This window comes from Microbacterium sp. bgisy207 (genome assembly GCF_057706855.1).
The window spans coordinates 55957-170040 of record NZ_JBYIPB010000008.1 but is presented as its reverse complement, the minus strand read 5'-3'; the positions used below and the strand labels follow the sequence as shown (position 1 = coordinate 170040).

107 protein-coding genes (2 of these 107 cut by a window edge) are annotated in these 114084 nt (G+C 68.5%); 56 read left to right on the top strand and 51 right to left on the bottom strand.

The features are described 5' to 3' along the window. Both AC3ENO_RS09890 and AC3ENO_RS09885 read left to right on the top strand, forming a co-directional pair. Positions 1 to 946 carry the 3' portion of a restriction endonuclease subunit S gene (locus AC3ENO_RS09890; protein WP_434970458.1) on the top strand. The gene continues 404 nt to the left of window position 1, outside the view, so 946 of the gene's 1350 nt are visible here — the last part of the coding sequence; its start codon lies beyond the left edge, outside the window; the stop codon is at positions 944 to 946. A 3-nt stretch (positions 947 to 949) separates the two neighbouring features. Continuing rightward, the gene (locus tag AC3ENO_RS09885; RefSeq protein WP_434970457.1) at positions 950 to 3883 is read left to right on the top strand and encodes a type I restriction endonuclease subunit R; all 2934 of its coding nucleotides are present in this window, start codon (positions 950 to 952) and stop codon (positions 3881 to 3883) included. Between the two features lie 114 nt (positions 3884 to 3997). On the opposite strand, the gene AC3ENO_RS09880 is transcribed toward AC3ENO_RS09885, so the two are convergent. Both AC3ENO_RS09880 and AC3ENO_RS09875 read right to left on the bottom strand, forming a co-directional pair. Continuing rightward, entirely contained in the window at positions 3998 to 4549 is a 552-nt protein-coding gene (locus AC3ENO_RS09880) for a PIN domain-containing protein (RefSeq protein WP_434970456.1), read from the bottom strand. Continuing rightward, entirely contained in the window at positions 4549 to 5691 is a 1143-nt protein-coding gene (locus AC3ENO_RS09875; RefSeq protein WP_434970455.1) for a helix-turn-helix domain-containing protein, read from the bottom strand. The genes AC3ENO_RS09880 and AC3ENO_RS09875 overlap by 1 nt, the downstream gene beginning before the upstream one ends. A gap of 380 nt (positions 5692 to 6071) precedes the next feature. On the opposite strand from AC3ENO_RS09875, the gene AC3ENO_RS09870 reads away from it, so the two are divergent. Both AC3ENO_RS09870 and AC3ENO_RS09865 read left to right on the top strand, forming a co-directional pair. Further along, positions 6072 to 6611 carry a YaeQ family protein gene (locus tag AC3ENO_RS09870; protein WP_434970454.1) on the top strand — a complete coding sequence of 180 codons (540 nt, stop codon included), beginning with the start codon at positions 6072 to 6074 and terminating at the stop codon, positions 6609 to 6611. Positions 6612 to 6707: 96 nt separating this feature from the next. After that, on the top strand, positions 6708 to 7709 hold the full coding sequence (locus tag AC3ENO_RS09865) for an IS481 family transposase (protein ID WP_434970453.1): 1002 nt from the start codon (positions 6708 to 6710) through the stop codon (positions 7707 to 7709). Between the two features lie 16 nt (positions 7710 to 7725). On the opposite strand, the gene AC3ENO_RS09860 is transcribed toward AC3ENO_RS09865, so the two are convergent. Both AC3ENO_RS09860 and AC3ENO_RS09855 read right to left on the bottom strand, forming a co-directional pair. Continuing rightward, complete coding sequence (locus AC3ENO_RS09860; RefSeq protein WP_434970452.1) at positions 7726 to 7923, bottom strand: VapC50 family PIN domain-containing toxin; 198 nt, start codon at positions 7921 to 7923, stop codon at positions 7726 to 7728. Positions 7924 to 8017: 94 nt separating this feature from the next. Further along, positions 8018 to 8446, bottom strand: a complete 429-nt coding sequence (locus AC3ENO_RS09855; protein WP_434970451.1) for a helix-turn-helix domain-containing protein — start codon at positions 8444 to 8446, stop codon at positions 8018 to 8020. Between the two features lie 102 nt (positions 8447 to 8548). Here AC3ENO_RS09855 and nrdI point away from each other — a divergent pair, with 102 nt between their 5' ends. Both nrdI and AC3ENO_RS09845 read left to right on the top strand, forming a co-directional pair. Beyond that, a complete protein-coding gene (gene nrdI / locus AC3ENO_RS09850) occupies positions 8549 to 9001 on the top strand; it encodes a class Ib ribonucleoside-diphosphate reductase assembly flavoprotein NrdI (protein WP_434970450.1) in 453 nt (150 codons plus the stop codon). 102 nt (positions 9002 to 9103) lie between these two features. Then, entirely contained in the window at positions 9104 to 9964 is an 861-nt protein-coding gene (locus AC3ENO_RS09845) for an oxygenase MpaB family protein (RefSeq protein ID WP_434970498.1), read from the top strand. A 14-nt stretch (positions 9965 to 9978) separates the two neighbouring features. On the opposite strand, the gene AC3ENO_RS09840 is transcribed toward AC3ENO_RS09845, so the two are convergent. Then, positions 9979 to 11859, bottom strand: a complete 1881-nt coding sequence (locus AC3ENO_RS09840) for a thiamine pyrophosphate-requiring protein (protein WP_434970449.1) — start codon at positions 11857 to 11859, stop codon at positions 9979 to 9981. Between the two features lie 137 nt (positions 11860 to 11996). On the opposite strand from AC3ENO_RS09840, the gene AC3ENO_RS09835 reads away from it, so the two are divergent. Further along, positions 11997 to 12302: a hypothetical protein gene (locus AC3ENO_RS09835; protein WP_434970448.1), complete on the top strand. Its 306-nt coding sequence runs from the start codon at positions 11997 to 11999 to the stop codon at positions 12300 to 12302. Between the two features lie 24 nt (positions 12303 to 12326). Here AC3ENO_RS09835 and AC3ENO_RS09830 read toward each other — a convergent pair whose 3' ends face one another. Beyond that, the gene (locus AC3ENO_RS09830) at positions 12327 to 12845 is read right to left on the bottom strand and encodes a glycine cleavage system transcriptional repressor (RefSeq protein ID WP_434970447.1); all 519 of its coding nucleotides are present in this window, start codon (positions 12843 to 12845) and stop codon (positions 12327 to 12329) included. A 9-nt stretch (positions 12846 to 12854) separates the two neighbouring features. Next, on the bottom strand, positions 12855 to 13253 hold the full coding sequence (locus tag AC3ENO_RS09825) for a (deoxy)nucleoside triphosphate pyrophosphohydrolase (protein ID WP_434970446.1): 399 nt from the start codon (positions 13251 to 13253) through the stop codon (positions 12855 to 12857). 96 nt (positions 13254 to 13349) lie between these two features. Between AC3ENO_RS09825 and AC3ENO_RS09820 the strand changes: the two genes are divergently transcribed. Beyond that, positions 13350 to 14501: a polysaccharide deacetylase family protein gene (locus AC3ENO_RS09820; protein ID WP_434970445.1), complete on the top strand. Its 1152-nt coding sequence runs from the start codon at positions 13350 to 13352 to the stop codon at positions 14499 to 14501. A 30-nt stretch (positions 14502 to 14531) separates the two neighbouring features. Here AC3ENO_RS09820 and AC3ENO_RS09815 read toward each other — a convergent pair whose 3' ends face one another. Next, positions 14532 to 15683: a glycosyltransferase gene (locus tag AC3ENO_RS09815; protein ID WP_434970444.1), complete on the bottom strand. Its 1152-nt coding sequence runs from the start codon at positions 15681 to 15683 to the stop codon at positions 14532 to 14534. A gap of 118 nt (positions 15684 to 15801) precedes the next feature. Here AC3ENO_RS09815 and AC3ENO_RS09810 point away from each other — a divergent pair, with 118 nt between their 5' ends. The 6 genes from AC3ENO_RS09810 (at position 15802) to AC3ENO_RS09785 (ending at position 23003) form a co-directional block, all read left to right on the top strand. Continuing rightward, the gene (locus AC3ENO_RS09810) at positions 15802 to 16068 is read left to right on the top strand and encodes a glutaredoxin domain-containing protein (protein ID WP_434970443.1); all 267 of its coding nucleotides are present in this window, start codon (positions 15802 to 15804) and stop codon (positions 16066 to 16068) included. Positions 16069 to 16160: 92 nt separating this feature from the next. Next, positions 16161 to 17918 (top strand): aldehyde dehydrogenase family protein, encoded by a 1758-nt coding sequence (locus AC3ENO_RS09805; RefSeq protein WP_434970442.1) that lies wholly within the window; start codon positions 16161 to 16163, stop codon positions 17916 to 17918. A 14-nt stretch (positions 17919 to 17932) separates the two neighbouring features. Further along, on the top strand, positions 17933 to 19645 hold the full coding sequence (locus AC3ENO_RS09800; RefSeq protein WP_434970497.1) for a GMC family oxidoreductase: 1713 nt from the start codon (positions 17933 to 17935) through the stop codon (positions 19643 to 19645). A 48-nt stretch (positions 19646 to 19693) separates the two neighbouring features. Further along, positions 19694 to 20704 (top strand): malate dehydrogenase, encoded by a 1011-nt coding sequence (locus AC3ENO_RS09795; RefSeq protein WP_434970441.1) that lies wholly within the window; start codon positions 19694 to 19696, stop codon positions 20702 to 20704. After that, a complete protein-coding gene (locus AC3ENO_RS09790; RefSeq protein WP_434970440.1) occupies positions 20701 to 22455 on the top strand; it encodes a cation:proton antiporter in 1755 nt (584 codons plus the stop codon). The genes AC3ENO_RS09795 and AC3ENO_RS09790 overlap by 4 nt, the downstream gene beginning before the upstream one ends. Positions 22456 to 22508: 53 nt before the next feature. After that, complete coding sequence (locus tag AC3ENO_RS09785; RefSeq protein ID WP_434970439.1) at positions 22509 to 23003, top strand: recombinase family protein; 495 nt, start codon at positions 22509 to 22511, stop codon at positions 23001 to 23003. 78 nt (positions 23004 to 23081) lie between these two features. Here AC3ENO_RS09785 and AC3ENO_RS09780 read toward each other — a convergent pair whose 3' ends face one another. From AC3ENO_RS09780 to AC3ENO_RS09770, 3 genes are all read right to left on the bottom strand, one after another. Then, positions 23082 to 23657 carry a DNA-3-methyladenine glycosylase I gene (locus AC3ENO_RS09780; RefSeq protein WP_434970496.1) on the bottom strand — a complete coding sequence of 192 codons (576 nt, stop codon included), beginning with the start codon at positions 23655 to 23657 and terminating at the stop codon, positions 23082 to 23084. A 42-nt stretch (positions 23658 to 23699) separates the two neighbouring features. After that, positions 23700 to 24665, bottom strand: coding sequence for an NAD(P)-dependent alcohol dehydrogenase (locus tag AC3ENO_RS09775; protein WP_434970438.1), 966 nt, complete (start codon positions 24663 to 24665; stop codon positions 23700 to 23702). 94 nt (positions 24666 to 24759) lie between these two features. Then, the gene (locus tag AC3ENO_RS09770; RefSeq protein WP_434970437.1) at positions 24760 to 25686 is read right to left on the bottom strand and encodes an AraC family transcriptional regulator; all 927 of its coding nucleotides are present in this window, start codon (positions 25684 to 25686) and stop codon (positions 24760 to 24762) included. A gap of 93 nt (positions 25687 to 25779) precedes the next feature. On the opposite strand from AC3ENO_RS09770, the gene AC3ENO_RS09765 reads away from it, so the two are divergent. Further along, a complete protein-coding gene (locus AC3ENO_RS09765) occupies positions 25780 to 26478 on the top strand; it encodes an alpha/beta hydrolase (RefSeq protein ID WP_434970436.1) in 699 nt (232 codons plus the stop codon). A gap of 56 nt (positions 26479 to 26534) precedes the next feature. On the opposite strand, the gene AC3ENO_RS09760 is transcribed toward AC3ENO_RS09765, so the two are convergent. The 4 genes from AC3ENO_RS09760 to AC3ENO_RS09745 all read right to left on the bottom strand — a co-directional run bounded on the left by AC3ENO_RS09760 (position 26535) and on the right by AC3ENO_RS09745 (position 33982). Beyond that, positions 26535 to 28586 (bottom strand): acyl-CoA dehydrogenase family protein, encoded by a 2052-nt coding sequence (locus tag AC3ENO_RS09760; RefSeq protein WP_434970435.1) that lies wholly within the window; start codon positions 28584 to 28586, stop codon positions 26535 to 26537. A gap of 167 nt (positions 28587 to 28753) precedes the next feature. Further along, positions 28754 to 29305: a gluconokinase gene (locus AC3ENO_RS09755; protein ID WP_434970434.1), complete on the bottom strand. Its 552-nt coding sequence runs from the start codon at positions 29303 to 29305 to the stop codon at positions 28754 to 28756. A 43-nt stretch (positions 29306 to 29348) separates the two neighbouring features. Then, a complete protein-coding gene (recQ, locus tag AC3ENO_RS09750; RefSeq protein WP_434970433.1) occupies positions 29349 to 31304 on the bottom strand; it encodes a DNA helicase RecQ in 1956 nt (651 codons plus the stop codon). Between the two features lie 53 nt (positions 31305 to 31357). Continuing rightward, entirely contained in the window at positions 31358 to 33982 is a 2625-nt protein-coding gene (locus tag AC3ENO_RS09745) for a DEAD/DEAH box helicase (protein WP_434970432.1), read from the bottom strand. A 13-nt stretch (positions 33983 to 33995) separates the two neighbouring features. Between AC3ENO_RS09745 and AC3ENO_RS09740 the strand changes: the two genes are divergently transcribed. The 5 genes from AC3ENO_RS09740 to AC3ENO_RS09720 all read left to right on the top strand — a co-directional run bounded on the left by AC3ENO_RS09740 (position 33996) and on the right by AC3ENO_RS09720 (position 38841). Further along, positions 33996 to 34409, top strand: coding sequence for a GNAT family N-acetyltransferase (locus AC3ENO_RS09740; RefSeq protein ID WP_434970495.1), 414 nt, complete (start codon positions 33996 to 33998; stop codon positions 34407 to 34409). After that, on the top strand, positions 34409 to 35440 hold the full coding sequence (locus AC3ENO_RS09735; RefSeq protein ID WP_434970431.1) for a pirin family protein: 1032 nt from the start codon (positions 34409 to 34411) through the stop codon (positions 35438 to 35440). Before AC3ENO_RS09740 ends, AC3ENO_RS09735 begins: the two co-directional genes overlap by 1 nt. Before the next feature lie 39 nt (positions 35441 to 35479). Beyond that, a complete protein-coding gene (locus AC3ENO_RS09730; RefSeq protein ID WP_434970430.1) occupies positions 35480 to 36025 on the top strand; it encodes an ECF transporter S component in 546 nt (181 codons plus the stop codon). A gap of 159 nt (positions 36026 to 36184) precedes the next feature. Beyond that, positions 36185 to 37999 carry an ABC transporter ATP-binding protein gene (locus tag AC3ENO_RS09725; protein WP_434970494.1) on the top strand — a complete coding sequence of 605 codons (1815 nt, stop codon included), beginning with the start codon at positions 36185 to 36187 and terminating at the stop codon, positions 37997 to 37999. Next, entirely contained in the window at positions 37996 to 38841 is an 846-nt protein-coding gene (locus tag AC3ENO_RS09720; RefSeq protein ID WP_434970429.1) for an energy-coupling factor transporter transmembrane component T, read from the top strand. Before AC3ENO_RS09725 ends, AC3ENO_RS09720 begins: the two co-directional genes overlap by 4 nt. Before the next feature lie 93 nt (positions 38842 to 38934). Here the strand turns inward: AC3ENO_RS09720 and AC3ENO_RS09715 are convergent, their stop codons facing one another. Beyond that, on the bottom strand, positions 38935 to 40098 hold the full coding sequence (locus AC3ENO_RS09715; protein WP_434970428.1) for an acyl-CoA dehydrogenase family protein: 1164 nt from the start codon (positions 40096 to 40098) through the stop codon (positions 38935 to 38937). 238 nt (positions 40099 to 40336) lie between these two features. On the opposite strand from AC3ENO_RS09715, the gene AC3ENO_RS09710 reads away from it, so the two are divergent. Next, positions 40337 to 41410, top strand: coding sequence for an Rv2578c family radical SAM protein (locus tag AC3ENO_RS09710; RefSeq protein WP_434970427.1), 1074 nt, complete (start codon positions 40337 to 40339; stop codon positions 41408 to 41410). Between the two features lie 175 nt (positions 41411 to 41585). Beyond that, positions 41586 to 42986, top strand: coding sequence for an HNH endonuclease signature motif containing protein (locus AC3ENO_RS09705; protein WP_434970426.1), 1401 nt, complete (start codon positions 41586 to 41588; stop codon positions 42984 to 42986). Positions 42987 to 43101: 115 nt separating this feature from the next. Here AC3ENO_RS09705 and AC3ENO_RS09700 read toward each other — a convergent pair whose 3' ends face one another. Then, a complete protein-coding gene (locus AC3ENO_RS09700; protein ID WP_434970425.1) occupies positions 43102 to 45219 on the bottom strand; it encodes a DEAD/DEAH box helicase in 2118 nt (705 codons plus the stop codon). A 266-nt stretch (positions 45220 to 45485) separates the two neighbouring features. On the opposite strand from AC3ENO_RS09700, the gene AC3ENO_RS09695 reads away from it, so the two are divergent. Continuing rightward, complete coding sequence (locus AC3ENO_RS09695; protein ID WP_434970424.1) at positions 45486 to 46406, top strand: aldose 1-epimerase family protein; 921 nt, start codon at positions 45486 to 45488, stop codon at positions 46404 to 46406. Here the strand turns inward: AC3ENO_RS09695 and AC3ENO_RS09690 are convergent. The 3 genes from AC3ENO_RS09690 to AC3ENO_RS09680 form a co-directional block, all read right to left on the bottom strand. Beyond that, positions 46394 to 50080 (bottom strand): efflux RND transporter permease subunit, encoded by a 3687-nt coding sequence (locus AC3ENO_RS09690; protein WP_434970423.1) that lies wholly within the window; start codon positions 50078 to 50080, stop codon positions 46394 to 46396. The genes AC3ENO_RS09695 and AC3ENO_RS09690 overlap by 13 nt on opposite strands. A gap of 102 nt (positions 50081 to 50182) precedes the next feature. After that, on the bottom strand, positions 50183 to 50557 hold the full coding sequence (locus AC3ENO_RS09685) for a fluoride efflux transporter FluC (RefSeq protein WP_434970422.1): 375 nt from the start codon (positions 50555 to 50557) through the stop codon (positions 50183 to 50185). After that, entirely contained in the window at positions 50554 to 50955 is a 402-nt protein-coding gene (locus AC3ENO_RS09680) for a fluoride efflux transporter FluC (protein WP_434970421.1), read from the bottom strand. The genes AC3ENO_RS09685 and AC3ENO_RS09680 overlap by 4 nt, the downstream gene beginning before the upstream one ends. Positions 50956 to 51130: 175 nt before the next feature. On the opposite strand from AC3ENO_RS09680, the gene AC3ENO_RS09675 reads away from it, so the two are divergent. Further along, on the top strand, positions 51131 to 51292 hold the full coding sequence (locus AC3ENO_RS09675; protein WP_434970420.1) for a hypothetical protein: 162 nt from the start codon (positions 51131 to 51133) through the stop codon (positions 51290 to 51292). Between the two features lie 58 nt (positions 51293 to 51350). Here AC3ENO_RS09675 and AC3ENO_RS09670 read toward each other — a convergent pair whose 3' ends face one another. Beyond that, positions 51351 to 52124 (bottom strand): MerR family transcriptional regulator, encoded by a 774-nt coding sequence (locus AC3ENO_RS09670; protein ID WP_434970419.1) that lies wholly within the window; start codon positions 52122 to 52124, stop codon positions 51351 to 51353. 134 nt (positions 52125 to 52258) lie between these two features. Between AC3ENO_RS09670 and AC3ENO_RS09665 the strand changes: the two genes are divergently transcribed. Continuing rightward, positions 52259 to 53110 carry a DUF4097 family beta strand repeat-containing protein gene (locus AC3ENO_RS09665; protein ID WP_434970418.1) on the top strand — a complete coding sequence of 284 codons (852 nt, stop codon included), beginning with the start codon at positions 52259 to 52261 and terminating at the stop codon, positions 53108 to 53110. Continuing rightward, positions 53110 to 53724, top strand: coding sequence for a PadR family transcriptional regulator (locus AC3ENO_RS09660; protein ID WP_434970417.1), 615 nt, complete (start codon positions 53110 to 53112; stop codon positions 53722 to 53724). Before AC3ENO_RS09665 ends, AC3ENO_RS09660 begins: the two co-directional genes overlap by 1 nt. 51 nt (positions 53725 to 53775) lie before the next feature. Here the strand turns inward: AC3ENO_RS09660 and AC3ENO_RS09655 are convergent, their stop codons facing one another. Further along, positions 53776 to 54318, bottom strand: coding sequence for a universal stress protein (locus AC3ENO_RS09655; RefSeq protein WP_434970416.1), 543 nt, complete (start codon positions 54316 to 54318; stop codon positions 53776 to 53778). Between the two features lie 176 nt (positions 54319 to 54494). On the opposite strand from AC3ENO_RS09655, the gene AC3ENO_RS09650 reads away from it, so the two are divergent. Next, positions 54495 to 54680 carry a DUF3073 domain-containing protein gene (locus tag AC3ENO_RS09650; RefSeq protein ID WP_434970415.1) on the top strand — a complete coding sequence of 62 codons (186 nt, stop codon included), beginning with the start codon at positions 54495 to 54497 and terminating at the stop codon, positions 54678 to 54680. Between the two features lie 28 nt (positions 54681 to 54708). Here the strand turns inward: AC3ENO_RS09650 and purF are convergent, their stop codons facing one another. The 5 genes from purF to AC3ENO_RS09625 form a co-directional block, all read right to left on the bottom strand. Next, positions 54709 to 56169, bottom strand: coding sequence for an amidophosphoribosyltransferase (gene purF, locus AC3ENO_RS09645; protein WP_434970414.1), 1461 nt, complete (start codon positions 56167 to 56169; stop codon positions 54709 to 54711). Positions 56170 to 56175: 6 nt separating this feature from the next. After that, positions 56176 to 57288 (bottom strand): phosphoribosylformylglycinamidine cyclo-ligase, encoded by a 1113-nt coding sequence (purM, locus tag AC3ENO_RS09640; protein WP_434970413.1) that lies wholly within the window; start codon positions 57286 to 57288, stop codon positions 56176 to 56178. Between the two features lie 23 nt (positions 57289 to 57311). Beyond that, positions 57312 to 57716, bottom strand: coding sequence for a hypothetical protein (locus AC3ENO_RS09635; protein ID WP_434970412.1), 405 nt, complete (start codon positions 57714 to 57716; stop codon positions 57312 to 57314). Positions 57717 to 57741: 25 nt separating this feature from the next. Beyond that, positions 57742 to 58062: a potassium transporter Trk gene (locus AC3ENO_RS09630; protein WP_434970411.1), complete on the bottom strand. Its 321-nt coding sequence runs from the start codon at positions 58060 to 58062 to the stop codon at positions 57742 to 57744. 67 nt (positions 58063 to 58129) lie between these two features. Further along, positions 58130 to 61987: an HtaA domain-containing protein gene (locus AC3ENO_RS09625; RefSeq protein WP_434970410.1), complete on the bottom strand. Its 3858-nt coding sequence runs from the start codon at positions 61985 to 61987 to the stop codon at positions 58130 to 58132. A gap of 149 nt (positions 61988 to 62136) precedes the next feature. Between AC3ENO_RS09625 and AC3ENO_RS09620 the strand changes: the two genes are divergently transcribed. Genes AC3ENO_RS09620 through AC3ENO_RS09610 form a run of 3 tightly spaced genes read left to right on the top strand, consistent with a single transcriptional unit; the run spans position 62137 to position 65113 of the window. Next, complete coding sequence (locus AC3ENO_RS09620; protein ID WP_434970409.1) at positions 62137 to 63270, top strand: heme/hemin ABC transporter substrate-binding protein; 1134 nt, start codon at positions 62137 to 62139, stop codon at positions 63268 to 63270. After that, the gene (locus AC3ENO_RS09615; RefSeq protein ID WP_434970408.1) at positions 63267 to 64340 is read left to right on the top strand and encodes a FecCD family ABC transporter permease; all 1074 of its coding nucleotides are present in this window, start codon (positions 63267 to 63269) and stop codon (positions 64338 to 64340) included. Before AC3ENO_RS09620 ends, AC3ENO_RS09615 begins: the two co-directional genes overlap by 4 nt. Further along, positions 64337 to 65113, top strand: a complete 777-nt coding sequence (locus AC3ENO_RS09610; protein WP_434970407.1) for a heme ABC transporter ATP-binding protein — start codon at positions 64337 to 64339, stop codon at positions 65111 to 65113. Before AC3ENO_RS09615 ends, AC3ENO_RS09610 begins: the two co-directional genes overlap by 4 nt. Before the next feature lie 48 nt (positions 65114 to 65161). On the opposite strand, the gene AC3ENO_RS09605 is transcribed toward AC3ENO_RS09610, so the two are convergent. Further along, positions 65162 to 65515: a sterol carrier family protein gene (locus AC3ENO_RS09605; protein WP_434970406.1), complete on the bottom strand. Its 354-nt coding sequence runs from the start codon at positions 65513 to 65515 to the stop codon at positions 65162 to 65164. Between the two features lie 34 nt (positions 65516 to 65549). Between AC3ENO_RS09605 and purD the strand changes: the two genes are divergently transcribed. Further along, entirely contained in the window at positions 65550 to 66815 is a 1266-nt protein-coding gene (gene purD / locus AC3ENO_RS09600; protein ID WP_434970405.1) for a phosphoribosylamine--glycine ligase, read from the top strand. On the opposite strand, the gene AC3ENO_RS09595 is transcribed toward purD, so the two are convergent. Together AC3ENO_RS09595 and AC3ENO_RS09590 are read right to left on the bottom strand one after the other, a co-directional pair. Beyond that, complete coding sequence (locus AC3ENO_RS09595) at positions 66808 to 68307, bottom strand: DHA2 family efflux MFS transporter permease subunit (protein ID WP_434970404.1); 1500 nt, start codon at positions 68305 to 68307, stop codon at positions 66808 to 66810. The two genes, purD and AC3ENO_RS09595, sit on opposite strands and share 8 nt — an antisense overlap. After that, positions 68304 to 68927: a PadR family transcriptional regulator gene (locus AC3ENO_RS09590; protein ID WP_434970403.1), complete on the bottom strand. Its 624-nt coding sequence runs from the start codon at positions 68925 to 68927 to the stop codon at positions 68304 to 68306. Before AC3ENO_RS09590 ends, AC3ENO_RS09595 begins: the two co-directional genes overlap by 4 nt. Positions 68928 to 69114: 187 nt before the next feature. Between AC3ENO_RS09590 and AC3ENO_RS09585 the strand changes: the two genes are divergently transcribed. After that, positions 69115 to 70398: an ATP-binding protein gene (locus AC3ENO_RS09585; protein WP_434970402.1), complete on the top strand. Its 1284-nt coding sequence runs from the start codon at positions 69115 to 69117 to the stop codon at positions 70396 to 70398. A 49-nt stretch (positions 70399 to 70447) separates the two neighbouring features. Then, positions 70448 to 71344 carry a phosphoribosylaminoimidazolesuccinocarboxamide synthase gene (locus AC3ENO_RS09580; RefSeq protein WP_434970401.1) on the top strand — a complete coding sequence of 299 codons (897 nt, stop codon included), beginning with the start codon at positions 70448 to 70450 and terminating at the stop codon, positions 71342 to 71344. A 48-nt stretch (positions 71345 to 71392) separates the two neighbouring features. Here the strand turns inward: AC3ENO_RS09580 and AC3ENO_RS09575 are convergent, their stop codons facing one another. The 5 genes from AC3ENO_RS09575 to AC3ENO_RS09555 form a co-directional block, all read right to left on the bottom strand. Next, positions 71393 to 72466 (bottom strand): LacI family DNA-binding transcriptional regulator, encoded by a 1074-nt coding sequence (locus AC3ENO_RS09575; protein WP_434970400.1) that lies wholly within the window; start codon positions 72464 to 72466, stop codon positions 71393 to 71395. 46 nt (positions 72467 to 72512) lie between these two features. Continuing rightward, positions 72513 to 74018, bottom strand: a complete 1506-nt coding sequence (locus AC3ENO_RS09570) for a GH1 family beta-glucosidase (RefSeq protein ID WP_434970399.1) — start codon at positions 74016 to 74018, stop codon at positions 72513 to 72515. A 1-nt stretch (position 74019) separates the two neighbouring features. Continuing rightward, positions 74020 to 74928, bottom strand: coding sequence for a carbohydrate ABC transporter permease (locus AC3ENO_RS09565; protein WP_434970398.1), 909 nt, complete (start codon positions 74926 to 74928; stop codon positions 74020 to 74022). Beyond that, positions 74925 to 76007: a carbohydrate ABC transporter permease gene (locus AC3ENO_RS09560; RefSeq protein ID WP_434970397.1), complete on the bottom strand. Its 1083-nt coding sequence runs from the start codon at positions 76005 to 76007 to the stop codon at positions 74925 to 74927. The genes AC3ENO_RS09565 and AC3ENO_RS09560 overlap by 4 nt, the downstream gene beginning before the upstream one ends. A 69-nt stretch (positions 76008 to 76076) precedes the next feature. Next, the gene (locus tag AC3ENO_RS09555; protein ID WP_434970396.1) at positions 76077 to 77357 is read right to left on the bottom strand and encodes an ABC transporter substrate-binding protein; all 1281 of its coding nucleotides are present in this window, start codon (positions 77355 to 77357) and stop codon (positions 76077 to 76079) included. A gap of 251 nt (positions 77358 to 77608) precedes the next feature. Here AC3ENO_RS09555 and purS point away from each other — a divergent pair, with 251 nt between their 5' ends. The 3 genes from purS (at position 77609) to AC3ENO_RS09540 (ending at position 79634) form a co-directional block, all read left to right on the top strand. Next, entirely contained in the window at positions 77609 to 77857 is a 249-nt protein-coding gene (gene purS / locus AC3ENO_RS09550; RefSeq protein ID WP_434970395.1) for a phosphoribosylformylglycinamidine synthase subunit PurS, read from the top strand. Further along, the gene (purQ, locus tag AC3ENO_RS09545; protein WP_434970394.1) at positions 77854 to 78561 is read left to right on the top strand and encodes a phosphoribosylformylglycinamidine synthase subunit PurQ; all 708 of its coding nucleotides are present in this window, start codon (positions 77854 to 77856) and stop codon (positions 78559 to 78561) included. Before purS ends, purQ begins: the two co-directional genes overlap by 4 nt. Positions 78562 to 78689: 128 nt before the next feature. Then, positions 78690 to 79634, top strand: a complete 945-nt coding sequence (locus AC3ENO_RS09540; protein WP_434970393.1) for a 2-hydroxyacid dehydrogenase — start codon at positions 78690 to 78692, stop codon at positions 79632 to 79634. Positions 79635 to 79643: 9 nt separating this feature from the next. Here AC3ENO_RS09540 and AC3ENO_RS09535 read toward each other — a convergent pair whose 3' ends face one another. Next, positions 79644 to 80207: a nucleotidyltransferase family protein gene (locus AC3ENO_RS09535; RefSeq protein ID WP_434970392.1), complete on the bottom strand. Its 564-nt coding sequence runs from the start codon at positions 80205 to 80207 to the stop codon at positions 79644 to 79646. Between the two features lie 156 nt (positions 80208 to 80363). Between AC3ENO_RS09535 and AC3ENO_RS09530 the strand changes: the two genes are divergently transcribed. The 4 genes from AC3ENO_RS09530 (at position 80364) to AC3ENO_RS09515 (ending at position 85534) form a co-directional block, all read left to right on the top strand. Continuing rightward, complete coding sequence (locus AC3ENO_RS09530) at positions 80364 to 81131, top strand: nucleoside phosphorylase (protein WP_434970391.1); 768 nt, start codon at positions 80364 to 80366, stop codon at positions 81129 to 81131. Positions 81132 to 81312: 181 nt separating this feature from the next. Next, positions 81313 to 82146: an FAD binding domain-containing protein gene (locus tag AC3ENO_RS09525; protein ID WP_434970390.1), complete on the top strand. Its 834-nt coding sequence runs from the start codon at positions 81313 to 81315 to the stop codon at positions 82144 to 82146. Beyond that, positions 82143 to 84947: a molybdopterin-dependent oxidoreductase gene (locus tag AC3ENO_RS09520; protein WP_434970389.1), complete on the top strand. Its 2805-nt coding sequence runs from the start codon at positions 82143 to 82145 to the stop codon at positions 84945 to 84947. Before AC3ENO_RS09525 ends, AC3ENO_RS09520 begins: the two co-directional genes overlap by 4 nt. A 2-nt stretch (positions 84948 to 84949) precedes the next feature. Next, on the top strand, positions 84950 to 85534 hold the full coding sequence (locus AC3ENO_RS09515; RefSeq protein WP_434970388.1) for a nucleoside deaminase: 585 nt from the start codon (positions 84950 to 84952) through the stop codon (positions 85532 to 85534). Between the two features lie 28 nt (positions 85535 to 85562). Here the strand turns inward: AC3ENO_RS09515 and AC3ENO_RS09510 are convergent, their stop codons facing one another. Then, complete coding sequence (locus AC3ENO_RS09510; RefSeq protein ID WP_434970387.1) at positions 85563 to 86276, bottom strand: MBL fold metallo-hydrolase; 714 nt, start codon at positions 86274 to 86276, stop codon at positions 85563 to 85565. 70 nt (positions 86277 to 86346) lie between these two features. Between AC3ENO_RS09510 and AC3ENO_RS09505 the strand changes: the two genes are divergently transcribed. The 6 genes from AC3ENO_RS09505 (at position 86347) to AC3ENO_RS09480 (ending at position 90375) form a co-directional block, all read left to right on the top strand. Then, positions 86347 to 86871, top strand: coding sequence for a TetR/AcrR family transcriptional regulator (locus tag AC3ENO_RS09505; RefSeq protein ID WP_434970386.1), 525 nt, complete (start codon positions 86347 to 86349; stop codon positions 86869 to 86871). 40 nt (positions 86872 to 86911) lie between these two features. Beyond that, entirely contained in the window at positions 86912 to 87517 is a 606-nt protein-coding gene (locus tag AC3ENO_RS09500; protein WP_434970385.1) for a helix-turn-helix domain-containing protein, read from the top strand. A 114-nt stretch (positions 87518 to 87631) separates the two neighbouring features. Beyond that, positions 87632 to 88279 carry a type IV toxin-antitoxin system AbiEi family antitoxin gene (locus AC3ENO_RS09495; RefSeq protein WP_434970384.1) on the top strand — a complete coding sequence of 216 codons (648 nt, stop codon included), beginning with the start codon at positions 87632 to 87634 and terminating at the stop codon, positions 88277 to 88279. Continuing rightward, entirely contained in the window at positions 88272 to 89033 is a 762-nt protein-coding gene (locus tag AC3ENO_RS09490; protein WP_434970383.1) for a nucleotidyl transferase AbiEii/AbiGii toxin family protein, read from the top strand. Before AC3ENO_RS09495 ends, AC3ENO_RS09490 begins: the two co-directional genes overlap by 8 nt. 160 nt (positions 89034 to 89193) lie before the next feature. After that, positions 89194 to 89757, top strand: coding sequence for a hypothetical protein (locus AC3ENO_RS09485; RefSeq protein ID WP_434970382.1), 564 nt, complete (start codon positions 89194 to 89196; stop codon positions 89755 to 89757). A 246-nt stretch (positions 89758 to 90003) separates the two neighbouring features. Continuing rightward, complete coding sequence (locus AC3ENO_RS09480; protein WP_434970381.1) at positions 90004 to 90375, top strand: hypothetical protein; 372 nt, start codon at positions 90004 to 90006, stop codon at positions 90373 to 90375. 180 nt (positions 90376 to 90555) lie between these two features. Here the strand turns inward: AC3ENO_RS09480 and AC3ENO_RS09475 are convergent, their stop codons facing one another. Then, positions 90556 to 90993: a hypothetical protein gene (locus AC3ENO_RS09475; protein WP_434970380.1), complete on the bottom strand. Its 438-nt coding sequence runs from the start codon at positions 90991 to 90993 to the stop codon at positions 90556 to 90558. Positions 90994 to 91210: 217 nt separating this feature from the next. Between AC3ENO_RS09475 and AC3ENO_RS09470 the strand changes: the two genes are divergently transcribed. From AC3ENO_RS09470 to AC3ENO_RS09435, 8 genes are all read left to right on the top strand, one after another. Then, on the top strand, positions 91211 to 92419 hold the full coding sequence (locus AC3ENO_RS09470; protein WP_434970379.1) for a hypothetical protein: 1209 nt from the start codon (positions 91211 to 91213) through the stop codon (positions 92417 to 92419). A 405-nt stretch (positions 92420 to 92824) separates the two neighbouring features. After that, on the top strand, positions 92825 to 93373 hold the full coding sequence (locus tag AC3ENO_RS09465) for a hypothetical protein (protein ID WP_434970378.1): 549 nt from the start codon (positions 92825 to 92827) through the stop codon (positions 93371 to 93373). Positions 93374 to 93690: 317 nt separating this feature from the next. Next, positions 93691 to 94542, top strand: coding sequence for a hypothetical protein (locus AC3ENO_RS09460; protein WP_434970377.1), 852 nt, complete (start codon positions 93691 to 93693; stop codon positions 94540 to 94542). Between the two features lie 455 nt (positions 94543 to 94997). Continuing rightward, complete coding sequence (locus tag AC3ENO_RS09455; protein WP_434970376.1) at positions 94998 to 96500, top strand: aldehyde dehydrogenase family protein; 1503 nt, start codon at positions 94998 to 95000, stop codon at positions 96498 to 96500. Then, entirely contained in the window at positions 96497 to 97924 is a 1428-nt protein-coding gene (locus AC3ENO_RS09450) for an NtaA/DmoA family FMN-dependent monooxygenase (RefSeq protein ID WP_434970375.1), read from the top strand. The genes AC3ENO_RS09455 and AC3ENO_RS09450 overlap by 4 nt, the downstream gene beginning before the upstream one ends. Before the next feature lie 324 nt (positions 97925 to 98248). Then, a complete protein-coding gene (locus tag AC3ENO_RS09445; RefSeq protein WP_434970374.1) occupies positions 98249 to 98749 on the top strand; it encodes a thiamine pyrophosphate-binding protein in 501 nt (166 codons plus the stop codon). After that, on the top strand, positions 98746 to 99363 hold the full coding sequence (locus tag AC3ENO_RS09440; RefSeq protein ID WP_434970373.1) for a thiamine pyrophosphate-dependent enzyme: 618 nt from the start codon (positions 98746 to 98748) through the stop codon (positions 99361 to 99363). The genes AC3ENO_RS09445 and AC3ENO_RS09440 overlap by 4 nt, the downstream gene beginning before the upstream one ends. Then, entirely contained in the window at positions 99363 to 100925 is a 1563-nt protein-coding gene (locus tag AC3ENO_RS09435) for a GMC family oxidoreductase (protein WP_434970372.1), read from the top strand. Before AC3ENO_RS09440 ends, AC3ENO_RS09435 begins: the two co-directional genes overlap by 1 nt. Before the next feature lie 117 nt (positions 100926 to 101042). On the opposite strand, the gene AC3ENO_RS09430 is transcribed toward AC3ENO_RS09435, so the two are convergent. Both AC3ENO_RS09430 and AC3ENO_RS09425 read right to left on the bottom strand, forming a co-directional pair. Then, positions 101043 to 101510 carry a hypothetical protein gene (locus AC3ENO_RS09430; RefSeq protein WP_434970371.1) on the bottom strand — a complete coding sequence of 156 codons (468 nt, stop codon included), beginning with the start codon at positions 101508 to 101510 and terminating at the stop codon, positions 101043 to 101045. Then, positions 101507 to 102055, bottom strand: coding sequence for an RNA polymerase sigma factor (locus tag AC3ENO_RS09425; protein ID WP_434970370.1), 549 nt, complete (start codon positions 102053 to 102055; stop codon positions 101507 to 101509). Before AC3ENO_RS09425 ends, AC3ENO_RS09430 begins: the two co-directional genes overlap by 4 nt. A 116-nt stretch (positions 102056 to 102171) precedes the next feature. On the opposite strand from AC3ENO_RS09425, the gene AC3ENO_RS09420 reads away from it, so the two are divergent. Continuing rightward, the gene (locus tag AC3ENO_RS09420) at positions 102172 to 102306 is read left to right on the top strand and encodes a hypothetical protein (RefSeq protein WP_434970369.1); all 135 of its coding nucleotides are present in this window, start codon (positions 102172 to 102174) and stop codon (positions 102304 to 102306) included. Between the two features lie 16 nt (positions 102307 to 102322). On the opposite strand, the gene add is transcribed toward AC3ENO_RS09420, so the two are convergent. From add to AC3ENO_RS09380, 8 genes are all read right to left on the bottom strand, one after another. Continuing rightward, a complete protein-coding gene (add, locus tag AC3ENO_RS09415; protein ID WP_434970368.1) occupies positions 102323 to 103378 on the bottom strand; it encodes an adenosine deaminase in 1056 nt (351 codons plus the stop codon). Next, a complete protein-coding gene (locus AC3ENO_RS09410; protein WP_434970367.1) occupies positions 103375 to 103992 on the bottom strand; it encodes a helix-turn-helix domain-containing protein in 618 nt (205 codons plus the stop codon). The genes add and AC3ENO_RS09410 overlap by 4 nt, the downstream gene beginning before the upstream one ends. After that, positions 103989 to 105023: an adenosine deaminase gene (locus AC3ENO_RS09405; protein ID WP_434970366.1), complete on the bottom strand. Its 1035-nt coding sequence runs from the start codon at positions 105021 to 105023 to the stop codon at positions 103989 to 103991. The genes AC3ENO_RS09410 and AC3ENO_RS09405 overlap by 4 nt, the downstream gene beginning before the upstream one ends. Positions 105024 to 105030: 7 nt before the next feature. After that, entirely contained in the window at positions 105031 to 105924 is an 894-nt protein-coding gene (locus tag AC3ENO_RS09400; RefSeq protein ID WP_434970365.1) for an ABC transporter permease, read from the bottom strand. A 2-nt stretch (positions 105925 to 105926) separates the two neighbouring features. Next, entirely contained in the window at positions 105927 to 106757 is an 831-nt protein-coding gene (locus tag AC3ENO_RS09395; protein WP_434970364.1) for an ABC transporter permease, read from the bottom strand. Then, positions 106747 to 107529, bottom strand: a complete 783-nt coding sequence (locus tag AC3ENO_RS09390; protein WP_434970493.1) for an ABC transporter ATP-binding protein — start codon at positions 107527 to 107529, stop codon at positions 106747 to 106749. Before AC3ENO_RS09390 ends, AC3ENO_RS09395 begins: the two co-directional genes overlap by 11 nt. 97 nt (positions 107530 to 107626) lie before the next feature. Continuing rightward, positions 107627 to 108709: an ABC transporter substrate-binding protein gene (locus tag AC3ENO_RS09385; RefSeq protein ID WP_434970363.1), complete on the bottom strand. Its 1083-nt coding sequence runs from the start codon at positions 108707 to 108709 to the stop codon at positions 107627 to 107629. A 132-nt stretch (positions 108710 to 108841) separates the two neighbouring features. After that, the gene (locus AC3ENO_RS09380; protein WP_434970362.1) at positions 108842 to 110002 is read right to left on the bottom strand and encodes an XdhC family protein; all 1161 of its coding nucleotides are present in this window, start codon (positions 110000 to 110002) and stop codon (positions 108842 to 108844) included. A 112-nt stretch (positions 110003 to 110114) separates the two neighbouring features. Between AC3ENO_RS09380 and AC3ENO_RS09375 the strand changes: the two genes are divergently transcribed. Continuing rightward, a complete protein-coding gene (locus AC3ENO_RS09375) occupies positions 110115 to 110447 on the top strand; it encodes a TraR/DksA family transcriptional regulator (protein ID WP_434970361.1) in 333 nt (110 codons plus the stop codon). An 11-nt stretch (positions 110448 to 110458) separates the two neighbouring features. On the opposite strand, the gene AC3ENO_RS09370 is transcribed toward AC3ENO_RS09375, so the two are convergent. The 3 genes in view from AC3ENO_RS09370 to AC3ENO_RS09360 are tightly spaced (at most 12 nt apart) and all read right to left on the bottom strand, a layout consistent with a single transcriptional unit that may run on beyond the window. Then, entirely contained in the window at positions 110459 to 111838 is a 1380-nt protein-coding gene (locus tag AC3ENO_RS09370) for an amidohydrolase family protein (protein WP_434970360.1), read from the bottom strand. 12 nt (positions 111839 to 111850) lie between these two features. Next, positions 111851 to 113173 carry an allantoate amidohydrolase gene (locus AC3ENO_RS09365; RefSeq protein WP_434970359.1) on the bottom strand — a complete coding sequence of 441 codons (1323 nt, stop codon included), beginning with the start codon at positions 113171 to 113173 and terminating at the stop codon, positions 111851 to 111853. A gap of 1 nt (position 113174) precedes the next feature. Further along, a protein-coding gene (locus AC3ENO_RS09360) for a pyridoxal-phosphate-dependent aminotransferase family protein (RefSeq protein ID WP_434970358.1) crosses the window boundary here: on the bottom strand, positions 113175 to 114084 show its 3' portion. The gene runs 323 nt beyond the window's last position; 910 of the gene's 1233 nt are visible here — the last part of the coding sequence; its start codon lies beyond the right edge, outside the window; its stop codon occupies positions 113175 to 113177.

The following is a 114084-nucleotide window of genomic DNA, read 5'->3' as shown; positions in this document are numbered from 1 at the left end:
CTCGACGAAGCGCATCTACGGGATGGGCAGTGGACTGCGGCAGCAGCTCGGCTGGCCAGATCTGAAACGCATGCCGTGTCTGGTCCCGCCGGTCGACGAGCAGGCAGCCATCGTCAAATACCTCGCCCACGCCAGCGCCCGCATTGACAAGGCCATCGCCGCCAAGCGTCGGCTAATCGCACTTCTCGAGGAGGAGCGCTCTGCGATCACGGGTGCGCTCATGGATCTCCCGAGCGCTCCGCTCCTACGCACCAAGGACGTCTGCCTTCGGATCGTTGACTGCAAGAATCGAACGCCTGAATTCGTTGAAGACGGTGAATTCCACGTTGTGCGCACAACGTGTGTTCGAGGAGGTCAATTTACGATGGAGGGCAGCTACCCAACGGACCACGACAACTTCGTGACATGGACGGAGCGAGGCGCGCCAAAGCACGGTGACGTCTTCTTCACCCGCGAGGCGCCTGCTGGCGAGGCCGCTCTCGTTCCAGCCCGCCAGGACCTCTGTATGGGGCAGCGGATGATGTACTTCCGCCCGAATCTGAAAACGGTCCTCCCTGAATACCTACTGCTGGCGATCTACGCGGAGCCGGCGCGTAGGTTCATTGCTGTCGCGACAAACGGCAGCACCGTCGGCCACCTCCGAATCGGTGACGTCGGCGCGCTCCCTGTGCGTGTGCCGTCACTTGACGACCAGCGGCGAATTGTCTCGACCCAGCGTCGAGAGACGAGTGCGATCGTCGCGGCCAAGCGACGCATCGAGAGTGAAATCGAACTGCTCCGCGAGTTCCGCACCAGACTCGTCGCCGACGTGGTGATCGGTCAGTTGGATGTGCGCGACATCGCGAAGTCCCTGCCCGAACTCGAGGTCGACGCGTCTGGGGCGGACGAGTTCGATGAGATCGAGGGCTTTCCGGTCGATGACTTGATGGAGATGAGCGAGGTCTGAGTTATGTCGCTGATGAACGAGGAGAGCCTCGAGGCTCTGATCGTCAGCCAGATGGTGGAGGGCGGCTGGGAGCAAGGCGCTGCGACTGACTACGAGCCGGCGTACGCGATCGACCTGCCTCAACTCACTGCGTTTATCCAGGCAACACAGCCGGATATGGCCGAGGCGCTGTCACTCCGAGAGGCGACGGCGACTCGGCACGAGTTCCTCTCCCGGCTGCAGGGTGAGATCACGCGCAACGGTGTGGTCAACGTACTGCGTAAGGGCGTGGACCACCGGCAGCACCACATCGACTTCTTCTTCCCGACTCCCACGCTAGGGAACGCGAAGGCGGCCCAGCTGTTCGCAGCCAACCGCTTCACGGTCACCCGGCAAGTGCACTACAGCCTGACCGCCACCGGTCTCTCCCTGGACCTGGTCGCGTTCGTCAACGGGCTCCCGGTCCTCACGTTCGAGCTGAAGAACAACATCACCAAGCAGACCTACGATGATGCAGTCGAGCAGTACAAGCGCGATCGCGATCCGCGGGAGCTGCTGTTCCAGTTCGGGCGCTGCATCGCCCACTTCGCTCTCGATGACCAACAGGTCCGATTCTGCACCCATCTCAAAGGCAAGCAGTCGTGGTTCTTGCCGTTCGACAAGGGCTGGAACGACGGCGCCGGCAACCCGCCCAACCCGGACGGCCTCAAGACCGACTACCTCTGGCGGCAGATCCTTGCCCCGGCCAGCCTGGCCAACGTCGTCGAGAACTACGCCCAGATCGTCACCACAAAGAACCCGCGCACTGGCAAGAAGTCCTCCAACCAGATCTTTCCTCGCTACCACCAGCTCGACGTCGTACGGAAGCTCCTCGCTGATGTCCAAGGGCATGGTGCTGGCCGGCGCTACCTGATCCAACACTCAGCGGGTAGCGGCAAGTCGAACTCGATCGCCTGGCTGGCGCATCAGCTCACCGAGGCCAAGCACGATGGCAGCAACGCCTTCGGGTCCGTCGTCGTAGTGACGGACCGGGTCATCCTCGACAGCCAACTGAAGGAGACCATCAAGTCCTTCATGCAGGTCGGTTCGACCGTCGTACATGCTGACCGCTCTGGTGACCTGCGCAAGGCGATCGAGGCCGGGCGCAAGATCATCATCACGACGGTCCAGAAGTTCCCCTACATCCTTGACGACATCGGCAAGGATCACCGCGACCGGACCTTCGCGATCGTCATCGACGAGGCCCACTCCAGCCAGGGCGGCAAGGCCGCGGCGGCGGTCTCGATGGCACTCTCTGCCAGCGGCGCGGCAGAGGATGACGAGACGGTCGAGGACACGATCAACCGGATCATCGAGTCCAAGAAGATGCTGCCGAACGCGAGCTACTTCGCCTTCACGGCTACCCCGAAAAACAAGACGCTGCAGATGTTCGGCGAGCCATTCCCGCACGAGGGCGGCACCGGCTACCGGCCCTTCCATAGCTACACGATGAAGCAGGCCACTCAGGAGCGGTTCATCATCGATGTGCTTGAGAACTTCACCCCGGTCCCCAGCTACTACAAGCTGATGAAGACCATCGAGGACGACCCCGAGTTCGACACCAAGCGCGCTTCGAAGAAGCTCCGCGCCTTCGTCGAGGGCAATGAGCACGCCATCCGTCTCAAGGCCGAGATCATGGTCGACCACTTCCACAGCCAGGTCATCGCAAAGCACAAGATCGGCGGCCAGGCCCGAGCGATGGTCGTTACCAGCACGATCCCGCGCTGCATCGAGTACTTCCACGCCATCAGCGCCTACCTCGCCGAGCGCAAGAGCCCCTACAAAGCGATCGTCGCGTTCTCCGGCGAGCACGAGTACAAGGGCATCGAGGTCACCGAGGCCAGCCTCAACGGATTCCCTAGCAAGGACATCGCCGACCAGATCCGAGAGGACTCATACCGGATCCTCGTCTGCGCCGACAAGTTCCAGACCGGCTACGACGAGCCGCTGCTGCACACCATGTACGTCGACAAGACCCTGTCGAGCGTCAAAGCGGTGCAGACGCTCTCACGCCTTAACCGCGCGCACCCTGCGAAGCACGACGCGTTCGTGCTCGACTTCGCGAACACCGCTGAGAACATCGAGCGCGCGTTCGCGCCGTACTACCGGACCACGGTGCTCAGCCAGGAGACCGACCCGAACAAGCTCCACGACCTGGTTAACGAGCTGAACAGCTACGGTATCTACGTACCTGATACCGTCGATAAGTTCGCCGAGCTCTATCTCGCCGGTGTTGAACGCGACCAGCTCGACCCGCTGCTCGACGCCTGCGTCGCCGAGTACATCGAGATGCCCGACGAAGACGATCAGGTCGCCTTCAAGGGGCTGGCCAAGGCGTTCACCCGTACGTACAACTTCCTCTCCACGGTGCTGCCATTCGGCAACCCGGGGTGGGAGAAGCTATCGATCTTCCTCGACCACCTGATCCCGAAGCTGCCGGCGCCGCGTGAGGACGACCTGTCCGCAGGCATCCTCGAGACGATCGACATGGAGTCCTACCGAGTCGAGAAGCGAGAGTCGATGAAGATCGCGCTCGCCGACGACGAGGGCGAGCTCGCCCCGGTGCCAGCTGCTGGCGGCGGTCATGTAACGGACCCCGAGCTCGAGCGGCTCTCGAGCATCCTCCAGACCTTCAATGACCAGTTCGGCAACATCGAGTGGACCGACGCCGACCGTGTTCAGCGCCTCATCACCGAGGAGATCCCGCGCAAGGTCGCCGAGGACGAGGCCTACCAGAACGCCCAGAAGAACAACGACCCAGCCAACGCCCGCGTCGAGCACGACCGAGCCCTCGGCCGCGTGATGATGGCGGTTCTCAAGGACGACACGGAGCTGTTCAAACAGTTCAGCGACAACGACGGCTTCCGCCGTTGGCTGTCCGACGCAGTTTTCCAGAGCACGTACAAGAAGAGCGCCTGAACTTCGAGAGACAGAGTCCGGGCGCTTCGCAGACGCAGCTACGTAAATCCAAGATGCCCGAATGTCATCGACCCCCCAGGACGGCAGTCGGGAACGAAACATGCGTCGCTACGGCTACAAGTCCTCCCAGTCGAGCAGGCCATGCTCGAGCACGTGACTCCGGAAACCCCCCGGACCGAACGGTAGGAAGTAAGCTCCACTCAAAAGGTCATCTGCGAGGCTCTCTACCATCTGCGTCGTCAGCTTCTTGGCACGGATTGCAGCACAAAGCACCGGAACAGTGGCGGTGACTTTGAGCCCAAGCTCCTCGGCGATATTGCGCGGAGTGCCATCGTCAATGACCATCTCACAGCCGTAGACGGCCCCCATTGCAAGAACACCACACTCGCCCGAGTTCTTACCACCCGCTACTAGTCGGTCGAAGAATGTCCCAAAAGCTCTCACATAGTCAGGGTCGGTAGACCGGAACACCTTGATCCAGTCCGCATCGAGCACACTGTGCAGCACCGGCAGTTCGACCGCCATCTCAAGCAACTCTCGTTCGACTGAGTCCGGTATGTAAACCTCACGGCCGTCGGCCAGGAATCTGAGAACGCCAATCCATCCCTGGAGCGCAAAATGGCGAATCGGCCCCGTGTCGAACACCCACGCGTTCGGGCCAGGCATCACGCGACGAAGTTCCAGATCTCGTCAGCGCGACGCTCCCGTACAGCGGGGAGATCGGATTCCTCAAAGGTACCCCTCAGTAGGTCGAGTGCACGCTCACGACTAATCCGCTCATCGCGAACCAATCGAAGAACGGCTAGTGCGAAAGCGCGTGGCACCGATGTTGAGGCGAGTTCTTCGAGCGGCAGATGGAGGTCAAACTCCAGGATGTCTGCCTGCGTCGTGCGGGCAAGGCGAATGAGTGTCGAGACCTCGCTATCAACTTCACCCAGTTCCCGTAACCGACGGGAAAGAGTAGCCATGTCGACCCGATACGCGCTCGCAATCCGAACTGCCGCGGCACGCTCATCGACGTGCTGGAGGTACTTTCGCCACAGCGCGACAGTCGGCGCGGCGGGGAGCAGGAGTGCCCGCGCGAAGCGGTCAAGCCGAGACTCGAGCGGAACCGATTGAGCTGAATGGTTATCGATCCGCCAGTCCACCGTGTAATCGTCTGCTACCAAGTAGTGACCAAGTTCGTGGGCTAGCGCGAGCCTGCGTCGGCCAACTTTCGTGTGACTGTTCACAAGACAGACGCCACCGTGTCGCAAGATCACGGTTCCTGCGTCAGCGGTGTCAGAGCCGATATCCCGCGTGAATGCGAGGAGCCCTAGCCTCTCCACAGCCGCCGTAAGCACCTTGATCGGACCTTCATCATCCAGGCCCATGAGCTTTCTAGCTCTCGCAGCCAAGTCATCCGCTTCGGAATTGGTTTGGGGATGACCTATCGAGGCGCTCTCTATTTCTGCGACAGCGTCGAAAGCGAGCTCCGGGACGCCGAGCTGCTGAAGAAATTCGACATCGCCCGCAGCGGCAGCCAGGAGAGCATCAATCTTCGAGTCGACCGTGTCCAGGCCCTGACTGGATCGATGTGAAACCAAGGCTGGGGTTGGATCCTCGAAGAACGACGTCATTCGCACACCCAGAGCGACGGCTATTTCTGATAGTTCGAGCGCCGTGACTTTGCGAACACCACTCTCAATCTTGTTGACCACCGTCCGATCGAGACGGACGGCGGTCGCCAGGTCTTCTTGACTCAGCGACGCTCGCTTACGAAGGTCACGGATACGGTTCCCGAGGTCGACTTCGGCACTGGCCACCATGTGTGCGATTCTCGCACATCCCGGACAGCGGGCACTACCCGACCTACACAGGCACCCCGACCGCTGGGCCGGTCCCGGGCCGGGAACCCGGCTGAGCCCACCGACGACCAGCCATCACCAACGAGCACAGATCTTGCGGAATCATGCGGCAAACGAGCACTCGTGAGCACCCACAGACACCGCGAACACAACTGAAAATCGTGAGGTCACGGGATCGACGCCCGTCGGAGCCACAAGGGTGATCGTTACAATCACCCCAGAAACCCTCGCGTAGCTTCTACATCGCGGGGGTTTTGCTTTTCCCCCGGATGACCGAGGGCCGGTCGCGCCCCGTTGATCCGCCAGGACAGCATCGAGCGACAACGCCATAGGCTGGCGGAATGGCTGCCGGCGCGACGATCCACACGTTCACCGTCACGCTCGCGGATGTCGATCGCGGTGTGTACGAGGATCTGTCGCTGCGGGTGGCGCGGCATCCGTCCGAGACCGACGTGTACATGCTCACGCGCGTACTCGCCTACTGTCTCGAGTTCGGGGAGGGCATCGCCTTCACCGAGGGGATTTCGGCGACGGATGAGCCGGCGATCGTCATCCGGGATGCCACGGGCGCGCTGACCGGCTGGATCGAAGTGGGCGCTCCGGATGCCGCGCGTCTGCACGAGGGCAGCATGAAGGCCGGTCGTGTGGCGGTCTACACGCATCGCGACCCCGCGAAGCTCGTCGCGAACTGGGACGGGAAGCGGATTCACCGCGGCGATCAGATCCCCGTCATCAGCTTCGATCGCGGCTTCCTCGAGGCGGCGTCGACCGGAATAGAGCGTCGCAACGTGCTGAGCATCTCGGTCATGGAACGGCACGTGTATCTCGAGGTCAACGGGCAGACCTTCGCATCAGACATCCACTCCGTCCCCGCCGTCTAGCTGTACTTCCCCGGCAGGTTGTGAACGGCTGAGGTAGCGAAGACCTCCGTGCAGGATGTGGGTTACCACACTCGCATCCTGACCACGGAGGTCTTCGTGTCTCACGCTAACGCGCCTTTGACGCCGGAGGGGCGTCGTCGTCTTGCTGTTCTCGTCGTCGATCACGGCTGGTCGCTGCGGCGCGTAGCGGAACGGTTCCAGTGCTCGCCGGCGACGGCGAAACGGTGGGTCGACAGGTACCGGGCGGGGATCCCGCTGATCGATCGCAGCTCGAAGCCGCACTCGTCCCCGGGCCGGCTGCTGCGGAAGACGGAGCATCGGATCGTGTCGCTGCGGTTCACACGCCGGTGGGGTCCGCACCGGATCGCGTACCACCTCCGGTTGCACCGCTCCACGGTCGGACGGGTGCTCGCCCGCTACCGCATGCCGAAGCTGGCGAACATCGACCAGTCGACCGGGCTGCCGGTCCGCAAGCCGAAACCGAAGCGGTACGAGGCCGCCGCGCCCGGTCAGCTGATCCACGTCGACATCAAGAAGCAGGGCCGGATCCCTGATGGCGGCGGCTGGCGCGCCTTCGGCCGCGGATCGGCGCAGGACCGTGCCGCGGGATCCGTCCGTGACAAGGCCGCACGGGCAGGAGCGGCCGGCTCCCGCGGCTACCGGTATCTGCACCACGCCGTCGATGACTTCTCGAGGGTCGCGTACTCGGAGATCCTCGACGACGAACGCAAGGAGACCGCGGCCGGGTTCTGGGAACGCGCGAACGCGTTCTTCGCCGGCCTGGGCGTCACGGTCACCGCCGTGATGACGGACAACGGCGCGTGCTACCGGTCACACGCCTTCGCGGATGCGCTCGGCGACACCGTGAAGCACAAGCGCACCCGGCCCCACCGGCCGCAAACCAACGGCAAAGTCGAGCGGTTCAACCGGACCCTCGCCGCCGAGTGGGCCTACGCGACCACCTACGCCAGCGAAACGGAGCGAACCACGGCCTACGAGACCTGGCTGCATCACTACAATCACCACAGACCCCACACCGGCATCGGCGGCCAAACCCCCTCAGCCCGCGTACACAACCTCACGGGGAAGTACATCTAGCCAGGCCTCCCGGGTCTCAGTGGAGCTTGGCCCGGGCCGCATCGGAAAACTTCGGAACCCCGGCTCGAGTGAGCGCGAGCAGGAAGTCATCTACGTTCATCGACGGTGAGTCGTACCCCTCGACGAACTCGACCAGAGCACGGAGGGTCGGCGCATGGTAGAGGTCGAGCTGGTCCAAGAGGAAGTCGTCGGGATGAAGACGTTCTTCGACCACAACGGGCGGAACAATCCGCGATCTGCGAGTTCGAGGATGAAGTCGTTGAACAGTGCCCCATAAAGCACGTTGGTGTCGAAGAACGCGGGGAAGCTCACTTCGCGTCCGGCTCCGCAAGCCGCTCCACCTCAGCCGGATCTCCGACCTGCACCTTCGCTCCCAGGCTCGCGCGCTGCAGCTCACGGAGGGCCGCGCGGCGCTCTGCCCGAAAGCTCGCCTGATACTCGACCAGGTCCTCCAGCCGGACACGGCGATGACGGCCCGGCTTGTCGTAGGCGATGTCGCCGGCTTCCAAGAGGCGAACGAGCGTCGGCCGGCTGATACCGAGAACGTCCGCGGCCTGCTGCGTCGTCATAGCCATTCCCTGCGGCACGACGGTGATCCCCTCACCAGCGGCGAGCGCGTCCGTGACCTGGTCGAGGATGCGGAAGATCTCGTCAGGGATGGGGCGCGCGTTGCCCTGGGGATCAATGAGCGCGGCCTTGGAAGAGTTCTGCGCGATGAAGACCTCAAGTTCACGCATCAGTTGGGCGAAGTCGAGGATCTCGTCTCGCGCGTTGGCACCTACGGCTTATCTCCGGCGGCATCCGGCCCACCCTGCCGCCCCCGGCGAGACACTGGATGGGTGGAGAAGACTCCGGTCTACTACTACTCGTCGACCTCGAACCTGACGGGGCGGTTCGCCGAGCATCTCGCCGAGGCGACGGGCCGCGCCGTGCACAACCTCGCCGATGCCGAGGTACGCAAGAGCGAGGCATCCGGCCCCTGGGTTCTGCTGACCCCGTCCTACAAGGCGGGCAACGCCGACGAAGTGACCCTTCCCGCAGGCGTCCGCAGCTTCCTGCGCTCTCCCACGAACCGCCGCCGCATGGTGGGGATCATCGGGTCGGGCAACCGCAACTTCGGCGTCTACTACCAGGCCGCCGCCCGCGAGCTCGCGACGACGTCGGGCCGGCCCGTGCTGTTCGAGTTCGAGCTGGCCGGCACACCCGAGGACGTCACCCACTGCGCGCAGATCCTCGACGAGGTGGATGCCGCGATCGCCGCCGCGCACCCGAGCGACCCGGCTGCGCCCTGATCCGGAGCCACCCCTCTGCAGCGATGGCATCCTGAGAGAGTGACCCCCCGCCCCGGACTTCGCGCGCGCCTGCTGGTGCCGCTGTCGGGGGATCCGGACGGGATGCCGCCGTGGGTGCAACGGCTCGAGCGGGGCGATGACGCCGGCCTGTTCGCCGAGGACGGTACGGCCTGGACGGTGCACGCGGGCATGCCGACGCTCGTCGCCGGCATCCGGGCCCTGCTCATGCAGGCCCTGCACCCGGGCGCGATGGCGGGCGTGCACGACTGGTCGCGCTACCGCGAGGACCCTCTCGGTCGCCTCGCGGGTACCGTCCGCTGGGTGATCTGCGTCACGTTCGGCTCCAAGGAGCAGGTGGATGCCGAACTCGGCCGCGTCGCCCGCTTCCACGCCGACGTCTCGGGGGAGTACCGCGACGGCACCGGCGCGAGCCGGGCCTACTCCGCCGCGGACGCCGACCTGGTCGAATGGGTGCACCTCGCGTTCACGGATGCCTTCCTCACGTGCCACGAGACCTGGGGCGAGCCGATCCCCGGCGGCCCTGACGCCTACGTCCGCGACTGGGCGACGGCCGGCCGACTCATGGGGGTCACCGATCCGCCCGAGACGGCTGCCGGCCTGCGCGCTCGCATGCACGGATACCTCGACCGCGGCATCCTGCGCGGCGACGAGCGTGTCGAAGACGTCGTCCGCTTCCTTCGCTCGGTACCCCTCGACGGCTCCCTGCGATGGGCGTACCGACTCCTGTTCGCCGGCGCGGTCGCCACGATCCCGCGCGAGTACCGACGGATGCTGGGACTGCGGCGGTCATGGCTTCCGGTCGTCACGATGACGAGGTTCGCGCTGTTCGTCGCGGGGCGAAGCCTCGGCAGCGGACCCCGAGCGCACGATATGGCCCGGCGGCGACTGCGGCGGCTCGAGGCATCCGGAATCGACGCGGGCGACACGGCCGACGCGGCGTGAGCGCACGCTAGTCGTCACGACGACGCGCGGCTCCCCGATCCAGCCCCGTCGCCCGAACCAGCCCCGTCGTCCGACCCGCGGTCGCCGAGGTGCAGCGCGCCCTTGACCCGCTCCACGGTCTGCGTCGCGAGGGCGATGGCCGAGTCCTTCACGACCTCGGCGGTGAAGGGGTCGCCCTTGGCCAGGGCAAGACCGACGTTCTTGGCGTAGTCGGCGGAGATGTGCGGCGGAAGCGGCGGGACGTGACGGCTCACGATCGCGTCGATGACCGTGACGCCGTCGTGGGCGAACGCGGCATCCATCGCGGCGGCGACCTCGTCGTCGGAGTCGACCCGAACGCCGCGGAACCCAAGCAGCTGCGCGAAGCCCGCGTAGTCGATCGACTCGACATCCTGCGCGGCCCGCCACAGCGGGTTGGCATCCTCGGTGCGCATCTCCCACGACACCTGGGCGAGGTCATCGTTGTGCATCACGAGGATGACGAACTGCTTGTTCGCCCACTGCTTGCCGTACTTCTTGAGCGTGATGAGCTCGTTCATGCCGAGCATCTGGAACGCGCCGTCGCCGATCGTGCAGACGACCGGCCGGTCGGGGAAGGCGAACTTCGCGGCCATCGCGTAGGGCATCGCCGCCAGCATCGTCGCGAGCCGACCCGACAGGTCGCCGCGCATGCCGCGCCCCAGCCGAACGTGGTGGCCGTACCAGTCGGCGGTGGTCCCCGCATCCGCCGTGACGATCACGTCCTCGGGAAGGCGCGCATTGAGTTCGTGGAAGAAGCGGCGCGGGTTGGCTCCGTCGTCGTAGGACGCCATCGCCTGCGCCTGCATCTCGCGCTCCCAGCCGGCCATCTCGTCGGCGAGCCGGTCTTGCCACGACCGGTCGGTGGTCTGCTCGAGCATCGGCAGGAGGGCCGAGAGCGTCGCCCCGACATCTCCCCACAGGTTCACCTCGGTCGGGTAGCGCACCCCCAGTTGCTCGGGCCGCAGGTCGATCTGCACCGCGCGGGCGGCATCCGAGTCGGGGAGGAACTCGCCGTACGGGTAGTTGGTGCCCAGCATCACGAGCGTGTCGCAGTCCTCCATCTGGTGCAGGCTCGGCAGCGAGCCGAGCAGGCCCAGTTGCTGCGTGTGGAACGGCACCTCGGCGGGGATCACGTCCTTGCCGCGCAGGGTCGTGATGATGCCCGCTCCCGCCAGGTCCGCCGCCTGCAGCACGAGATCGGTCGCGCCGGTCGCCCCCGCGCCGACGAGGAACGTGACGCGTTTCCCGCTGTTGATGACCTCGGCGGCTTTGCGCAGCTGGTCGACGGGCGGGGTGAGGGCGATGGATGCCGCGACCGGGCTCGATCGGGCGACCCAGTGCTCCTTCGCCGGGGCCTCGGCATCCATCGACTGGACGTCGTGGGGCAGGACGATGACCGCCGGCTGCAGACGGGTCTGCGCCGTCCGGAACGCGGTGTCGACGACGGCGTTCAGCTGATCGGGGCTGACGATCGTCTGCACGTAACAGGCGACATCCGCAAAGACCCGCTCGAGGTGGCTCTCCTGCTGGCCGGAGCTTCCCAGGGCGGCAAGGCCTTGCTGTCCGACGATCGCGACGACGGGCTGATTGTCCATCTTGGCGTCGTAGAGTCCGTTGAGCAGGTGGAAGGCCCCCGGGCTGGATGTCGCGACGCACACGCCCACCTCGCCGGTGAACTTGGCGTGCGCGGTGGCCATGAGCGCGCAGATCTCTTCGTGGGTCGGGCGGACGTAGTGAAGCCCTTCGTCCTTCCCGTCGACGCGGCCGAGGGCGCCGTCGAACGCGCCGATGCCGTCGCCCGGGTACCCGAACACGCGGGTCACCCCCCACTGCCGAAGGCGGTCGATGAGGGCTTCGCTGACGGTTGCGGTCACGAGCGGGTCCTTTCGTCGGGGCGACGCGACCCACGATCCTCCCGCGGGCTGCCCGGGTCTGCCCCCTTACCCGACGGCGCATCCGCGCCTATGATGGGCGCCTGGGCCGATGCCGCGCGGTCCCGTAGGCTTCGGGCATGGAGCCGTGGGTGGACGACGCAGCCGAAATGCTCGAGAAGATCACGCGGGATCCGCTGGCGGATGCGGTACGCGGCGCGGTTCGCGTCGTGTCGGCATCCGAGCGGGTGGGTCGCGCCCGCTACCAGGCCTGTGAACTCGAGGTCGTCACGACGACCGACGGCATTCCCGAGACGCGAATCAACACCGAGGTCGTCACGACCGCCAAGTACTGGCCGCGAGTTGGATCAGTGCTGCCCGCGCTCATCTCGCGCAGCGACCCGACACGCATCGAGGTGAACTGGGACGCGCTCGCCCGCCAATGATCGACGCGCCGAGCCCCGGCGCAGTCAGCGATCGGCGACGGTGATCTCCACCTGGAGCTCGGCGGCCAGTCGCTCGAGATCATCCCGAACAGCGGCAAGATCGGTTGACGGGGCCGCGTGAGCGAGGGCGGATGCTTCGAACAGCCGCCCTCCGGCCATCGCGGCGTCGCGGACCTCGGTCGTGAACTCATCGATGCTCAGACCGTGTGCGGCAAGCGCTGCCGAGACGTCGCGGACAATGCCGGGGCGATCGTTGGCGACGAGCGAGATCACGAGCCGGCGCTCGGAGGTCCCCGCCGAGTCTTGCTCGGCGCCGGCGACGGCGGTCACCGTGAGGCGGTCATCGAGTGCCCGCAGCGCCGCCCAGAGCCCCGGCGCCGAATCCGCCGTGACAGAGATCTCGATGACGCCGGCGAACACCCCGGCCCGTTCCGCGAGCTGACTTCCCTCCCAGTTGCCGCCGTGGGCGCTGACGGCATCCGCGACCGCAGAGACAAGACCCGAGCGGTCCTCTCCGACGAGCGTGATCACATAGCGGGGCACGCTCGCATGCTACTCCGCGGTCAGCAGGCGCACAGCGGGAAGGTCGGGTTCGGCCCACCAGAAGCGGTCGAGCTCCCGGGCGGTCACCCACTGCACTTCGTCGTGATCGGTGCTCGCCTGAGGGCGATCCCCCTCCAGCTCAGCGAAATAGCAGGCGAGCCGGATGACACGATCCCCGACATGCGTGTCATCGGTCGAGAGGTGCTCCGTGACACGGATGCCGACACCGAGCTCTTCGCGCACCTCACGGACGAGGGCATCCACCGGGTCCTCGCCCATCTCGACCTTGCCACCGGGGAATTCCCAGCGACCGGGCTGGCCGATATGAGGTCCCCGACGGCAGACGAGGATCCGGTCACCGTCCCGGATGACGGCGGCGACAACCTCAAGGGTAGGGACGACATTCACGAATACAATCCTCCTATCGCGCGTGATGGTGCGCGTCGGACGCCGCGCCGTACGCGGTGCGCGGCACGGGCCGCGGGGGTCTGACTGGGGATGCGAATGAGCGGGCACGAGTCTGCGGAGCAGGGGCATCGCGCGCCCGCGCACGCACGTCCACACAGCCACCTCGTGGCGTGGTCGGCGCTGGTGGCGGTCGCCCTCGTCGCGCTGATCGTGGGCGCGGTCGCGACTGTCACCCTCGGCACGCCGCCGGGGTCCGCCGCACCAGCACCGACACCGACACAACCTGCAACGCCGCCGCCGCTGAGTGTCACGCAGCAGATGCTCATCGACAGCGGGGACCCGACGACCTGCGCGGTGTCCTTCGCCGGTGCGGATCTGGACGTGCCGCCGATGCTGCAGCACGAGGGTCAGCTCTACACCGCCCTGCCGATTCCGGTTCGCGAGGGAGCCGTGTTCGCGGGGTGGTACGCCACACCCGCCGGCGCCGAGACCCTGGCGATCTCCGACCGCGTGAACGGGTCGGAACTCGTCGCCTGCGAGGAGCGGGAACGCACGCTGTACGGCGCCTGGACGGCCCCCGAGGCCAACGCGGCGGAGGATGCGCAGATCCCGATCCTCATGTATCACCAGTTCACGACCAAGCCCGAGGGGGAGTCGGGATGGTTGCGCCTGAACTACGCCTACATCGGGGACTTCGAACAGCAGATGGCGTACATCGCCGACCAGGGGTTCTATCTGCCGACGTGGGATGAGCTCAGCGCGTTCATCGACGGCCGGCTCTTCCTTCCGAACCACTCCGTGATCGTGACGGATGACGACGCCGACGACACCTGGTATCAGCTCGCGGTCCCCGTCGTCGATGCCCACCAGGTGCTGACGACCTCGTTCATGATCACCCGGGACCGGCGGGATCTGCATCCGTCACCGTACGTGATCATCCGATCCCACACGGAAGACATGCATCGGGCCGGCGCGAACGGACAGGGGCGCATGGTCAATGAACCCGTCGAGGTGATCGCTGCCGATTTGGAGGCCTCTGCCGCATACATCGGCACCAAGGAAGTCATCGCCTACCCCTTCGGCCACTACAACGACACGGCCAAAGCCGGCGTAGCGGCGGCGGGATTCGAACTCGCCCGCACAATCGAGCACGGGTACGTGCACATCGGCAGCGACAAGCTGGCACTCCCGGTCATCCGCATGAACTACGGGATGACCGTCGAGAACCTCGCCGCCCAGATCGGTTGAGCGCAGCGGCGCTGACCGTGAGGGGACGCCTCAGAGCTCGCCGGGCGCCATGACCTGCTCGTCCAACTGCTCCAGAACTTCGCGCGTGCGCGTCTTGACGCCCTTGCGCCGGCTGCGCGAGGGCGCGTACACGACGAGCGCATGGAAGAGGAACCGCGCGACGAACGCGAGCGCGAGCGTGATCGCGGTCGCGATCACGACCGAGATGTGCCACGTCGAGACCATGAGCGCTGTCAACGGGATGCGCAAGACGGCCTCGGCGTTGTTGAAGCCGAACGACTTCGCAAAACGGGTCCAGACCCCGGATGCCTCGGCCTTCACATCCTGGAAGACGAACCGCTCCTGCAAGAGGAAGTTGGCGATGATGGTCGTCTCGGCGGCGATGATCATCGCCGGGACGTCGTCGACGCCCCACCGCGTGAGCACCCAGACGATCGCGATGTTGGCGACCGCCCCGAGCCCGCCGATGACCGCGAACATCGACATCTTGCCGAACCGCAGCATCGTCAGCTGCGTCAGGAAGTACAGCCCCTGCCGCAGCGAGGCCTTGGATTCGCCGGCGTTGCGGTCGGCGAAGTCGAACGGAACCTCGGCGACCCGAAGGTTCGTCCGTGCAAGGATCTCGAGGAGGATCTTGAATCCGCGCGGCTTCAGCGTGCGCAGGTCCAGGCGGCGGCGATCGATCAGGAAGAACCCGGTCATGGGGTCGGTGACGCCCTTGAGCCGGCCGGGGAACATAGCCTTGGTGAGCATCGTCGCCGCCTTGGACACGGCCACGCGCGACGCGCCGGCCAAGCCGCCGTTGGTTCCCTCACCGCTGTAGCGCGAGGCGACGACGACGTCGACATCTCCGACCTCGTACCGACGCCACAGCCGCGGGATGTCCTCCGGAGGATGCTGGAGGTCGCCGTCCATGACCACACAGATATCCGAGGTGGCGGCGTCGAATCCCACCATGACGGCGCCCCCGAGACCGCCGGTGGCGATGTCGCGGTGGATCAGCCGCACGGGAACGGTCGCGTCAGCGGCGACCCTGCGGATCTCATCGGGGGTGTCGTCGGTGCTGTCGTCGACGAACACGATCTCTGCGCGGATGCCCTCCATCGCGCCGGCGATCCGTGTCACCAGTTCAGCGATGTTCGGCGCCTCGTTGTATGTCGGGACGACAATGGAGAGATCCATGGATCAATGCTGGCATGCCGCACCGGAATCGACGCACGGCTGTCCACCGATCCATAGCGCATCCACAGCCTGCGCGTAACCCTGACGCGGAGCCCGACGGCGGCCATACGCTGGATCCATGACTTCGCAGACCACTGGCACCCTCACGATGTTCGGCGCCGACTGGTGCCGTGACTGCCGGCGCACGAAAGCACAGCTCGACGGCTTGGGCGTGGCGTACGAGTACGTCGATCTCGAGGCGGATCCCGCCGCAGCGGACATCGCCCGCGACATCTCCGGCAGAACCAACATCCCCGTCGTCGTGTATCCGGACGCGACACACCACGTCGAGCCGAGCAACGCCGACGTCGAAGCGAAGCTGCGGGAGCTCAACCTCATCTCCTAGTCGCGGCTCGATTCCGACGCTGAGACGGAGCACCACCAGAGGCGAGACGCCGTGCCGACATATGCTGGAGGCCCGTCCGAAGGAGCGCGTCCATGCCGTCATCCGCTCGCCCCACCTCCGCGCCTCGCGCGACAGTGACCACGTCGGGAGCGTCGGACACGATGGCGCTCGACGCCGCCCTCGACGAACTGCGTGAGGGGGCGCGCACGTGGAGTGCACTCACCCTCACCCAGCGGATCCGGCTGCTCGGCTCCATCCGGACCACGGCCGCGGCGGAAGCCGAGGAGTGGGCGATCACTGCGGCCCGCTCGAAGGGATTGGAACCAGACCATCCGCTTGTCGGCGAGGAGTGGCTGACCGGTCCGTACGCGACGGTCGTCGCGCTCGATGCGTACGTCGACACGCTCACGAGCCTGCGCATCGGGGCGAGTCCCCTCGACCAGGCGCGCGTAGATCGCGCGTGGGGTGACAGAGTGCGCATCCACGCGTTCCCGACGACCAGCGTCGATCGTATGCTCGTTTCGGGATACACCGGCGAAGTGTGGCTGCGCCCGGGTGTCACGATCGCCGACGCGCAACGCAGGGCCGGGCTCGGTCAGCTCTCGCCGGGGGCATCTGGCGGTGTCGGCCTCGTGCTGGGCGCCGGGAACATCACGTCGATCCCGGTGCTCGACGTGCTGTACGAGCTCATCGCGCACAACCGTGTCAGCGTCCTCAAGATCAACCCCACGCAGGACCCCCTCGCGCCGGTGCTCGGCCGGGCGCTCGCTCCCCTCGTGTCCCTCGGCCTGCTGCGCATCGTGCGAGGCGGTGGCGACGTCGGCGCGTACCTCACCGAGCACGCGGGCATCGATCACGTGCACATCACCGGGGCGGCGCACACCTTCGACACGATCGTGTTCGGCCGCACCACAACCGGCAAGCGGCGCGCGCGACCGCGCCTGAAGGTTCCCATCACCGCGGAGCTCGGCGGTGTCTCCCCCGTCATCGTCGTTCCCGGTCACTGGTCGGATGCGGATCTGCGGTTCCACGCCGAGCACGTCGCCACCATGAGGCTCCACAACAGCGGGCACAACTGCATCGCGGGGCAGGTCGTGATCCTCAGCGCCTCGTGGCCGCAGCGCGAGCGCTTCCTGGCAGAGCTCGAAAGCGCCATGGCTCGGGCGCCCCACCGGCCTGTCTGGTACCCCGGCGCACCGGCCCGCCTCGCGGAGGTGGCCGACGCGTACCCGCAGGCGCACTGGGTCGCCGGCGGGACCCGCGCCGTCATCGACCTGGGCACGGATGCCGAGCCGTCCCCGATCGAAACGACTGAGTACTTCGCTCCGGCACTGGGGATCGTGACGCTGACCGGCGGCGGCCAGGAGTTCCTCGACGCTGCTGTCTCGTACGCGAACGAGCGACTCACCGGCACGCTGGGCGCGAACCTCATCATCGATCCCGAGACGGAGTCAGCGCTCGGTGACGGACTCGAACGCGCGATCGCCGAGCTGCGCTACGGCACCGTTGCCGTGAACACCTGGACCGGTGTCGCCTTCGGCATCACCACCATGCCATGGGGTGCATATCCTGGCGGAACGCTCGACGACGTGCAGAGCGGCATCGGCATCGTGCACAACGCCCTGCTGCTCGACGACGTCGAGCGGGGGGTGATGCGCGGTCCTTTCCGCCCCTTCCCGCGCTCGACGAGTGCGCTGTGGGGCCCGGGGGCGTTCTCGGTCCTGCCCCGACCGCCGTGGTTCGTCACGAGCCCCGGAAGCGCGGACGGTGGGCGACTACTGACGCGGTTCCGCATCCGCCCCCGGGTGAGGACGCTGCTGGGCATCCTCGAGTCGGCGTTCCGGTCGTGAGCGGCAACGGGCGGATGCCGCCACCCGGCGCCCGCGAAGACGCCCGACGGTTCGCCAGCCGCCGTCGCGGGCTCGGGGCCCGAGGCGGGCTCGAAGCCGACTACATCATCGTCGGCTCCGGATCTGCGGGAGCGGCCCTCGCCGCCCGCCTGAGTGAGGACCCGAGGGTCTCGGTTCTGGTCCTGGAGGCGGGCGGCCCCGATCGTGCGCTCGAACTGCACGTGCCCGCGGCGTTCAAGAAGCTGTTCCGGGGGCCATACGACTGGGGGTACGACACTGTCCCCCAACCCGAACTCGAGGGGCGGCGGATCTTCTGGCCCCGCGGACGAACGCTCGGAGGATCCTCATCGCTGAACGCCATGATGTGGGTGCGGGGATTCGCCGCTGACTACGACGAATGGGCAGCGCGCACGGCGGACCGCTGGTCATGGGATGCCGTCCTGCCGGTGCTCCGCCGCATCGAGAGCGTGCAGGATGCCGTCGATCCGTCGCTGGGGCGCTCGGGACCACAGCCGGTGGAGCAGCAGCGCGATCCGAGGCCGCACACCGCGGCGTTCCTCGCGGCGGCGCGCGAGCTCGGCTATGACATCACGGAGGCGAACATCCCCCGCGGACAAGGCTTCTCCCAGACGATGGTGACGCAGCGGCGCGGTGCCCGCGCGTCGACGGCCGACACCTACCTGCGGCCCGCGGCAGCGCGTGCGAACCTTCGTGTGATCACGAACGCCCATGTGCGGCGAATCACCTTCACCACCGACTCCGACGCCCCACCGCGAGCGAACGGCGTCTACGTCGACATCGACGGGACGACCCGCCACGCCCGCGCGCGCCGGGAGATCGTGCTGTGCGCCGGTGCCATCAACACGCCCCAGACCCTGATGCTCTCGGGAATCGGCCCCGCCGATCACCTTCACGAGCTGGGCATCCGCACCCTCGTGGACTCACCGGACGTCGGCGCGAACCTGCAGGACCACCTCGTCGCGGGGCTCGCGCCCGGCGCCGCAGGGGGCACTCTGTACGGTGCGGAACGTCCGGGCGAGCTCATCCGCTACCTCGTGTCCCGTCGCGGGATGCTCACCTCCAACGTCGCCGAGGCCTACGGCTTCGTCCGCACCGACCTCGCCGCTCGCGCCGGCGTGCCCGACGGACTCCCCGACATCGAGATCATCTTCGCGCCGGCACCGTACGTCGGGGAGGGCCTCACCCCCCTTCCCGCGGAGGGCATCACGGTCGGCGCGATCCTGCTGCGGCCGCACAGCCGCGGCAGCATCCGTCTCGTCTCGAGTGATCCGTACGCCCATCCCGTGATCGACCCCGCGTACCTGAGCGACACGGCCGGTCTGGATGCCGCAACGATGCGCGCCGGACTCGAGGTGTGCGAGCAGCTCATCGCGACGTCGTCGCTGCGAGCGGTCACGACAGGCAGCTGGGTGCAGCCGCAGGGCGGCGAGCGCATGAGCGCCGGCGAACGGATCGAGCTCTCGCTCCGGCGCTTCTCGCACACCCTCTACCACCCGGTCGGCACCGCTCGCATGGGGACGGATGACGATTCTGTCGTCGACCCCGACCTGCGCGCGCGCGGCGTGGCGGGGCTGCGGGTCGCCGACGCGTCCGTCATGCCGACGATCATCCGGGGGCACACGCACGCGCCGGCGATCGTGATCGGCGAGGTCGCGGCCGACCTGCTTCGCGCCGACTCCGGGAGCGGCATCCAGGTCGCCGACTAGGGACGAACGGGCCGTCGGCCCGCGCGGCCGAAGACTACGCTCTGCATCATGGCTCCCGAAACGACGCCCACCACCGTCACGATCACCGGCGCAGGCGGCCAGATCGGCTACGCCCTCCTCTTCCGCATCGCCGCCGGCGACATGCTGGGTCCGGGCCGGCCGGTGCGGCTTCGGCTGCTGGAGATCCCGCAGGGGATGCGGGCCGCCGAGGGGGCCGCGCTCGAACTGATGGACGGCGCCTTTCCGCTGCTCACCGACGTCGAGGTGACCGACGACGCCCATACCGGCTTCGACGGCTGCAACATCGCCCTCCTGGTCGGTGCCCGCCCCCGTACCGCGGGGATGGAGCGCGCCGACCTTCTCGAGGCCAACGCCGGGATCTTCGGACCGCAGGGCGCCGCCATCGGTGCCGTCGCGGCAGATGATGTGCGTGTGCTCGTGGTGGGAAACCCGGCGAACACGAACGCGCTCATCGCATCGGCATCCGCCCCGGACGTGCCTGCCGAACGGTTCGCCGCGCTCACCCGACTCGACCACAACCGCGCCCTCGCACAGCTGGCTCAGGCCCTTGAGCGCCCGTCGGCGAGCATCGAGCGGATGACGATCTGGGGCAACCACTCCGCGACCCAGTTCCCCGACGTCGACCACGCGCTCATCGACGGCGCACCCGCGCGCGCCGCTCTTGCTGCCCGGTTCGGTGGTCACGAGGCAGCACGGGCGTGGCTGGACGATACGTTCATCCCTCGCGTGGCGAAGCGCGGGGCGGAGATCATCGAGGTGCGCGGATCGTCGTCAGTCGGGTCGGCCGCGGCCGCCGCGATCGACCACGTCCGGGACGAGGCGACCGGCGTCGGCTGGACCTCCGCCGCGGTGGTCTCCCACGGCGAGTACGGCATCCCGGAGGGTCTGATCTGCTCGTTCCCCGTCGCGTCCGACGGCACCGGATACCGTGTCATCGAGGGCCTCGAGCTGGACGCCCGGGCCCGGGCCCGCATTGACGCGTCAGTTGCCGAACTCGTCGCAGAACGGGATGCGGTGGCCGCCCGGGGACTGCTGTGACGACGACCGAGGCGTTCCTCTTCGTCATCATCGGGGTCCTCGTGGTCGCGATGACCGCGAGGGTGGCGCCGCGCATCAAGGTCGCGGGCCCGCTGCTGCTCGTGCTGATCGGCATCGTCGCCAGCTACCTCCCCTTCCTTCCCGACATCACGGTCAACCCGGAGTGGATCCTCGTCGGGGTGCTACCGCCGCTGCTCTACTCCGCGGCCGTGTCGCTGCCGGCCGTGGAGTTCCGCCGCGACCTGCTGCCGATCGCAGGGCTCGCGGTCGTGCTCGTGTTCGTGAGCTCGTTCGTGCTCGGCACGTTCTTCTTCTTCGCGATCCCCGATCTCGGATACCCGCTCGCGCTCGCCCTGGGCGCGATCCTGAGCCCGACGGATGCCGTCGCCACGGCGGTCGCCAAGCGGCTCGGTGTGTCACGCCGTGTCGTGACGATGCTCGAAGGCGAGAGCCTCCTCAACGACGCGAGCGCACTCGTGATCTTGAACTCGGCGGTCGCGGCGTTCGTCATGATCTCGGCCACCGGGCAGCCGCCGCCAGCCATCGACGCGGTCGGCGGGTTCTTCTGGGCGGTCTTCATCGCGATCGTCCTCGGCGCGATCGTCGGCTACGCGAACCTCAGGCTCCGTGCGTGGCTGCGCAGCTCGGCCGCGACGACAGCTGCCGGATTCATCGTGCCATTCGTGGCGTACATCCCCACAGAGGAGCTCGGCGGCTCCGGGCTCGTCGCCGCCGTTGTGGCGGGAATCGTCACGGGTCAGGGCGCGACACGGTGGTTCACTCCCGAGCAGCGCATGTCGGACCACGTGACGTGGCGCACCGTCGAGCTCATCCTCGAGGGCGGCGTGTTCCTGATCATGGGTCTCGAAATGAGCGAGATCGTCACCGGTACCGCCAACGGCACCCACGGCATCGGCCACGGCCTGTGGATCGCCGCGGCCGCCCTGGGCATCCTGCTCGCCGTGCGGGCAGGTTACGTCACGCTGCTGGTCTGGGGGCAGGGACGGCGACTGCACCCCCGACGCATCGAACGGCTCGATGCGATCTCCGACCGTGTGGACGCGATCGCCGCGGGCGGTCCCGAGCAGTTCGGCCATCGCGGCGGCCGGTTCACCGAAGAGGGATGGAACCGTCGCGTCGCCTCGTTCCGGCGCCGCATCTCGCGTGCGATGTCGGATCTGAACTACTACCGCTCCTCCCCTCTCGGGTGGAAGCACGGCACCATCATCGTGTGGTCGGGCATGCGCGGCGTCGTCACCCTCGCCGCGGCGCAGACGCTGCCGGCGGACGCACCCTCCCGGCACTTCCTCATCTTCGTCGCGTTCACCGTCGCGCTGACCAGCCTCATGCTGCAGGGCTTCACGCTCCCGTCCCTGGTGCGTCTGCTGCGGGTGTCCAACGAGGACGACGAGAACCTGGTGCGTTCCGAGCAGCAGCGCATCGCTCGCGAGATGCACCAGGCTGCCCTCTTGGCGGCGGAGGAGGGAGCCCTCACGCGCCGCGACGGCACCCCCTTCGAGGCTGAGTTCACTGCCCGTGTCGGTCCGCTGTTCCTGCGGGCCGGAGAGGCCGAGGATGACGAAGCCCGCGACATCCTCGAGCTGCGGCTCGCACTGATTCGCGCGCGCCGCGAACGCCTTCTCGAACTGAGCGCGGGAGGGCAGTACGGCAGCGCAGCCCTGCGCCGCGCGCTCGCTGAGCTCGACGCCTCGCAACTGAACGTCGAGCTCAGGCTGGAGAGCGCCGACTGATCGCGGGGGCGCGCGTTCCCGAACCGTCAGGCACAATAGCCGTGGAGGCCTCCATGACTGACGATCACGGCGGGCCCGTCGAGGCGTCCTCCGCTGCGCACCAGGCGGCGGAGTGCCCGACGTGCTTCGCGCCGCAACGCGCCGACAACGCCTGGTGGCGGGCGCGACCGTCAGACGCGCGTCTGGTCGGCGTCGTCGTCTCTCGCGAGGACATGCCGCCGGTAGTCAGTCAGCGCGAGGCGCTTGCCCGCTTCGGTGTGCCCATCGAAGGGTTTCGGCATCCGTCGCCTGAGACGCTCGAGTCCTGGGAAGACCGCCTCGCGCGGCTGTTCGGCCGCCTGCGCCGCGGCGATGTCGTCGTCGTCGCGACCGTCCGCGCCCTCGGACGCAACGTCGGCGAAGAGATCCGGACCGTCGCCGAGCTCGGTCGGCGCGGTGTGATCGTGAAGGTCGTCGACCACGAAGCTTCCCACCTGGTCGAGACGGGGATCGCGCTGGCCACACCCGAGCTCACGGACCCGGACGCCGCAGCGGGCCCCGCGCGGTAGGCCGCCCGGCATCGCTCGCCCGTCTCACCGGTCAGGGCAGGCGCGACGTTCTCCCCGGCGTCGGAGTTCTGCAAGGCGTCAGAGCGTGCGCCAGCAGCCCTCGATGTGGTCGTCGACCATTCCCGCGGACTGCATGAGGGCGTACACCGTCGTCGGCCCGACGAAGCGAAAGCCTCGCCGCCGCAACTCACGGCTCAGCGCCTCGGATTCCGGTGTCGTCGCGGGGAGCTCGCTCATCGTTCTGGGGCGCACTCGGGCGCGGTCCTGCGTAGCGAAGGACCAGAGCAGGGCGTCGAAGTCTCCGTCGGCGAGCTCGGCCACGAGCCGCGCGTTCGAGATCGTCGCTTCGATCTTGGCGCGGTTGCGGACGATGCCGGCATCCGCCATGAGTCGCTCGATGTCGGATGCATCGAACCGGGCTACGGCGGACGGATCGAAGCCCGCGAAGGCCTCGCGGAAACGGGGGCGCTTGCGCAGGATCGTGATCCACGACAGACCCGCCTGGAAGCCTTCGAGGCTCATCTTCTCGAAGAGTGCGCGATCGCCGTGAAGGGGCGCCCCCCACTCCTGGTCGTGGTAGCGCATGTACTCGGCATCGGCACCGACCCACCCGCAGCGGGCACGACCGTCGGCATCAATGGTCAGATCCTCGATCACTCCGCCACTCTATGGGCCGCCATCGACACTGACGGCAGCTCAGACCATCGTCAGCACGAGCTGCCCCGCCCGGCCACGCTCCAGATGAGCGTGAGCTGTCGATGCCGCATCGATCGGATACGTCGCCTCCACCACCGCACGGAGCTGACCGCGTCGCACGAGATCGGCCGTCGCCTCCAGATCCGCCTGCTTGCGAGAATCACCGCGCAGTCCGGTGAAGGCAAAGCGGGAGCGACGGCCGCGCGAGCCGAGCGTGACGATGTGCCACCAGAGCGCACCCGGTGTGAGGACGGTGATCAGGTACCTGCCGTGCGGTGTCAGAATCCGACGCGCACGCCGATAGCCGAGGTTTCCCTTGACATCGAAGACGACATCGAAGCGGTCTTCCTGACCGGCGACGTCGACGGCGCGGTAATCCCACACCCGCGAAGCACCCAAGCCCCGCACCACGGCGGCCCGCTCGGCACTGCACACCGCCGTCACCTCGGCTCCCCAGGCGAGGGCGAGCTGCACCGCGAGGGTTCCGACCGCACCTGATGCTCCGTTGACGAGCACCCGCTCACCAGGCTTGAGCCCCGCGGTGTCGCGGAGGAACGCCATGGCGGTGGCGTCGACGAGCGCGGCAGCATCCACGGCGGACAGACCCTCGGGCCGCTTCGCGATCACTCCCGACGCCCTCACCCGAATCAGATCCGCGTGGCATCCCATGGCTGCGCCAGTGGCACCCCACACCCGGTCACCGACGCGCACGTTCGTGACACCATCGCCCACGGACTCGACTGTTCCCGCGAAGTCAGATCCCTGCACCTGTGGCCGCGGGCGCCGAAGACCGGTGAAAAGGCGGGCAGCGAACGGTTCACCGGCGCGGAACGCCGCATCGGACGCGCCCACCGCACTGGCCTCGACTCGCACGACCACCGTCCCCGGTTCGGCGACCGGGATCGGTCGCTGCTCGACCACGACGACTTCCGGGCCCCCGTATGCCCGATTGACCACTGCGCGCATGACGCCTCCTCGTGTAAAGAATTGTTTACACGAGGCTACGCAGCCCTCACTGGTGTGTCAAGAATTTTTTACACCCCGGATGTCGAGGCCGCCGCTACGGCCCGTCCGCCGCGGGGCTGATGCCGAAGCGGGCACGATAGGCCCGGTGGAACGTCCCCGTGTCCGCGAAACCGCACTCCCGCGCGATGGCGGCAATCGTGCGCGTCCGCGGTGCCGCCGCCAGGAGCAGGTCCCGCGCGCGATCGAGGCGCGCCGTCCGCAGGTAGGCCCCCAGGGTCGTTCCCTCGCGTGCGAAGCGCTCATGAACAGTGCGTACCGAGCAACCGAACGCCCTCGCCACATCGGCTGCGTTCAGCGTTGGATCGGCGAGCCTGGAGTCGACGTACGCCTTCATCGTCGACACCCGATCGGGCGGGGAGACCCCGCGCGAGGCGGCGTCCAGGATCTCGATGACGGTGTCGACCATGGCGCGCGCGACCTGGGGCAACCCGCCCCGAACGGCGGAGGTGAGCAGGCCCACCTGGGTCCCCAGAACCGACCCCACCGCAGCCCGGGCGAGGACGTCATTCAGGACACCGGGTGTGGCCAGTCGAGGCTCCACCAACGCGCGCGGGATACGCAGGGAGGTCAACCGCAGCCGCCGATTCGGACTCACCGTCACCGTGAAGGGCCGAGCGTTGTCGAGGACGAGCGCAGCGCCCCGTGTCGCTGCCCACTCCAGGCCGCCCTGCCGCAGCCCCCACGGCGTCGCACCATGGTTGATGAACAACGCATCGTCGGGGACCTGCGTGATCGAGTGCTTCGTGCGATCGGCCCAGACGCCGGGGGTGTCGATCAGGCCGAGCGCCGCGCCACCGAACTCGTAGGTCGCGAAGTCCGCGTCGAACCCCGGACGTTGCGGACGCCGGGGCAGGACTCCGACGTACACCTCGGCGATCGCCTCGCAGAACCTATCGTGACCGCTCCACCCGGGCATGCCCCTGGTCGAGCCACGGAGGGTCGGACCCCAGACTGCACCCATCGCCACTCCTTTGCACGGGATGCCACTGACCGCGGGGCTCGCCCCTCACTATCGTCGGGAACCTCACACGGAAGTTCAAGAGAAAGGACACCGATGTCCCGCCCCACTCTGCTCCTCGTTCACGGCGCGTGGCACGGCTCGTGGGCCTACGAGCCGCTCGCCGAGATCCTTGCCGCACGAGGCTGGACCGTCGAGACGGTCGATCTGCCGACGGTCCACGCGCCCGACAAGGCTGAGCGCACCCTCGCCGATGACGCCGGCGCCGTCGCGGACGCGATCGACCGGATCGAGGGCCCCGTCGTCGTCGTCGCTCACTCCTACGGAGGCGTTCCGACAACGCAGGCCGCGACCGACCCGAAGGTGGCGCACATCGTGTACATCGCGGCGTTCGCCCTCGACGAGGGCGAAACGCTCCTCGGTGCAGTGGGAGGCGTGGCACCGGACTGGTGGCAGATCGAGGGTGCGTTGTCGACGGCGGGCAACGACGAACTGCCGCCGCGCACGCTCTTCTTCCACGACCTCAGCGAAGAGGAGTCCGAACGCGCCAGCGCACGACTCCTGTCGCAGGCGGTGCAGCCGTTCAGCGCCCCGCTCACGGCAGTCGCCTGGCGGGACCGCCCGACGACCTACCTGATCACCGAGGAGGACACCGTGTTCCCGGTCGTCGCCCAAGAGGCGCTCGCTGCCCGGGCGGGATCGCAGACGGCACGACTGCGATCGAGCCACTCGCCCTTCCTGTCGCAGCCGGATGCAGTCGCCGACGTGATCGAGCGCGCGGCGCGGAGCATCTGACAGCCGGACTCACGAGCCGGTGAGGCGGGGCATCGTCTGCGGTGACGGTCCCCGTCTCACCGGTTCGAGCGCGCGACCTTCTCGGGAACCGGCGCCGACCCCTCGGCCGCCTGCCGGGCGTAATACTCCGCGGCCTCGTCCTGCCGCTCCTGCTCGGCACCGGAGGCGATGGGGGCGCGCACATGCTCGGGCTCATAGCCGAACGCATCGACGAGCTCTTGCGCGTGTGGGCGGAGGCGCCGCAGCAGCCTGTCGATATAGCGGGTCACCGCCGCCCCGCGCTGGTTGGAGAGCCGCCCGTTGATGAGGTACCAGGACAGGTGCTTTTCGATGAGGGTGAGACCGAACAGGTCCCGAAGCCACGTCAGCACCTGCTTCGTATCGGCGTCGTCGACGCGGTTGACGGCATCCGTGAAGGCTTCCCACTGCAGCAGCTCGCCGTGCGCGCGCCCCGCCTCGATGAGCTCCGCCTGATTCTCGCTGAAGAGGGCCGCGGCGTCGGCCTTCGACATCTTGGATGCCGGACGCAGGCGCCCCGCGATGTCGGCGACCATCTGCTGCACGCGGTCGCCGAGCAGCTCATGCTGCTGGTCGGCGCGGAGACCGCGCTCGACGGCACGGGCCGTGGAGCCGAAGTCCGTGACGACTTGACCGAACTGGCGCAGTCCCGCGCCGTGGACGACGTTGCCGGCAGTCTGCCCCACCGCGAACCGAGCGAGCGATGCGGCATCCTTGCCCTTGAACTGCTTCGCGTAGTCCGAGAGCAGGCGCTTGCCGACCAGCTGGAGGAGGACATTGTTGTCTCCCTCGAACGTGACGTAGATGTCGAGATCGGCGCGCAGGGCAGTGAGTCGGTTCTCGGCGAGGAACCCCTGGCCACCGCAGGCCTCTCGCGCCTCCTGGATCGTGTCGAGCGCGTTCCACGTCGAGAGAGCCTTCAGCGCCGCGGCGAGGGTCTCGAGGTCCTCCCGCTCGTCGGGGGTGTCGGTGCGTCCGCTGAAGACGCCGTCGAACATCTGCAGGAGCTCGTCGTGAGCGAACGCCTGCGCGTAGACCTGCGCGAGTCGCGGCAGGAGCCGGCGCTGGTGCTTGCCGTAGTCGAGCAGGACGACCTCGGGCGTTCCCGCACCGTTGTCGAACTGCCGGCGCTGGTTGCCGTAGGTCACGGCGATCGTGAGCGCGAGCGCGGATGCCCAGGTCGCGGCACCGTCGAGCGAGACGCGACCCTGAACGAGAGCACCGAGCATCGTGAAGAAGCGGCGTCCGGGACTGTCGATCGGGCTGGAGTACGTGCCGTCGGGCGCGACATCGCCGTACCTGTTGAGGAGGTTCTCGCGCGGGATGCGCACGTTCGTGAAATGGAGGCGACCGTTGTCGATGCCGTTGAGTCCGCCCTTGACTCCGTCATCCTCACCACCGACGCCAGGCAGGAAACTGCCGTTGTCGTCGCGGATCGGCACGAAGAAGCAGTGCACGCCGTAGTTCACGCCGCCCGTGATCAGCTGCGCGAACACCGTCGCGGCCTTGCCGTGCAGCGCCGCGTTGCCGAGGTAGTCCTTCCACGCCCCGCGGAACGGAGTGTGGATGACGAACTCCTCGGTCTCGGGGTCGTATGTCGCGGTCGTGCCGATCGCCGAGACATCCGAACCGTGTCCGGTCTCGGTCATGGCGAATGCCCCCGGCAGGGCCAGCGAGATCACATCGGGAAGCCAGCGGTCGTGGTGCTTCTCGGTGCCCAGCTGATAGATCGCGGAACCGAACAGGCCCCACTGCACGCCGGACTTGATCTGCAGGCTCGGGTCGGCGAGGACGAGCTCCTCGAAGCCGGCGAGGTTGGCGCCGTTGTCTTCCAGGCCGCCGTACTTCTTGGGGAACGCGCGGCGGGATCCGCCGGCGTCGACGAGCAAATGCAGCTGGCTGAGGACCCGCTCGCGGTGCTCCTCCATGGGAAGCCCGTTCACCTGCCAGAAGGCGGGGTCCTTGATGAGCTCACGAGCTTCGCGCCGGGTATCTGCCCAGGTGCCCAACAGCATCCGTGACACCAGGTCCCGGTCGATGCAGGGTTCGACAGTGCGGGTTTCGGACGGACGGACGACAGCGTCAACCATGCGATCACCTCTCGATGAGGGGGAAGGGAACGTCACTGCCCACGGTAGGCATCCCACAAACACAGCCCAAATCACTTCACGATGCGCACAACGACGGCGGAGTGGCACCCCCGGCGTGATTGTGGCGTTGCGACAGGGCGCTCAGGATGCTGTCAGGGAGGCCCGCATTACGCCGCTCGATTCCGGGAAACCCACGCGACAGCACGGCTCGCGATCGTCGCCACGTCGTCGGCAACGTCGATCACGACGCCGTCCTCGTCGCTGCCGAGCGGCTCGAGAGTGGCAAGCTGCGACTGCAACAGCGCCGGCGGCATGAAGTGGCCGGTGCGCGCGAGAGCCCGGTCACTCAGGAGCTCGGGATCCCCGGCGAGGTGCACGAAGACCGTATGTGGGGCGTGAGTCCGGAGGCGATCGCGATACGACCGCTTCAATGCGGAGCACGCGACGACGACTCCGGATGCCTCCGCGGCAGCACCGTGGGGCACCTGTCCGCCGGCGGAGCGCAGCGCCAATCGCTCGCCGACCAGGTCGAGCCACGGCATCCTGTCGGCGTCCGTCAGCGGAATACCCTGCGACATCTTCGCGACGTTCTCAGGCGGATGCAGATCGTCCGCGTCGACGAAGGGGAGGTGCAGACGACGGGCGATCTCGATCCCGACCACCGACTTGCCACTCGCGCTCACTCCCATGACGACGATCGCGGTGCCGGGTCGGGTCATGCTGCCAGCCTAGGGCGGACGGCACCGCGATGTCGCAGCAGCGTCAGGCGTGGGCAGCGACGACAGCCAGGACGGCGTCGCCGTAGGCGTCCTTCTTCTTGGCGCCGATGCCGGTGATGCCCTCGAGGCCCGCCGCCGAGGTCGGGCGAGTAGCGGCGAGCGCGCGCAGGGTCGCGTCGCCGAAGACGACGTACGCGGGAACTCCCTGCTCGCGAGCGGTCTCGGCGCGCCAGGCGCGCAGCGCCTCGAAGAGGTCGCGGTCGGCGGGAGCGACATCCGCCGCCGCCGTCTTGCGAACCCGGGCGGCGCCCGCGCGCCCGGCGACGTCGCGGCGTAGCGGCACCGCCTGCTCGCCCTTGAGGACAGAGCCGGCAGCGTCACCGAGCGCGAGCGTGCCGTACTCACCGCGGGCGACGAGGATGCCGCGGGCAAGGAGCTGGCGCACGACGCTGCGCCAATCCTGGTCGGAGAGGTCGGATCCGATGCCATAGGTCGCGAGACTCTGATGGCCGAGCTGACGGATGCGGTCGGTGTCGGCCCCGCGCAGGATGTCGATGAGCTGGCCCGCGCCGTAGGCCTGCCCCCGCTCGCGCTGGAGGCGCACGATCGTCGAGAGGAGCTTCTGGGCCGGAATGAGACCGTCCCAGGTCTCGGGCGGCTCGAGGCACGTGTCGCAGTTGCCGCAGGGCTGTGCAGGCTGGCCGAAGTACCCGAGCAGGTTCACGCGGCGGCACTCGACGGTCTCGCAGAGGGCGAGCATGGCATCCAGGTGCTGGTGCTGCCGGCGTTTGCGCGCGAGATCGCCCTCGCCCCCGTCGATGAGGCGGCGCTGCTGCACGACATCCGCAAGCCCGTACGCCATCCACGCGATCGACGGGTCGCCGTCGCGGCCCGCACGACCGGTCTCCTGGTAGTACCCCTCGACCGATTTCGGGAGGTCGATGTGGGCGACGTAACGCACGTCGGGTTTGTCGATGCCCATGCCGAACGCGATCGTGGCGACCATGACGACGCCGTCTTCGCGCAGGAACCGCTGCTGGTTCGCGGCACGGATGCCGGCATCCAGCCCCGCGTGGTACGGCAGCGCGTCGACGCCCTGCGTGCGCAGGTAGGCGGCGGTCTGCTCGACGCTCTTGCGACTCAGGGCGTACACGATGCCCGAGACGCCGGGCGGTTGCGCCTTCACGAACGCGGCGAGCTGGCGACGGATGTCGACCTTCGGCTCGATCCGGTACTGGATGTTGGGGCGGTCGAAGCTGGCGACGAAATGACGCGCGGCGGGCAGACGCAGCCGGTCGGTGATCTCGCGGTGGGTCTCGCGTGTCGCGGTGGCCGTCAGCGCCATGCGCGGCACCCCGGGGAACCGCTCGCCGAGGTCGCCCAGCGCAAGGTAGTCGGGACGGAAGTCATGCCCCCACTGCGAGACGCAGTGGGCCTCGTCGATCGCGATGACGCTCAGCCGGCCGCGCTGCAGGAGTGCCGTCGTCGCGGCGCCCGAGAGGCGCTCGGGGGCGACGTAGAGCAGATCGAGCTCACCGGCGAGGTACGCGCGTTCGGTCTCGGCCCGCTCGGGCGCGGACTGCGTCGAGTTCAGCGCGGCGGCCCGCACACCGTTGGCCCGGAGGGCCTCGACCTGGTCGTGCATCAGGGCGATCAGCGGCGAGACGACCAGGCCCGTGCCCTCCCGCACGAGCGCCGGCACCTGATAGGTGACGCTCTTGCCGCCGCCGGTGGGCATGAGCACGACGGCGTCCCCACCCGCGATGACGTGGTCGACGATGTCGGCCTGATCGGCACGGAACGACTCGTAGCCGTAGACCTCGCGCAACACCGCCACAGGGTCGGCATCCGTGAACGACCGCGCCGGCGACGGGGCGGCGCGGCCCGGCGGGGCGATGAGCGGCTCCCAGTCCTCTGGCGGTTCCTCGTCCTCCGGCGGCGGGGCGAGGTCGTCGGGGTCCCACGCCACGTCGGCGTAGGGATCCTCGGGCGTGCTCACCATCCCACCGTAGCCCGCCCCCTCGACGCGGCGAGGGCCGCCTTGGGCCCTGCTCACAGCCGCACGACCTCGGTGACGCGCACCACCGCGGTGCCCTCCTCGACGGATGCCGCGAGATCCACCTCCGCACGGATGCGCCAGTCGTGGTCACCCGCAGGATCGTCGATGACTTGCTCGACACGCCAGGTGTCGTCATCCGTCGTGTCGATGACGCACAGCTGCGGCGAGCGCGCGGGGCCACCGGTGAGGATCTCGTCGTGCTCGTCGTAGTACCGATCCATCGCCGCGGACCAGTCGACGCCCGGATCGAGTTCTGCCAGCGCGTCGTCGTCCTGGAGTGCGGCCAGCTGCACCCGGCGGAACAGCTCGTTGCGGACGAGCACCGTGAACGCGCGGCGGTTGGTCAGCACAGACGGCGGCGCGGGCGGCACGACCGGCGCCTCGGGGTCGGGTGCCGGATTGACGAGCGCCGACCACTCATCGACCAGCGACGAGTCGACCTGACGGACCACTTCGCCCAGCCACTCGATCAGATCGAGCACCTCATCGGTGTGCGCCTCGGAGGGAACGGTCTGGCGCAGCGCGCGATAGGCATCCGAGAGGTAGCGCAGCACGAGCCCCTCGCTGCGGGCGAGTTGATAGAAGGAGACGTACTCGCCGAACGACATCGCCCGCTCGTACATGTCGCGCACGACGGACTTGGGCGAGAGCTCGAAGTCGAGCACCCACGGCTGGCTCGATGCGAAGACCGCGAACGACTGCGCCAGCAGTTCCGCGAGCGGCTTCGGATATGTGATCTCTTCGAGCAGCGCCATCCGCTCGTCGTACTCGAGGCCGTCGCGCTTCATGGCGGCCACCGCCTCGCCACGCGCGCGGAACTCCTGCTGCGACAGGATCGCCCTCGGGTCGTCGAGAGTGGCCTCGATGACGCTGACGACATCCAGCGCATAGTGTCCCGTGCCGGCCCCGCCCGCGCTGGCACGCGCATCCGAACTCCGCAGGATCGCGCCATCTTCGGAGGATTCCGGCTCAGAAGTGCGGAGTTCGCGCGATTCTGCGGAGTTGGCGGGGGCGGCAGGGGTGGGAGCAGGGGCGGGGGCAGGGGTGGGGTCGAGCAGCGAGATGGCGGCGAGCGCGAAGGGCGAGAGCGGCTGGTTGAGGGCGAAATTCGGCTGCAGGTCGACGGTGAGACGGATGCCGTCAGCGCCGGCATCCACGATGCCTGCCGTCACCAGCGTGCGGAAGATCGCAAGCGCGCGCCGGGCGAGCTCGTACTGCCTGCTGCGGGGCTCGTGGTTGTCGAAGACGAGCGAGCGCACGTTTCCGAAGACGTCGCCCCCGCGCCCGATGACGTTGATGAGCATCGCGGCCGTCAGCTGCAGGTGCGGCGTGAGCGGTTCCGGTTCGGCGGCGATCAACCGCTCGAAGGAACCCTCACCCCAGTTGACCTGGCCGGTGGGCGCCTTCTTGCGGACGATCTTCTTGCGCTTGGCGGCATCGTCCCCGGCTTTCGCGAGCGCGACGGCGTTCTCGATCTCCCACTCCGGCGCCATCACGACGACATTGCCGTAGGGGTCGAATCCGGCGCGGCCCGCGCGACCGGCGATCTGGTGGAACTCTCGGGCCGTGAGTTGACGCATCCGGGTGCCGTCGAACTTGGTCAGCGCCGTGATCAGAACCGTGCGGATGGGGACATTGATCCCCACCCCGAGCGTGTCGGTGCCGCAGATGACCTTCAGCAGCCCGCGCTGGGCCAGGGTCTCGACCAGCCGCCGGTAGCGGGGAAGCATGCCCGCGTGATGGATGCCGATGCCGGCGCGCACGAGGCGCGAAAGTGTCTTGCCGAATCCGGTCGTGAAGCGGAATCCCCCGATCTCGGCGGCGATCGCGTCGCGCTGCTCTCGCGAGGCGATCTTCGTATTGATCAGTGCCTGTGCCCGCTCGAGCGCGGCAGCCTGCGAGAAGTGGACGACGTAGACCGGCGCCTCCTTCTCCTCCAGAAGCCGTTCGAGTACCTCGTGGACGGGGCGGCGCTCGTACGAGAAGTGCAGCGGGACGGGCCGCTCGACGCCGGTGACCAGCGCAACCGCCCGATCGGTGCGCCGCTCGAGGTCGCTCACGATCGGTGTGACATCGCCGAGCGTCGCCGACATCAGCAGGAACTGCGCCCGCGGAAGCATCAGTAGCGGGATCTGCCACGCCCAACCCCGCTCCGGATCGCCGTAATAGTGGAACTCGTCCATGACCACCGCGTCGATGTCGGCATCCGCGCCCTGCCGCAGGGCGATGTTGGCGAGGATCTCGGCCGTGCAGCACACGATCGGCGCATCGGGATTGACCGCGGAATCGCCCGTGACCATCCCGACCCGCTCGGCACCGAAGATCTCGACCAGGGCGAAGAACTTCTCGGCAACGAGAGCCTTGATCGGCGCTGTGTAGTACGAGCGGCCACCCCGCGCGAGCGCAGCCGCGTGCGCCGCGATCGCAACCAGCGACTTGCCCGTTCCCGTCGGGGTGGACAGCACGACATGCGCACCCGACACGATCTCCATGACCGCCTCGTCCTGCGCGGGATAGAGACGGATGCCGCGCCCCTCGGCCCACGCGACGAACGCGTCATAGACGGCATCCGGGTCAGCGCCGCTCAGGGCATCCGGAAGCGATGGGCGAGTCGTCACCCCCCGAGTCTGCCTGACCGACGCGGACGGACGGCGCGTTCCGCGACGTCTCGCGGAACACGGGGGCCGCCGCCTACGTTGGGAGGAAGCGACGAAAGGACAGGCGATGGCCGACACCGATGTGACCCCCGAGGTCGTGCGCAACGACGACAAGGGACGATACGAGATCAGCCTCGACGGAGTCCTCGCGGGCTTCACCGAGTTCGCAGCCGACGATCAGGGCCGGCTGGTCTTCCCGCACACCGAGATCGATCCCGAGTTCTCGGGGCGCGGATTCGGTTCCGAGCTCATCGGGGAGGCGATGACGGATGCCGCATCGCGCGGCGAGACCGTGGTTCCGCAGTGCTCGTTCGTCGTCCGCTACCTGCAGAAGCACGAGGTGAACGGGCTCGATATCGCCTGGCCGAACGAGTCCGCGTCGGCCTGATGACCAGGCTGGATGCCGACGCCGCGGTCGCCGAGGAGGGCGCGGCCGATTGCGACGGGCCGCGGCTGCTGAGCCTCGAGGTGCGCGACGTTCCCCTCGGGGGACTGCGCGGCATGCAGGTCTCACGCGCACTGCCGCAGCGCGAGCTGCCGATGGTCGGAGCATGGTGCTTCCTCGATCGCTTCGGGCCCCAGCGGACGACGATGCGGGTCGAACCGCACCCGCACATCGGGCTGCAAACCGTGACCTGGCCGATCCTGGGCGAGGTGCGTCACCGGGACTCGGTCGGCAGCGACGTCACGGTACGTCGCGGCGTGCTCAACCTGATGACCGCGGGTGCGGGGATCGCGCACTCCGAATACTCGGTGGGCGAGACGGATGTCGACCTGGACGCACTGCAGCTGTGGGTCGCTCTGCCCGATGCGACCCGCTTCGGGCCGGCATCCTTCGAGCAGCACGACGGGCTGCCCGTCCTCGACCTGCCCACCGCCGCCGGGACAGCGAGCGCGACGGTCGTGCTCGGCAGCCTCGGTGACGCATCGTCGCCCGCGACCGTGCACACGCCCATCGTGGGCGCCGAGCTGGAGCTGGGACCCGGGACGGATGCCGAGGTGCCGCTGCGCCCGGAGTGGGAGCATGCGCTTCTGCTTCTGGGCGGCGACACGACGGTGGACGGCAGGCACGCCTCAGGAGCGCAGAGCAGAGCCGGGTCCGAGAACAGCGCTGGAACCGAGAACGTCGCCGCTCTGGATCCGACGCGACTGCTGTATCTGGGCACGCAGCGCGATGCGATCACCCTCCGCAGCGAGGCGGGAGCGCGACTGTTCCTGCTCGGCGGCGAGCCGTTCCCCGAAGAGATCGTGATGTGGTGGAACTTCGTCGGACGCTCCCACGACGAGATCGTCGCCGCTCGCGAGGACTGGGAGAACTCGGCCGCCCGTTTCGGGCACGTCAGGGACCACGGGCCCGAGCGGGTCCCAGCGCCTCCGCTTCCCGGGGTGCGCCTGACGCGTCGCCGGCGGCGGATCTGACACAGACTTTGGTCCCGAACGCGGGACTACGCTGATACCGTGGCCCGAACCTCCGTCCTGACGACGCGCGTGCTCCTCACGACCGCCGCGATCGGCGTGGCGACGGGTCTGCTCGGGGGCATCGCGGGCTGGGTCACTCCCGTCATCCTCGTGACCGTGCCGATCCTGTACGGCGTCGTGCTGGGCGCCCACGTCCTGCCCGGCATCATCGCGCAGGAAGTCATCCGGCTGCCGTGGGTCGCGCTGCTCACCCATGTCTTCGCGGCGCTGGTCGCCAGCGCCATGGCGCCGCAGTGGGCGCTGCGATTCCTCGGCACGGCGATCCTGTTCGGCGGCATCCAGGAGCTGGTCGCGGCGCTGACCCGCTACCGCGTGTGGGACGCGTGGCGCTTCTTCATCTCGGCGGTGGTCATCGGCGTGCTGGTTGCCGTTGTCGTCGCGTTCGCCGCCGACCTCGCTTCGCTGCCGCTGTGGGCACAGATCGTCTACCTCATCGTCGCGGTGCTGGGCCCCGTCGCGTGGACGGCCGCGGGACTCGGAATCGGCGTGGCGTTGCGGCGCGCCGGGGTCGCCCGCCGCCGATGACCTCGGTCACTGCACCCTCGGAACCTTCTCGTTTCCGGGGCATGTCGAGTAAGGGTCAACTAAGTTAGGGAATACTTCCCTTTCCGACGAGGACCCGTGACCACACCCTCCGCATCCGCAGCGCGCCCCGCAGCCGTCGCACCCGCTCGGGTGGACGCGATGCCCGGTGACGGGTCGCGCGGGGTCGAGCCTCCCGACCCGCGTGCACCGCTGCTGCGCCTGCGCGATGTCGCGATCACGCACGAGGGCGAGGATGCCGCCACTCCCGCATCCGTGTCGTTCGAGGTCGCGCGTGGCGACGTCGTGCTGCTACTCGGGCCGAGCGGCTCCGGCAAGTCGACGATCTCGCTCGCGATGAACGGCCTCATCCCGCATGCGGTGCCCGCCGCCATCGCGGGCAGCGTGGAGGTGGCCGGAATGGACACCGCGACCCACACTGTCGCGCAGCTGTCCACGCACGTGGGAATCGTGTTCCAAGATCCCGACGCGCAGCTGGTGACCGGAACACTCCTGGACGAAGTCTCGTTCGGCCCCGAGAACCTGCGGCTGCCGGTGCCCGAGGTGCTTTCGCGCGCCGAGTCGGGACTGCGTCGCATGGGGCTGTGGGACCGGCGATCCGAGAACCCGGACCGCCTCTCGGGCGGGGGCCGCCAACGCCTGGCGATCGCGTGCGCACTCGCGATGGGCGCACCGCTTCTCGTCCTCGACGAGCCGACCGCGAACCTCGACCCGCAGGGTATCGACGATGTCTACGCGGCGCTGGCCGAGCTCGCGGCATCCGGCGACCGGGGCATCGTGCTCATCGAGCACAACCTCGACGCCGCCGTCGCGTTCGTCAATCGCGTCGTCGTCATGGATGCCGAGGGCGTCGTCGTCGCGGACGGGTCGGTCGATGACATCCTGCGAGATCGAGCCGACGAGCTGCTCGAGCTCGGTGTGTGGCTTCCCACCTCGACGCTCGCAGCTCTGCGGCTGCGCTCGGCCGGCTACCGGTTCGACCCGCTGCCGGTCACTCCCGATGAGCTGCGCGCCGCCCTCGACAGCCAGCCCTCGCCCGCGGCCCGTTCCGCCGAGCAGAGGAGGCTCGGCTCAGCCGAGGACTCCGCCGCCCCGGGGCCCCTCGTGTCAGCCGATTCTCCTCACGCCGGCGTTGCGGGAGGCCGCACGGGCGCTCCCCGCATCGAGGTGCGCGGGCTCACCCTCCGGCGACGCAAGACCGCAGTGCTCAGCGACGTCTCGCTCGACGTGCGCGACGGCGAGTTCCTCGCGATCGTCGGCGCCAACGGTGCCGGCAAGACAACGCTGATCCAGGCGGTTGCCGGCGTCCTCACGCCGCCACGGGGGACGGTCCACGTGGATGGCCTCGATGTCGCCCGCCTCGACGAGCGCGCACTGTGGTCTCACGTGGGCTTCGTGTTCCAGAATCCGGAGCATCAGTTCATCGCGGCATCCGTGTTCGACGAGATCGCGCATGGCCTGCGCCGCCAGCAGCTCGACGAGGCCGAGATCGAAACCCGCACCCTGGCTCTGCTCGACCGGTTCGGGCTGCGGGAGCGGGCCCACGTGCACCCGTTCCTGCTGTCGGGAGGACAGAAGCGGCGACTGTCGGTCGGTACCGCACTGGTTGCGGGAGCCCCCGTTCTCGCGCTGGACGAGCCCACCTTCGGTCAGGATCGCGCGCGGGCCGAGGAGCTGCTCACACTCCTGCGCGACCTGAACCGGGACGGCACGACGATCATCGTCGTCACCCACGACATGCAGCTGGTGGCCGAGCACGCCGATCGCGTCGCGGTGATGGAGGCGGGCCGCGTCACCGCGACCGGGTCGCCGGCGGAGATCTTCGCGGATGCCGACCTCATCGCCCGGGCAGGGTTGCGGCTGCCTCCACTCGCCCGCGCTCTCGCGCCGCTCACAGCGCACCCATCCCTGACGGCGATCACGCGCGTCGCCGACCTTCCCGGGGGCGAGCCGTGACGACCGCATCGACCGTGATCCCGGCATCCGTGGCCGAGGACCCCTACGCCGCAGCGCCGCGTACTTCCGCACTGCGGTTCCTGTACGCGCTGAATCCGCTCGCGAAGATGGCCGCCATCCTGCCCGCGATCGTGCTGCTCGTGTTCGTCCGCGATCTCGCGACGCCTCTGGCCTTCCTCGCCCTGGCCTACGTCGTCCTGCTGGTCGGCATCGCCCTCAGCATCCGCGCCGCCGCCGTGCTCACCCTCGCGATCCCGGGCGCGATCCTCGTGCTGGGCGTCGGCTTCTCACTCTGGACGGATGCCGCGCTTGTCGCCGACACTCCACCCGTGCTGCAGATCGGTGCATGGACCCTCCACAGCGACGCGCTCCAGATCGGGTTCGCGACGGGGCTGCGTCTGGGAGCGATCCTCGCGCTGTCGCTCATTCCCGGGCTCAGCACCACCGGCCCCGACCTCGTGCGCGCGTGTGTGCAGCAGCTCCGCGTGCCCTACCGCATCGGCTACACCGCGCTTGCCGCCTTCCGCTTCGTGCCCCGCTTCGGACACGAGCTCGAGATCATCCGCCAAGCACACCGGGTGAGAGGCGCGCATCGCGGGCGCGGTCCGATCGCGAGCGTGCGCCGGTGGGCGAGCTACATCGTCCCGCTCCTGGCGGGCGCGATCCGTCACGCCGAGCGGGTTGCCCTCGCGATGGATTCTCGTGCCTTCGGCGCCTACCCCGAGCGCACCGAGCGCCACCTCGTACCCTTCCGGGCCCGGGATGTCGTCTTCATCGCCGCCTTCTGGGTTGCGTCAGCCGCGCTGTTCGTCGCGTTCTTCCCCTGGGCGCCGCCGATCTGACCCGAGGTGCCGTGGCCGGCACCGACACGACGGATGCCGTGACCCCGGCCCGGTGGGAAGCGGCGGTCACGGCATCCGTGTCGACGTCGTCGATCAGCGCTTTCCGGCGAGATCCCGTCCGACGATCTCACGCATGATCTCGTTCGTGCCGCCGTAGATGCGGTGGACGCGGGCGTCGAGGAACGCGCGGGCGATCGGGTACTCGGTGATGTAGCCGTATCCCCCGTGCAGCTGTACGCCGAGGTCCAGGACCTCCCACTCGCGCTCGGTCGCCCAGAACTTGTACTTCGCGGCCTCTTCGGCGCTGAGCTTGCTGTCCTTGTAGGCACGCATGACGCGGTCGGTGTATGCCCACAGCGCCTCGACGTTCGCCGACATGTCGGCCAGGCGGAAGCGCGTGTTCTGGAAGTCGGCGATCCGCTCGCCGAAGGCCTCGCGGTCCTTCGTGTAGGCGAGGGTCCAGTCGAGCGCCGCCTGTGCGGCCGCCGCGCCTGCGACCCCGATCGACATGCGCTCCAACGGCAGGTTCATCATGAGCTGCACGAAGCCCATGCCCTCACGGCCGCTGATGAGGTTGGCCTCCGGAACGAAGACGTCACTGAACGAGAGCTCCGCGGTGTCGTGCCCGTGGAAGCCCATCTTGTGCAGCTTCTTACCGTGGTCGAATCCCTCCATGCCGTTCTCGATGAGCAGCAGGCTGAAGGCATCCGGGCGGTTACCCTCGCCGGTCTTGACGAAAGTGACCACCAGGTCGGCGGTCTTGCCGCTGGAGATGAACGTCTTCGCACCGTTGACGATGTAGCCACCGTCGACCTTCTTCGCGGTCGTCTTGATGCCGCGCAGGTCGCTGCCGGCGCCGGGCTCTGTCATCGCGAGAGCGCCGATCACCTCGCCGGTCGCCATCCCGGGGAGCCACTTCTCTTTCTGCGCCTGCGTGCCCATGTGCACGAGGTACGGCACGGCGAGGTCGTCCTGGATGCCGAACGCGCCCGCGAGCGAGCCGGATCCCGCCGCGATGACCTCTTCCATGACGATCGCGCGGAAGCGGTAGTCCTGCAGCATTCCGGCGCCGCCGAACTCCTCCGGCACCGACAGGCCGATGAGCCCGGACTCGCCGGCGGCCTTCATCGTGTCGCGGTCGATCTCGCCCTCGGCATCCCACCGGGCGATCGCCTCATTCGTGACGTATCGCTTGACGAACTCCTTGACGACGTCGCGGAACGCCTCGTGGTCCTCGTCGTAGATGTCGCGCTCCATGTGAGCCCTTCCTTCTCCATCGATGGTGTGGGTCTGCCGCGGAATCGGCCGATCGGCGCCCTCGCCGTCGCGATTCTATGCCCCGCCACCACACGGGATTCGAACCGGCTGTGGGATTGCGGTTCACGGTCCGCGGTACTGAGTCCCGCATTTGTGGGATGCCTCCAGCTTCGGCATCCGGTTCGAATCAGAATATCGCCTGCTTGACTTGGCATCGTATTTTTGTTCGACTATGGCGATGCGGTGGAACGGACAGGCAATCGGCGCGATCGACGACGGTGCACTCCCCGGCATGGAGCACCTCGGCGGATTCGTGCGATCGGTGACGACTCCGGAGTTCGCGGGCATGACCTTTCACGAGGTCGTCGCCAAGAGCGCGCTGAACCATGTCCCGGGCGCGTCGGCGATGCCGTTCGACTGGACCGTGAACCCGTACCGAGGATGCAGTCATGCATGCTCCTACTGCTTCGCCCGGGGGACGCACGAGTACCTGGAGCTCGATTCCGGGCGCGACTTCGACTCGCAGATCGTCGTCAAGGTCAATGTCGCAGACGTGCTGCGTACCGAGCTGGCCCGACCGTCGTGGACGGGCGACGCGGTCATGCTGGGTACCAACACCGATCCGTATCAGCGTGCGGAGGGACGCTACCGGCTCATGCCCGGAATCATCCAGGCGCTCACCGACGCCGGCACCCCGTTTTCGATCCTTACCAAGGGCACTCTGCTGCGCCGCGATCTGCCGCTGCTGACGGAGGCCGCGCGCGAGGTCGATGTGTCGCTCGCGATGTCGATCGCCGTCTTCGACGACACGCTGCAGCGCGCACTCGAGCCGGGCACCCCGAGCGCGTCTGCCCGCCTCGAGACGGTGCGGGCGGCGACGGATGCGGGATTTCGGGTGACGGTCTTCCTCATGCCGATCCTCCCCCACCTCACCGACTCCGTCGCGGCGCTCGATGACGCGCTCTCGCGCATTCGAGCCGCGGGGGCGCATCGGGTCGTGTTCGGCGCCCTTCATCTTCGCCCGGGTGCGAAGCAGTGGTTCTGGCAGTGGCTCGAGCGGGAGCATCCGGAACTGGTCGGTGCGTACCGCGGGCTGTATCCGGGCGCCTCGGCATACGCACCGAAGCCCTACCGGCAGTGGCTCGCCAAGCGTGTACGACCGCTCCTGCGGGTGCACGGCCTCAACGGTCATGCCGAGGAGGAGGCGCCGCCCCGCGAGCCGGTTCCCGGGCTGGCCGCGCGGCGCGCTGCGGCATCCGTCGTCACCACCTCGCGCGGGCGGCGGGCGGATGCCGCGGCCATGCTGTTCTGAGGGCGGTCGGGCGCTCCCGCACGCCGCCCGACGGGACGGGCTGCGACAGGTGCGACAGGGAGGTGCGCGCCCCTGCTGTGCGTGGGACACCTCCCCTCCGGTGGCGGGCACGACAGCTCCCAGCGGCTCGCACGACGCTCCGGACAGTGTCGGAACCCCCTGTCAACATGGGAACATGCATTCGAACGCGGTCATCGACTTCAGCGACACCGACGTCGCTGAGCTGTCGGCGATCGTCACCGCGGTCGAGCGCGCGAACGCCGACCGCGCCGCGGCAGAGGTCGCGCAAGTGCGTGCGCTCGCGCGTGCGGGAGCGCTGGCCGCCCGGCAGGCTGCGGGGCAGGCGAGCCGGGTGCGCGCGCACGACATGGCGTTGCGGGGCATCGCGGCCGAACTCGCCGGTGTCTCGCGCACCAGCGACCGCTCGATGCAACGGCAGATCGACGAGGCCCGCGTGATCGTCGACGACTACCCGACCTCCCTGTGCGCGTGGGAGCGCGGCGAGATCACCCGCGGGCACGTCCGCGCGATCACGGATGCCGGAACTCCCCTCCCGCCCGAAGCCCGCGCCGAGTTCGACCGGCGCGCTGTCGCCCTGTGCCTGGACCAGACCCCGAACCAGGCCCGGGGGCCGCTCGAGATCCTCGCCGCACGCCTGCACCCCCGCACTCCGGTCGAACGGTACCGGGACGCGCACGAGAACCGCACCGTCCGGGTCGTGCCCCTTCCCGACGGGATGGCGGACCTGTGCGTGACCATGGCCGCCGTCAAGGCCCACGCCGTGTTCGACCGCATCACCCAGATGGCACGCACCATCACGGATGCCCGAACCCCCGACCCCGCCACCGGCCGCGTCCCCGACCCGATCATCGCCACCGACACTCGCACGATGGACCAGATCCGCGCCGACGTCGTCGCCGCGATGCTGCTGGCCGGCGACCCGCTCGCCGACACCACGATCGACGGCGACGGGCCGGGCGAACTCGGCGCCATCCGCGCGAAGGTCCAGATCGTCGTTCCCGCCCTCACCCTCCTGGGCACGGATGCCGAACCCGCCGAACTCGTCGGCCACTGCCCCATCGACGCCGAAACCGCCCGCGAACTCGCGTTCGGCGCATCCTGGTGGGAACGACTGGTCACCGACCCGGTCATCGGAACCGTCCTCGAATGCGACGGCTACGCCCGCCCCGCAGCGCTGGGCCGGTGGCTGCGCGCCCGCGACCGCCGGTGCCGGTTCCCCGGATGCACCATGCCCGCCATCCGCTCCGAGGTCGACCACACGATCGACTACGCCCTCGGCGGCACCACCGAAGCCACGAACCTCGCTCACCTGTGCCAGCGACACCATTCGATGAAGCAGTTCACCGCCTGGAAGGTCCGACAGCTCGAACACGGCGTCCTCGAATGGACCTCACCCACCGGCCGCGTCTACCTCGAGAACCCGCCCCCGATCTCGGTCGCCTTCACCGTCGACGACCCACCCGGCGATAGGTCCGGCGCGCCACCAGGTGTGCCACTCGCTGAGAAGCGCGACAATTCACACCTCTCGGCAGATCACGGCCCCGCCCCGTTCTGAGTCGGCGTACCCCCGCTTGACTCTGGGAATCCCGATTCTTGGGCTACCAGGCGCCCGCGCGCCTAGCGTCACATGGCGAGCCACGTGACGCTAGGACGCGTCGGTCCTTCGCGGTTCAGGCGTCGACGTCGGCGAGCTGGCGGCCCGCGATCTCCTCCAGCAGGTCATCGCCGATACGAGCATCCTCGAACGGCGCCTCGATCTCGGCCCGATCGAGCAGTTCCGTCATCCGGCGGCGACGCTGGCGTGTGATCAGCGTGACGACGCGACCCTCGCGCCCCGCGCGGCCGGTGCGGCCCGAGCGGTGCAGGTACGTCTTGTACTCGTCGGGCGCGTCGGCCTGCACCACCAGGTCGATGTCGTCGACATGGATGCCGCGCGCGGCCACATCTGTCGCCACGAGCACGCGCACCCGGCCCGAGGTGAGCTTCTCGAGGTTCCGCGAGCGCTTGGCCTGGTTCAGGTCTCCGTGCAGAGCGAGCGACGGGATGCCGGCATCGTCGAACTGCTCCGCGAGCATCTCCGCGTAGGCACGGGTCCGCGCGAACACGAGGGTCTTGCCTCCGCGGTCCACGAGCGAGGTGAGGATCTCGGCCTTGTCGCGGTGATCGATCACGAGAACGCGGTGCTCGATCGTGCTCGAATCCTGGTCCTCCCCGGCGACCTCGTAGACCGCGGGCTCCACGAGGAATTCGTCTACGAGCGCGGCGACCTCGCGGTCGAGCGTCGCCGAGAACAGCAGCTTCTGGCTGCCGTCCTGCGTCAGGCGCAGGATCCGCTGCACGGGCTCGAGGAAGCCGAGCTCGCACATGTGGTCGGCCTCGTCGAGGACGGCGATGCGCACCTCCGAGAGATCGAGCTTGCCCTGCTCGATGAGATCCTCGATGCGTCCGGGGGTGCCGACGATGATGTCGACGCCCTTCTTCAGGGCACCGACCTGCCTCGCCTGCGGGACACCGCCGTAGATCTGGGTCGTGAACAGGCCGACGCTGCGGGCGATCGGCTGAATGGTCCGGTCGATCTGCAGCGCGAGCTCGCGGGTCGGAGCGAGCACGAGCGCCTTCGGCGCGCGACCGAACTCGCGCCGGCTGCCGGCCTGGGACCGCAGGATGCTCTCCACGAGCGGGGCGCCGAACGCGATGGTCTTTCCCGAACCGGTCCGGCCGCGGGCGAGCAGGTCCCGACCCTCGAGGATCGGCGCAACGGTCGCCGCCTGGATGGGGAACGGCGTGGCCGCGCCGAGGTCCGCGAGAACGCGGACGATGTTCTCGCCGAGACCCAGGTCGCCGAAGCTCACTCCCTCGACGGCATCCGCCTGAACAGCGTCGGCCTGGAGGCGCTCGTGCACGACGTCGACACGCTCTTCGTGCGCTGCCGTGCGCGCCGGGGTGTCCCAGCCGGAACGGTTGGGCGCGTCATCGCGACGGGGACGGTCATCGCGACGGGGACGGTCATCGCGGCGGGGACGTTCGGAGAATCCACCGCGCCCCTCACGCCGATCGCCGTAGCCACCGCGGTCGGCGCGGGGACGGTCCTCCCGGACCGGTCGGTCGTCACGGCTCGAGCGACCCTCGTAACGGGGACGGTCATCGCGCGCCGGGCGCTCATCCCACCGCGGGCGGTCGTCGCGGGCGGGACGGTCATCGCGACGCGGCCCACCGTCATACCGCGGTCGATCATCGCGCGCCCCGCGGTCGTCGCGGCTCTCGTAGCGAGGGCGATCACTCCGAGCGGGACGGTCTTCGTAGCGAGGGCGATCACTCCGAGCGGGACGATCCTCATAACGGGGGCGATCACTCCGAGCGGGGCGATCCTCATAACGGGGGCGATCACTCCGAGCGGGGCGATCCTCGTAACGCGGGCGGTCATCGCGCTGCGGACGATCCTCCCAGCGACGGCGATCATCGCCCGCGGGACGCTCGCCGCGCGCGGGACGCCCCTCGTAGCGGGGCCGGTCATCGCGACGCGGACGGTCATCGCGCGAGTGGGTACGGATCGCGCGCGCCTCGTCGCGGCCGGCGCGCTCCTGCGCCGTCCAGCGGCGCTTGGGCTGGGCCGCGGCATCGGCGGTCTCGGGGCGGTAGCCGCGGTGGTTCGGGCTCTTGCTTCCCGGCTTTCCGGCTGACGACGCTCCGGGGCGACGCTTGCGATCCTGGAAGGCGGTCTTCTCGCCATAGCGCGGTTCGAAGTTCTTGGCTGCGCGGCCGCCGGCGGGCTTCTTGCTCTTGGGCATGGTGATCTTTCCTGGGTTCTCTCGCACGAGAACAGCAGTCGAGACGCGCTCGACAGGCCCGGACTCTCTTGGCCGGGGGCCATTCATGTGATGGTCATGTGCGCCGATCGGCGCTCACCATCGGCCCCTCAGAACTCACAAACCCACTCCGCCACAATCGGCGGCGTCCAGAGCCGACCGATCCAGCGTACAGGGTGAGCCTGGGAAACCCCCGCCCGGTGCGCCGAGCGCCCTAGCATGGGCTCGACGCCCGCCCAGGAGGACCCATGCCAGACATCCGTCACGATCCCACCGGAGAGCAGTTCCACCTCGCGAGCGCGGATGGCCGGGTCACCGCCCACCTCACGCAGGTCGGGGCGACCATCCGCGGTCTCACTGTCGATGGGATCGACCTCATCGCGCCGTACCCGCAGGGAATGCCGGCGCCCGCGGCATCCGGAACCGTGCTCGTCCCGTGGCCCAACCGCGTCCGGGACGGCAGGTGGAGCCACGGCGGCACCACCTACCAGCTGTGGATCACCGACCCCTCGGTCGGTGGCGCCTCGCACGGCCTCCTGCGGTTCATGCCCTACGCGGTTGCGCAGCGCGGTGAGGACCGACTGACGCTCGCTGCGACGGTGTTCCCGCAGAGCGGCTACCCGTTCCAGCTCGACACGACGGTCACGTACGCCCTGACCTCCGACGGCATCGAGGTGACCCACACGATCGAGAACGTCGGCACGGATGCGGCTCCCGCCGCCCTCGGCACCCACCCCTACTTCACGATCGGGGACGTGCCCACAGCCGACCTCGTGCTGACCTCGCCGGGGGCCAAGATGCTCGTGCTGGACGAGGCGCTGATCCCCGTCGACGAGGTGCCTGTCGACGCGGCATCCGACCTGCGCTCCGGCGCCCGCCTCGGTGACGTGTCGCTGAACACCTGCTACACCGACATCGCCCGCGACGCGGACGGGATCCTGCGCCACCGCCTGCGCGCGCCCGACGGCCGAACCGTGACCATCTGGCAGGGCAAGGACCTCGACTACGTCCAGGTGTACACAACGGACCGGTATCCGAACCGCGAACTCGCTGTCGCGATCGAGCCCATGAGCGCCGTGCCGGACGCCCTCAACTCCGGCCGCGGTCTGCGCTGGCTTGCACCCGGCGAGACCTGGACCGTCAGCTGGGGTATCTCCTACTCGGGCTGACGGCCGGTCTCATCCTGCGCGTCGGACCCGTCGCTTCCGGTCTCGTCCGGAGCGGTGCCGCCGTCCGGGGTCTCACCGGGCTCGATGTCCGCGCGCTCGATCTCGCCAGGCTCGGTCTCACCGGGCTCGATCTCGGCATGCCCGGCCTCACCACGCACAGTCTCGGCATGCTCAGTCTCGCCGGGCTCGATCTCACCGGGCTCGATCTCCGCGCGCTCGGCCTGCTCCGCGGAGTCCGCACCGGATGCGGCGTCTGCGGGTTCTCCGATCTCGGAACCCTCGGACTCCGGGGTCTCGGCCTCGGTCGACTCCGGGCTTGCCGATTCGGCCAGCTCCCGGGCGTCCGGTTCGGCGACGTCACCGGCCTGCGGCTCCGAACCGTCCCGCTCGACGCTCTCAGCGTCGTCGGTTGAGGACTGCACCGGGATCTGGCCGGTACGAACAGCTGCCTCCCGCTCACGGAGTTCGCGGCGCGTCAGCGGCACCTCGTCGGCGCCACCGGCGACAGTGCCGCCTCCCGCAGTGGCCCCCGCTGTCGCGACACCGACACCGGCGAGCACCAGCGCGCCTTCGGCATCCGTCTGCCCCGACCGCGCGGCGCGCTTGGCCTGACGACGCTCCTTCGCACCCTCCACGAGGTTGTAGAGCGTAGGCAGCACGAGCAGTGTGAGCACCGTCGACGAGATCAGGCCGCCGATCACGACGATCGCAAGCGGTTGCGAGATGAAGCCGCCGCTGCCGGTGATGCCGAGGCCCATGGGCGTGAGCGCGAGGATCGTCGCAAGGGCCGTCATGAGGATCGGGCGAAGTCGCCGTGTGCCGCCCGCGATCGTCGCGTCGTGCGCGCTCAGTCCCTTCTCGCGGTACTGGTTGACCAGGTCCACGAGCACGATCGCGTTGGTCACGACGATGCCGATGAGCATGAGCACACCGATCAGCGATGCGACACCGAGCGGGATGCCGGTGACGACCTGGAGCAGGATCGCGCCGGTGGCGGCGAAGGGCACCGAGATCAGCAGCAGCAACGGCTGGCGCAGCGACTTGAAGGTGGCCACCATCACGACGTAGACGATCAGGATCGCCGCCAGCAACGCCAGACCCAACTGGGTGAAGGCCTCTTCCTGATCCGTGGCGACGCCGCCCAGGCTCGCACGGGCCGCCGACGGCAGGTCTGCCTCATCGATCGCGTTCGTGACAGAGGCCGTCGCCTGCGTCAGATTGTCGGTCGACGGAGTGACCGTCACGGTCGCGGTTCGCGTTCCACGCTCCGTCGTGATCGAGGTCGGCCCCTGAGCTTCCTCGACAACGGCGACATCCGACAGCGGGACAGGTCCCTGCGCCGTGAAGACCTGCAGTTCGCGCAGCTCCTGGATCGTGGCGGGCGGGTCGGTCGCCGCGAGGTAGACGGTCAGCGACGTGTCATCGACTTCGACGCTGCCGATGCTCTGGGGCTGCATCGTGCTCGACACGAGGGCGCCGACGGCGACCTCCGACAGCCCGAGCGATGCGGCCTTGTCGCGGTCGACCTGCACCGAGATGAAGGGCAGGGATGCCGACAGATTGCTCGTGACCTGGCTGACGTCATCCAGGTCGCGGAGGCTGGCGACGACGGCATCCGTCGCCTCCTGCAGCGTCGATGCGTCGGGCGCCGTGACATCGACCTCGATATCGGTCGAGCCGAATCCGCCGTTGCCTCCGGAGACGGTGATCTCGCCGACGTCGGGGAGCGCGTCGACGGTGCGCTGCACCTCTTCGCGCAGCGCAACCTGGTCGACGCCTTCCTGCGTCGTGATCGAGTACGTGATCCCGCTGCCGCCGCCGGTGAACGCATCCCGCAGCGCATTGCCACTGGAGCCGATCGACACCTGCACGGTCTCGATTCCTTCGATCCCGATCAGTGCGTTCTCGACGGGCTCGGCGGCAGCCGATTCCGCCTCCAGGCTCGGCGCTGCGCCGATATCCTGCGTCATGGTGAACGTGTTCTGGCCCGAATCCCCGAGGAAGTTGGTCTTCATGAAGGGCGCTGCGGCAACGGTGCCCACGAGCACCAGCGCGGCAAGGCCCAACGTGACCCACGAGTGACGCAACGTCCACCGCAGAATCGGGGTGTAGCCGCGCTGCAGGCGGTCCAGCGGCGCTGCGGGATCCTCCGGATCGATCTCGGCGCCGGTGGCATCCCGCAGCGGCTTGCCGGGCTTGAGGAACCAGTAGGCGAGCACCGGCACGATCGTGAGGGCCACCAGGAGCGACGCCAGCAGGGCGATCGTCACCGTGAGTGCGAAGGGACGGAACAACTCTCCGGTCACATCGCCCACGAAGGCGATCGGCAGGAACACCGCGACCGTCGTGATGGTCGACGACGTGATGGCAGCGCCGACTTCCTTGACGGCGCGCACGATCGAGGTCATCTTGTCGGCCGTGCCGACGTAGTGGCGCCGGATGTTCTCGATCACGACGATCGAGTCGTCCACGACGCGCCCGATCGAGATCGTGATCGCGCCGAGCGTGAGGATGTTGAGCGAGTACCCGAACGCCTGCAGCCCGATGAACGTGATGAGCACGCTCGTCGGGATCGAGATCGCCGTCACGAGCGTTGCCCGCACCGAGAGCAGGAAGAGCAGGATGACGAGGACGGCGAAGAGCAGCCCGAATCCACCCTCGACGGCGAGGGTCTCGATCGACTGCTCGATGTAGGGCGCCTGGTCGAACACCACGGTGAGGGTGACGCCGTCGAGCTTCTCCTCGAGGTCGGGAAGGATGTCGAGCACAGCGTGCGAGACCTCGACCGTGTTGGCCGCCGGGAGCTTGGTGATCGCGATCGTGACGGCCGGTTCGCCGTTCACACGGGAGATCGTCGTCACGGGGTCCTGCCCCTGCTCCACGGTGGCGACGTCCGCGATCGTCACGGTTCCCGCCTGGAACTGCTCGGCATCCGTGGGCACGAGCGGGAGCGCGGCGACCGCGTCGACGGACGTGATCTTCGATCCCGTCTGGACGGTCAGGGTCTGCTCGTTCTCGGTGATCTCTCCGCCCGGGAAGAGCACGCCGTTCTGGTCAAGGGCGTCGCGGATCGCCTGCTGCGAGTAGCCCGCCGCAGCCAGGGCCGCCTGATCGGGGGTGATCGTGATGCGTTGGCCGGTGCCTCCGACGATCTGCGCGGCGTTGACGCCGTCGAGGTCTTCGATGTCGGGGATCGCGGTGGACTCGAGGGTCGCCTGGATGGTCTGCTCGTCCTCGAACCCGGTCACAGCGATCTGAATGACCGGGAAGTCGTCGATGCTCGCCGACAGGACGTTGGGCTCGACATTCTCGGGCAGCTGGCTCTTGATGCGGTTTATCGCCTGTGTGATCTTCTGCTCGGCGGTGCCGAGGTCGGTGCCATAGGCGAACGACGCCTGCACGATGGACGCGTTCGTCGTGCTGGTCGCTGTCGTCGACTCCAGCCCCGGCACGGCCTGGATCGCGGTCTCGATCGGCGTGGACACGTCGTTCGCGACGACCTCGGGCGATGCCCCGGGGTAGGTCGAGACCACGATGAGGGCCGGGAACTCGATCGAGGGGATCAGCTCCTGCTTCAGGCTGGTCAGCGCGAGGCTGCCGAACAGCGCGGCGACGATCGTGACCAGCGCGATGAGGGCGCGGTTCTTGAGGCTCAGGACGGCGAGTTTCGACACGGTGGCCTTTGCTGTGCTCGGTGCGGTCGGGACGCGACGATACGCGGGTGTATCGTCCCCATCTTCGCACGGTGATTCCGGGGGATATCCCGAAAGAACGGATCAGGAAGCGAGTGCGGGGAGTGCGCCGCCGAGCGCGACGCCGGCCGCCGCCGCGCCGAGCGCGAGCACGAACGTCCCGAGCGCGTTCATGATCGACATCCGGGTGCGCTTTTCCTCGGCCAGCAGAACCGACGTCACCGACACCGCACTGAAGGTCGTGAACCCGCCGAGCAGCCCCCCTCCGATCACCAGCTGCAGGCCGGGCCCGGCCGCAGACCCGGTCAGGATGCCGAGAGCGAAGGACCCGATGACGTTCACGATGAGCACTCCCCACGGTGGCTCCAGCCAGCGGGAGATGACCACGTCGGCGCTGTAGCGCAGTGCTGCGCCACCCCCGCCGGCGAGCACACCGAGTGCAAACAGCAGCGGGGTCATGCGGGGTGTCCCGAGGGATGCGTCGACCGGGGGCGAGTGATCCACAACCCCGCGACAGCTGCCGCGAGACCGGCGAGCACGGTCGCCGCCGCGAGCGGCAGCAGGGTCGGATCCAGAACGAGCACCGCGAAGCTGGAGTACGTGGTGAACCCGCCCATGGCACCCACTCCCCAGAACGTGCGCAGTCGGGCGGCACGGGCGGGGTCGGCGACGCGCTCCGCCCAGCCCGTCACGATTGCGAGCAGGAAGGAGCCCACGACGTTGATCAGAGGGATCGAGAGCCACTGCGTCGAGGGGTCTTCGATGAGAAGGATGGCAAGGCGCGCGGCCGAGCCGACCGCGCCGCCCGCGAACACGAGCCCGAGGTGCGCCCAGGAAAACGTCGGTCTGATCGCCACCGCCCCAGGCTAGCGCCGGGCCGGGCCACCCCGTCCGCGTTCGTCCATAGCGGGTTCAGCACCCGGAAACAAGCCCGTTGCCCGGGCGCTCACCCGGGTGCGATCGTCGCGGCGTGGCGGTCATGCGTGGCGTCCCGTCGCGTGTGCTCGCAGACATCCAACGAAAGGTGCCGACATGAACATCGCACTGCTGATCATCATCATCATCGCCGTCATCCTGGCAATCGTCGGCGGCCTCAACACCGCGTTGAACTGGCTGCTGTGGGTCGCTCTCATCGTCGGCGTGATTGCGCTCATCGCGTTCCTCTTCAGGGTCATCAGCGGCAGCCGAAGCTGACCGCACGAAGAACGGATGCCGCGTACCTCGGGGGAGGGCACGGCATCCGTTCTTGTGCTCAGAGCGTCGATTCGGCATAGATCGTGAGCGCGTCGCGCACGAACTCGGCACCAGCGGTTCCACCCGCCGGCGTGGCGTAGTTCGCCGCGAACCTCGGATCGGATGCGTACATCTGCGCAATCCCGAGCACGTAGGGCTTGAGCGCCTCGCCCCCGTCGTGCGCCGGGGTTCCGGGGATGGCTCGGAGCCACGCCACGTGGCGCTCGGCAAGCGCGTGCGCGTCAGCCGAACTCGGCGAGACGCCGGCGTGGGCGGCCGCGGCCCAGTCGGCCGCGAGCGCGGCGGACTCGCCCTTCCACGCGTTCCGCTGATCGGGATCGAGCCCGCGCCACCACTCGTCCGAGCGCGCGTACGCGGCCGCGCCCCAGCGCTGCTCGACCTCCTCCTTGTGGACGGTGTGGTCGAAACCGTCGAACATGTCATCGGTCATCGTCAATTCACCTCCTTCCCATGATGTGATCGTGGACTCGACAGCGGCGATCTGCCGGGCGAGTCGGTCCTGCTCCGAACGGAGCCACCCGATGTGGGCGCGCAATGCGGCCACGGGGTCCTGCTGCGCTTCGAGGACCTCGGCGATGTCACTCAAACCGAGCCCGAGGTCTCGCAGCAGCAGGATTCTCTGCAGTCGCACGAGCGCCTCCGCGCCGTAGTAGCGATAGCCGTTCGCTCCCGTGCGCGTCGGGCGCAGGATGCCGATGGCGTCGTAATGCCGCAACGCGCGGGTCGTTGTTCCCGATCGTCGCGCGACCTCGTGGATGCTCCATTCCGTCATGTGTCCCACGCTAGAAGTTGACGTTGCGTCAATGTCAACCCGGTCGTCGATGATACTTGCCAAACGCGATATAGCGCGTTATCGTGTATTCGCGTTATATCGCGTCTCGCAGGCCCTGAGAACGGAGCAAGACCATGACCCTCGAGAAGTGGCTCATCCACCCGGGAGAGACGCGCGTCATCGATGTCGACGACGTGCGTACCCTCAAGATCGGACTCGTCGGCGGTCAGGTCGATGTCATCGCGCACGACGAACCCGGGGTGCGCATCGAGGTCCACGGCGTCACCGTCAAGGACCTTCGGATCGAAGCGACCGGCGATGCACTCGAGATCGACCACCCCCAGTTGCGCTGGGACAACTTCCTCGAGGCCTTCCGCAACTTCGGCTCGGGGGGACCGAAGGCGGAGGTCAGCGTCGCGGTGCCACGATCTGTCGCGCTCACGCTGGGCGTCGTGAATGCCAGCGCCCTCGTCTCGGGACTCGAGTCCGGTGCGCGCCTGAACACCGTCTCCGGCGACATCATCGTCGACGGTCTCACCGGCGATCTCACCGTCAACGCCGTGTCGGGGGACGTGCAGATCCGCAATCTCACGGGCACGCTGTCGGCCAACAGCGTCTCGGGAGACGTCGCGGCAACCGGCAGCATCCGCAAGGCGACGATCGATACCGTCTCGGGCGACATGCTGGTCGACACGACCGGCAACGCCCACGCGATCAGTCTCAACACCGTCAGCGGCGGAGCGACCATCCGGCTGGATGAGGGGCTTCCCGCCAACTTCGTCGTGCGCAGCGTGAGCGGCCGTGTCCAGATCGATGGCGTCACCCGCTCGGGCAGCGGGGTCACCAATTACACGGGATCGACCGGTGAGCTCAGCGGCTCGTTCGTCGACGTCCGCACGAACTCGGTCGCGGGAGGTCTGACGGTGCTGCGCCGCTCCCCCACCGCGGCGTCGGCCGGCACATCCAGCGACGGAGAGGAGTTGTGATGGCACCCGTCTTCTCGCACGGCGACCTGCGCCTGTACCTGCTGTATCTGCTCGATGAGGGGCCGCGGCACGGCTACGACATCATGCAGGCCCTTTCGGACCGCACAGGCGGGACGTACACCCCGAGCGCCGGCACCGTCTACCCGCGGCTTGCCAAGCTCGAGGAGGAGGGCCTGGTGACCAAGACGGTCGACGGGCGCAAGACGATCTATGAGATCACGGATGCCGGCCGGGCCGAGGTGGCCTCCCGTTCCGGAGACCTCGAGAGCATCGAGGCGGGACTCGCCGATTCCGTGCGACTCATTGCGGACGAAGTGCGGGGGTCGGTGCGCGAGGCGATGAAGAGCCTGCGCGCGGACTTGGCCGCCGCGAGCCGCGCCGAGCGCGAGAGCCGGAACGAGCAGGTCCGCGACGTCACCGATGATCTGCGCTCGCTCTCACGCGAGCAGCTGCACCGCGCCGAGGTAGCGGTGACGGAGTTCCGCGCCCACGTCCGCGCAGACCTGCGCACGCACGTCGCCAAGGGCGGAACGCTCACGGCATCCGTCGTCGATGAGTTGACGGCCGGTCTCGACGAGGTCGCCCGCGCCATCACCCGTTCCCTCCGCGGCTGACAAACCGGCCCCGTCCAGCCGGGTGGCGTCACCGATGTCAGCGGACAGGGATCAGCTGACGGGCCAGAGCTCCTCGTCGTCGGGTGCCGGCTCGCCCAGAGGAACCACGAGAATCGGGCGCGCCTGGCGATGTGCCAGCCGCGCAGCCACCGATCCGGTGAAGAACTCGCGAATCGACTCGCCGATCCCGCGTTTGCGGGTGCCGACCACGAGCAGGCGCGCGTCGATCTGGTCCGCGAGGTGCTTGAGCGCCAGAGCGGGGTCACCGACGAGCTGATGGATGCGCCAGTCGACGTCCATACCCTCCAGCGCGTGCGCGACTGACGCGCGCACCAGATCGAGGTCGGTCTCACCGGGAGCGATGTTGACGTCGATGGGCGCCGAGTGCACGTAGCCATCCGGATCCTCGTACGTGACGAAGCGCGTGACGTCGACGTGTGCCACGACAAGGGGAGCCTTCATGATGGCGGCGAACTTCGCGGCTTCCTTCACGACCCGCGGATGCTGGTCGGGCACCACCCCGACGATCACGGCCCCGCGGACCGCCTCTACCTCCAGGGGCGCGGTCCTGAGCTCCGGCCGTTCATCCGCCATCTGCATTCCCTCCTCGACATGCGGAGCCGAGGGGCGCGCAGCCGCGGGTCCCTCGAGGGCTCCGTGATATTCTGAATGCTACTCTTCCCGGCGAAAGACCGGATTCGTGAATGCACGGGCTGCGGAGTGCGGAGACCCGCGCTTTAGCCCGCGGGTCAGAAATGAGGGGGTCTCGCATGGGGCGTGGCCGTCAAAAGGCGAAACACACCAAGATCGCCCGCGAACTCAAGTCGTACAGCCCGAGCGTCAACTACGCGGCGCTCGAGAAGGAACTGGGTCATCAGTCCGACGACGACCTGTACGTCGACAAGTGGGCCGACCAGTTCGACGACGAAGACGACGAACTCGACGAGACAGCCTGAGAGCGACTCGTCTCTTCGCCGACCCCGCTCAGGACTCCTGGCTGCTCTCGACCCAGTCGAGATACTCCTCCGTCACCGTGCCCGTGACGTAGCGACCGTCAAAGCAGCTCATGTCGAGGTCGTCGACGTCCGACCCCTCGAGGATCGCGGCCTTCAGATCTTCCACCTCCTGGTACACGACGTAGTCGGCTCCGAGTTCTTCCGCGATCTCGGGAATCGAGCGACCGTGCGCGACCAGCTCGTGCCGCGTCGGCATGTTGATCCCGTAGACGTGTGGGTAACGCACGGGCGGAGCCGCCGACGCGAACGTGACCGACGCGGCGCCGGCATCCCGAGCCATCTGGATGATCTGCTTCGACGTCGTCCCGCGCACGATCGAATCATCGATCAAGAGCACGTTCTTGCCCTTGAACTCGCTGGACATCGCGTTGAGCTTCTGCCGCACGCTGCGCTTGCGGGCTGACTGCCCCGGCATGATGAAGGTCCGGCCGACATAGCGGTTCTTGTAGAAGCCCTCGCGATACTCGATGCCGAGCTTTCGCGCGACCTGCATCGCGGCGGGCCGGGACGAGTCGGGGATGGGCATGACGACGTCGATCGCCCCCTCCGGCGTGTACTTGGCGATCGTGTCGGCAAGGCGGTCGCCCATGCGCAGCCGCGCCTCGTACACCGAGATCCCGTTCATGATCGAGTCCGGACGCGCGAGGTACACGTACTCGAACGAGCAGGGAACGAGCCGTGGGTCATCCGCGCACTGCTTGGTGTGCAGGTGGCCGTCGAGATCGACGAAGACCGCCTCCCCGGGCATGACATCACGGACGACCTCGAATTCGCCGTTCTCGAGCACGAGCGACTCGGAGGAGACCACCCACTCGTACGATCCGTCGGGAGCTTTCCGCGTGCCGAGGATCAAGGGACGGATGCCGAACGGGTCCCGGAAGGCGAGCAGGCCGTGGCCGGCGATGAGGGCGATGGCCGCGTAGGAGCCCTCCACGCGGGCGTGGACCCGGGATACCGCTTCGAAGATCTCGGCGGGCTCGAGGTCGAGTCCCGAGACCGTCGCCTGCAGCTCTCCGGCGAGGACGTTGACCAGCAGTTCGGTGTCAGAGCTCGTGTTCAGGTGCCGACGGTCCTTGTGGAAGAGCTCGTCGGTGAGTTCGCGGGTGTTCGTGAGGTTTCCGTTGTGCACCAGCACGATGCCGTACGGCGCGTTGACGTAGAACGGCTGCGCCTCTTCCTCACTGGAGGCCGTTCCCTTGGTCGCGTAACGGACGTGCCCGAGCCCGATCGTGCCCAGCAGTGACCGCATGTCGCGCGTGCGAAACGCCTCGCGGACCTGACCGCGCGCCTTGGTGATGTGGAAGACCCCGCTCGGTTCTGCGGTGGCGATTCCGGTCGAGTCCTGCCCGCGGTGCTGCAGCAGCAGAAGCGCGTCGTAGATCTCCTGGTTGACCGGGCCACGCCCGACCATGCCGACGATTCCGCACATGGGTGGTTACTGAGCTCCTTCGGCGAACGATCCGACCAAGCGCACGGCACCGCCGTCGACACCCTTCGCGCCCTCGACGTATGTCCCGCTCGGCCGCGGCCCGTCCGAGACGACACCGATCTGCCACGACGCGATCCCCTCGGCCCTCAGCGCGGATACCGCGTCCTCCGCCTGATCCGCCGCCACGACGGCGATGAAGCCGACGCCGAGGTTCCACGTCCCCTCGGTGTCCGCGAGGGCGATGCCGCCGCGGCTTGCGAGGACCTGGAAGACTGCGGGCGGAGTCCACGTCGCGCGGTCGACATCGACCCACGTGCCTGCCGGGAGCACGCGGGCGAGGTTCGCCGCGATCCCCCCGCCGGTCACGTGGCTGAGGGAATGGACCCCGCCTCCGGACTGCGCGATCAGGCGCAGCAGCGGGGCGGTGTACAGGCGGGTGGGCTCGAGAAGGACCTCACCCCAGGACGCGCCGCCGAACTCGGCCGCGGCGTCGGAGTACGACAGCCCGGATGCCGAGACGATGTGGCGCACGAGCGAGTAGCCGTTGGCGTGGAGTCCGCTCGACGCGAGCGCCAGGACGACGTCCCCGGACTCGACGCGATCGGCGCCGAGCACGGCATCCGCTTCGACGACACCGGTGGCTGCTCCCGCGACGTCGTAGTCATCGACACCGAGCAGGCCCGGGTGTTCGGCGGTCTCGCCGCCGACGAGGGCGGTTCCGGTCTCTTCGCAGCCGCGCGCGATACCCGCCACGATGTCGGCGATGCGCTCGGGGACGACCTTTCCGCAGGCGATGTAATCGGTCATGAAGAGCGGCCGCGCACCGACGACGACGATGTCATCGACCACCATGCCGACAAGGTCCTGGCCGATCGTGTCGTGTTTGTCGATCGCCTGGGCGATCGCGACCTTCGTTCCCACCCCGTCTGTGCTCGTCGCGAGCAACGGCCGCCGGTAGGCCCGGAGCGTAGAGGCGTCGAACAGGCCTGCGAAGCCACCGACTCCGCCGAGGACCTCGGGACCCTGCGTGCGACGAACGGCCGCCTTCATGAGTTCGACGGCGAGGTCGCCGGCTTCGGTGTCGACGCCCGCGGCAGCATAGGGATTGTGGGACTCCACCCGAACAGCCTACCGGCGCGTCCTCAGCTCTCGTCGCGCATCCAGGGCGGGAGCTGATCGGTCATGGGTCGGGAGAGGTCGTCGACGAAGGTGACCTCCTGCGCAGCGCGCGCGGCACGGATGCGACGCAGGTTCCGCCGTTCGACCGTCAGGATGATCCCCGCGCTGACGAGCAGGCAGATCGCCACGCACACCATCGCGTTCAGACCGAAGGCCCACACGATCCCCGCCTCACCGGATGAGGCGACACCCCGACCCGAGGTACTGCCGACGACGGTGAGCGCTGCCGCAATCAGTACCCCCGCGACGATGCCGGCGCCCAGAATCCGCCCGTAGCGGGGTGACCGGCGAACATGCACCGCCTGCACCTGGATGTCGATGACGTGTTCGTGTTCATCGGGTGAGGACGACGCGTGTCGGACTGCCATTGGACTGCCCCTCACCCTGTGCCGATCAGTCGCTCGTGATGATGCGTTCGTGGTCTACCCGGAGGGTGCGAGCGCGGCGCGCGTAGACCCGGTCCAGGATGAGTGCGACCGCGCCCCCGAGAGCGACTCCGGCCGAGACGAAGATCAGCAGCAGGAAGCCGAAGACCTGCATCTGCGAGTACACGAGGCCGGTGTTCGGACTCACCTGCGTCGTGCCGTCGAACGCGAACGTCAGAATCATCGCGACGATCATGCCGACCGCGCCGCCCAGCAGCAGGAACACGGCGTACTTGGGACTGCGCCGCACCGTCACCTGCTCGAGGCGCTGGTCACTCGTCGGGGACATGCCACCATTGTCGCACCCTCTCGCGCGGCGGGACTCGTCGGCGAGAGGGTGCGAGCGCGCTCACGCGTCAGTTGTCGTCGACGCCCGTTCCGGATGCCGCGCCGCCACGGCGACCGATCAGCACGCCTGCCACGACGATCACGGCGAGTAGCCCGACGCCTCCGGCGATCCATGGCCACACCGGCGCGGGGTCGCTCGTCGATGCCACGTCCTCTGCTGCCCCCTCGACTGCCGCGACAGGCTCGTCGGCCGCGGCCGGGGCCCCGGTGAGACAGTCCGCGGTGACCGGGATGATGGCCGAGATCGGGTCGAGCTCTTCGCCACGGGGATACGTGCCGAAGGCGGCGGCTCCGGCATCCGTGAGTGTCGCCGGCACCGCATCGAGCGTGATCGCACCGTCCACGACCTCGAGCGAAGGCACCGTGAACTCCGCAAACCGCACGCCCGGCTCGGCGACCGACGCGCCACCCTGGGTTTGCCCGGCAACGTCGAAGACGAGATACCCCGTCTCCCCGGCCAACTCAAGCCGCGCGTTCGACAGCGTCGTGTCGAGAGCACCGTCGTGCCCGGTGAAGCGGATGCTGCCACCGTATGTCACGAGCCCCGTCATCGTCTCGGGATCGATCGATCCGGTTCCGTCGGCCCACACGTAGTCGGGGTAGACGTACTCGACATCCGTCAGCTCCCAGCCGCCAGCCGCGATCCCCTCGACATAGACGCGGAACGACTCCTTGAAGCCCCACGAGAGCGTCGCACCGTCGACAGCGCACGTGCCGATCGCGGCAGCGCGGGTAAGCGTGAATACGACGCCGCGGTCAACCGAGCCCTGCAGCGTGAGCGTGTGCTCGCCGTCGGCGAGGCTCGCCGGCAGGGAGCCGGTCCATCGCACGACGCCCTGCTCATCGGCGGTGAGGTCTGTCGCGATCACCGTCGGTGTGGAATACACGACGAGGGCGATGTCGGTTTCATTCGGCTCGAATCCCGCGGCCTCGATCGTGAAGACACCGCCGGACTGGAGGGCGGCCAGGCTCTGCTCATCCAGATCGATGCCACTCGTGGCGGGAGGCGCCGACGGGATGCCGTTGGTCGTGGTGGTCGTGGTCGCCGACGCGGCAGCTACCGTGCCTGTGGCGCCGAGCGGCGCGGCGGCCGGCACACCGATCGTGAACGTCACGGGTGCGAGGGTGGTCGAGAAACCGCCGAGCACCTGCGAGATCCCGGCGGCGGTGAGCGTTGCCGGGGCGTTCGTGAAGGTCACAGCACCGTTCACGTCCGACCGCTGCGCCGCACCGAGGCCCAGCGTCGCGAACTGCACCTGGCGGCCACCGCTGGTGACATAGAGGGATGCGGAGCTCGGCGAGGTGATCCGCACCTGCGGGTTCGCAATCGTGACATCCAGAGCGCCCTGGTGCCCGAAGTACCGCACCGAGCCCCCGTAGGACACGGTCCCGGTTCCCGTGGCCGGCGAGAAGGTTGACACTTCAGCCTGGCCGAACCAGAAGGTCCCACCCGAGCGGGTTGCGCCGTTGCCGACCGAGATCGACCCCTTCGCAATGGTGCCCGTGACATAGCTGTTGAAGCTGGGCGAGATGGCCCACGACATCGATCCCCCTGCCACCGGCGCCACCGGCTCACGCGGAGTCGGTGTGGGCGTGGTCGGTGTGGGCGTCGGGGTGGGCGTCCCGCCACCGGGGAAGAGGATGCGCCAGTCTGCGTCGGTGAAGGCGATGTCGGCGCGAGCGTAGATCGTCTCGGCAGTGGGCATCGTGTGTCCCTGCCACACGATCACCTCGTACTGCGTGGTCGCGTCGAGCTTCGCGGTCGGCGCGACGATCGTCTTCTCGAACGCGCCGTCGACGATCGCGCCCGGGGTCATCCAGAACCCGAACTCGACGTACCCGCCCTCGCCGGTCACCTGAGACTCCGTGCCCTTCTCGATGATCGCCGCGTACGCCCCGGTGACGTCACCGAAACCAGACCCGATGATCGACACTGTCGCACCGTCTTCGGCATCCACCGACACCACCGACGTCTCGATAGTCGGCACGGGTTCGGGGGCCGCGATCGTGATCGGGACCTCGAGTTCCTGCGCGGAGTTGGTCACACCGCCGGCGGCGTAGGTGAAGACACCGTAGTGCCCGTCGTTCACGAGCGCGGACGGTTCGGTGACCGAGAGCTCGGCGGTGAACGATCCGTCGTCAGCGAGGTCGACCCACTGGGACCGGACGAGGTTCTGATAGTCCGACGGAACCTGGTTCAAGACGGACTCCGCGAGCGCCCACTTCTGGGAGCCGATCTTGCGCAGGCTGCTCGCTGCACCTGTGGAGGGCTGCCACTGCTCAGCGAAATGCCCGAACACGACGTAGGTGCCCTGCGGCAGGGTGTTGGGGATCGGTGCTCCGCGACCGCCGACGTTCGCCTGCGGGTCGAACCCGGTTCCTCGGACGATGAGTGTGTCACCGAGAGCGACCGGGGTGTCACCGACGGGCGTGACACCGTCGGCAAGGAACACGTCGATGGCGGGCGCGGGCGGGAACAGGGTGTTCCAGTGGGCGTTCGTGAAGGCGATGTCGGCGCGAGCGTAGATCGTGTCGGCAGTCGGCATCGTGTGTCCCTGCCACACGATCACCTCGTACTGCGTGGTCGCGTCGAGCTTCGCGGTCGGCGCGACGATCGTCTTCTCGAACGCCCCGTCGACGATCGCGCCCGGGGTCATCCAGTAGCCGAACGCGACGTAGCCACCGCCGGCGTTCACCTCGGATTCGGTGCCCTTCTCGATGATCGCCGCGTACGCCCCGGTCACGTCACCGAAACCAGACCCGACGACCGCGACCGCCGCGCCGTCCTCAGCATCCGCCGACACGACCGACGTCTCGATGGCGGGGTGCTCGAATGAGATCGGCGTGAACGTTTCGAACGGCGCGTACACGGCGCCGCCGCCCGCGTAGGTGTAGACGCCCCAGTTCCCCTCGAAGTCTTCGTTCTCGGAGACGTCGAGCGTCACCTCGAACGTGCCGTCCTCCGCGATCACGGCGGCACCGCGGGCGGGTCCGCCGATCGCTGCGACGCTGTCGGCGTGCACCCCCCAGCGAGCTGCAACCGTCTGGATCCGGGCCGCGGAGGACGCGCCAGCAGAGGGCCGCCACTGATCGGGGAAGGCCCCGACCACGATGTACGCACCGGTGAACACACCGCTCAGGGGCTGGCGGGTCCCCGACGTCGCCGGCGGCGAGGGCACGAAGCCCGATCCGCGCACGACGATCGTGTCACCCTCCGGGTTCAGTTCTGCAGTCTTCGAGACCGTGACCGCTGGCACAGGGGTCGCAGATGCGGTCTCGGTCGGCTCCGGACTCGCAGACTCCGTGGGGTCCGGGGTTGCGGTCTCGGTCGGCTCCGGACTTGCCGTCTCCGTGGGCTCGGTCGAAGGCGTTTCCGTCGGCTCCGGTGCGGGCTCGGCGACCGTTACCGCCGCGAACGTGTCCATCGTGCGGTTGGTAGCAGAGAGCGCATGAGCGGCGGATGTCGCAACGTGATACGCGACACCGGTTGCGAGCGACCCTGCCGGCACGGACAACGTGGTCGTGAACGCTCCGTCAGTGATCGCCGACGGCTCAACCCACGTCTGGACGATCCAGCCGGATCCCGCGAGCGGACCGCCACCCGACCAGACGGAGGTCGCACCGAACAGGACGTAGACGCCGTGGGCAGCGCCGTCTCCCACAAAGCCGGTACCCGTGACGGTGAGCGTATGAGCCGCCTCGGGATCGAGGTCCGTCGACGGGCTCACGGAGATGTGCGGACCACTGTCCGCCACCGCCGGCGAGGCGGTCACGGCTCCGGCAAGCACGAGAGCGAGCGCGATCAGTGCCGCGAGCGCGGCACGGATGCGGTGGGGCGGGGCGAGGTCGATCACACGGTCGGTCACAGGATTCTCCGGGTGGGCAGCGGCCTGGAGCTGCTGCAGGCATCGGTTTGAGGAGGTCGGTAAGTAAGGTTAGGGTTTCCTTACTACTTCACTCCGACGCTACGGGCACAGGCCTCATCCCGTCAACTTTTAGGCAAGCCTCACCTAACATGATTCTCTTTCGACGACGTGCACTCACCGCGCTGGTGGCTGCCGGAGTTCTCGCCGGCGCACTGACCGGCTGCAGTGCAGCACCCGGATCGCAGGTCGACCCCTCATGCCCGGATGCTGCCACGGCACTGTCCGCGCTGGAGCTCGTCGATGACGTGCGCGCGGCGACGGGCCCGTCGACTGCCTGCCTGGCCTCGAACGGGGTCGTCGCGGTGGCCGACACGACGGCGCCCGCGCTTCCGGTGACGGTCACCGACGCGGAGGGCACCGAGGTGACCATCACGGATGTGAGCCGCATCCTGCCTATCGACATCTCGGGCACCATCGCTGCCACGGTCTTCGCCTTGGGGCTGGGCGACAACGTCGTCGGCCGGGACTCGTCGACCGACCTCGCCGGCACCGAGGACCTTCCCGTCGTCACCAACGCCGGCCACACGCTCAATGCGGAAGCGATTCTCCAGCTCGCCCCGACCGTCGTGCTCACCGACACCAGCCTGGGCCCCAAGGAGGTTCGGCAGCAGCTTCGAGACGCCGGCATCGCCGTCGTCGTCGTTTCGGACGACCGACGCCTGGACACCACCGATGACCTCGTCGCCGAGATCGCCGCCGCCCTCGGAGTCCCCACCCGCGGTGCCGCTCTCATTCGGCAGGTGGATGGCGAGATCGACGCCGCGCGCGAGCAGATCGGGCAGGTCGCCCCGCCTGATGAGAACGAGAAGGCGCGGATGCTCTTCCTCTACGTGCGCGGCAACGCGAACATCTACTACATCTTCGGCGCGGACTCCGGGGCCGACTCGCTCATCGACGCGGTCGGCGGCATCGACGTGGCAAGCGAGATCGGGTGGCAGGGAATGAGGCCGATGACCGCCGAGGCACTGATCGCTGCGCAGCCGGACGTCATCGTCATGATGACCCTCGGTCTGGAATCGGTCGGCGGCGTCGACGGGCTGCTCGAGCGCATCCCCGCTCTCATGCAGACACCCGCCGGTCAGCACCGGCGCGTCATCGACATGGCCGATTCGCAGATCCTCTCGTTCGGTCCCCGCTCGCCCGAGATCATCCTGGCGCTCGCCCGGGCGCTCTACGCCCCGGACGGCGCCGCCGCGGGCGCCACCCCGGTGCCTGTGCCGTGAGCCAGGAGGTCGTCGTTCCGACGCCGGCCCGGTTCCGCGCGTCTCGCTTCGCGGTCGTGACCGCGCTGCTGGTCGTCGCGCTTGTCGCGACAGTGATCGTCTCGCTCGGCTCCGGCCAGTACCCGCTGTCACCGGCCGAGGTGGTCGGCATCCTGCTCCGCGCGGTCGGGATCGCGGGCGACGGGGCCCCGGATGCCGCACCCGCCGCGGGGGTCGTGCTCGAGATCCGTCTGCCCCGCATCGTGCTGGGCCTGCTGGTCGGATGGGCGCTGGCGGTCTCGGGCGTCCTGATGCAAGCGATCTTCGGGAATCCCCTGGCAGATGCCAGCGTCGTCGGGGTCTCGTCCGGCGCTGCGGTCGGGGCTGCCGCGAGCATCACCTTCGGTCTGGTGACGCTCGGCGCGTGGACGACTCCCCTGTTCGCGTTCGCGGGCGGTCTCATCGCCGTGTTCTCGGTGTACCTCATCAGCCGCTCGGGGGGCCGCACCGAGGTCGTGACGCTGCTGCTGACCGGCATCGCGATCAACGCGATCGCGGGCGCCGGGCTGGCGCTTCTCACCTTTGTCGGCACGACCTCCACCCGCGAACAGATCGTGTTCTGGCAGCTCGGCAGCCTGAACGGGGCCCTCTGGCAGAACATCGCCCTGGTCGCCCCGCTGGTCATCGCCGGCTCGATCGTCGCCCTCGCCGTCGCGCGCTCGCTCGACCTCTTCGCGCTGGGCGAGCGCACGGCCCGTCACCTGGGAGTGCGTGTGGAGGCGCTGCGGGTCGTCGTGATCGTCACGGTCGCCCTCCTGGTGTGCGCGGCCGTCGCGTTCGCCGGGATCATCGCGTTCGTGGGTCTTGTCATCCCCCATCTGCTGCGGATGGCGATCGGCCCCGCGCACCTGCCGCTCGTGATCACGAGCGCACTCGGCGGTGCGCTGCTGATCGAAGTCGCCGACCTCGTCGCCCGCACCGCGGTGCCGCTTGCCGACCTGCCGATCGGTATGCTCACCTCGCTCATCGGGGGGCCCTTCTTCCTGTGGCTGCTGCTGCGAGCGCGCCGGAGCGCCGGAGGGTGGGCATGAGTGCGCGACTGGTCGCGCGGAGCGTCACGGTACAGCCGGATGCCGCCGTCTCGCCGATCCTGGAGGACGCCGGCCTCGAACTGCGCTCGGGAGAGGTCCACGCGCTCGTCGGACCCAATGGCGCCGGCAAGTCGACACTGTTCGGAGTGCTTTCGGGGGACATCGTTCCCGCATCCGGATCGGTCGAGCTCGACGGAAGGCCCGTCGGCGCGATTCCCGCCAAGGATCTGGCACGACAGCGGGCGGTTCTCCTGCAGCAGAACGACGTCGCCTTCGCCTTCACCGTCGAACAGGTAGTGCGGATGGGGCGCGCTCCGTGGGCGCGCACACCGCGAGAAGACGCTGACGACGACCTCGTCGATGCGGCACTCGCTGCGACCGACATGTCCGCTCTGCGCCACCGCGCCGTGCGCTCGCTCTCGGGCGGTGAGCGCGCGCGCGTCGCTCTGGCGCGCGTGCTGGCACAGGATGTCGGCATCCTGCTGCTGGACGAGCCCACGGCCGCCCTCGACCTGCGCCATCAGGAGGACGTCCTGCGGATCGCCCGCGAGCGCGCGGACGCGGGAGCGACCGTGGCGCTCGTCCTGCACGATCTGAACGCCGCATTGGCCTACGGGGATCGCGCCACCCTGCTCTCCCGGGGCCGGGTGGTCGCCACAGGGACTCCCGCGGAGGTCGTGACCGCGGAACGGATCGGGGAGGTCTACGGCCAGGCCGTCGACATCCTGACCCACCCCGTCACCGGGATCGGCGTGGTCGTGCCGCGGCGGTGAGCGGGCGCAGCGGGTCAGGCCGGCCCGGGGTGGGTCCGGATGCTTCGCTCACGGCCTCAGCGGCAGCAGGTGCGAGAAGTCGGCGCGAACGCCAGAGGCCCGCAGGGAACCTCCGGTCTCGGCATCCGTCCACCCGATCCTGCCCGTCGCGAGATCGATCCACGTCGCCGCGTCCATCTCGACGACGTTCGGCGGAGTGCCCCGCGTGTGACGAGGACCCTCGATGATCTGCGTCGCACCGAACGGCGGCACCCGCACCTCCACCGTGGCCCCCGGAGCTTTCTCGGCGAGCAACTGGAGCAGGTATCGCACCGCGGTCGCCGTCTCCGGGCGGCCCGCGGTGCCGTCGGTGACCGCACCGAGTGCGGCGCGTCCGGCTTCGGTCGTGATCTTGGGGGGCACGCTCCCACGCTACGCCGCTCGGTAGGCTGACCGGGTGCGAATCCTCGTCCTCGGCTCCGGTGCCCGTGAACACGCGATCATCACGTCGCTGCGCAGCGAAGCGGTGGCGCACGATATCTTCGCCGCTCCCGGCAATGCCGGCATCGCCCGGGATGCCACCCTGGTCGCGATCGATCCCAACGACCCCGTCGCTGTCGCCTCGTTCGCGCAGGACGCGTCCATCGGTCTGGTCGTGATCGGGCCCGAGGCGCCGCTGATCGCCGGCGTCGCCGACGCGCTGCGTGAGCGCGGCATCCCGACCTTCGGCCCGGGCAAGGCGGCAGCGCAGCTCGAGGGGTCCAAGGCGTTCGCGAAACGCATCATGGAGTCCGCCGGCGTCCCCACCGGCCGCGCGACGCATGCTGCCACGCGTGACGAGGTCGCGGCGGCGCTCGACGAGTTCGGCGCACCGCACGTCGTGAAGGCCGACGGCCTTGCCGCGGGCAAGGGTGTCATCGTCACCGACGACCGGGAGGCCGCGCTGGCCCATGCGGCAGAGTACCTCGGCGCCGGTGGCGTGCTGGTCGAGGAGTTCCTCTCGGGCCCCGAGGTGTCGCTCTTCTTTCTCAGCGACGGCGACACGGTCCGCGCACTCAGCCCCGCGCAGGATTTCAAGCGCCTCCGTGACGGCGACGAAGGCCCCAACACGGGGGGCATGGGCGCGTACTCCCCGCTCCCCTGGCTCGACGACGGGTGGGGCGGCGAATCCGCGTTCGTCGCGCAGGTGACCCGGGAGGTCGCGGAACCCGTCATCCGGCAGCTGGATGCGGAGGGCACCCCCTTCATCGGCCTGCTCTACGCGGGACTGATCCTCACCGACCGCGGTGTGCGAGTCATCGAGTTCAACGCACGGTTCGGTGATCCCGAGACGCAGGTCGTTCTGCCCCGGCTCGTGGAGCCGCTGTCGGGACTGCTCCTGGCAGCGGCATCCGGCACCCTCGAGGACATCGCCCAGCCCACGTTCCGCGACACAGCGGCAGTGACGGTGGTGCTCGCGAGCGAGGGATACCCCGCGGCGCCCCAGGTAGGTCGACCGATCACGGGAACGGATGCCGCGGCATCCGTCGACGGCGTGCATCTGGCGCATGCGGCGACCGCGGAGGGGCCGGAGGGCCTTGTCGCGACCGGCGGGCGGGTGCTCAATGTCGTGGCGACCGGAGACGACTTCGCCCAGGCCCGCGCGCGTGCCTACGACGCGCTGTCAGAGATCTCGCTTGAGGGCGGGCAGTTCCGCACCGACATCGCGGCGCGCGTCAGCTAGTGCGCTCCCGCGGCGTGCGGTGAATGAACAGCGACGCCGCGACCGCGATCAGGATGACGGCGGCCGGCAGCATGAGCGTCTGCGCCATGGCCGTCGAGAAGCCCTCAGCCACCGGGGCGGGCAGCACACCGCCCCCGAAGCTCTCGGTGCTGTCGGCGGCACCCGGGAGGTTGGCCTCGAGCCGTGACTGCATGAACGCGGCGATCGCCGCCGAGCCGATCACCGAGCCGACGGTGCGCGTGGTGTTGTAGATGCCCGCGCCGGCGCCGGCCTCGCGTGGCGGCAGGTTGTGGGTCGCCGCCGTCGCCAGCGGTCCCCACATTCCCGCGTTACCGATTCCCATGAGGGCGGACGGGAGCAGGAACATCCAGATCGGGGTATCGACGTTCAGCAGCGCGGCATACCACCAGAGCGACACTGACACCGACAGGATGCCGGGAACAAGCAACCAGCGGGCGTCAGTGCGGTCCAGCCATCGTCCGGCAAGCGGGGCGAGCACTCCCGAGAGCACCGCCATGGGGATCAGCAGCAGCGCGGATTCGGTCGGCGTGAGCCCGCGCGCCAGCTGCAGGAAGAACATCAGCGGAAGCGCCATGGTCGTGACAGCGAACCCGACGGCGGCGATGGCGAGGTTCGCGAGGGAGAAGTTGCGGTCGCGAAAGAGAGGGAGCGGCACAAGGGGCTCGCTGCGGGTGCGCGACTGCGTCCAGAGGAAGATCCCGAGCAGGATGACGCCGACGATGATGAGTCCCCACACCGAGATCGGGCCCCAGATCACCCCCCAGTCGTATGCCTCTCCTTCTTGCAGTCCGAAGACGATGCAGAACAGCGCTGCCGCGCTGAGGATGACGCCCACGATGTCGAACCGGTGGCGGTGTGTCTCGAGCCGGGGCACCAGAACCGCGGCCAGCACGAACGCGATGACGCCGACGGGGACGTTGATGAAGAAGATCCACTCCCAGCCCAGTGCGTCGACGAGCAGGCCTCCCGCGAGCGGGCCGACGAGCGTTGCGACTCCTGCCGTCGCACCCCACAGACCCATCGCGGCGCCGCGGCGGTGGGGCGGGAATGTGCGGGTGATCACCGCCATCGTCTGTGGGGTCATGAGGGCGGCCCCGAGCCCCTGAACAGCACGCCACGCGATGAGTGCGTCAAGTGTCGGCGAGAGCCCGCACGCGAGGGAGGCGCCGGTGAAGATGACCAGTCCGATGAGGTAGATGGTCTTGGGTCCGAACCGGTCGCCGAGGCGGCCGGTGATCAGCAGCGGTACGGCGTAGGCCAGCAGGTAGGACGAGGTGACCCACACCACGTTGTCGAGGTTGGCCGTGTCGGGGTCGAGCGCCGCTTTGATGGCGGGGTTGGCGACAGCGACGATCGTCGTGTCGACGAGGATCATGAAGAACCCGATGACGAGCGCGAACAGGGCGGGCCATGGGTTGCGAGCCGGCGAGGTAGAGGCAGGTGGCGCCGCGGGGCGGGTGATCTCGGTCATGAGCGTGCTGCTTCTCTCTGTGCGCGATACGCGGATTCGGGGGGTTTCGGGCCGCCGCCCCAGGCGTAGCCCGGGTCGGCGAGTCGGTCGATCGTCTGATGGAGCCACCGCGTCTCGGCGGCAAGCAGCGCTTCCTGTCGCTCGACCTCGATCAGGTACTGCTCGGGAACACCCTCGGCGCGTGCTGCCGCGAGCCCGGTCCGGTGCTGGGCGTGATCAGCGTCGAGCTGGGCGGCGCGCTGCCGAAGGAGTGCGATCACCTCGTCACGCTCGAGGTTGTGCGCCTCGGCCAGGGCGACGCGAAACTCGATCGGGTGATCGACGCGCGGGAGTTCGGCCCGCAGCCACGTCTGAACCGCGTCGGCACCCGCGGGAAGGAGAGTGTACGTGGTGCGCTCGGGGCGATTGCCGTCACGGTCGTTGCCGACCTCATCGATCAGACCCGCCCGCTGGAGGCGCGCGATCGTGTGGTAGAACGTGCCGTTGGTGATGGTCACCATCCGATCGTCGCGGCGGTGACGCAGCAGGCGGATCATCTCGTACGGATGCATGTCGTCCTCGCGCAGCAACGCCAGCGCCATGATCGCGATGGGGGTGAGGGCGGGTTTCGCGGCGTTCACAGGTCGTCCGTCTCGGGAGTAGTCCAGGCAGGTTAGTCCACATGGACTATATGCCCGTGAATCCTCGGCGGCAACCGGCAGATGCCTCCGATCATCACCGCGGTAGACAGCCAGCGCGGTCACCCGCGAAGATCGGCTCAGGACCGCTCGGCGACGGGCGGTCCCCTGACTCGCTGGGGAGGTCACGATGGTCCGAATACGCCAGCACCCGCGTGTGCGAGAGGCTCACGCCGATGACATCGACGGCGTCGTGCAACTGTGGCAGTCGGTGGCCGGCTCTGGCGGCGCGGTCTATTCCCTGGCCGAGGTCATCGCGTCGTGCCGCGAAGACGTCGCCATCGTTGCCGTCGTGGGCGAGGAGGTGGTCGGCGCCGCTGTCGGTCGGGCAGCGCACGCGCAGGGCTGGCTCGTCTTCTTCGCTCTTGACGACGAGGTCGATCCGGGCGTGGCGGGCGAGCTCCTCGACGCGCTCGAGAGACGGATGGCCCCCCTCGGACTGGGAACGCTGTCGGCCCTCGTGTCCGAGGAGGGCGGCGGGGCTCACCACCTGGTGCAGAACGGCTTCCACGAGCAGCGTCACCTGCGCTATTTCGAGCGGCGGCTCCCGGTGCAGCGGCGGGAGCTGGATCTGCTGAAGGAGGTCGGCGGCCGCGTCCTTCCCCGGGACCTGTGGAATGCGGTTGCCGGGATGCGGCAAGAGAAGAACCTGCTCGAAGAGCGCCTCGTCGCCCCGCTCGCACAGCCCGAGTTGGCCGCCCGGTTCGGTGTCGTCGCACCGCGTGCGGTCATGCTGTTCGGTCCGCCGGGGACAGGGAAGACCACCTTTGCGCGCGCCGTTGCGTCCCGCCTCGACTGGCCATTCGTCGAGCTGTTCCCGTCGCGGCTGGGCGATGCTCCCGGCGGCATGGCCAGTGCCCTGCGCACCTCTTTCGAGAAGATCGGCGAGCTCGAGCACGCCGTCGTGTTCATCGACGAGGTCGAAGAGATCGCTTCCCGCCGCGGTGGCACGCCGCCGTCGCCGACACAGGGCGTGACCAACGAGCTGCTCAAGCTCATCGCCGAGTTCCGTGATCGCCCCGGCCGGCTGCTGGTGTGCGCGACCAACTTCGTGCGGGCGCTCGATGCCGCCTTCCTCCGGCACGGGCGGTTCGACTACGTGCTGCCGATCGGATTGCCCGATGCTGAGGCCCGCGAAGCGATCTGGACGCGCTACATCCCGTCCGACTCCCTCGGCGACCTCGATCTGCCGCTGCTCGTGCAGGCCAGTCAGGGCCTGACGCCGGCGGATATCGAGTACGCGGCACGGCGCGCATCGCAAGAGGCGCTGGGTCGCGCGATGCGCGAGGGTGACTCGGCGGCGGGGCTGCGGACCGAGGACTACCTCTCGGCGCTCGCATCCACCCGCGCGACAGTCTCGCCCGAGGCGGCGGCGGAGTTCGGCGAGGACATCGAATCACTCGCTCGCCTGTGACCGACCTCCCGGCACCGGGGTCCACGAGGGGACCTGCGAGAATGCTCGGGTGACAGATCACGGCGCTCCCGCTTCGCTGCCCGGATGGCATCCCGTCTATTCCGGCAAGGTGCGCGACCTGTACCTGCCCGACGATGACACCGACCAGCGCATGCTCCTGGTCGCCAGCGACCGGGTCAGCGCCTTCGACCACGTGCTCGAGCCCGGCATCCCCGGAAAGGGAGAGCTGCTGACCACCCTCAGCCTGTGGTGGTTCGCGCAGCTGGCCGGCGCCGACGGGGGCGCGCCGGTTCCCAACCATCTCGCCGGGGACCAGACCGACATTCCGGATGCTGTCCGCGGGCGCGCGATGATCGTTCACCGCCTGGAGATGCTGCCCGTGGAATGCGTCGTGCGCGGCTACCTCACCGGTTCGGGCTGGCTCGAGTACCAGGCGCACGGCACCGTGTGCGGCATCCCCCTGCCCGAGGGACTGAACGACGGCGACCGGCTCCCCGAGCCGCTGTTCACACCCGCCTACAAGGCACCGCTCGGGGAGCACGACGAGAACATCACCTTCGCCCAGACCGTCGAGCTCGTGGGCGCGGACCGCGCCGCTCAGCTGCGCGAACTGTCGCTGCAGACCTACCGTCGCGCTGCCGACACCGCCGCCGCGCGCGGACTGATCCTCGCCGACACGAAGTTCGAGTTCGGCATCCGGGATGGTGTCCTGACCGTGGCCGACGAGGTGCTCACGAGTGACTCATCCCGGTATTGGGACGCCGATGCCTGGCGTAACGGCGCGACGCCGGCGGAGCGCATGGCCAGCTTCGACAAGCAGATCGTGCGCGACTGGCTCGCCTCCGCGTGGGACAAGACCGGCACACCGCCCGAGCTGCCCGCCGAGATCGTGGCGCGGACCGCCGCGAAGTACCGCGAGCTCATCGACCGGCTCACCACCGACTGACGAGCCGTCGCCCCGCTCGGATACGCGCCGCGGCGTGGATGATGCGGCCTATGCGCTGTCTCGGACGATCAGTTCGGTCTCGAGGATCGTCGCGTGCGGCGGCGTCCCTCCCGCGAGGAGTTCGAGCAGCACCGCGACCATCCGTTCCCCCTGCTGGAACGAGGGCTGACGGATCGTCGTGAGGCGGGGGCTCACGGACTGCGCCACCGGGGAGTCGTCGAAGCCGATCACCGCGACATCGTCCGGCACCTTCAGGCCCGCCGCGGCGAGCACCGAGAACGCGCCCTGCGCCATCAAGTCGCTGGCGATGAACAGTGCCCGCGGCGGGGGGCCGGCATCCAGGATGCGGCGCATGGCGCTCGCTCCGCCGTCTGGCGTGAACCCGCCGTCGGCGTTCGCCCCCTCGGGCAGACCCGCGTCGGCAAGGGCGCGTCGATAGCCCACGAGGCGGTCCACACCACCGGGCATCGTCAGGGGACCGGTGATCGTCCCGATGTCGGTGTACCCGCGCTCGATCAGGTACCGGGTCGCGTCATATCCGGCCCGGACGTTGTCGACGTCGACGTAGTAGTCGGTCTCGCGCTCGCGCACGGGGCGGCCACCGTAGACAACGGGAACCGCGGCGGCGATGCGATCGATGAAGGTGTCGCTCGTGTGGTGAGAGGCGATCAACGCGCCGTCGACGCTCCCGCTGCGCAGGTACCGCGTCGTCTTGTCACCCGGATCATCGCTTGCGATGAAGAGGTTCAGCACGTAGTCGGAGGAGCGCAGGCCGGCGTTGATGCCCGAGACGATCGACGCGAAGAACGGGTCGCCGAAGAAGCGTGTCGTGTCCTCGGGCACGACCAGTGCAAGCGCACGGGTCTGCCGACTCGCGAGCGACCGGGCGGCGCGATTGGGAACGTAGTTCAGTTCCGCGATCGCGCGGTTGACGGCATCCAGCGCCGCGGGGCTCACCGCTGTTGAGCCATTGACGACGCGCGAGACCGTGGACCGGGACACCCCGGCCGCGGCCGCGACCTCCTCGATCGTCACCGCACCGCGTAGCGGGGTGCCGTGCAACGCGGTGCCGTGCAACGCGGTGCCGTGCACCTGCACTTCGCCCACGACGGCATCGCTCATCGTTCCACCGTCCACGTGGGTAACCTCCCTCGGCGGGGCGTCTCGCCTAGGGCGAATCGGGTAGGGCCCGCGCTGCAATGATCTCGCGATATCGAACGCCGCTGTCCTTGACGACGCGCTCCTGCGTGTCGTACTCGACTCGTACGATACCGAAACGCTTGGCGTATCCCCATGCCCACTCATAGTTGTCCATGAGCGACCAGTAGAAATAGCCGCGCACATCCACGCCGGCGTCGGCAGCGTCGAGGATCGCAGCCAGGTGCTCCTCCAGGAATGCGGTGCGCGCCTGATCATGCACGCGCGGCACACCGTCTTCGTCCACGCGGACGTCGTCGAAGGCCGCCCCGTTCTCGGTGACGTACAGAGTGACACCGGCGGGCTGCGCGTACTCGTCCCACACGCGACGGAGCAACGTCGTCAGCCCTGACGGCTGGATCTCCCAGTTCATGGCGGTGCGCGGCAGTCCCCGATCGTGCCAGAAGATGCCCTCGTGGGAGGGGAACGGCGACGCCGTCTCGCGATCGGTCGGGGCATCCCCGCCGCCCGGGTTGACCAGCGGCGGCGTCCCGCCGACCAACTCACCGTGGTAGTAGTTCACGCCGAGGCTGTCGATCGGCGCCGAGATCGTGGCGAGATCGGCATCCGTCACCGCACGTTCCCACTGCGCGACCGCGTCAGCGTCGACCGCGCGGATGTCCGCCACGATGTCTGCCGGGTACGCACCACGGAACAGCGGATCCAGGAACCAGCGGTTGAACTGACCGTCGATGCGGCGCGCCGCGTCGAGGTCGGCGGGCGCGTCCGAGACGGGATCGGCGACCGTCAGGTTCAGGGTGATCCCGAGGTTCAGCGACTCGTCCCGGGCGCGCAGTTCCCGGACCACCTGGCCGTGCCCCAGCAGCAGGTAGTGGGACGCGAGCATCCCCTCCGCGATGCTGAACCTTCCGGGCGCGTGGATGCCGGCGGTGTAGCTGAGGAACGACGAGCACCAGGGCTCGTTGAGCGTCGTCCACACCTTGACGCGGTCACCGAGCGCATCGTGCACGTCGAGGGCGTACTCGGTGAACAGGTCAGCTGTTTCGCGCACCGCCCAGCCGCCGCGTTCCTGCAGCGCCTGCGGCAGGTCCCAGTGGTAGAGCGTCAGCCACGGCAGGATGTCGGCGTCGAGCAGCTCATCGACGAGGCGCTTGTAGAAGTCGAGCCCGGCGGGGTTGATCGCACCACCGTCGGGGCGGATCCGCGACCACGACGTCGAGAAGCGGTAGGTCTGCAGACCGAGGTCGCGCATGAGCGCGACATCCTCGCGGTACCGGTGGTAGTGGTCGCAGGCGACATCCCCGTTGTCGGCGTTGATCACGGCCCCGGGCACACGGCTGAAGGCATCCCAGATCGAGTCGCGGCGGCCGTCTTCGTGGGCGGCGCCTTCGATCTGGTACGCCGCGGTCGCTGCCCCGAACAGGAAGTTCGTCGGGAACGGTCGCCCCACCCCCGACGCTGCGGTCTCGGGTGCGTGCGCCGCTGCCACGGTCTGGGTCGAGAAGTCGGTGGTCATTTCAGCCTTTCACTGCTCCTGCCATGATGCCGCTCACGAGCTGCTTGCCCGCGAAGATGAACAGGATCAGCAGGGGGATCGTGGCGAGGATCACCCCGGCGAGCACGATCGAATAGTCGACGAAGTAGTTGGATTGGAGGAGGGAGAGCGACACGGGAAGCGTCGGGTTCTGCCGGTCGAGCACGATGAACGGCCAGAAGAAGTTGTTCCACGCCGTGACGAACGTGAACAGCCCCAGCATCGCGGCGGCAGGGCGAGCCGCCGGCATCCCGATCGTCCAGAACGTGCGGAACGAGCTCGCGCCGTCCACCCGCGCGGCTTCGATCAGCTCATCGGGAACGGCCTGCTGCAGGTACTGGGTCATCCAGAACACCCCGAACGCCGTCACGAGAGCGGGAACGATGATGGCACCGATCTGGCCCGTCCAACCGAGGTCGGCGAACAGGATGTACAGCGGGACGACACCCAGCTGCGTGGGAACCGCCATGGTCGCGATCACGAAGACCAGCAGCCAGCGGCTCCCCGCGAAGCGCAGCTTCGCGAAGGCCCATCCGGCGAGTGTCGAGAAGAACACCACGGATGCCGCGATGACCACCGAGCTCCAGATGCTGTTCCACAGCGCCAACCAGAAGTTGACGGCGGGGTTGGAGACCACGGCAGCGGCGTTGGCGAAGAAGTTGCCGCCGGGGATCCACGACATGTTGGGGTCGCGGATCGTGCTCGAATCTCCCGAACCGATGAGGATCGACCAGTAGTAGGGGAAGAAGCACCCGAGCAGGAAGACACCCAGGATGGCGTAGGTGATCCACCCGGGACGCTGGCCACGGATGCCACGGCGACGGCGGGGCTTCCGCTCCTCGGGCGGGTACTCGTCGCGCGGGGCGACCGGGATCGGCTCGACGGCGGTCATCGCACGTCCTCCTTGGGTGTCGATGCTGCTGCGGAATCGGCAGCCAGCCGTTCGCGCGCCGCGCGGGCCTGTGCTCGCCTGTCACGGCGACTGAGTCCACCTCGGGTGCCTTCGGTGCGAACGACTCGCTGCGTGACGAGAAGGTTGATCACACCGATCACCAGGATGATGAGGAACAGAATCCAGGCAAGGGCGGCAGCGCGGCCGAAGTTCCATTCTCCCCAACCGATGTTGTAGAGCCAGAGGGTGATCGTGAGCCACTGCGAGTTCGCGCCACCCGTGCCGTACTGGTCGTACATGCGGGGCTCGTCGAAGATCTGCAGGCCACCGATGGTCGAGGTGATGATGACGAAGATCAAGGTCGGGCGCAGGCTCGGCACCGTGATCGAGAAGAACTGTCGGATCTTGCCGGCGCCGTCGACGGTCGCCGCCTCGTAGTAGTCCCGCGGAATGGCCTGCATCGCGGCGAGGAGGATGAGGGTGTTGTAACCGGTCCATCGGAAGTTCACCATCGTCGCGATCGCGATGTGGCTGGCGAAGGCATCCGAGTGCCACGGCACCGGGGGGATCCCGATCGAGGCGAGGAGGTTGTTCACCAGGCCGTACTGGTCGGCGAACATGTTGCTGAAGATGAGGGCAACGGCGACGGGCGCCATGACGTAGGGCACGAGCACACCCATGCGCCAGAAGGTCTTGGCACGGATGTTCTGATCGAGCATCGCCGCGATGAAGATCGCGATGATCAGCTGCGGCACGCTCGAGAGCAAGAAGATGCTGAACGTGTTGCGCAGCGCGATCCAGAACTTCGGGTTCGACAGAACCCATGTGTACTGCTCGAAGCCGATGAACTCGCCGGAGTTGCGGACCAGATCCCAGTCCATGAACGAGATCACGGCCGTGTAGGCGATCGGGAAGAGGCCGACCACGAAGAAGAGGATGAAGAACGGCGAGATGTAGAGGTAGGGCGAGAGCTTCAGGTCCCACCGGCTGAGCCGATGCCCGAAGCCGATGCGCCGGGGCGAGCGGCCGGGGGTCTGCGCCGGGGCATCGGATGCCGGGCGGGCAAGTGTGCTGGTCACGAGAGCTTCCTGAGATCGGGGGGGATGTGCTGCGGACCCGGCGGGGTCGCCGGGTCCGCAGCCGGGTTATCAGCCGATCAGATCGACTTCAGACACCCACTGGTCCCACGACTGCTGCGCGGTCTGCGTGCCGTCTTCGACACGGGTCAGCGCCTGCTGCATCGCGTCGTTGATCTGGAAGTAGTACTGGCCCTTGAACGGTGCGACGTCGACCGCGTTCGCGCGGTCGGTGAAGATCGCGCCGACGGGGGCGTTGTTGAAGTACTCGTTCGTCGAGTCCAGCAGAACCGGGTCAGCGAGAGCCTCGACCTGGCTCGGGAAGGTGCCGGCGTTCTCGAACGCCTTGATCTGCTGCTCAGGAGCGGTCAGCCAGTCGGCCAGCTGCTGAGCTGCGGCGACGTTCGCACCGCCCGCGGGAACGGTCAGGTACGAGCCGCCCCAGTTGCCACCGCCGCCGGGGAAGACGTTGGCGACGTTCCACGTGGTGACGTCAGGCGCGTTGCCCGAGATGACACCGAGCATCCAGCCGGGGCAGAGCATCGTGGCGTAGTCACCGTTGGCGAGGCCTGCGAACCAGTCGTCGCCCCACTGCTGGAGGTGAGCGGACTGCGTCGCGCTGGCGTCGAGAACAGCGTTGTAGATCTCCTGGACCTCAGGGTTGGTGGTCGCGATGATCTCGCCGGTCTCGGGGTCTTCGTACGCAGCCTCGACCTGGTTGATCATGCCCTGGTAGGTGGCCCCGGCGGAGTCGAACCAGGCCTTGCCGGTGGCGTCGACATACTGCTGGCCGACCGAGAAGTAGGTGTCCCAGTCTCCCGTGAGGAGCTCTGCGACGGCATCCGGGTCAGTGGGCATACCGGCGGCCTCGAGCAGGTCGGTGCGGTAGCACACGGCCTCGGGTCCGATGTCGGTGCCGTAGCCGATGAGATTGCCCTCGGGGTCGGTGGCCGCCTCGACCTTCCAGTCGAGCCAGCGGTCCGTCAGGTCGGCGGGAACCGGCGCGAGCAGGTCGGCGTACTCCATGACCTCGGGCAGCCAGTCGACCTCGATCGCCTCGATGTCGGCCAGGCCCGTGTTGCCGAGCTTCTGGAAGTAGTTCGCGCGCGCGTCGTTCGAGGTGGCAGCGATGTTGTGGACGATCGTGACGTTCGGGTTCTCGTCCATGTACTCCTGCAGGAGCTCATCGGTGTAGCCGAAGTCGTTGAAGCTCGAGATGGTGAGGGTGATCGGCTCGTCGGGGTTGACGGTTTCCGATCCCCCGCCGCTGCCCGAGCAGCCCGCGAGGACGAGCGCGGAGGCGCCGAAAGCGGCGGCGACGATCGCGCTGCGACGGAAGGCACGTGATGACACAGTCACTCCTTTGTGTGGTGGATGCCGGGACGGCACCCGATGGCGTGTGCCTGGGAACCGAGGGAGGGCGGAACCCTGGCCGTCGTGGGAACGCTCCCACGACTGCGGAACACGGTACGGGAGCGCTCCCATCGTCGTCAAGGGAGCGCTCCCACGAAATCAGATAACGGTTCGGTCACGACGGGTCGAGTCCGGTCTCGCGGGCGTCGATAGACTGTCGATCACCCCTCCCTCGACATCCGGAGCGCCCCATGCCGACCATCGTCGTAGACGTCATGCCCAAGGCCGAGCTGCTCGATCCGCAGGGGAAGGCGGTCGCCGGCGCTCTGACGCGGTTGGGGATCGACGGCTTCGCGGGTGTGCGCATCGGCAAGCGCTTCGAGTTGACCGTCGAGGGGGAGGTCGATGATTCTCTTCTCGAGACGGCGCAGCGGATCGCCGACGAGATCCTCTCGAACTCGGTGATCGAGGATGTCGTGGGGATCGAGGTCATCGAGTGACCGTCCGTATCGGGGTCATCACGTTCCCCGGTTCGCTCGACGACCGCGACGCACAGCGGGCCATCCGGGCAGCCGGCGCCGAGCCTGTCGCGCTGTGGCACGGTGACCACGACCTCGCGGGGGTCGACGCCCTCGTCCTGCCCGGCGGCTTCAGCTACGGCGACTACCTGCGCGCGGGAGCGATCGCGGCGCACGCCCCGATCATGCGCGAAGTCGCGGATGCCGCGGCGAAGGGGCTGCCGATCCTCGGGATCTGCAACGGCTTCCAGATGCTCGTCGAGGCTCACCTCCTGCCTGGCGGCCTCATCCGGAACGCCCACCAGCAGTTCATCCGCCGGGACCAGCGCCTGCGCGTGGAGAACGCCGACACGGCATGGACGAGCGGTTTCGAGGCCGGGCAAGAGATCGTCATCCCGTTGAAGAACGCGGATGGGGGCTACATCTGCTCTGCCGAAACGCTGGAGAGGATCGAAGGCGAGGGTCTCGTCGCGTTCCGCTACCTCGGAGTCAATCCGAACGGCTCGCTCGATGACATCGCCGGACTCACGAATGAGCGGGGCAACGTGGTCGGTTTGATGCCGCATCCAGAGCACGCCGTCGAGCCCGGATTCGGCCCCGACACGCGCGCGGCGATGCGCTCGGGCACCGACGGCCTGACGTTCTTCACCTCCGCGATCTCGGCCGTCGTCGGCGCCGCTGCCTGACCTGCCGTTTCGTCTCGTCGCTGCGCTCCTCGCTCAACGACCGGGATGTGACGGCACGCCTACCCGGTCGTTGAGCGAGCGAAGCGAGACGAAACGCGGTCAGCCGCGGCGCTCGGTAGCGTGGAGAGGTGACCTCCGACGCGCGCACCATCGTCATCTCCGTTCCCGACGACCGCCTCGAAGCAGACCTGACCGGGCTCCCCGGCATTCAGCTCGTGCGCTGGGAGATGGGCGATGCGGCGCCGCGCGCGTCGTTCGACATCGTCGTGCCGCCGTACCTGCGCAGCCCGCGCGTGCTCGCGCGCCTCGAAGGCGTTGACGTCGGACTGGTGCAGAGCCAGTCGATCGGGTACGAGGCAGCCGCGAAGCACCTGCCCCCGGGAATCGTGTTCGCGAACGCGGCATCCGTTCACGAAGGGTCGACGGCAGAGCTCGCGCTCGCCCTCACGCTCGCGTCACAGCGTCAGATCCCCCGCTTCGTCGCGGCCCAGAGCGAGGGTCGGTGGGCAGGTCCGCGCGAGGGGGATGAGGCGATCCCCAGTCTCGCTGACCGCCGGGTGCTGATCATCGGATTCGGAGGTGTCGGAAAGGCCATCGCGGCTCGGCTCCAGGGATTCGAGGCGAAGGTCGAGGCTGTCGCCACGCGTGCGAGGACAGAGAACGGCACGGTCGTCCACGCTCTCGAGGACCTGCCGCACCTGCTGCCCGACACCGACATCGTGATCCTCGCGCTGCCGGGCGGGGACGACACAGCGGGGCTGGTGGACGACGCCTTCCTTGCTGCGCTCCCGGATGACGCGCTCCTGGTCAACGTCGGCCGCGGCAGCCTCGTCGACACGGATGCGCTTCTTCGTCACCTGCACGCGGGCCGCATCCGCGCGGCGCTCGACGTCGTCGATCCCGAACCGGTGCCGGCCGACCATCCGCTCTGGGAGGCGCCCGGGCTGCTTCTGACCCCCCACGTCGGTGGCGCGTCGACCGCGATGCGCCCCCGCATCGCGGCGCTCGTGCGCGCACAGGCCGACCGGATGCGGCGGGGCGAGGAACCGTTGAACGTCGTGCTGCGCACCTGAGGCCCCGCGTCAGCGGCGGGTGTCGGTGTCGGCACCGTCCCAGAGGTCGGCGCACTCGACCGGGAGGGTGCCGTGGGTTTCCAGGTACCGGTTCGCTCCCGAGTCGCCCTGAACGGATGCCGCGACCGCCGCCCAGTGCTCGCGGCCGATCACGACCGGGTGCCCGGGACGGCCGTCGAAGACCGCTCGGGCGAGCATCGCAGGGTCCGATGCCGCCCGCAGCACACGGGTGACCACGGTGCTGGGCATGCCGGGCACGTCGACGGGCGCGATCACCGCGGTGTCGGCATCCGTGGCCGCTGCTGCCGTCAGCCCCGCTCGGACGGATGACGACAGCCCGCCCGCCCAGTCGACGACATCAACCGAACGCGCGCCGTCGATGCCGGCAACGATCCCCCGCGCGCGGTCGGCGTCGGCGCCGATGACCACCAGCACCTCGTCACATCCCCCCGCGCGCAGCGCCGCAACGACCCTCTCGAGCCACAGCCGGCCGGTCGTGTCGGTCGCGAAGACCTTCGGCTGCCCGTACCGTCGCCCCGCCCCGGCGGCCAGCACGATTGCGCACGAGATCATGACCGGGAGCGTAGCGATGGCGAGCCTTCGGCGGGTAACAGTCGCGAAACAGCGCCTTGCTACGCTCGCCCCACAGCACGTCCTATCACCATGACCTGCGCGGCTCAGGGCGGGGACTGCGACGACCCGTATCGTCTCAGAACCCAGGAGGTCCCCATGCCCGCCGTCGTCGACAAGTCCGCAGCCGGACTCAACGCCCGCCAGTACCACATCGCCATCGCGCCGGGCGAGGTCTCGAGCGTCGCACTGTTGCCGGGCGACCCGTTCCGCGTCCCGCTCGTCGCGGAGTTCCTCACGGACGTGAAGGAGGTCGCCCACAATCGCGAGCACCGCACGATGACCGGCTGGTACAAGGGTCGCCACATCACCGCGACCTCGACCGGGATGGGATGCCCGTCCACCGCCATCGCGGTGGAGGAGCTGGCCCGGGTCGGCGTGACGTCCTTCATCCGCGTCGGCAGTTCCGCCGGGTTGCAGCCGGGGATCGCGCCAGGTGACCTGCTGGTGAGCGAAGGCAGCTTCCGCAACGATGGCACGACGGATGCCTATCTCCCGAAGGGGTTCCCCGCGGTCCCGGACCTCGAGCTGACGACCGCGCTCAGCCGCCACGCGAAGCGCATCGCCGAGGGCGTCGGAACACATTCCTTCAGCGGCATCAGCGTCAGCGACGACGCGTTCTATGCGGAGACGCCCGAGTGGATCGGCCAGCTGAACCAGATGGGGATCCTGAACGTCGAGATGGAAGCATCCGCCCTGTTCATCGTCGCCCGCCTCCGTGGGCTGCGCGCGGGCATGGTGTGCGCATGCTCGAGCAACCTCGTCGACGGCGCCTCGCTGTACGACGAGCGCAACGCCGCGCTCAAGGACGGGTGGATGCGCTCGATCGAGGCGGCGCTCGAGACCGCCGTCGAGCTCGAACTCTGACGCGGGTCGCGCCAGGCTCTCAGGGGCGCAGCATCACTGTGCCGACGCGTCCGGGCGCGGGCATTCGCCCGTAGCCTGGCACGAGCCGGGCGAAACACTCACGAAATCCTCGCCTGCTTCACTCAGGTTGTTCACCTGGTTGTTCACTGAGTCAACATCGGATGCCGCGGAGGGAGGGCGCGTGGACATCACGACCGTCACGTCGTATCGGTTTGCCCGCACCCGCGCCGACCTGGCGCTCACGCCTGGTGAGAAGGTCCTGGCGGGCGGAACCTGGCTCATGAGTGAGCCCCAGCCCGACGTGACCGGTTTTGTGGACATCACCCGCATGGGCTGGCCCGATGTCGAGATCCTTCCCGACGGTCTGCGCCTCGCCGCGACCTGCACGATCGCGAGGTTCGTCGCCTGGTCTCGAGGAGAGGTAGCGCCGGCGGCCCCCGACGAGTGGCGCGCGACGGCGGCGATCCCGGATGCTGCACACGCCCTGCTCATGTCGTTCAAGGTCTGGAACACCGCGACCGTCGGAGGCAACGTCTGCCAGTCGTTCACGGCGGCGGCCATGGTGTCGCTGCTGGCCGCCCTGGACGGGGTCGCGGTGATCTGGACGCCGGACGGCGGCGAGCGCCGTCAGCTCGTCGCCGAGTTCGTCACGGGGCAGGCGGCGAACACGCTCCAGCCGGGTGAGGTGCTGCGTGCGCTGGAGGTGTCCGCACCGGCGATGCGGGCCCGCGTCTCGCTGCACAAGATGGCCCTGGCCGAGCTCGGCCGCTCGGGCATCGTCGTGAGCGGCCGGCGTGAAGAGGACGGCTCAACGGTCGTGGCAGTGACGGCATCCACCCTCACCCCGCACGTGTTCCGCTACCCGGGCCTGCCCGCCCTCGCGCAGCTGCAGTCGGATGTCACGAGCCCGTCCGACTTCTTCACCGACGCCCTGGGCGAGGCCGACTGGCGCCGTGCCGTCACCGCTGTGCTCGCCGAGCGGGTGCGTGCCGATCTCGCGGAGGAGGACGCATGAGACTCACCGTCGACGGCACCGAGCTGCACGGCGATCCCGCTCCGGGCCAATGCTTGCGCACATTCCTGCGCGAGCATGGACACACCGAGGTCAAGAAGGGATGCGACGCCGGCGACTGCGGGGCGTGCGCCGTGATCGTGGACGGCGAGCCCGTCCACTCCTGCATCGTTCCGGCCCGGCGGATGGACGGCGCGACCGTCACGACCGCGGGCGGGCTCGCTCCCGGCGATGACCTGCATCCCGTGCAGGAGGAGCTCGTCGCGCACTTCGGCTTCCAGTGCGGGTTCTGCACGCCGGGGATGGCAGTGACAGCATCCACTCTGACCGAGGACGACCTGCCCGAGCTCGATCGCCGCATGAAGGGGAGCCTGTGCCGCTGCACCGGCTACCGCCCGATCCGGGAGGCGATCACGGCGGCTGTGCTCGGCCCTGTGCGCGAGACCGGGCGTGAGACCGGCGGCGCCCGCCGGCCCGAGCCGGTCACCTCGGGCGGCATCGGCGCCTCGGTCACCCCCGAGCCGGCCCGCCGCATCGTGCAGGGCCGCGAGCCGTTCACGCTCGACGAACCGGTCACCGGCTCCCTCGTGCTCCGCGTCGTCGGCTCCCCGCACGCGCACGCCCGCATCCTCTCGATCGACACGGATGCCGCCCTCGCCGTCCCCGGAGTCGTCGCCGTCCTCACACACGAGGACGCCCCCGCGACCCGCTTCTCGACAGCACGCCACGAGCACCGCACCGACGACCCCGACGACACGCGCGTGCTCGACGACACGGTCCGCTTCATCGGGCAGCGGGTCGCCGCGGTCATCGCCGAGACCGCGGCTGCAGCGGATGCGGCAGCCCGGCTCGTGCAGGTCGAGTACGACATCCTGCCCGCCGTCTTCGATCCCGAGCAGGCCCGCACCCCCGGAGCCCCGGTGTTGCATCCGGAGCGCACCCCCGAGGACCGGGTGATGGATGCCGCGCGCAACGTCGTCGCGGCCCTGCACGAGGGCCACGGCGGTGACATCGACGCGGCGCTGGCCGCGAGCGCCGTCACCGTCAGCGGCACGTGGCAGACCTCGCGCGTGACGCACGCGCAGCTCGAGACCCACGGCGCGGTCGGCTGGCTCGACGAGGACGGCAGGCTCGTCATCCGTTCGAGCACCCAGGTGCCCTTCCTCACCCGCGACGAGCTCGCGCACATCTTCGACCTGCCACGCGAGCGGATCCGCGTGTTCGCAGCCCGGGTCGGCGGCGGATTCGGTGGCAAGCAGGAGATCTTCACCGAAGACCTCGTCGCCCTCGCCGTGCTGCGCACCGGGCGCCCCGTGACCTATGAGTTCAGCCGCACCGAGCAGTTCACGCGGGCGTCGCTGCGGCATCCGATGCGGGTCGAGGTGACGCTCGGGGCGGATGCCGACGGCACCCTCACCGCGATGAAGCTCGATGTGCTCAGCGACACGGGCGCGTACGGCAACCATGCGATCGGCGTGATGTTCCACGGGGTCGCTGAGTCGACGACCGTGTACCGGACGCCGGTGCGCCACATCGACGCCGAGGTCGTCTATACGAACAACGTGCCATCGGGAGCGTTCCGCGGGTACGGGCTCGGGCAGGTCATGCTCGGGATCGAGTCGGCGATGGACATGCTCGCGGAGCGGCTCGATATCGACCCGTTCGAGCTGCGCCGCCGCAACGTCGTGCGCGCCGACGATCCGCTGCATCCGGATGAAGACCCGTACGAGCGCGACCTCATCATCGGCAGCTACGGCCTCGACCAGTGCCTCGATCTCGCACAGGACGCGCTCCGCCGCGGCAACGGGGTGGCGGCACCCGAAGGCTGGGCGGTCGGTGAGGGCATGGCGGTCGCGATGATCGCGACGATCGCCCCGTTCGGGCATGTCTCCCGCTCGCGGGTGGCGCTGCGCCCCGACGGCACGTTCGTCGTGCGCGCCGGCACCGCCGAGTTCGGAAACGGCACCACGACCGTGCTGCGGCAGATCGCGGCATCCGTGCTCGAGGCACCGTTCGAGCGGCTGCACCTGTGGACTGCCGACACCGACGCCGTCGCCCACGACACCGGCGCCTTCGCCTCGACGGGTATCACCGTGGCGGGCAAGGCTCTCGCGGCGGCCTGTCAGGCGCTGCGGGCACGGATGCTGGAGCTCGCCGCCGCGCAGACGGGGACCGACCCGGGCGCTGGGCTGTTGACGGATGCGGGAGTCGCGACGCCCGCGGGGGTCGTGTCGTTCGCGGATCTGGTCGCCGCGGCGTCGGACGAGGAGCGCGACGAGAACGGCTTGTTCGCCACCGGGGACGAGGAGGGGCACCTGCGGTCGGTGTCGTTCAACGTGCACGCCGTGCGCGTCGCCGTGGAGCCTGAGACCGGCGTCGTGCGGATCCTGCAGTCGGTGCAGTCGGCGGATGCCGGAACCGTGATGAACCCGGCGCAGCTGCGCGGACAGATCGAGGGCGGCGTCGCGCAGGCCGTCGGGAGCGCGCTGTACGAGGAGGTGCTCGTCGAAGACGGCGCGGTGCTGAACCCCGTGTTCCGCGTGTACCGGGTGCCGCAGTTCGCCGACGTTCCCGAGACCGAGGTGTACCTCGCCGACACGTCCGACACTGTCGGCCCGTTCGGGGCGAAGTCCATGAGCGAGTCGCCATACAACCCCGTCGCACCCGCGATCGGCAATGCGATCGCCCGGGCGCTCGGACAGCGGCCCTTCCACCAGCCCTTCACCCGCCAGCGCGTGTGGCGCCTCGCGCAGAGCGGCGGCGCGCAGCATCCTGACCCGACCCCAGCCCGAACCCCGGAGTGACCATGACGATCGCGACTTCCTTCACCATGACCCTGCCCGCGTGGCTGGCCGACGAGGCGGACGCTCTGCCCGCCGTGCTGCCGACGCTCGAGGAACGGATGGCGCTGGTCAACCGGCTGGCCGACCGCAACTGGCGCGAGGGCAACGGAGGGCCGTTCGCCGCCATCGTTGTGGATGACGCCACGGGCGAGCTCGTCTCGGCGGGCGTCAATGTCGTGCTCTCGACCGGCAAGTCGTCGGGGCACGCCGAGGTGATGGCTCTCGGGCTCGCGCAGCAGCGCCTGGGCCGCTGGGACCTCGGCGCGGAAGGAGCGAACCTTTCGCTCGTGGTCAACTGGCGTCCGTGCGTGCAGTGCTACGGCGCGACGATGTGGAGCGGCGTGCGGTCGCTGGTCGTGGCAGGGTCCGGTCCCGAGCTCGAGGAGCTCACCGGGTTCGATGAGGGGCCGATGGTCGCCGACTGGGCCGAGCAGTTCGAGGCTCGCGGCATCCGGGTGACCCAGGATGTCGGCCGCGAGGAGGCCCTCGAGGTCTACCGCGCCTACGGCGCCAGCGACGCCCTCGTCTACAACGCGCGGGGGGAGTAAGACCCAAGGCGCCTGACGCTCCCGGCTGCTACGCCTGTGCCGCCTCGCGCACGGCCTCGACGGCAGCCGACGGTGAGCCGTGGAACGCGGGGCCGTGTCCCGGCAGCACCCACTCGGCATCCAGGTCGGCGAGGCGATCGAGCGAAGCGAGCGCCTCAGCTGCGTCATCCGTGAACGGGGCCGGGCCAGGACCCGTGCGCCCGGTCAGCACATGGCGGGTCGTGAGGGCGTCGCCCACGAAGACGGCGCGCACGTCGGGCGAGAAGATGGCGATGCTCCCGGGCGAGTGGCCGGGCATCCCGATCACGCGGGGCCGTCCGGGAAGGTCGAGCATGTGGCCGTCGGCGACCTCGCGCACCTCGGTGAGCCAGGTCGGCCGCATCCCTTTCCGGATGCCGTACGCGGCGAACTGCAGCAGGGGACCGATCCGGGTGGGACCCATAGGGGTCTTGGGCTTGTCACCGCCGCGAGCGCGGTCAGCGTCGGCGGCGTGCACGAACACCGGGATGCCCCGCTCCGCGCGCAGGCGCTCGGCGAATCCGACGTGGTCGCTGTCGCCGTGGGTCAGCACGATGCCACGGATGTCGTCAAGGGAGCGCCCGATGGCATCCAGCTCTCGCGTGAGATCGGTGTACATGCCGGGAAGGCCGGCGTCGACGAGAGTGATGCCGTCGGGGGTGACGATCAGATAGGCGGCGACGATGTCGTTGCCTATGCGGTGCAGGGACGGCGCGAGTCTCATGACTGACCTCTCAAAAGATGGCTACGAACGTTAGCCATGATAGCTTATGTTCGTAGCCATGGGAGGTTCGATGCCGACACCGGAGAGAACATCGCTCGACGAGATCGTCAGCGCGGCCGCGCGCCTGCTCGAATACGGCGGGCTGGCGGCCGTCACGATGCAGGCCGTCGCGCAGGAGGTCGGCGTCAAGGCGCCCTCGCTGTACAAGCGCGTGCGAGATCGCGAGACGCTGCTCGGACTCGTCGGTGGCGCCGCGGCGGATGACCTCACCGGGCGCCTGGATGCGGCATCCGGGATCGAAGAGCTGTTGCTCGTGTTCCGCCGTTTCGCACACGAGCGACCCGAGGCCTTCCGGCTGCTGTTCACGACCACGGTGGATGCTGACAAGCTCGCCGCCACGAGCGCGCCGGTGTTGCGCGCGACCACGGCGGCCGTCGGCGCGGATCACGCGCTCGATGCCGCGCGGCTGCTGACCGCGTGGGCGACCGGGTTCGTCACGATGGAGCTCGCCGGGGCCTTCCGCCTCGGCGGTGATCTCGACGACGCGTACGACTACGGCATCGCCCACCTCGTGAACTCCCTCGGCTCCGACTAGCCGCGCGGGGCAGCTTCGGGCAGCGCCGTATCCTGGAGCCGTGTCCACTCCCGCCCGCGCCACCGCCGACGGGCCGAGTGCGGCATCCGACGAAGCACAGATCGGCGTCGGTATCGGGCGGCAGGTGCGGCAGGCGCGCACCGAGAAGAAGCTGTCGATGCGGGCGCTCGCGTCGGCTGCCGAGATCAGCCAGCCGTTTCTGAGTCAGATCGAGTCGGGCCAGACGATGCCGTCGCTGCTGACCCTGTACCGCATCGCGAACGCCCTCGACATCTCGCCGTCGGCGCTCCTGCCCGCCGACCCCGACCCCGAGGTCGTGCACGTGTCGCGGGCAGCGGATGCCACGTGGGTGCCGGTCTCGGAGGCATCCGACACCGCCCACACCCGCGTCATCCACGCCGGTGAAACCTCACTGCAGGAGTACGTCATCCGCCCCGGCGAGCAGGTCGGCGACTGGTTCGAGACGGATGGCGAAGTCATCCACTACGTCATCGAAGGCGCCATCGCCCTCGAGATCGAAGGCCTCGGGATCTGGGAACTCGGCGCCGGCGACGCCGTCGCCCACCCTGGGGCGCTCCGGAACCGGTGGCACCTTCGCGGCGACGGCTCCGCCCGCGTCGCGTTCGTGTACACCGGCGGAGCCTGAGCCCATCCAACGCCCGGCGCGAGGATCCTCCGCCTGCCGCGGGTGGATGCGTCACCAATTTACTCATCGTAAATAGACGCTCGGCGTATACTTCCGATGAGGAGAGGAGGAAGTATGGCCGCGGACGTTGACATCGTGCGCGCTGTCGCGCGGGCACCGCTTCGCACCCTGCGCCTGAAGGAGGTCCCCGAGCTGGCACGGAACACCTGGCGGACAACGGACCGGCTGGTCGAGCAGGGCGCGCTGGTGCGGCTAGCTCATGGCGTCTACACGGCGGTTCCTGATGGCCGCGATGGTCGGACATGGAAGCCACCGTTGGAGGCGGCCGCTCTCGCGCTTGCGACGGCGCGATTCGGCGCGAGAGAAGTCGCCCTCATGGGAGTCAGCGCCGCGCGCCACTGGGCTGCCATCCCACGGGCTATCGGCGTCGCCACGGTTGCGGTGCCTCGACGCGGCTACGCACCCGTCACCCTTGAGGGAGGTGGGCTCGTCAAGTTCGTTCCTCGCAACATGGACGCCCTTGAGCTCGTACTGGAACGCACGGGACTCGGTGAGGGACTCGTCACGACACCCGAGCAGACCCTGTTCGACCTCCTGGGCCGCATGGATCGCGATGGACTCGGTCGAGAAGTCGCGGGCGCCGTTGAGAACCTTACGCCCCAGGTCAAGCCAGATGAGTTTGCCAAGATCGTCGCGCGCGCTCGTATCGTGCCAGCCGGCGCACGGGACATGCGCAAGCGACTGGAGACGGCGAATGGCTAAGCCTGTCCCCGGGGTCCTCGATGACGGTGAACGAGAGCAGATCGAGGCCACGTTCGGAGTTGACTCAGAACAGGTCGCCCGGGACCACGTCATCTCACACGCGCTCGCCGCCATCAGCAGCCTGAGCACCGACGACGTCGTCTTCTTCGGCGGCACCGCGCTCTCGCGCACACACCTCACGGAACTACGTCTTTCGGCGGACATCGACCTCATCGCACTCGGCGACAGGTCAGCAATTGCCGACGAGATCGAGGAGGCTGTCGCCCGTCAACTGCGCCGTAGCTTCGGCACAGTGACGTTCACGCCGCGGCTGAGGGAGGCGAGACACCCGCATCCGTCCGTGATGCAGGTAGGGGATGTGCGCGTGCAGATCCAGTTGCTGTCGTCAGAGGGCTATCCGCAGTGGCCCACCGAGATCGTCGATATCGAGCAGCGCTACAGCGACGCTCCACCCGCGCGCCTACGAGTACTCACCCCCGCAGCGTTCGTCGCGTCGAAGCTGTCTTCGTGGAACGACCGGGAAGCCCCACGAGACCTTTACGATCTCTGGGCACTCGCCGAGGCCGGCTACATCGATGCGACCGCATCCGAGGTATTCGGGCGGTGGGGTCCGTACACGAGAGCTTCCAAGGTGTCCTTCGCGCACCTTCCATCGGCCGCCGAATGGAGTGCATCGCTTGACCACCAATGTCTCCCGGCCGTTACCCCCGAGGAAGCAGCCAGCAGGGTGCGCGACGCATTGCGGAACCTCTGACCGACGGCGCTCACGTGCCACTTGACATCGCGAGTTGCGAGGCCATCGGCGATCGAACCACGAGCAGACAAGGATCCACGACCTCGCGGGCAGCATGTGTCACTCCGGTTCAGTCTTTGATGGCGACGGACCTTCCTCACATGCGCAGATAATGGGACCGATGCTCCTTGATGTGAGGCGGGTGGTCGCGAGCGCCACGATCGTCGGCGCGATCGTAGTATGCGCGGCATGCGCGCCCTCACCAATCGACTCCAGGCTCTGGTTGCAGCTCGATCGGCAGGAGAACGTCGTCTACGAAGTCATCGGTGACCGCGATCTCGCGGGATCTGGCCCGAAGAGCTTCATCGAGTCGCTCGGGGGTGTTGCGGACTACTGGGATGGAGTCTCGAGTCCCGACTTCCTCGATCCTGCCGTCGGCGCGACCGTCTTCTACAACGTGTCCGAAAGCTCCGATAGGTTCGATGACCCGGTCGTGGGGTTTGATCTGTTCGTGACCTCCGGGCACCGTCCGGGCGGCAGCTCAGACACAGGCGGATGGTTTGCGCCGTCCCAGTCGTCCGTTTACACCTGCTACCGGCTTTCGGTGACCTTCGTGGCTAGCAGCGTGTGGGATCACAGCCGCTCCCATGACTATGGCGAGGACAGACTCGTCTGTCCCCAAGAGCTTGTGGATGCGTTGGGTGATGGCGCTCAGTATCGGGAGCCGTGGGAGTTTGACGGATGACACCAGAGCCCCGCGGTTGACCAGCTAGTCAATCAACAGCCGGTCGGCACCTCGGGCTTCGACAACGCACGTCCGAGCAGTCCGGATGAGCAGCGCGCGCGGGCTGCGCCAAGTGAGACACCTCATCGAGATCGTCACCATCGAGCATCGACCGGATGCTTAGCGCCGCCTCTCACCAGCGACTGTCACTCGCCGCGCGAGAATGGCCCCGTGCGACCGCGGCGGTGATTGCGGCACCGAGCGAGTGTGCGTCTCGATTACCTCGAAGCCTGCGGCGGCGATGCGTTCCGCGAGCGCCTCCGGCGACCAGTGCCAGGCGCGGGCAACGGCGTGCTCAAACGGCTGGGACTCGTTCGACTGCTCGACAACGCCGTGGACATCGCCTCCGGAACGGAGGAGAAGTACCCCTTCCAGATGGACGAACCGCTGCCGGTGCTAGCAACACAGTTGACTTCCGAGGGGATCGAACTCATGGGCGCGTATCTCCGCGGGGAGGAGTACTCGAGTTCTCAGCGGGACTTTCTGGAGCTCGCCGCATCCCGCGCCAACGAACTCGAAGTCTGGATGGACGATGTCATGCGGGATCAGGCCGAGGATCACATGTTTGGAACGCACTGACTGGCAGCGCGTCCAACGACCCGGCGCAGCGCCTTGGCTTCGGACACGCACCGCCGCCCGCTGGAAGGTCCTCAATCGGGCATCGCACGCAAGCGGGACGTTGGCGTGCGCGCTGATCGCTTGCGTCCGAAGGACGTTGACGGGTGAATTGGCTTGCACAACGCGGAAGCAATCGCGTTCTCAGTCGAGGTAGTAGATGGCGCTGAATCGCCGTTGCCTAAACCGCCTACCAGATGGGCCCTCCTGCCAGGTGACTCGGATAACGGTGGGATACCCGCTAGACAGGCTCCGGCTGTGATTGAAAGGCAACCACCCAGATGGTTCGACGACGGCAGGCAGTATCAAATCGCCTCGGAGCGCGTCCTGCAGGCCGTCACCGGTGGTGTTCTCGAAGCCGAGAACGCGCGCGCGGACGCCGGAGGTGCCGTTGATCAACCGCCAGTTCTCGGAGCGACGCCCATCCGGCTTCGGCTCATTGCTCAGTTGCCACTCGACATGACGTGCCTCGGACCGTATCGCACGGTAGAGCGCGTACCCCGCTATCAGGGCGGCGATCACTCCGCCGATGCCGCCAAGCCATGCAGGGCCGGTGTCGGCCCAAGTAGTGATCAGGTCCACACACGCACCCTACTGATCCGATCCGCGGGTTTTAGCAGCGAGGAGCCGACCAACACTCCGGATCGCGAGCGCGACCACGGTCGTCGACGACAAAGGACACCGAGATCTAGAGCAAACCGCCCACGGGTAGCGAACGTTTGACTGAGCCAGCTCGGCTGCGGGCGAACCTTCGGAGCGGCAGGCCACCGGCGTGCATGCCTCGCCCTACGGTGGTGATGTGGCCAACCCCGACTTCACTCGCCGCCTCGATGAATATCTGGGCGACTGTCTCCAGAGGGCGCGAGCCGCCGTTGCGCAGCTTGACCCCGACTACTTGCTCTCGGAGAACGAAGACTTGCTCCTCGGCGGTCTTCTTCGGGACAATCTCCCGCGACCCGTCTCCTTGGCTTGGGACGCAATTTCGCAGACGGGGATCGAGGAAACCCAAGTCCAAGTGAGGGATCAGTTCTATCCAGATCGTGAGTATACGCGACCGGCGAGCCGCATCCGGATCCGCGTACCAATCGATGGTGATCCGATGCTCCTCACGCTGAGGGCCACCACCTACATCCCGAGTCCGCTGGATGCCGACGTGGCGGGCTCTCTACTCCAGATCGAGGTTGTCGAACGTCAGCTATCCGCACACCTAGTGCAGGCACGAATCGCACGGGTCCGCGAGCGAGTCGAGAAGCAGGTGGAGTGGGCGAACGGCGATCTCGCCACATTCGCACGTCAGGCGAGCGCGACCCTTCAGCGCGACTACAGCGAACGAAAGCAGCGTATCTTGAACGATCGCGCGCTTAGCGAAGCCCTCGCGATTCCACTCTCGGCCACGGGACGCCAGGTCGCTCCCGTGCCCGCTCGCCGCAAGCATGTGTCGCTTGAACAGCGACGAACTCAGTCGCGATTCGTTCCCGAACCCGAACTCGATGAAGCAACTTACCGAGACATACTCGACCAGGTCCAGTCGTGGGCGAGAAGCCTCGAGCGCACACCAGGCACACTCTCCGCCCTCGGAGAAGAACAGCTGCGAGACCTCTTACTCGCCCACCTGAACGCCTATTGGCAAGGAGCGGCGGGCGGGGAGCTGTTCAACGGGGCTGGAAAGACAGACGTCCTCATCCGTGAGAAGGATCGCAACGTCTTTGTGGCAGAGTGCAAGATCTGGTCAGGGACCAAGGCAGCCGGCGATGCGGTCGATCAGTTGCTGCGATACCTGGTCTGGCGGGACAGCAAGGGTGCGCTCATCGTTTTCGTGCGCACGCGTGATCCCGCAGCGACCATCGATCGGCTCCACGCCGCGGTGACAGCGCACCCTGCTCATGCGATGACCAAGGCATCGCATGAGGCATCACGGCAAGTCGATTACCTGCTGACCGCCGATGATGAAGGGCGCCGGATCAACCTGGCAGTCATTCCCGTCATCCAAAGGGTCATGGACCACTGAGGTCGCGCCTGAGGTCGAGGCTGAATCCTCTATGGTGCGATGCACGAACGGGGCCGAACCGGAGGCGGGACCCAGCAGCGCACTGGCTGGAGTAGCAGTCTTCCAGATCGGCATTGTGGGGTCGTGTCCCGGTAGGCAGTCCCGAACGTGCGCGGCCCTATCGGGGTCACTCCGTTTGCCACTGCTCGCGGTGCCGACAGGCTGACAGGCTGACAGGCTGACAGGCTGACAGGCTGACAGGCTGACAGGCTGACAGGCTGACAGCGAATCAGTAGCAACTGCTCCAGACTCGTGTCGTCGGCGCCGATACAACTTCCAAACGGTCCTGACTGGCATCGACTTCGATCTCGTCGGAGGGTGCGGTGCTACGGACTCAGTAGTACCAATGCGGGTTAGGCTCGCGCCATGGATGCGCTCGTACCCGTTGTCGTCGGCGGGCTCCTCGCGTTGGGCGGCGGGCTCCTCGGTGCATGGATCCAGGGGCGGCGCGAGCACCGCAGATGGATTCGTGAGCAGCGCTTCGACGCGTACCAGCGCGCGCTCCGCCTCATCGAGCACATTCGAGGGCTCGGCTTCGATCCGGTGGACGACGTAATCGAGGAGTTCATCGCACGGGACATGGCGGATTCGCACGACGCTGAACGGGACGAGATGCGAGAGCGCATGCGTCACCGGCTTGGCGAGGATAACCGTCGCGACGAGAAATTCCGCGCCATGCGCGCGTTGGAAGTGGAGCGCGTCGAGGTGACGACGCTCTTGGCGCTCGTCGGGCCGAGCGATGTCGCCGTACACCTGTCCGCGGCGATCTCCGAGATGGCTGACGACGACCGCTACGACGCCGCCCTCGAACGCCTCGTGGGCGCGATGTGGAAGCCGCTGGGGATCATGAAGCCCTATCGCCTCACGCTCTCGACCACAGCCCGTCAATCTCGACAGCCAACCCTCGACGTCTGAGCGCGGCGAGCACGACGTGGCTGTGGCCTGCTACGGCCTGAGGCCAGTGCTCTCGATTGCGGGCGAGCGTCGAGCGCTGTCCGTCAGCCTCGGCCCTCGCGCGCAAGCCGGTCGTTCAGCGCGCGTCGCTTTGAGTTAGCCTCGCCCTATGACCACCAAGCCGACGATCGGTGACGACGTACTGCTACCGATCGCGGAGGCGAATCGCTAGTCGTACCGACAGCTATCGGTCGCCACGCAATCACTATTTCTCACCGCGGGCGCGATCTTCCTCGGCTTTGGTGATCGGCTGCCCTTCCTCATCGTTCGCGATTGCGATGATCACTGCTTGGTACATCTTCTTTGCGGTGGTGTTCGCACGAGCCGCGACCGTTGACTTGTGCATCATCGTGGGATGGCGGGCGCGAGTCGAGACCGGTGTGTGCGCCCGGTGGATGCTCGGCTATAGCCGCGCTTCGCCCCGACGCTACATTCGCATGGTGGATGTACCGAATAGCGCCCCGCAGCCCGCCGAGACGACACCCTCCCGCGAACCGCTTGAATCCCTGGCCGCCCGTTATCGGTCGGCCATGAGCGATCTGCAAGATGCGCACGTCGCGCTGCGTTCTACTGATGGATGGAAGAGCGAGGAGCAGCAGGTAATCGCGCTCTGTTTCGACTTCATCGAACTTGTTCGCACCACGGCCCACGCCTTCACCCGCTATCCGGATGCCGAGAGCTGGCTTCTTCAGTCTGCGATGGACGAGTTCGTCGAGTCCGCCATCGCGATCTGGCAGCTCACTGACAGCGGGATCTACAACCCGGCGTACCGAGAGCTTCGCTATCTCCTTGAGTCGGCGATCAAGTTCTCATACGTCGACCAAAAGTTACCAGGTCCTACCCCTCTACCCGATCGTCAACGATGGCTCCACGCAAACGTTCCGCGAGGAAGCATCAGCGTTGTTACCGATCTGAGCTGGTACGATCTGACGCGCCGCACCACCGACTTGACCGGCCTCCGATGTCACCCCCTACAGTCAGAGTCAGCAACACCAAACGAAGCCCCCGGCCCTGGTGCACCGGGGGCTTCCGCGTTGCCCGAGGACCGGCCACAGGCGGAGGACCTCACAGCTCCAACCAGCCCAACCCGGCCGGTGGACGCTGGTCGAGACCGGCGCCGCGACACGTAGGCGATGCCCCCCGAAGCGCCCCCAAAACGCGTCCGCCACGACCGGGCTGGGGGCGCGATATGGACGACCGGGGGCGCGAAGGAGCGCGATCACCCAAACCCCCACGCCAGAGTCGCGCTGACGCGCGAGCAGAACGCGCCCACCGTTTCTGATCACCGCGGTGATTGTCGGAAGCAGTAGCAGGTCGTGCCCGACGCGCGCACGGAGCTCGGCAATGTAGGGGGAGATGGTCACGCACTCGGACCAACCGAGCGTGTCCGAAAGCCGGTCCCCTCGCGGGCCGAAGACGAGCGAAAGTAGGACGCGGCACACTCCACGCACGTGCAATGCCCGCACGACCAGCCCGTTCAGTTTGCGAGGACAGGGTGCGCCAACAGGAGTACAGCGCGACCACCGAAACACCCGCGAAACGTGATAGCCATGAGCAATCAATGATTGCCTCCTAGCATCGCGGTGTGACGACAACTGACGAGTTCACCCTGCGCCCGCGCGTGCAGGAGTTTCTGGCGTCGGGCCGCACGGAGCTGCTGATCGACGGCGACTGGCTCCCGGCATCCGATGGCTCGACCTTCACCACGATCGACCCGGCCACCGGATCCGCCCTCGCCGAGGTTGCCCGCGGCACAGCACCGGATGTCGACAGAGCGGTCCGCGCCGCGAAGGGCGCGCTGCGCTCCTCGGCCTGGCGGGCGATGCGACCCGCCGACCGCGGCGCGCTGCTGTGGCGCATCGCCGACCTCTTGACCGAACACCTCGACGACCTCGCGCAGCTCGAGACGCTCGACCAGGGCAAGTCGCTGCGCACCTCGCGGTTCGGGGAGGTTCCGGCGGCGATCAACCAGTTCCGCTACTACGCGGGCTGGCCGACGAAGATCCTCGGCGACACGATCCCGACGTCGCTGTCGCGCACTCCTCCCGGCAAAGAGGTCTTCGCCTACACGCGCCGCGAACCGGTCGGCGTCGTCGGGGCGATCGTGCCGTGGAACTCGCCGCTCATCATGACGGCCATGAAGCTCGCCCCCGCCCTCGCCGCGGGCTGCACGATCGTGCTCAAGCCCGCCGAGAACACTCCCCTCACCGCGATCTACCTCGGCCAGCTCATGCTCGAGGCGGGCCTGCCCGCCGGGGTGCTCAACATCGTCACCGGGTACGGTCACGAGGCCGGACAGGCTTTGGCGGAGCATCCGGATGTCGACAAGATCGCCTTCACCGGCTCGACCGCCGTCGGCAAGCGCCTCGTGCAGTCGGCTGGCACGCGCCTTGCCCGACTCACCCTGGAACTCGGCGGCAAGTCGCCGTCGATCATCATGCCCGACGCCGACCTGCCCGCCGCAATCGAAGGCGTCTCGCGCGGCATCTTCGACAACGGCGGCCAGGTGTGCGTCGCCAGCGCCCGCATCTACGCGCACCGGGATGTCTACGACGACGTCCTCGCCGGGATGGCCGACTTCGGCAGCGGCCTGAACCTCGGGCACGGCCTCGCCGAGGATACCGACCTCGGGCCGCTCGTCAGCAAGGCCCAGGCCGATCGGGTCGCAGGCTACGTCGACGAGGGCCGCGCCGAGGGTGCGCGGGTCGTGAGCGGCGGCATCCGTGACGGCGACACCTTCTATACGCCGACCGTGCTCACCGACGTGACCCCGCAGATGCGCCTCATGCGCGAAGAGATCTTCGGTCCCGTCGCCGTCGTCACCCCGTTCGACGACCTCGACGAGGTGGTCGGGTGGGCCAACGACTCCCCCTACGGCCTGGCCGCGAGCGTCTGGACCGAGGGCCTCAGTAACGGCCACCGCATCGCCGCGCAGCTCGAAGCCGGCACGGTGTGGGTCAACTGCCACTCCTTCCTCGGCCCCGAACTCCCCAAGGGCGGGCACAAGGAGTCGGGCTGGGGCTACGAGAACGGGCCGCAGGGCCTCGAGAACTATCTGGAGACGAAGACGGTGGTGATGGTGCTGTGAACGCAGATTCCCCGAGGCGCATCCTGTTGGGTGCGTTCGAGATGATGACACCCAACAACGGGATGCCGACCTGGACCGACCCGCGCGGCCGCGGCGACGACTGGGACGACCTGGGCTACTGGCTCGGCCTGGCACGAACCCTCGACGAGGCGGGCTTCGATTTCCTCTTCTTCGCCGACACCTACGGCTACGCCACCCTCGGGGGACGGATGCCTGACGAGGTCGCCGCTCACGGCATCCAGTTCCCGGCGCTCGACCCGATGCTCACGATCCCGGCGCTCGCCCACGCGACCCGCGACCTGGCTTTCGTCGTGACCTCGCCGACCACCGTCGAAAAGCCCTACGGCACCGCGCGCCGCTTCGCGACCCTCGACCGGCTCACCGGCGGACGCATCGGCTGGAACGTCGTGACCGGCTCGTCGCAGGCCACCACCGACGAGCTGTTCGGCGTGACGCAGAAGCTCTCGCACGATGAGCGCTACGACGCTGCCGACGAGTTCCTCGACACGTGCCTACGGTTCTGGGAGCACTCCTGGGACGAGGATGCCGAGGTCCGCGACCGCGCGCGCGGAGTGTATGCCGATCCGAGCATGCTGCACCGTGTGGAGGTCGAGGGGCGCTATCAGCGGGCCGCCGGGATCTTCGCCGTGCCTCCGACGCCGCAGCGCACGCCGGTGCTGTTCCAGGCCGGCACGAGCGACCGCGGCCGGGCGTACGCCGCCCGCAACGCCGAAGCCGTCTTCATCCAGGGGCAGTCGATCGCGACGGCGGCGGCGCATGTCGCCGACATCCGGGAGCAGGCCGTGCGGCAGGGGCGTCGGCCCGAAGACGTCAAGGTCATCAGCGGCATGACGGTGACCGTCGCGCCGACCGAGGCCGAGGCGCGGGCGCTGCGCGAAGAGTACGAGAACGTGCTGGGGCTGGATGACGCGGCAGTGATGTTCGCCGGGATCACGGGGCTCGACCTCACGGGCCTCGACCCCGACACCCGTGTCGCCGACCTGCACACCGACCTCGGGCAGACCCTCATCAACCGGTACGCGCGAACCGATCCCGACATCCGGGTGCGCGCGGTGCTCGACCAGTTCCGGACGAAGGCGATCCGGGGCTTCCAGATCACCGGCTCGCCCGAGCAGGTCGCCGACGAGATCATCGCGACTGTGGACGGATCGGGGCTGGACGGCCTCATGCTCGAGCCGACCTTCGGCGGACCCGCGTCGTACGAGGCGTTCATCGAGCTCGTGCTGCCGATTCTCATCGAGCGCGGTCGCGCGGGGCGTCCCTCGGGCGCGACCCTGCGCGAGCGCGTTAGCGGATCACCGCGCCTTGCCCCCACCCACCGCGCGCACGGCCTCACCGCGAGCGCCGCGGATGCGTCGGCCGAGGCATCCGTCGGGGCCCGACTCTCGAGCGCCACGACATGACCCCCGTTCGTTTGCCCCAAAACGTACCGTGCCCTACCGGCGACGGCGTGTTGCGGCAAGTGAAGGGGAACGACAGAGGCCCCAAACCAGACAACCCACCTTCATTTGCCGCAAATCGTCGGCGCACCCACCGGCGCACGGCGTGTTGCGGCAAGTGAAGGGGAACGAACGGGAACGACAGAGACCCCAGACCCGACAACCCACCTTCGCTTGCCGCAAGACGTCGGCGCACCCACCGGAGCACGGCGTGTTGCGGCAAACGAAGGGGAACCGCAGACGCACCACCCCACCCAGACGCCACCCCCACCACGAAGGACTCCACGTATGAAAGCCGATGCTGTCGAGGCGGTGATCCGCGGGCTCAAGCGAGCCGGCGTGAGCGTCGCGACCTACCTCCCCGACTCGCTCCTCAAAGAGCTGTACCCCGCGTTGGATGCCGATCCCGACATCCGTACGATCCCTGTCACCAACGAGGGCGAGGGCGCGGCGATCGCCGGGGGCGTGTTCCTCTCGGGCAAGCGCGCCGTGCTCGTCATGGAGAACTCGGGACTGCGCGCCGCGACCGAGCACCTCGCGCGCCTGGGCCTGGGCGCCGGCATCCCGGTCGTCATGATCATGAGCTACCGGGGCGAGCTGGGCGAGAACAACTGGTGGGCCATCCCGCACGGCATCACGATGGAGCCGCTGCTGTCGGCCCTGCGCACCCCGTACCGCATCGTGCGGGAGGTCGATGAGATCGAGCAGGCAGTCGTGGATGCCTATGAGACCGCCTACTCGTCGTATTACCACGCCGCCATCGTCCTGGGAGGAGGGCTGGTGCGATGAGCTACAGCCGATTCGAAGCCATGCAGCTGCTGGGTGCGCGTCTGAGCGACGACGCCCTCGTCATCCTGTCCCTCGGCGGTTCCGTCGACGAGTGGTACAACGCGGCCCCGCACATGCGGGAGGCGAGCCTGTTCCAGCAGCAACTCGGGTGCGTCACCGGCGAGGCGTTCGGACTCGCCGTCGGGCTGCCCCACCGCCGCATCGTGTCGCTCGACACCGACGGCGGCCTGCTGTTCAATCTCGGCATCCTCGCGACCCTCGGCAACGAGCAGCCGCAGAACCTCTTCGTCGTCGTGTGGGACAACGAGCAGTACCAGTCGATCGGCGGGCCGGCGACCCACACCGCGAAGGGCAACGTCGACCTCGCCGCGATCGCCCGCGGCGCCGGGGTGCGCAACGCCTACACGGCCACGACCCTCGAGGAGTTCGACGGGCACTGCGAGGTCGGGCTGGCAAGCGACGTGCCCTACATCGTCGTGGCCAAGACCGACGGCATCCTGCAGCCCGGCATCAAGCGCAAGCACTCGGACGGGCGTGAGGACAAGTACATCTTCGTCCGCCACGTCGAAGAGCTCGAGGGCATCACGATCATGGGCCCCAGCGAGCACAACTGATGGGCGTCGTGCGGGCCCCGGGCGGCGGCTACGACATCGTCATCGTCGGGGCGGGCGCGGCCGGCTGCGTGCTGGCCGCGCGCCTGAGCGAGAATCCCGACGCACGGGTGCTGCTGATCGAGGCGGGTCCCGACCATCGGGAGCTGCGCGAGATCCTGGATGCCGCGCACTGGGACTCCCTCATCGGCGGCCCGTACGACTACGGCTACCGGTCGGCGCCCACCCCGCACGTGCTGGGCCGGTCGATCGCGATGCCCCGGGGCCGCGTGCTCGGGGGCAGCTCGTCGACCAACGCGATGCTCTGGTACCGCGGGGCCCGCGCCGACTACGACGCGTGGGCGGATGCCGGTGCCACCGGCTGGGGCTACGACGACCTGCTCCCCTACTTCCGCCGCTCCGAGGCCCGGCCCGGCGGTGACCCCGCCTACCGCGGGCTCGACGGCCCGATGCGGGTCGCGCCGCTCACCCGCGTCCACCCGATCGCGACGGCGCTGCTCGCCGCCGCCGCCAACCGGGGGCTCCCCGTCCTGGATGACGCGAATGCCGCCTCGAACGAGGGTGCGGTGTACGCGGACTACAACGCGATCGAGAACGAGGACGGGTCGTTCGAGCGCTGGAGCACGGCCCGCGCCTACCTCGAGCCCGCACTGTCACGACCGAACCTGCATGTGCTCACCGACTCGCCGGTGCACCGCATCCTGCTGGAGGGCACCCGCGCGACCGGTCTCGTGCACCTCGTGGCCGGTGCGCCCGTGACCACGGAGGCGGACCGCATCGTGCTGGCCGCCGGGGCCATGGACACCCCGCGCCTGCTGCAGCTGTCGGGGATCGGGGATCCGGCGCGGCTGGCTGCGGCCGGCATCCGTGCCCACCACGCCCTGCCCGGTGTCGGCGAGAACTTCCAGGACCACCCGCTCGTGCTGGGCGTGAACTTCCGCGCCCGCGAGGGGCTCGGCCCCGTGATCGGCAACGGCGGCGGCACGATGCTCAACTGGCAAAGCTCCTACGCCGAGCGCGGACCCGATCTGCACACCGTCATCGCGCACGGCTCGCGCGGCGACGAGGCGCTGCACGCCCGCTACGACCTCGGCGGCGACCGCATGTTCGCGCTTGTGCCGGGGCTCTACGGCTCTCGCTCGGTCGGGTGGGTGCGGGTGCGGTCGGCCGATCCGGATGCGGCGACCGAGTTCCAGCCGAACTACCTCGCCGATCCGAAGGATCTCGTCGCGATGGTCGAGGCGATGGATGTCGCGCAAGAGCTCGTCGCGGGGCCCGCGTACGCCGACCTGCATCCCGAGCCGCTGACCCCGCCGCTGTCGATGGACCGCGCCGAACGCGTGCAGTTCGTGCGCGAGAACGTCGGCAGCTTCTTCCACGGCGTCGGCACCGCCCGCATCGGGACCGACGAGCTCGCGGTCGTCGACCCCGCGCTGCGGGTACGGGGCCTCGAGGGGCTGTGGGTCGCGGATGCCTCAGTCATGCCGACGATCCCCACCGCCAACACGCAGGCGCCGACCGTCGCGATCGCCGAACGGGGCGCCGAGCTCATCGCCGCGGGCTGACGCGCCCGTCGCGCGGAAGTGCGCGGCATCCCTGTCGCGTGCGCGTCAGTGCCACCGAACGGATTGACTCGGGCTCGGCCTCGCCACGCAACACGCACGGATGCCGATCGCAACGGCTCAGTCCGGCGGCCGGAGGCCGAGGTCCTCGCATGTGACGCCGTCGGTCTGCGGGAAGACCGCGAGCGTGTCGTCGCGCTGCACGCAGACGAACAGGTCGGGCACCGGGTAGGTCCGTCCATCGTTCGGCGGCGGCGCGTCCAGGCCCGCACCGAGCAACCCGATGCTCCAGACGGATGCGCACAGGTCGATCGCTCGGGCGACCCGGTCGCCTCCACCCGCCGACGGATCGCCCACCTGCTGCACAACACTGTCCACGGATGCCGATTCGAAGCACGAGGCGGAGTTCTGACGCAACTCCGCGGAGGCCAACGCGAGAAGCGTCCCCGCCGTGGTCGCGGCGACCAACACCCCGGCGCCCACGAACGCACCGACCTTCTTGCGCACCCGAGACCGCGCCCGCAGTCGTCGCACGTCCTCCATGAGCGCTGCCCGCATCCGGTCGTAATCCGGCTCCCTTGCCGTCATCGCCCGCTCCGCTCCGCGAGGACATCCCGCACTCGGCGGGCGGCCTGTCGATAGCTGAGTCCCTCTTCGGTACAGAGGCGGAGAACCTCGCGATCGGCCCACGGAAAGGTGGCCATGATTCGCTGCGCCTCGCGCCAGCCGTCCGACCGACGACCCTCCGCGGCGTCATGTGAGGCATCCGGCCCGGGGACTGTCCGGCGAGCGCGCTGCCTGCGGCGCGGTATGTCGGTGCGCGCCAGCCCCCTGGCAAGGGAATCGGCGGTGACGAGCAACCACGGCAGGCAGGAGGTGCCGGCGAGCGTGATCCGTCGGCTCTTGCGCCACAGCGTCAGGAAGACATCGTGCGTGACCTCCTGCGCCTCCGGTTCTGCGCCGAGCCGATCGACGACCACGCCGTACACGACCCGCACGTGCCGCTCGTGCAGGGCGCTCAGCGCCGAGTCGTCACCCGACCGGAGCCGATCCAGCAGGGCGGTGTCGTCCCGGGAGTAGTCGCCCGACCGGCGACCCCACGCGCTGGAGAACGCCTGCGTGGAATCGACCACCCGATGCTCCCTCCGACGCGCGACTGTCAAACGCGTCCTATTCTCCCCCGCGGTGGATCCGAACTCGCTGGTGGTGTGGGAGGCGGGCATGGCCCTCGACGGCCGATCTGGGTCTGGTGAACGGATGGTGCCGGACGGCGATCTTCGCGAACACCTCCTACGGCGGCGCCTCGTACGGCTACTACACGAACTCCTCGTATGTCGGAAACGCCATGAACGACCAGGCCTCGTCGATCCGCTGGGCGGCCTGAACCGGGAGCGCCGGTCTCACGCGGGCCGGCGCTCGGGGTCGAGGGCGGCATCCAGCGCGAGGAACGCGCCCCGGAACTCGGCGCGCAGCCGCTCCTTCTGCGCCTCGTCGCAGAACGCCGCGTCGATGCCGTTCAGCGCGATGCGCTTGGCCTCGTCAGGAGTCACGCCCATGAGTCGCAGCCCCTCGGTGTACTCCCGGCCGATGTCGGTGCGGAAGAACATCGCGTCGTCGGTCGACACGTTCACGGCAAGGCCCGCGTCGATCATGCGACGGATGCGGTGCTCCGGGGTGATCTCCCACCCCGAGCAGATCGTCGTCGACAGAGGGGTCGCCGCGAAGCCGATCCCCCGCTCGCGGGCAAGGGCCACGATGGCGGGATCGTCGACGATGCGGTAGCCGTGGTCGAGGCGGTCGCACCCGAGTTCCTCGATCGCGACGCGCACGGCATCCGGGGTCGCGTGATCGGTCTCGCCGACGTGGGCGGTCAGCAGGAACCCGTGCGCCCGGGCAAGCGCGTATGCCTCGGCGAAACGCGCCGGATCCTCAGTGTTCTCGGGGGTGAGGTCGTCCTGTCCGAGACCCACGACCTCGGGCCGCGGATGCGCGATCATCTCGCGGACGAGCTCGACGGCGTCGTCCGCGCCCGCACGCCGATTGATCGCGACGACCACCCGGAATCCGACGCCGAAGTCACGCTCCGCGCGCGCGAGACCCGCGATGATCGGGTCGATCACCTCGGGGTACGACAGCCCCCGCTCGGCGAAGTACTGCGGGTTGACGTAGTACTCGCGGTAGCGCAGGTTGCCGTCGGCGACGGCCTCGGCAACACCGTCATAGGCCACACGCTCGAAGTCCTCCGGGTCGCGCAGCACATCATGCGCATAACGGAATGCCACGAGGAAGTCGACGAGGTGCGCGAAGTCGAACAGCTCCTCCGGATCGGTCGTGGGCAGCTCGACACCGTGTTTCGCGGCAAGCTCGATGAACAGGTCCGCGCTCATCGTCGACGCGAAGTGACAGTGCAGCTCGGTCTTGGGCAGTAACCGCAGATAGTCGACGTACGAGATCATGCGTCTTCCTCTCCCGAGGCCCGCGGCGCCGTGCGTCCCGGAACCTGCTTCACCACGAGCAGACGGTAGGGCTGCCCGTCCGCCGACCACCACCGGTGCGTGGTGCCGCCGGTGTAGTAGACGGATGCCCCCGGGTCCAGATCGCACGTCTGATCGCCCAGTTCGATCCGCACGTGCCCCTCGATCACGTAGAGGAACTCGTCTTCGGCGTGGACGAATCGCTCGCCCGGTTCGAGGCTGTCGGAGACAACCTCCATCGGGTGGAACGTCCGCGCGCGCTGCGCCAGCATCCGCGCCGTCCCCGAGGCGAACCCGTCGGGGATCTCGCCCTCGCCGGGGCGACTGACCTCGACGAAGGACCCGGACTCATCGGGTGTGTCAGCGGCGGCGATGAGCTCGATCGGGCTGGTCTCGAGGGCGAGAGCGATCCGCCGCAGCGAGCCCAGACTCGGTTGCGCGAGCCCCCGCTCGAGCTGACTGAGGAAGGGATGCGAGAGCTCGGTGCGCTCGGCCAGTTGCACCAGCGTCAGCCCGCGGGTCTTGCGCAGCATCCGGATGTGGCTTCCCAGGCGAGCGCCTGCGGCACGCTCGTCGAGACCGTCGGGCACGCTCATGCGGCCGAGCGTACCCCTCCGGCGCGAGCGTACTCGTCGACCTGCGCAAGATAGGCGGCCCGGCGCGCGGGGGTGAGCCACGAGGCGTGGAACGAGTTGCGCGCAAGTTCCACGAGATCGGATGCCGAAAGCCCGGCCTGCTCGGCGAGAGCGACATAGTTGTCGCCGACGTAACCGCCGAAGTAGGCGGGGTCGTCGGAGTTGATGGTCACGCGAACTCCTGCCCGCAGGAGCGACACGATCTCATCGGATTTCATCTGCTCGGTGACGAACGAGTTCGACACCGGGCAGCACGTGAGGCCGATACCGCGCTCGAGCACCGTGGCGACGAGGTCGGGATCTTCGACGAGATTGGTGCCGTGGTCGATCCGGTCGACGCCGAACTCCAGCGCCTGACGGAGGTGGTCGATCGAGCCGGGCTGGTCGATGTCGCAGTGCATCGTGACCAGGAACCCTTCGGCGCGCGCCCGTTCGAAGACGGCGGCGAACTTCGCCGGTGGGTTGTCGCGCTCGTCCGAGTCGAGCCCCACCCCGATGATCCAGTGGCGGTAGGGCAGCGCCTCGAGCAGCGTCGACATCGCGTGCTCGGCCGAGAGGTCACGCAGGAAGCACAGGATGAGCTCGGCGGAGATTCCGAGCTCGGCCTGAGCGCGCACGATGGCGCGGCGGTAGCCACCGATCACCGTCGCAAACGGGATGCCGCGTCCGGTGTGAGCCTGCGGATCGAAGAACAGCTCAGCGTGAACGACGCCCTGCTCCTTCGCCGTGCGGAGGTATGCCCACGCAAGGTCGTGGAAGTCATCCGCGGTCTGCAGCACGGCCATTGCCGGGTAGTACACCGCGAGGAAGCTCGTCAGGTCGGTGAAGTCGTAGGCAGCCTTCACCGCCGCGATGTCGCTGTAGGGCAGGGTCAGACCGTTGCGCTGCGCAAGAGCGAACATCATGTCGGGCTCGAGCGTGCCCTCCAGGTGCAGGTGCAGTTCGGCCTTGGGAAGCCCGCGGGCAAAGCTCGCCAGCTCGGATGGTGCCATGGTGCGCTCACACGCCCTTCTGCGGGTGCATCGCCATGCGGGCCAGCACGACATCCTCGACGATCTGAATGAGGTTGTAGAGCACGAGCGAGGCGGCGGTGACCGCCACGACGGATGCCCAGAGTGCCGCGAACTGCGCCTGCGGGATGAATCCGCCGATCGACCCGCCGATCCCGCCGCCGACAGCCAACCACTCCGCCAACAGCGCACCCGTGATCGCACCCGGAACCGAGATGCGCACGGCGGCGAAGAACGCGGGAAGCGACGAGGGGAAGGCGACCTTGCGGAGCTTGGTCAGCGCGCCCCCACCGTAGACGTCTACCAGGTCGTTCATCTGGGGCGGCGCGGACTTGAGCCCGAACGAGATGTTCACGAGTGCCGGGAAGAGCACGACGATGCCGCCGATGACGGCGACCGTCCAGAAGTCGCGACCGAAGATGAGGATGATGACCGGTGCCATCGCGATCAGGGGAACCGACCGTAGCAGCATCGCGACCGGCATCAGCGCGTGCTCGATGCCCTTGTTCAGCTCGAACGCGATCGCCGCCAGAAGCGCGACGACAAGACCGGCGATGAAGCCGATCGCCGCGTCACCGAGCGTCACCATGAGGTTGCCCATGAGCGTCGCGCGGTTGGTCTCGGCAGCAGGCACCGTGAACAGGTAATTCCAGACGTCGATCGGCCCCTTGGCGATCAGGGGAGACAACTGGAGCGCCCAGAGCAGGCCGACCCAGATCCCGAGAACCGCGACAAGAGTGAGAACGAACGTGAGACTCGACCAGCCGAGGGCGCGAAGCGCGGCGCGGGTGGACTGGGCACGAAGATTCGCGGCGAGCTTGGTCTCGGCTCCTGCTCCCGTCGGTGTGGTGGCGGAAGGCTGTGACGTCATCACGGTGGCCATCGTCAGGCTCCCTTCGACCAGGGGGCGATCGCCTTGGCGATCCACCCGACCGCGGCGAAACCGAGCAGTGCGACCGCGCCGGACAGCAGCGCGAGTGCCCACACTTGCGGGCCGTTGGACGACTGCTGGGCGAGGATCATCGCGAGGCCGACACCGACCTCGATCTTTCCGAAGAACTCCCCGAGCACGGCGCCGAGAAACGCGGCGGGTACCGCGATCTGCAGAGCACTGAGGGTGGCGGGGAGCGCCGCGATGAGACGGACCTTCACGAGCTGGGTGAACTTCGTCCCGCCGTATACGGTGACCAGGTCAAGGCTCGCCTTGTCCGCCGACTTGAGGCCGAGCAGCGCCCCCACGACGGTCGTGAAGAACACCGAGAGGGCAGCGAGCAGGATCGCCGTGCCGCTGGGCTCCCCGACCTTGGGCGGGGTGATCACGACGACCGCGAGCATCCCGATCGCGACGATCGGCACGCAATAGGTGAGGATCGCGAGCTGCATCGCGACGCCCTCCAGCCGCGGCACGATGAGCACGAAGGCCGACAGCAGCAGCGCGAGTCCGTTGCCCCACAGGTACCCGATCCCTGCTTCGGCGAGGGTCACGGCGAAGTTGTTGAGGTAGTACTGCGGCCCCGTCTCGATGACGGTGGCCACGACCTGGAACGGGGTCGGGATCGCCTGGGCGCCGGAGGGCCCGACGTTCGAGAACACGGTCGCCGCGAGGATCCACCACAGGAGGATGATCCCGATGCCGCCGATCACCCCGATCAGCCACGGGGGGAGGCGGAAGTCCTCCCACTCGATCGCGCGAGTGCGCGTGGTGTCAGTGGTCATCCGCCGCGGCTCCTCCGGCCCCGAACAGCAGCTCGGAGGCCTGGTCGACGTAGGCGTGGAACTCGGGGGTGCGCATCATCTCGGGGGTCCGCGGCCGCGGCAGGTCGATCGTCATGACCTCCTTGACCCGGCCGGGCCGCGGGCTCATGACCGCGACCTGGTCGGAGAGGAAGATCGCCTCCGAGATGCCGTGCGTCACCAGCAGTGTCGTGGCGGGCTTCTCGGTCCAGATGCGCAGCAGTTCGAGATTGAGCTTCTGCCGGGTCATGTCGTCGAGGGCGCCGAACGGCTCATCGAACAACAGGACCTCGGGCTTCATGATGAGCGACCGCGCGATCGAGACGCGTTGGCGCATGCCGCCCGACAGCTGAGCGGGCTTTGCCTTCTCGAAACCCTTGAGCCCGACCAGGGCGATCATCTCGTCGACGTACGCCTTGTCGACAGAGCGCCCGGCGATCTCGAACGGCAGACGGATGTTGGACATCACGCTGCGCCACGGCAGAAGCGCGGAGTCCTGGAAGGCGATGCCGAGCTTGTTCTCTTTGCGCAACTCCTTCGGGCTCTTGCCATCGACCCGGGTCGTGCCACTGGTGGGCTGTTCGAGGCCCGCGAGGATGCGCAGGATCGTCGACTTGCCGCATCCCGACGGCCCCAGCAGCGACAGGAAGGTGCCCTGTTCGGTGTGCAGGTTGGCATCCTGCAGGGCGGTGACGGTCTTGCGGCCGGTGGTGAAGACCTTGTTCAGACCGGAGATCTGCAGGCCGGTGCCCAGGGACTCGCCCTGGGCACCGGACTCGGCAGAGCCCGTCGTGAGAACAGAACCGGATGCGGCGGGTTCGGTCACGATGGCGTCTCCTCGGTTCGTCTGATCAGCCCGCGTAGGCGACCAGGTCGGGGTTTTCGGCGTAGACCTCTTCGAGCAGCGACAGGTCGAACAGGTCGGCTGCCTCGAGCTCGATACCGGCACCGGCGAGGCTCGCGATGGTCGCTTCCTGCAGCTCCGGAGTGACCCAGAACAGCCCGAACTCCTCGGTGTCCGGCGAGACGACGAGCTGCTCGGACTGCGCGATCGAGCCGGCGATCGAGTTCTCGGGGATCAGGTCGAGGTCAGCGCCGTACACCTCGTACGCGAGCCGCGCGCCCTCTTCGGGGTCGTTGACCGCGTCGGTCCAGCCCTTGATCTCGGCGACCAGGTAGGCCTTGAGCATCTCGCGGCTGCTCGCGATGAGCTCATCCGTCGTCGTGATGGTCTCGGCCACGAACGGCAGACCGTTGTCGGCGAAGGGGAGGTTCGCGACCTCGAAGCCCGCGGCGGCCACGGTGATCGACTCGTTGGTCAGGTAGGCCATGAACCCATCGACCTCGCCGTTGGTCAGCGGAGCCGGGTCGTACTGCACGGGAACGATCTCCAGCTCGGACTCGTCGATGCCGTTGGCGGCTAGGAGCGCCTTGAACAGCGCGGTGTTCGAGTCCTGCACGCCGATCTTCTTGCCCTTGAGGTCTTCGGGCGTCGTGATGTTGCCGCCGTCTGCGAGCGAGAGGATCGTGAACGGGTTCTTCTGGTAGACCGAGCCGATGATCTTCAGCGGCGCGCCTTCCGCCGCGACGACCGAGCCGATCGACACGGCATCCGAGAACGCGATGTCGGCCGTACCGGAGATGAGCTCAGCGGCGCCGGTGGACGGTCCGGGGGTCATGATGACCTCGCTGAAGCCGGCCTCCTCGTAGTAGCCGTTCTCGAGGGCGAAGAAGTCGCCGGCGAACTCCTCGTTCTTGATCCAGCTGAGCTGCACGGCGAGCTCGCCGAAGCCCTCCATGGCCTCGCCGCTGGTGGACTCGGCCGGGGTCGACTCGCCGCCGCTGGCGCAGGCGCTGAGCGCGAGCGCCGACACGGCGACGGCGGCGACGGCCATGGCGGACCGGCGCGCGATTCGAGAGGAAAGGAATGTCATGTGCTGCGTCTCCTGATCACGGGTGGGGGGTGGGACACTCAATGACGCGCGACTACGGGACTCTCCGCGCCGTCTCCACCGACCGTAGGAGATGTAGATTTCATGAACACTCGCCGGACTGTTTCGTCCGCGTTACCGAATCGGTCGAATGTCCGCCTGCTCACGGACACCGCACGACTCGCCCACCATCGGAGACAGATCGTCGTGATCGGCGCGCTCCGCCGGGTGGACGGGGCCGGTCGTCTCCCGAAGCGGCAGCCCCTGGCCGCCGGCGCGGACCATGACGATCTCGGCGAGGATCGACAGCGCCGTCTCTTCAGGGGTACGACCGCCGAGGGCCAGTCCGATGGGGGAGCGCAGGTGCGCGGTCTCGGCATCCGTCACCCCCGCCTCCCGGAGGCGGCGCACGCGATCCTCGTGGGTGCGGCGACTGCCCATCGCACCGACGTAGCCGGCGGGGCTGCGCAGCGCGATCGCGAGGGCGGGCACGTCGAATCGCGAATCATGGGTGAGGATGCAGATCGCGGTGCGCGTCTCGATGGGTGTGCGTGCGAGGTAGTCGTGGGGCCACTCGTGCACGACGTCGTGCGCGTCGGGGAAGCGCGCGGGCGCCGCGAAGGCGTCGCGGGGATCGCACACGGTGACCTCGAACCCGGATGCCGCACCCAGCCGGCTCAGGGCGACGGAGAACTCGACGGCGCCGATGATGATCAGCCGCGGCGCGTGCGGGAACGGAAGGCCGAGCACCTCGAGAGCGTCGGCATCGGTCCCGTATCGCAGGGTGATGGGGTGAGCATCGGCGCGGAGCCGCTCGAGGTCCGCGGCGAGGGCGGGCCGGATCGCCGCATCCGCGTGCTCGCGCTCGCGCGTGAGAACGAGATCGCCGGCGCCGGGCCCGTCGATGACGACGCCGAGAGCGCAGGGCTCGCGCCGCACGATCGCGGCGTGGAGGTCGGCGAGCACCGCCGCCCCGTCCGTGCCGGGCAGGATCGGGATGACCAGGACGTCGATGATGCCGCCGCAGCTCAGTCCCGCCTCGAAGGCGGTCTCGTCCGAGATGCCGTAGCGGGTGCGCGTCGACCGTCCCGACGCGATGGCCTCGAGGCACAGATCGTGCACCGCGCCATCGACGCAGCCAGCCGAGACGTTGCCGAACACGGAGCCCTCGGCATCCACGATCATCGCGGCACCGAGCTCGCGCGGGGAACTCGCCCGCGCCGCCACGAGCACCGCGAGCGCGAACGGTCGCGCCTCCGCGACCCACGTCGCTGCCGGATCGAGGATCTCTCGCATGCGCACCTCCCGGTCTCCTGCCTATCATCCGGGTGTTTCCCCGAGATTGCGGCTCGGCAGCCGCGGCGCCGCGCGAGGCCGCGGCGTCCCGTGCTCGGCGTACGCTCGGGGCGTGGACCGGACCGTGCTGACCGAGCGCCTGCGTGCGCTGGAGGATCAGCTTGCCCGGTTGGATGCGGATGCCGCATCGCTGCGCGCCGACCGCGCCGATGCCACCGCCGACGACGAGCACGATCCCGAGGGCTCGACACTGTCGGGCGAATGGCAGCGGGTCGAGGCTCTTCGCGAGGGCGCGCTGCGGGAGCGGGCCGCGGTGGTCGAGGCGCTCGCTCGCCTCGACGCGGGCACCTACGGCATCTGCGCCCGCTGCGGCTCGCCGATCCCGGCCGCGCGGCTGGAGGCCCTGCCGATGGCGACGATGTGCGTCCCCTGCGCGTCGAGATAGGCCGGGTCAGCTCAGCGCGGGTGGCCGAACTGCGCGGCGCGGGCGGGCAGGTCGGCATGGATCCGGGCTGACGCCTCGGTAGCGAGCGGGTTCGTCGAGACACCGTTCTCGCTGGCGAGCACCCCGCCGACGTAGACCTGGCGGAGGTTGCGCAGGCTCATCGACAGGACGTAGCTGCGCACCGGATGCCACAGCGGGCCGACATCCGGCGTCCGCGGGTCGACGACGACGAAGTCGGCGAACTTGCCCACCTCGAGGCTGCCGACCCGGTCGGCGACGCCCAGGATCTCAGCACCCCCGAGGGTGTGCAGCCGAAGGACGGTCTCGGGCGTCATCGACAGCGGGTCCTTCGTGCGGGCCCGCTGCATGAAGATGCCCGCACGCATGTTGCCCCACGGGTCGGCGATGTCGGTACAGGCCTGGTCGTCGAGGCCCATCCCGACACGGATGCCGAGATCGAGCATCTCGGGGACCAGAGCGACCCCCGACGCGAGACGCCCGTTCGAGGCGGGCTGCCACGACATCGACGCGCCGCCCTCGGCGGTGGCCTGGATGATCTCGGGGGTCGTCTGGATGAAGTGGCCGAACATCATGTCGGGGCCGAGGGCACCGGCATCCCGGTACATCGCGAATTTCGCCTGCTGCAGCGGCACCGCCTCGGGCGACTCGAGGAAGTGCGCCTGGTTCGTGACGCCGAACCGGCGCATCGCCTCGACCTCGAGCTCGGCGGCCTCGGTACGCGGCGACCACTGCACCTGGCCCATGATCGAGACGCCGAGCGCGAGGCGCGGGTCGAGGGCGCGGGTATGGGAGACCTCGGCAGCGAAGCGGTCGAAGATCTCGTCATCCGTACCGGTGGAGACGTCCATCCCGATCGCGTCGACGAACCGGATGCCGGCATCGCGGCATCCGTCGGCCTGACGCGTGTGGTACTCGACCGGTCGCAGCGGCGCGTTGCCGCCGAGGCGCTTACCGTCGACCATCGACTCCCACGCCTGCAGCGGGTCGGTGAAGTTGTAGGCCGTCGTAACCCCGTTGGCGAGGAAGTCCAGCGACCCGTGCAGGGTCGACCAGTACATGTCGTCGGGGGTCATGTGCGAGGTGAACCCGAGCATCGAGTCGCACCAGCCGTAGAGGGTCTCGCTGACGCCGAGCCCGCGCAGGCCGCTCGTGAACAGGTGGGAGTGGCTCGAGACGAAGCCGGGGGCGACGAACGAACCCGCGACGTCGAGAGTCTCGTCGGCCGTGGTGCCGGCCGGCGGCTTGCCGGAACCGGTCGCGGCGATGAGCCCGTCCTCGACGAGCATCCACCCCTCGTCGAGGTAGCCGAGGTCTTCGGCGCCGGCGGCGACGGTGAGGAGTCGGGCGTTGATGACGAGCAGTGAGGTCATGGGGGCTCCTGGTTACGGGCGGGCGGCGTGGGCCAGCTGCAGAACGGCTTCGGTCAGGGCACGGATGCCGAGAGCGACGTCGGCGGCCGACACCGCCTCGTCGGGGTGATGGCTCACGCCGTCGGGGTTGCGCAGGAACAGCATCCCGACGTCGGTGATCGCGCCGACCGCCATCGCGTCGTGGCCGGCGCGACTGAAGATCGTGGGCACCGCGTGTGACACCGACCGGGTCTCGGGGGCATCGAGCCCGACGGTGGCGGCGATCCCCTCCGCGACGACATCGCGCAGCAGCGGTGCGCAGGCGACGGCTGGCGCGTTGTGCACCTCGACGGCCCGCCAGCGCAGCCCGCGGCGGCCCATGATGGCGTCGAGCTCGCGACCGAGCCGGTCCCACACGCGGTCACGGGTCTCGTCGAGCTCGCCGCGCAGGTCGAGACTGAACACCGCCTCGCCCGGGATGACGTTCACCGCACCGGGGAAGGCCTCGAACTGGCCGACCGTACCGACGATGTGGTGCTCGGCGGCGCAGATCCGCTCGACCGCGAGCGCGGCCTCGCTCGCCCCGAGCAAGGCGTCGTGGCGCATGTCGTAGGGAGTCCCGCCGGCGTGGCGGGCTTCGCCCTCAACCGTCACCTGGAAGCGTCGAGCGCTCGCGATCGAGCTGACCACCGCCAACGGGGATCCGGCGCGATCGAGCTCGGGACCTTGCTCGATGTGGGCCTCGAGGTAGCCGACGAGCTGCTCCGGCCGGCGCCCCGCCTCGCCGACACGGCCAGGATCCAATCCGAACTCGCGGAACGCCTGCCGCAGCGTCACGCCGTGCTGATCGGTGAGTTCCCACCAGTCGGCGTCCCAGGTGCCGGCGAGTGCCGACGACCCAAGCAGCGCCTTACCGAACCGCGTTCCCTCCTCGTCCGAGAAGGCGACGACCTCGATCGCGAACGGCAGGGGGACGGATGCCGTTTCCGACCCGGGATCGCGCAGCAGGCGCACGACCTCGAGGGCCATGAGCACACCCAGGATGCCGTCGAACCGGCCCGCGTCGATCACGGTGTCCAGGTGCGAGCCGATCATCAGGGCCGGCGCCGCAGGGTCGGGATCGACGGTCCGCTCGATCCGCCCGAGCTGGTTGCCGGCGGCATCCTGCCACGAGCGCAGCCCGGCCTCGCGCATCCAGGCCGCCGCGAGCCGGTTCACCCGCGCATGTTCGGGCGACAGGTACACGCGCTCGATCGAGCCGGGCGCAGCGGTCACCCCCGCCAGCTCGTCGCAGCGCATCATGACGCGGCGCGCGGCGGCGGCGATGCGGTCAGGGCCTGCCTGCAGCAGGGGCATATCAAGCCCCCGCGTAGGCGTCGGTCGCCGCCTCGACTCCGCCGCCCGCCGGGACTGCTACGCCGAAGCGGCGCAGGACGGTCTCGAGCGCGGCGAGCGTCGTGAGCACGGCGTCGCGGCGGGCGTTGTAGCCCATCGTGCCGATGCGCCACACCTTGCCCGCCAGCGGGCCGAAGGAGGTGCCGATCTCGATGCCGAAGTCCTCGAGCAGCGCCGCTCGCGCGGCATCTCCCGGTACCCCGTCGGGAATCGCGACGGCAACGATGTTGGTCATCTTGTGCGCGACGTCGCCGAAGACCTCGAGCCCGAGCGCCTGCACGCCGGCAAGCATCGCCTCGCCCGCGACCCGGTGCCGTTCGATGACGGCCTCGCGCCCTTCGAGCAGCAGGAGCCGCGCGCACTCCCGCGCGGCGTAGAGCATCGACGCCGCCTCGGTGTGGTGGTTCAGCCGGCGCGGCCCCCAGTAGTCGAGGATCATCCCGAGGTCGAAGTAGTTCGAGCGCACGAAGTCGGGCGCCGACGGGTCGCCGGGCTCACGGATGCCCGCCTCGATCTTCTTGCGTGCCGTCACGACCTCGACGGCACGGTCGCTCAGGGTGATCGGCGCCGCCCCCGAGGGACCGCCGAGGCATTTCTGGAGTCCCGCGGTCGCGGCATCCAGTCCCCACTGGTCGGCCTCGAACGGGTTGCCGCCGAGGGATGCGGTGGCGTCGGTGTAGAACAGCACGCCGTGGCGGCGGCACAGTTCACCGATCTCGTCGAGCGGCTGCAGCATCGTCGTGGAGGTGTCGCCCTGCACGATCGCGAGCAGCGTCGGCTTCACGCGCACGATCGCCTCCTCGATCGCGGCGGTCGTGAACACCTGCCCCCAGTCGGTGTGGATCGTGTGCACCTCGGCCATGGCACGCTCG

Coding starts and splice junctions, on each gene's coding strand:
- AC3ENO_RS09885 (WP_434970457.1), top strand. CDS start 950: ATGTCGCTGATGAACGAGGAGAGCCTCGAGGCTCTGATCGTCAGCCAG.
- AC3ENO_RS09880 (WP_434970456.1), bottom strand. CDS start 4,549: ATGCCTGGCCCGAACGCGTGGGTGTTCGACACGGGGCCGATTCGCCAT.
- AC3ENO_RS09875 (WP_434970455.1), bottom strand. CDS start 5,691: ATGGTGGCCAGTGCCGAAGTCGACCTCGGGAACCGTATCCGTGACCTT.
- AC3ENO_RS09870 (WP_434970454.1), top strand. CDS start 6,072: ATGGCTGCCGGCGCGACGATCCACACGTTCACCGTCACGCTCGCGGAT.
- AC3ENO_RS09855 (WP_434970451.1), bottom strand. CDS start 8,446: ATGCGTGAACTTGAGGTCTTCATCGCGCAGAACTCTTCCAAGGCCGCG.
- AC3ENO_RS09845 (WP_434970498.1), top strand. CDS start 9,104: ATGCCGCCGTGGGTGCAACGGCTCGAGCGGGGCGATGACGCCGGCCTG.
- AC3ENO_RS09835 (WP_434970448.1), top strand. CDS start 11,997: ATGGAGCCGTGGGTGGACGACGCAGCCGAAATGCTCGAGAAGATCACG.
- AC3ENO_RS09820 (WP_434970445.1), top strand. CDS start 13,350: ATGAGCGGGCACGAGTCTGCGGAGCAGGGGCATCGCGCGCCCGCGCAC.
- AC3ENO_RS09815 (WP_434970444.1), bottom strand. CDS start 15,683: ATGGATCTCTCCATTGTCGTCCCGACATACAACGAGGCGCCGAACATC.
- AC3ENO_RS09810 (WP_434970443.1), top strand. CDS start 15,802: ATGACTTCGCAGACCACTGGCACCCTCACGATGTTCGGCGCCGACTGG.
- AC3ENO_RS09805 (WP_434970442.1), top strand. CDS start 16,161: ATGCCGTCATCCGCTCGCCCCACCTCCGCGCCTCGCGCGACAGTGACC.
- AC3ENO_RS09800 (WP_434970497.1), top strand. CDS start 17,933: ATGCCGCCACCCGGCGCCCGCGAAGACGCCCGACGGTTCGCCAGCCGC.
- AC3ENO_RS09795 (WP_434970441.1), top strand. CDS start 19,694: ATGGCTCCCGAAACGACGCCCACCACCGTCACGATCACCGGCGCAGGC.
- AC3ENO_RS09785 (WP_434970439.1), top strand. CDS start 22,509: ATGACTGACGATCACGGCGGGCCCGTCGAGGCGTCCTCCGCTGCGCAC.
- AC3ENO_RS09775 (WP_434970438.1), bottom strand. CDS start 24,665: ATGCGCGCAGTGGTCAATCGGGCATACGGGGGCCCGGAAGTCGTCGTG.
- AC3ENO_RS09770 (WP_434970437.1), bottom strand. CDS start 25,686: ATGGGTGCAGTCTGGGGTCCGACCCTCCGTGGCTCGACCAGGGGCATG.
- AC3ENO_RS09765 (WP_434970436.1), top strand. CDS start 25,780: ATGTCCCGCCCCACTCTGCTCCTCGTTCACGGCGCGTGGCACGGCTCG.
- AC3ENO_RS09760 (WP_434970435.1), bottom strand. CDS start 28,586: ATGGTTGACGCTGTCGTCCGTCCGTCCGAAACCCGCACTGTCGAACCC.
- AC3ENO_RS09755 (WP_434970434.1), bottom strand. CDS start 29,305: ATGACCCGACCCGGCACCGCGATCGTCGTCATGGGAGTGAGCGCGAGT.
- AC3ENO_RS09735 (WP_434970431.1), top strand. CDS start 34,409: ATGACCAGGCTGGATGCCGACGCCGCGGTCGCCGAGGAGGGCGCGGCC.
- AC3ENO_RS09725 (WP_434970494.1), top strand. CDS start 36,185: ATGCCCGGTGACGGGTCGCGCGGGGTCGAGCCTCCCGACCCGCGTGCA.
- AC3ENO_RS09715 (WP_434970428.1), bottom strand. CDS start 40,098: ATGGAGCGCGACATCTACGACGAGGACCACGAGGCGTTCCGCGACGTC.
- AC3ENO_RS09710 (WP_434970427.1), top strand. CDS start 40,337: ATGCGGTGGAACGGACAGGCAATCGGCGCGATCGACGACGGTGCACTC.
- AC3ENO_RS09705 (WP_434970426.1), top strand. CDS start 41,586: ATGCATTCGAACGCGGTCATCGACTTCAGCGACACCGACGTCGCTGAG.
- AC3ENO_RS09700 (WP_434970425.1), bottom strand. CDS start 45,219: ATGCCCAAGAGCAAGAAGCCCGCCGGCGGCCGCGCAGCCAAGAACTTC.
- AC3ENO_RS09695 (WP_434970424.1), top strand. CDS start 45,486: ATGCCAGACATCCGTCACGATCCCACCGGAGAGCAGTTCCACCTCGCG.
- AC3ENO_RS09685 (WP_434970422.1), bottom strand. CDS start 50,557: ATGACCCCGCTGCTGTTTGCACTCGGTGTGCTCGCCGGCGGGGGTGGC.
- AC3ENO_RS09675 (WP_434970420.1), top strand. CDS start 51,131: ATGAACATCGCACTGCTGATCATCATCATCATCGCCGTCATCCTGGCA.
- AC3ENO_RS09670 (WP_434970419.1), bottom strand. CDS start 52,124: ATGACGGAATGGAGCATCCACGAGGTCGCGCGACGATCGGGAACAACG.
- AC3ENO_RS09665 (WP_434970418.1), top strand. CDS start 52,259: ATGACCCTCGAGAAGTGGCTCATCCACCCGGGAGAGACGCGCGTCATC.
- AC3ENO_RS09660 (WP_434970417.1), top strand. CDS start 53,110: ATGGCACCCGTCTTCTCGCACGGCGACCTGCGCCTGTACCTGCTGTAT.
- AC3ENO_RS09655 (WP_434970416.1), bottom strand. CDS start 54,318: ATGGCGGATGAACGGCCGGAGCTCAGGACCGCGCCCCTGGAGGTAGAG.
- AC3ENO_RS09650 (WP_434970415.1), top strand. CDS start 54,495: ATGGGGCGTGGCCGTCAAAAGGCGAAACACACCAAGATCGCCCGCGAA.
- purF (WP_434970414.1), bottom strand. CDS start 56,169: ATGTGCGGAATCGTCGGCATGGTCGGGCGTGGCCCGGTCAACCAGGAG.
- AC3ENO_RS09635 (WP_434970412.1), bottom strand. CDS start 57,716: ATGGCAGTCCGACACGCGTCGTCCTCACCCGATGAACACGAACACGTC.
- AC3ENO_RS09630 (WP_434970411.1), bottom strand. CDS start 58,062: ATGTCCCCGACGAGTGACCAGCGCCTCGAGCAGGTGACGGTGCGGCGC.
- AC3ENO_RS09620 (WP_434970409.1), top strand. CDS start 62,137: ATGATTCTCTTTCGACGACGTGCACTCACCGCGCTGGTGGCTGCCGGA.
- AC3ENO_RS09610 (WP_434970407.1), top strand. CDS start 64,337: ATGAGTGCGCGACTGGTCGCGCGGAGCGTCACGGTACAGCCGGATGCC.
- AC3ENO_RS09595 (WP_434970404.1), bottom strand. CDS start 68,307: ATGACCGAGATCACCCGCCCCGCGGCGCCACCTGCCTCTACCTCGCCG.
- AC3ENO_RS09585 (WP_434970402.1), top strand. CDS start 69,115: ATGGTCCGAATACGCCAGCACCCGCGTGTGCGAGAGGCTCACGCCGAT.
- AC3ENO_RS09575 (WP_434970400.1), bottom strand. CDS start 72,466: ATGAGCGATGCCGTCGTGGGCGAAGTGCAGGTGCACGGCACCGCGTTG.
- AC3ENO_RS09570 (WP_434970399.1), bottom strand. CDS start 74,018: ATGACCACCGACTTCTCGACCCAGACCGTGGCAGCGGCGCACGCACCC.
- AC3ENO_RS09565 (WP_434970398.1), bottom strand. CDS start 74,928: ATGACCGCCGTCGAGCCGATCCCGGTCGCCCCGCGCGACGAGTACCCG.
- purS (WP_434970395.1), top strand. CDS start 77,609: ATGCCGACCATCGTCGTAGACGTCATGCCCAAGGCCGAGCTGCTCGAT.
- AC3ENO_RS09535 (WP_434970392.1), bottom strand. CDS start 80,207: ATGATCTCGTGCGCAATCGTGCTGGCCGCCGGGGCGGGGCGACGGTAC.
- AC3ENO_RS09530 (WP_434970391.1), top strand. CDS start 80,364: ATGCCCGCCGTCGTCGACAAGTCCGCAGCCGGACTCAACGCCCGCCAG.
- AC3ENO_RS09520 (WP_434970389.1), top strand. CDS start 82,143: ATGAGACTCACCGTCGACGGCACCGAGCTGCACGGCGATCCCGCTCCG.
- AC3ENO_RS09515 (WP_434970388.1), top strand. CDS start 84,950: ATGACGATCGCGACTTCCTTCACCATGACCCTGCCCGCGTGGCTGGCC.
- AC3ENO_RS09510 (WP_434970387.1), bottom strand. CDS start 86,276: ATGAGACTCGCGCCGTCCCTGCACCGCATAGGCAACGACATCGTCGCC.
- AC3ENO_RS09505 (WP_434970386.1), top strand. CDS start 86,347: ATGCCGACACCGGAGAGAACATCGCTCGACGAGATCGTCAGCGCGGCC.
- AC3ENO_RS09495 (WP_434970384.1), top strand. CDS start 87,632: ATGGCCGCGGACGTTGACATCGTGCGCGCTGTCGCGCGGGCACCGCTT.
- AC3ENO_RS09490 (WP_434970383.1), top strand. CDS start 88,272: ATGGCTAAGCCTGTCCCCGGGGTCCTCGATGACGGTGAACGAGAGCAG.
- AC3ENO_RS09485 (WP_434970382.1), top strand. CDS start 89,194: ATGCTCCTTGATGTGAGGCGGGTGGTCGCGAGCGCCACGATCGTCGGC.
- AC3ENO_RS09465 (WP_434970378.1), top strand. CDS start 92,825: ATGGATGCGCTCGTACCCGTTGTCGTCGGCGGGCTCCTCGCGTTGGGC.
- AC3ENO_RS09460 (WP_434970377.1), top strand. CDS start 93,691: ATGATCACTGCTTGGTACATCTTCTTTGCGGTGGTGTTCGCACGAGCC.
- AC3ENO_RS09445 (WP_434970374.1), top strand. CDS start 98,249: ATGAAAGCCGATGCTGTCGAGGCGGTGATCCGCGGGCTCAAGCGAGCC.
- AC3ENO_RS09440 (WP_434970373.1), top strand. CDS start 98,746: ATGAGCTACAGCCGATTCGAAGCCATGCAGCTGCTGGGTGCGCGTCTG.
- AC3ENO_RS09435 (WP_434970372.1), top strand. CDS start 99,363: ATGGGCGTCGTGCGGGCCCCGGGCGGCGGCTACGACATCGTCATCGTC.
- AC3ENO_RS09430 (WP_434970371.1), bottom strand. CDS start 101,510: ATGACGGCAAGGGAGCCGGATTACGACCGGATGCGGGCAGCGCTCATG.
- add (WP_434970368.1), bottom strand. CDS start 103,378: ATGATCTCGTACGTCGACTATCTGCGGTTACTGCCCAAGACCGAGCTG.
- AC3ENO_RS09410 (WP_434970367.1), bottom strand. CDS start 103,992: ATGAGCGTGCCCGACGGTCTCGACGAGCGTGCCGCAGGCGCTCGCCTG.
- AC3ENO_RS09405 (WP_434970366.1), bottom strand. CDS start 105,023: ATGGCACCATCCGAGCTGGCGAGCTTTGCCCGCGGGCTTCCCAAGGCC.
- AC3ENO_RS09400 (WP_434970365.1), bottom strand. CDS start 105,924: ATGGCCACCGTGATGACGTCACAGCCTTCCGCCACCACACCGACGGGA.
- AC3ENO_RS09395 (WP_434970364.1), bottom strand. CDS start 106,757: ATGACCACTGACACCACGCGCACTCGCGCGATCGAGTGGGAGGACTTC.
- AC3ENO_RS09385 (WP_434970363.1), bottom strand. CDS start 108,709: ATGACATTCCTTTCCTCTCGAATCGCGCGCCGGTCCGCCATGGCCGTC.
- AC3ENO_RS09380 (WP_434970362.1), bottom strand. CDS start 110,002: ATGCGAGAGATCCTCGATCCGGCAGCGACGTGGGTCGCGGAGGCGCGA.
- AC3ENO_RS09370 (WP_434970360.1), bottom strand. CDS start 111,838: ATGACCTCACTGCTCGTCATCAACGCCCGACTCCTCACCGTCGCCGCC.
- AC3ENO_RS09365 (WP_434970359.1), bottom strand. CDS start 113,173: ATGCCCCTGCTGCAGGCAGGCCCTGACCGCATCGCCGCCGCCGCGCGC.